The 113217-nt window shown below is 64.5% G+C and carries 119 protein-coding genes, 1 tRNA gene and 3 pseudogenes (1 of these 123 only partly in view); 42 read left to right on the top strand and 81 right to left on the bottom strand.

Annotated features, from left to right (window positions below):
- The 7 genes and pseudogenes from NA5_RS24465 to NA5_RS24435 form a co-directional block, all read right to left on the bottom strand.
- Positions 1-615: pseudogene (locus NA5_RS24465) on the bottom strand (Gp37-like protein); its annotated part reaches 489 nt to the left of the window's first position; the annotation flags it as partial.
- A 17-nt stretch (positions 616-632) separates the two neighbouring features.
- Positions 633-1562 carry a hypothetical protein gene (locus tag NA5_RS24460; protein WP_157110609.1) on the bottom strand — a complete coding sequence of 310 codons (930 nt, stop codon included), beginning with the start codon at positions 1560-1562 and terminating at the stop codon, positions 633-635.
- Positions 1559-5137, bottom strand: coding sequence for a transglycosylase SLT domain-containing protein (locus NA5_RS24455; RefSeq protein WP_062989961.1), 3579 nt, complete (start codon positions 5135-5137; stop codon positions 1559-1561). Before NA5_RS24455 ends, NA5_RS24460 begins: the two co-directional genes overlap by 4 nt.
- Before the next feature lie 16 nt (positions 5138-5153).
- Positions 5154-5597, bottom strand: a complete 444-nt coding sequence (locus tag NA5_RS24450; RefSeq protein ID WP_062989959.1) for a hypothetical protein — start codon at positions 5595-5597, stop codon at positions 5154-5156.
- 8 nt (positions 5598-5605) lie between these two features.
- Positions 5606-6010 (bottom strand): hypothetical protein, encoded by a 405-nt coding sequence (locus NA5_RS24445; protein WP_062989957.1) that lies wholly within the window; start codon positions 6008-6010, stop codon positions 5606-5608.
- 1 nt (position 6011) lies between these two features.
- Entirely contained in the window at positions 6012-6737 is a 726-nt protein-coding gene (locus NA5_RS24440; RefSeq protein WP_062989955.1) for a phage tail tube protein, read from the bottom strand.
- Positions 6738-6809: 72 nt separating this feature from the next.
- Positions 6810-7109 (bottom strand): hypothetical protein, encoded by a 300-nt coding sequence (locus NA5_RS24435; RefSeq protein WP_157110608.1) that lies wholly within the window; start codon positions 7107-7109, stop codon positions 6810-6812.
- Positions 7110-7323: 214 nt separating this feature from the next.
- Between NA5_RS24435 and NA5_RS40600 the strand changes: the two genes are divergently transcribed.
- Together NA5_RS40600 and rnc are read left to right on the top strand one after the other, a co-directional pair.
- A complete protein-coding gene (locus NA5_RS40600; RefSeq protein ID WP_157110607.1) occupies positions 7324-7539 on the top strand; it encodes a hypothetical protein in 216 nt (71 codons plus the stop codon).
- 275 nt (positions 7540-7814) lie between these two features.
- Positions 7815-8498 (top strand): ribonuclease III, encoded by a 684-nt coding sequence (rnc, locus tag NA5_RS24430; RefSeq protein WP_062989951.1) that lies wholly within the window; start codon positions 7815-7817, stop codon positions 8496-8498.
- Positions 8499-8967: 469 nt separating this feature from the next.
- On the opposite strand, the gene NA5_RS24425 is transcribed toward rnc, so the two are convergent.
- From NA5_RS24425 to NA5_RS24370, 12 genes are all read right to left on the bottom strand, one after another.
- Positions 8968-9345, bottom strand: a complete 378-nt coding sequence (locus NA5_RS24425) for a phage tail termination protein (RefSeq protein ID WP_062989949.1) — start codon at positions 9343-9345, stop codon at positions 8968-8970.
- Positions 9345-9641, bottom strand: coding sequence for a hypothetical protein (locus NA5_RS24420; protein WP_062989947.1), 297 nt, complete (start codon positions 9639-9641; stop codon positions 9345-9347). The genes NA5_RS24425 and NA5_RS24420 overlap by 1 nt, the downstream gene beginning before the upstream one ends.
- A 19-nt stretch (positions 9642-9660) precedes the next feature.
- Entirely contained in the window at positions 9661-10017 is a 357-nt protein-coding gene (locus NA5_RS24415; RefSeq protein ID WP_062989945.1) for a hypothetical protein, read from the bottom strand.
- Entirely contained in the window at positions 10017-10421 is a 405-nt protein-coding gene (locus NA5_RS24410; RefSeq protein WP_157110606.1) for a hypothetical protein, read from the bottom strand. Before NA5_RS24410 ends, NA5_RS24415 begins: the two co-directional genes overlap by 1 nt.
- A complete protein-coding gene (locus tag NA5_RS24405) occupies positions 10418-11485 on the bottom strand; it encodes a major capsid protein (protein WP_063813548.1) in 1068 nt (355 codons plus the stop codon). Before NA5_RS24405 ends, NA5_RS24410 begins: the two co-directional genes overlap by 4 nt.
- A gap of 9 nt (positions 11486-11494) precedes the next feature.
- Positions 11495-12016, bottom strand: a complete 522-nt coding sequence (locus NA5_RS24400) for a hypothetical protein (protein WP_062989941.1) — start codon at positions 12014-12016, stop codon at positions 11495-11497.
- 218 nt (positions 12017-12234) lie between these two features.
- Entirely contained in the window at positions 12235-13809 is a 1575-nt protein-coding gene (locus NA5_RS24395) for a phage portal protein (RefSeq protein WP_062989939.1), read from the bottom strand.
- Positions 13799-15106: a PBSX family phage terminase large subunit gene (locus NA5_RS24390; protein ID WP_062989938.1), complete on the bottom strand. Its 1308-nt coding sequence runs from the start codon at positions 15104-15106 to the stop codon at positions 13799-13801. Before NA5_RS24390 ends, NA5_RS24395 begins: the two co-directional genes overlap by 11 nt.
- Positions 15103-15747 carry a helix-turn-helix domain-containing protein gene (locus NA5_RS24385; RefSeq protein ID WP_062989936.1) on the bottom strand — a complete coding sequence of 215 codons (645 nt, stop codon included), beginning with the start codon at positions 15745-15747 and terminating at the stop codon, positions 15103-15105. The genes NA5_RS24390 and NA5_RS24385 overlap by 4 nt, the downstream gene beginning before the upstream one ends.
- Positions 15723-16064 (bottom strand): P27 family phage terminase small subunit, encoded by a 342-nt coding sequence (locus tag NA5_RS24380; protein ID WP_062989934.1) that lies wholly within the window; start codon positions 16062-16064, stop codon positions 15723-15725. The genes NA5_RS24385 and NA5_RS24380 overlap by 25 nt, the downstream gene beginning before the upstream one ends.
- Positions 16065-16409: 345 nt before the next feature.
- Positions 16410-16796 carry a hypothetical protein gene (locus NA5_RS24375; RefSeq protein ID WP_062989932.1) on the bottom strand — a complete coding sequence of 129 codons (387 nt, stop codon included), beginning with the start codon at positions 16794-16796 and terminating at the stop codon, positions 16410-16412.
- Positions 16783-17493 (bottom strand): adenine nucleotide alpha hydrolase family protein, encoded by a 711-nt coding sequence (locus tag NA5_RS24370; protein ID WP_062989930.1) that lies wholly within the window; start codon positions 17491-17493, stop codon positions 16783-16785. The genes NA5_RS24375 and NA5_RS24370 overlap by 14 nt, the downstream gene beginning before the upstream one ends.
- Positions 17494-18120: 627 nt before the next feature.
- Here NA5_RS24370 and NA5_RS24365 point away from each other — a divergent pair.
- The 3 genes from NA5_RS24365 to NA5_RS24355 all read left to right on the top strand — a co-directional run bounded on the left by NA5_RS24365 (position 18121) and on the right by NA5_RS24355 (position 20401).
- Positions 18121-18972: a hypothetical protein gene (locus tag NA5_RS24365; protein WP_062989928.1), complete on the top strand. Its 852-nt coding sequence runs from the start codon at positions 18121-18123 to the stop codon at positions 18970-18972.
- A 96-nt stretch (positions 18973-19068) separates the two neighbouring features.
- Positions 19069-19806 carry a DUF2786 domain-containing protein gene (locus NA5_RS24360; protein WP_062989926.1) on the top strand — a complete coding sequence of 246 codons (738 nt, stop codon included), beginning with the start codon at positions 19069-19071 and terminating at the stop codon, positions 19804-19806.
- Positions 19807-19966: 160 nt separating this feature from the next.
- A complete protein-coding gene (locus NA5_RS24355; protein WP_062989924.1) occupies positions 19967-20401 on the top strand; it encodes a hypothetical protein in 435 nt (144 codons plus the stop codon).
- A 71-nt stretch (positions 20402-20472) separates the two neighbouring features.
- Here NA5_RS24355 and NA5_RS24350 read toward each other — a convergent pair whose 3' ends face one another.
- Positions 20473-21225, bottom strand: a complete 753-nt coding sequence (locus NA5_RS24350; protein ID WP_062989922.1) for an HD domain-containing protein — start codon at positions 21223-21225, stop codon at positions 20473-20475.
- A 235-nt stretch (positions 21226-21460) separates the two neighbouring features.
- Between NA5_RS24350 and NA5_RS24345 the strand changes: the two genes are divergently transcribed.
- The 3 genes from NA5_RS24345 to NA5_RS42900 all read left to right on the top strand — a co-directional run bounded on the left by NA5_RS24345 (position 21461) and on the right by NA5_RS42900 (position 23018).
- Positions 21461-21895: a hypothetical protein gene (locus tag NA5_RS24345; RefSeq protein WP_062989920.1), complete on the top strand. Its 435-nt coding sequence runs from the start codon at positions 21461-21463 to the stop codon at positions 21893-21895.
- Positions 21892-22572, top strand: coding sequence for a hypothetical protein (locus NA5_RS24340; RefSeq protein WP_062989918.1), 681 nt, complete (start codon positions 21892-21894; stop codon positions 22570-22572). Before NA5_RS24345 ends, NA5_RS24340 begins: the two co-directional genes overlap by 4 nt.
- Before the next feature lie 320 nt (positions 22573-22892).
- A complete protein-coding gene (locus NA5_RS42900; RefSeq protein WP_281201751.1) occupies positions 22893-23018 on the top strand; it encodes a hypothetical protein in 126 nt (41 codons plus the stop codon).
- Between the two features lie 204 nt (positions 23019-23222).
- Here the strand turns inward: NA5_RS42900 and NA5_RS24335 are convergent, their stop codons facing one another.
- From NA5_RS24335 to NA5_RS24310, 6 genes are all read right to left on the bottom strand, one after another.
- Positions 23223-24659: a hypothetical protein gene (locus NA5_RS24335; RefSeq protein WP_157110604.1), complete on the bottom strand. Its 1437-nt coding sequence runs from the start codon at positions 24657-24659 to the stop codon at positions 23223-23225.
- A 453-nt stretch (positions 24660-25112) separates the two neighbouring features.
- On the bottom strand, positions 25113-25856 hold the full coding sequence (locus tag NA5_RS24330) for a DUF6585 family protein (RefSeq protein WP_062989914.1): 744 nt from the start codon (positions 25854-25856) through the stop codon (positions 25113-25115).
- A gap of 314 nt (positions 25857-26170) precedes the next feature.
- Entirely contained in the window at positions 26171-27298 is a 1128-nt protein-coding gene (locus NA5_RS24325) for a caspase, EACC1-associated type (RefSeq protein WP_062989912.1), read from the bottom strand.
- 5 nt (positions 27299-27303) lie between these two features.
- Positions 27304-27657, bottom strand: a complete 354-nt coding sequence (locus tag NA5_RS24320) for an effector-associated constant component EACC1 (protein ID WP_062989910.1) — start codon at positions 27655-27657, stop codon at positions 27304-27306.
- Between the two features lie 530 nt (positions 27658-28187).
- Complete coding sequence (locus tag NA5_RS24315) at positions 28188-28559, bottom strand: DUF397 domain-containing protein (protein WP_062989908.1); 372 nt, start codon at positions 28557-28559, stop codon at positions 28188-28190.
- Positions 28556-29437: a Scr1 family TA system antitoxin-like transcriptional regulator gene (locus NA5_RS24310; protein ID WP_062989906.1), complete on the bottom strand. Its 882-nt coding sequence runs from the start codon at positions 29435-29437 to the stop codon at positions 28556-28558. Before NA5_RS24310 ends, NA5_RS24315 begins: the two co-directional genes overlap by 4 nt.
- Before the next feature lie 176 nt (positions 29438-29613).
- Here NA5_RS24310 and NA5_RS39510 point away from each other — a divergent pair, with 176 nt between their 5' ends.
- The 8 genes from NA5_RS39510 to NA5_RS24270 all read left to right on the top strand — a co-directional run bounded on the left by NA5_RS39510 (position 29614) and on the right by NA5_RS24270 (position 33529).
- Positions 29614-29919 carry a hypothetical protein gene (locus tag NA5_RS39510; protein ID WP_174555268.1) on the top strand — a complete coding sequence of 102 codons (306 nt, stop codon included), beginning with the start codon at positions 29614-29616 and terminating at the stop codon, positions 29917-29919.
- A gap of 238 nt (positions 29920-30157) precedes the next feature.
- Positions 30158-30544, top strand: a complete 387-nt coding sequence (locus NA5_RS24300) for a hypothetical protein (RefSeq protein ID WP_157110603.1) — start codon at positions 30158-30160, stop codon at positions 30542-30544.
- Between the two features lie 3 nt (positions 30545-30547).
- On the top strand, positions 30548-31039 hold the full coding sequence (locus tag NA5_RS24295; RefSeq protein ID WP_062989900.1) for a DUF4254 domain-containing protein: 492 nt from the start codon (positions 30548-30550) through the stop codon (positions 31037-31039).
- Positions 31036-31473 carry a hypothetical protein gene (locus NA5_RS24290; protein WP_063813544.1) on the top strand — a complete coding sequence of 146 codons (438 nt, stop codon included), beginning with the start codon at positions 31036-31038 and terminating at the stop codon, positions 31471-31473. Before NA5_RS24295 ends, NA5_RS24290 begins: the two co-directional genes overlap by 4 nt.
- 73 nt (positions 31474-31546) lie before the next feature.
- Positions 31547-31954 carry a hypothetical protein gene (locus NA5_RS41865; RefSeq protein WP_062989896.1) on the top strand — a complete coding sequence of 136 codons (408 nt, stop codon included), beginning with the start codon at positions 31547-31549 and terminating at the stop codon, positions 31952-31954.
- On the top strand, positions 31951-32289 hold the full coding sequence (locus NA5_RS24280; protein ID WP_062989894.1) for a hypothetical protein: 339 nt from the start codon (positions 31951-31953) through the stop codon (positions 32287-32289). Before NA5_RS41865 ends, NA5_RS24280 begins: the two co-directional genes overlap by 4 nt.
- 181 nt (positions 32290-32470) lie before the next feature.
- Complete coding sequence (locus NA5_RS24275; protein WP_157110602.1) at positions 32471-32947, top strand: DUF4254 domain-containing protein; 477 nt, start codon at positions 32471-32473, stop codon at positions 32945-32947.
- 51 nt (positions 32948-32998) lie between these two features.
- The gene (locus NA5_RS24270) at positions 32999-33529 is read left to right on the top strand and encodes a hypothetical protein (protein WP_218020148.1); all 531 of its coding nucleotides are present in this window, start codon (positions 32999-33001) and stop codon (positions 33527-33529) included.
- A 129-nt stretch (positions 33530-33658) separates the two neighbouring features.
- Here the strand turns inward: NA5_RS24270 and NA5_RS24265 are convergent, their stop codons facing one another.
- Positions 33659-34420, bottom strand: a complete 762-nt coding sequence (locus NA5_RS24265) for an ESX secretion-associated protein EspG (protein ID WP_062989890.1) — start codon at positions 34418-34420, stop codon at positions 33659-33661.
- On the bottom strand, positions 34417-36183 hold the full coding sequence (locus tag NA5_RS24260) for a hypothetical protein (RefSeq protein WP_062989888.1): 1767 nt from the start codon (positions 36181-36183) through the stop codon (positions 34417-34419). Before NA5_RS24260 ends, NA5_RS24265 begins: the two co-directional genes overlap by 4 nt.
- 194 nt (positions 36184-36377) lie before the next feature.
- On the opposite strand from NA5_RS24260, the gene NA5_RS24255 reads away from it, so the two are divergent.
- The 3 genes from NA5_RS24255 to NA5_RS24245 are packed head-to-tail and all read left to right on the top strand — an operon-like array spanning position 36378 to position 39564.
- On the top strand, positions 36378-36698 hold the full coding sequence (locus NA5_RS24255; protein ID WP_062989887.1) for a hypothetical protein: 321 nt from the start codon (positions 36378-36380) through the stop codon (positions 36696-36698).
- A gap of 11 nt (positions 36699-36709) precedes the next feature.
- A complete protein-coding gene (locus tag NA5_RS24250) occupies positions 36710-38983 on the top strand; it encodes a TPR repeat domain-containing protein (protein WP_062989885.1) in 2274 nt (757 codons plus the stop codon).
- Positions 38980-39564 (top strand): hypothetical protein, encoded by a 585-nt coding sequence (locus NA5_RS24245; RefSeq protein WP_062989883.1) that lies wholly within the window; start codon positions 38980-38982, stop codon positions 39562-39564. Before NA5_RS24250 ends, NA5_RS24245 begins: the two co-directional genes overlap by 4 nt.
- Before the next feature lie 4 nt (positions 39565-39568).
- Here NA5_RS24245 and NA5_RS39505 read toward each other — a convergent pair whose 3' ends face one another.
- From NA5_RS39505 to NA5_RS24225, 5 genes are all read right to left on the bottom strand, one after another.
- The gene (locus NA5_RS39505) at positions 39569-40174 is read right to left on the bottom strand and encodes a DUF3558 domain-containing protein (protein ID WP_084484380.1); all 606 of its coding nucleotides are present in this window, start codon (positions 40172-40174) and stop codon (positions 39569-39571) included.
- A complete protein-coding gene (locus NA5_RS24240) occupies positions 40171-40569 on the bottom strand; it encodes a hypothetical protein (protein ID WP_063813561.1) in 399 nt (132 codons plus the stop codon). The genes NA5_RS39505 and NA5_RS24240 overlap by 4 nt, the downstream gene beginning before the upstream one ends.
- Positions 40570-40765: 196 nt before the next feature.
- Complete coding sequence (locus NA5_RS24235; RefSeq protein ID WP_062989879.1) at positions 40766-41404, bottom strand: DUF7341 domain-containing protein; 639 nt, start codon at positions 41402-41404, stop codon at positions 40766-40768.
- Between the two features lie 175 nt (positions 41405-41579).
- Positions 41580-41840, bottom strand: a complete 261-nt coding sequence (locus NA5_RS24230; protein WP_157110601.1) for a hypothetical protein — start codon at positions 41838-41840, stop codon at positions 41580-41582.
- A gap of 301 nt (positions 41841-42141) precedes the next feature.
- On the bottom strand, positions 42142-42360 hold the full coding sequence (locus tag NA5_RS24225; protein ID WP_062989876.1) for a hypothetical protein: 219 nt from the start codon (positions 42358-42360) through the stop codon (positions 42142-42144).
- Between the two features lie 86 nt (positions 42361-42446).
- Between NA5_RS24225 and NA5_RS24220 the strand changes: the two genes are divergently transcribed.
- Positions 42447-43208, top strand: coding sequence for a helix-turn-helix domain-containing protein (locus NA5_RS24220; RefSeq protein WP_062989874.1), 762 nt, complete (start codon positions 42447-42449; stop codon positions 43206-43208).
- 153 nt (positions 43209-43361) lie between these two features.
- Here NA5_RS24220 and NA5_RS24215 read toward each other — a convergent pair whose 3' ends face one another.
- A complete protein-coding gene (locus NA5_RS24215) occupies positions 43362-44162 on the bottom strand; it encodes an MBL fold metallo-hydrolase (protein WP_245672372.1) in 801 nt (266 codons plus the stop codon).
- 185 nt (positions 44163-44347) lie between these two features.
- The gene (locus tag NA5_RS24210; RefSeq protein ID WP_062989871.1) at positions 44348-44659 is read right to left on the bottom strand and encodes a hypothetical protein; all 312 of its coding nucleotides are present in this window, start codon (positions 44657-44659) and stop codon (positions 44348-44350) included.
- 400 nt (positions 44660-45059) lie between these two features.
- Here NA5_RS24210 and NA5_RS39500 point away from each other — a divergent pair, with 400 nt between their 5' ends.
- A complete protein-coding gene (locus tag NA5_RS39500) occupies positions 45060-45827 on the top strand; it encodes a MerR family transcriptional regulator (RefSeq protein WP_084484379.1) in 768 nt (255 codons plus the stop codon).
- Between the two features lie 290 nt (positions 45828-46117).
- Here the strand turns inward: NA5_RS39500 and NA5_RS24200 are convergent, their stop codons facing one another.
- From NA5_RS24200 to NA5_RS24150, 11 genes are all read right to left on the bottom strand, one after another.
- Positions 46118-46927, bottom strand: a complete 810-nt coding sequence (locus tag NA5_RS24200; RefSeq protein WP_062989869.1) for a hypothetical protein — start codon at positions 46925-46927, stop codon at positions 46118-46120.
- Positions 46927-47133 (bottom strand): hypothetical protein, encoded by a 207-nt coding sequence (locus NA5_RS24195; RefSeq protein ID WP_062989867.1) that lies wholly within the window; start codon positions 47131-47133, stop codon positions 46927-46929. Before NA5_RS24195 ends, NA5_RS24200 begins: the two co-directional genes overlap by 1 nt.
- Positions 47130-47519 carry a hypothetical protein gene (locus NA5_RS24190; RefSeq protein WP_062989865.1) on the bottom strand — a complete coding sequence of 130 codons (390 nt, stop codon included), beginning with the start codon at positions 47517-47519 and terminating at the stop codon, positions 47130-47132. The genes NA5_RS24195 and NA5_RS24190 overlap by 4 nt, the downstream gene beginning before the upstream one ends.
- Positions 47516-47989, bottom strand: a complete 474-nt coding sequence (locus NA5_RS24185; protein WP_062989863.1) for a hypothetical protein — start codon at positions 47987-47989, stop codon at positions 47516-47518. Before NA5_RS24185 ends, NA5_RS24190 begins: the two co-directional genes overlap by 4 nt.
- 443 nt (positions 47990-48432) lie before the next feature.
- Positions 48433-49782: an AAA family ATPase gene (locus NA5_RS24180; RefSeq protein WP_062989861.1), complete on the bottom strand. Its 1350-nt coding sequence runs from the start codon at positions 49780-49782 to the stop codon at positions 48433-48435.
- Positions 49779-51311 (bottom strand): hypothetical protein, encoded by a 1533-nt coding sequence (locus tag NA5_RS24175; protein ID WP_062989859.1) that lies wholly within the window; start codon positions 51309-51311, stop codon positions 49779-49781. The genes NA5_RS24180 and NA5_RS24175 overlap by 4 nt, the downstream gene beginning before the upstream one ends.
- A 98-nt stretch (positions 51312-51409) precedes the next feature.
- On the bottom strand, positions 51410-51652 hold the full coding sequence (locus NA5_RS24170; RefSeq protein WP_062989857.1) for a hypothetical protein: 243 nt from the start codon (positions 51650-51652) through the stop codon (positions 51410-51412).
- The gene (locus NA5_RS24165) at positions 51649-52053 is read right to left on the bottom strand and encodes a hypothetical protein (RefSeq protein ID WP_062989855.1); all 405 of its coding nucleotides are present in this window, start codon (positions 52051-52053) and stop codon (positions 51649-51651) included. The genes NA5_RS24170 and NA5_RS24165 overlap by 4 nt, the downstream gene beginning before the upstream one ends.
- The gene (locus NA5_RS24160; protein ID WP_062989853.1) at positions 52050-52295 is read right to left on the bottom strand and encodes a hypothetical protein; all 246 of its coding nucleotides are present in this window, start codon (positions 52293-52295) and stop codon (positions 52050-52052) included. The genes NA5_RS24165 and NA5_RS24160 overlap by 4 nt, the downstream gene beginning before the upstream one ends.
- A complete protein-coding gene (locus NA5_RS24155; protein WP_063813557.1) occupies positions 52292-53245 on the bottom strand; it encodes an ATP-binding protein in 954 nt (317 codons plus the stop codon). The genes NA5_RS24160 and NA5_RS24155 overlap by 4 nt, the downstream gene beginning before the upstream one ends.
- A 174-nt stretch (positions 53246-53419) precedes the next feature.
- A complete protein-coding gene (locus NA5_RS24150) occupies positions 53420-53647 on the bottom strand; it encodes a helix-turn-helix domain-containing protein (protein WP_157110599.1) in 228 nt (75 codons plus the stop codon).
- A gap of 196 nt (positions 53648-53843) precedes the next feature.
- Here NA5_RS24150 and NA5_RS24145 point away from each other — a divergent pair, with 196 nt between their 5' ends.
- Positions 53844-54233, top strand: coding sequence for a helix-turn-helix domain-containing protein (locus NA5_RS24145; RefSeq protein ID WP_157110598.1), 390 nt, complete (start codon positions 53844-53846; stop codon positions 54231-54233).
- Positions 54234-54731: 498 nt separating this feature from the next.
- Here the strand turns inward: NA5_RS24145 and NA5_RS24140 are convergent, their stop codons facing one another.
- Positions 54732-58931, bottom strand: coding sequence for a tetratricopeptide repeat protein (locus tag NA5_RS24140; RefSeq protein ID WP_169811354.1), 4200 nt, complete (start codon positions 58929-58931; stop codon positions 54732-54734).
- A 420-nt stretch (positions 58932-59351) separates the two neighbouring features.
- Between NA5_RS24140 and NA5_RS41385 the strand changes: the two genes are divergently transcribed.
- Positions 59352-59849 (top strand): hypothetical protein, encoded by a 498-nt coding sequence (locus NA5_RS41385; RefSeq protein WP_169811353.1) that lies wholly within the window; start codon positions 59352-59354, stop codon positions 59847-59849.
- A gap of 415 nt (positions 59850-60264) precedes the next feature.
- Here NA5_RS41385 and NA5_RS24135 read toward each other — a convergent pair whose 3' ends face one another.
- A complete protein-coding gene (locus NA5_RS24135) occupies positions 60265-60651 on the bottom strand; it encodes a hypothetical protein (protein WP_062989845.1) in 387 nt (128 codons plus the stop codon).
- 647 nt (positions 60652-61298) lie between these two features.
- Between NA5_RS24135 and NA5_RS24125 the strand changes: the two genes are divergently transcribed.
- The gene (locus NA5_RS24125; protein WP_157110597.1) at positions 61299-62492 is read left to right on the top strand and encodes a tyrosine-type recombinase/integrase; all 1194 of its coding nucleotides are present in this window, start codon (positions 61299-61301) and stop codon (positions 62490-62492) included.
- Positions 62493-62557: 65 nt separating this feature from the next.
- Here the strand turns inward: NA5_RS24125 and NA5_RS24120 are convergent.
- A tRNA-Ile gene (locus NA5_RS24120) sits at positions 62558-62631 on the bottom strand.
- A 131-nt stretch (positions 62632-62762) separates the two neighbouring features.
- Between NA5_RS24120 and NA5_RS24115 the strand changes: the two are divergent.
- Positions 62763-63193: pseudogene (locus NA5_RS24115) on the top strand (nitroreductase family deazaflavin-dependent oxidoreductase).
- A gap of 2 nt (positions 63194-63195) precedes the next feature.
- Here the strand turns inward: NA5_RS24115 and NA5_RS40595 are convergent.
- Both NA5_RS40595 and NA5_RS24110 read right to left on the bottom strand, forming a co-directional pair.
- A complete protein-coding gene (locus NA5_RS40595) occupies positions 63196-63345 on the bottom strand; it encodes a hypothetical protein (protein WP_157110596.1) in 150 nt (49 codons plus the stop codon).
- A 68-nt stretch (positions 63346-63413) separates the two neighbouring features.
- A complete protein-coding gene (locus NA5_RS24110; RefSeq protein WP_062990010.1) occupies positions 63414-64412 on the bottom strand; it encodes a zinc-binding dehydrogenase in 999 nt (332 codons plus the stop codon).
- An 868-nt stretch (positions 64413-65280) separates the two neighbouring features.
- Between NA5_RS24110 and NA5_RS24100 the strand changes: the two genes are divergently transcribed.
- Complete coding sequence (locus NA5_RS24100; RefSeq protein ID WP_157110595.1) at positions 65281-65796, top strand: UCP032817 domain-containing protein; 516 nt, start codon at positions 65281-65283, stop codon at positions 65794-65796.
- On the opposite strand, the gene NA5_RS24095 is transcribed toward NA5_RS24100, so the two are convergent.
- Genes NA5_RS24095 through NA5_RS24085 form a run of 3 tightly spaced genes read right to left on the bottom strand, consistent with a single transcriptional unit; the run spans position 65789 to position 69589 of the window.
- Positions 65789-67558, bottom strand: coding sequence for an SDR family oxidoreductase (locus tag NA5_RS24095; protein ID WP_062989836.1), 1770 nt, complete (start codon positions 67556-67558; stop codon positions 65789-65791). The two genes, NA5_RS24100 and NA5_RS24095, sit on opposite strands and share 8 nt — an antisense overlap.
- Positions 67559-67583: 25 nt before the next feature.
- On the bottom strand, positions 67584-68675 hold the full coding sequence (locus NA5_RS24090; RefSeq protein ID WP_062990008.1) for a PDR/VanB family oxidoreductase: 1092 nt from the start codon (positions 68673-68675) through the stop codon (positions 67584-67586).
- 11 nt (positions 68676-68686) lie between these two features.
- The gene (locus NA5_RS24085) at positions 68687-69589 is read right to left on the bottom strand and encodes a metal-dependent hydrolase (RefSeq protein ID WP_062989834.1); all 903 of its coding nucleotides are present in this window, start codon (positions 69587-69589) and stop codon (positions 68687-68689) included.
- Between the two features lie 230 nt (positions 69590-69819).
- On the opposite strand from NA5_RS24085, the gene NA5_RS24080 reads away from it, so the two are divergent.
- Positions 69820-71217, top strand: coding sequence for a WS/DGAT/MGAT family O-acyltransferase (locus NA5_RS24080; RefSeq protein WP_062989832.1), 1398 nt, complete (start codon positions 69820-69822; stop codon positions 71215-71217).
- On the opposite strand, the gene NA5_RS24075 is transcribed toward NA5_RS24080, so the two are convergent.
- Positions 71214-72170, bottom strand: coding sequence for an alpha/beta fold hydrolase (locus NA5_RS24075; protein ID WP_063813542.1), 957 nt, complete (start codon positions 72168-72170; stop codon positions 71214-71216). The genes NA5_RS24080 and NA5_RS24075 overlap by 4 nt on opposite strands.
- A 69-nt stretch (positions 72171-72239) precedes the next feature.
- Positions 72240-72623 carry a MaoC family dehydratase gene (locus tag NA5_RS24070; protein WP_062989830.1) on the bottom strand — a complete coding sequence of 128 codons (384 nt, stop codon included), beginning with the start codon at positions 72621-72623 and terminating at the stop codon, positions 72240-72242.
- A gap of 49 nt (positions 72624-72672) precedes the next feature.
- Here NA5_RS24070 and NA5_RS24065 point away from each other — a divergent pair, with 49 nt between their 5' ends.
- On the top strand, positions 72673-73416 hold the full coding sequence (locus NA5_RS24065; protein ID WP_062989828.1) for a glucose 1-dehydrogenase: 744 nt from the start codon (positions 72673-72675) through the stop codon (positions 73414-73416).
- A 69-nt stretch (positions 73417-73485) separates the two neighbouring features.
- Here NA5_RS24065 and NA5_RS24060 read toward each other — a convergent pair whose 3' ends face one another.
- From NA5_RS24060 to NA5_RS24040, 5 genes are all read right to left on the bottom strand, one after another.
- Positions 73486-74166, bottom strand: coding sequence for a TetR/AcrR family transcriptional regulator (locus tag NA5_RS24060; RefSeq protein WP_062989826.1), 681 nt, complete (start codon positions 74164-74166; stop codon positions 73486-73488).
- Positions 74163-76427, bottom strand: coding sequence for an MMPL family transporter (locus NA5_RS24055; protein WP_062989824.1), 2265 nt, complete (start codon positions 76425-76427; stop codon positions 74163-74165). Before NA5_RS24055 ends, NA5_RS24060 begins: the two co-directional genes overlap by 4 nt.
- A gap of 98 nt (positions 76428-76525) precedes the next feature.
- A complete protein-coding gene (locus tag NA5_RS24050; RefSeq protein ID WP_084484389.1) occupies positions 76526-77323 on the bottom strand; it encodes an N-acetylmuramoyl-L-alanine amidase in 798 nt (265 codons plus the stop codon).
- A 50-nt stretch (positions 77324-77373) separates the two neighbouring features.
- Complete coding sequence (locus tag NA5_RS24045; protein ID WP_062989822.1) at positions 77374-78171, bottom strand: hypothetical protein; 798 nt, start codon at positions 78169-78171, stop codon at positions 77374-77376.
- Between the two features lie 90 nt (positions 78172-78261).
- A complete protein-coding gene (locus NA5_RS24040; RefSeq protein ID WP_174555266.1) occupies positions 78262-78885 on the bottom strand; it encodes a LysE/ArgO family amino acid transporter in 624 nt (207 codons plus the stop codon).
- A 71-nt stretch (positions 78886-78956) separates the two neighbouring features.
- On the opposite strand from NA5_RS24040, the gene NA5_RS24035 reads away from it, so the two are divergent.
- A complete protein-coding gene (locus tag NA5_RS24035) occupies positions 78957-79850 on the top strand; it encodes a LysR family transcriptional regulator ArgP (RefSeq protein ID WP_062989820.1) in 894 nt (297 codons plus the stop codon).
- Positions 79851-79903: 53 nt separating this feature from the next.
- Here the strand turns inward: NA5_RS24035 and NA5_RS24030 are convergent, their stop codons facing one another.
- Complete coding sequence (locus NA5_RS24030) at positions 79904-80854, bottom strand: EamA family transporter (RefSeq protein ID WP_062989818.1); 951 nt, start codon at positions 80852-80854, stop codon at positions 79904-79906.
- 38 nt (positions 80855-80892) lie between these two features.
- Between NA5_RS24030 and NA5_RS24025 the strand changes: the two genes are divergently transcribed.
- Entirely contained in the window at positions 80893-81423 is a 531-nt protein-coding gene (locus NA5_RS24025) for a CGNR zinc finger domain-containing protein (protein ID WP_062989816.1), read from the top strand.
- 91 nt (positions 81424-81514) lie between these two features.
- On the opposite strand, the gene NA5_RS24020 is transcribed toward NA5_RS24025, so the two are convergent.
- From NA5_RS24020 to NA5_RS23980, 9 genes are all read right to left on the bottom strand, one after another.
- Positions 81515-83377 carry an APC family permease gene (locus NA5_RS24020; protein WP_245672375.1) on the bottom strand — a complete coding sequence of 621 codons (1863 nt, stop codon included), beginning with the start codon at positions 83375-83377 and terminating at the stop codon, positions 81515-81517.
- Positions 83378-83558: 181 nt separating this feature from the next.
- On the bottom strand, positions 83559-84704 hold the full coding sequence (gene dgoD / locus NA5_RS24015) for a galactonate dehydratase (protein ID WP_062989812.1): 1146 nt from the start codon (positions 84702-84704) through the stop codon (positions 83559-83561).
- Entirely contained in the window at positions 84701-85456 is a 756-nt protein-coding gene (locus NA5_RS24010; protein WP_062989810.1) for an SDR family NAD(P)-dependent oxidoreductase, read from the bottom strand. Before NA5_RS24010 ends, dgoD begins: the two co-directional genes overlap by 4 nt.
- Positions 85457-85466: 10 nt before the next feature.
- Positions 85467-86411 carry a sugar kinase gene (locus NA5_RS24005; RefSeq protein ID WP_062989808.1) on the bottom strand — a complete coding sequence of 315 codons (945 nt, stop codon included), beginning with the start codon at positions 86409-86411 and terminating at the stop codon, positions 85467-85469.
- A 233-nt stretch (positions 86412-86644) separates the two neighbouring features.
- Positions 86645-87256, bottom strand: a complete 612-nt coding sequence (locus NA5_RS24000; protein WP_062989806.1) for a bifunctional 4-hydroxy-2-oxoglutarate aldolase/2-dehydro-3-deoxy-phosphogluconate aldolase — start codon at positions 87254-87256, stop codon at positions 86645-86647.
- Entirely contained in the window at positions 87253-88137 is an 885-nt protein-coding gene (locus tag NA5_RS23995) for an SMP-30/gluconolactonase/LRE family protein (protein ID WP_062990000.1), read from the bottom strand. The genes NA5_RS24000 and NA5_RS23995 overlap by 4 nt, the downstream gene beginning before the upstream one ends.
- 19 nt (positions 88138-88156) lie before the next feature.
- Positions 88157-89197, bottom strand: coding sequence for an ABC transporter permease (locus NA5_RS23990; RefSeq protein WP_062989805.1), 1041 nt, complete (start codon positions 89195-89197; stop codon positions 88157-88159).
- Positions 89194-90714, bottom strand: a complete 1521-nt coding sequence (locus tag NA5_RS23985) for a sugar ABC transporter ATP-binding protein (RefSeq protein WP_062989803.1) — start codon at positions 90712-90714, stop codon at positions 89194-89196. The genes NA5_RS23990 and NA5_RS23985 overlap by 4 nt, the downstream gene beginning before the upstream one ends.
- Positions 90705-91751, bottom strand: coding sequence for a substrate-binding domain-containing protein (locus NA5_RS23980; RefSeq protein WP_062989801.1), 1047 nt, complete (start codon positions 91749-91751; stop codon positions 90705-90707). Before NA5_RS23980 ends, NA5_RS23985 begins: the two co-directional genes overlap by 10 nt.
- A 147-nt stretch (positions 91752-91898) precedes the next feature.
- Here NA5_RS23980 and NA5_RS23975 point away from each other — a divergent pair, with 147 nt between their 5' ends.
- On the top strand, positions 91899-93119 hold the full coding sequence (locus NA5_RS23975) for an ROK family protein (RefSeq protein WP_062989799.1): 1221 nt from the start codon (positions 91899-91901) through the stop codon (positions 93117-93119).
- Between the two features lie 159 nt (positions 93120-93278).
- Here the strand turns inward: NA5_RS23975 and NA5_RS23970 are convergent, their stop codons facing one another.
- The 5 genes from NA5_RS23970 to NA5_RS23950 all read right to left on the bottom strand — a co-directional run bounded on the left by NA5_RS23970 (position 93279) and on the right by NA5_RS23950 (position 100375).
- On the bottom strand, positions 93279-94265 hold the full coding sequence (locus NA5_RS23970) for a nucleotidyl transferase AbiEii/AbiGii toxin family protein (protein ID WP_062989797.1): 987 nt from the start codon (positions 94263-94265) through the stop codon (positions 93279-93281).
- Entirely contained in the window at positions 94252-94911 is a 660-nt protein-coding gene (locus tag NA5_RS23965; protein WP_218020147.1) for a hypothetical protein, read from the bottom strand. Before NA5_RS23965 ends, NA5_RS23970 begins: the two co-directional genes overlap by 14 nt.
- 114 nt (positions 94912-95025) lie before the next feature.
- Positions 95026-95892, bottom strand: a complete 867-nt coding sequence (locus NA5_RS23960) for an LLM class F420-dependent oxidoreductase (protein WP_062989795.1) — start codon at positions 95890-95892, stop codon at positions 95026-95028.
- Positions 95893-95940: 48 nt separating this feature from the next.
- Complete coding sequence (locus NA5_RS23955) at positions 95941-97182, bottom strand: cytochrome P450 family protein (RefSeq protein WP_062989793.1); 1242 nt, start codon at positions 97180-97182, stop codon at positions 95941-95943.
- Positions 97183-97342: 160 nt separating this feature from the next.
- Positions 97343-100375, bottom strand: coding sequence for an alpha-mannosidase (locus NA5_RS23950; RefSeq protein WP_062989996.1), 3033 nt, complete (start codon positions 100373-100375; stop codon positions 97343-97345).
- A gap of 206 nt (positions 100376-100581) precedes the next feature.
- On the opposite strand from NA5_RS23950, the gene NA5_RS23945 reads away from it, so the two are divergent.
- From NA5_RS23945 to NA5_RS23930, 3 genes are all read left to right on the top strand, one after another.
- Entirely contained in the window at positions 100582-101001 is a 420-nt protein-coding gene (locus NA5_RS23945; protein ID WP_062989791.1) for an SRPBCC family protein, read from the top strand.
- A 651-nt stretch (positions 101002-101652) separates the two neighbouring features.
- On the top strand, positions 101653-102519 hold the full coding sequence (locus NA5_RS23935; RefSeq protein ID WP_062989787.1) for a class II glutamine amidotransferase: 867 nt from the start codon (positions 101653-101655) through the stop codon (positions 102517-102519).
- 152 nt (positions 102520-102671) lie between these two features.
- Positions 102672-104276, top strand: coding sequence for a bifunctional 3'-5' exonuclease/DNA polymerase (locus tag NA5_RS23930; RefSeq protein WP_084484388.1), 1605 nt, complete (start codon positions 102672-102674; stop codon positions 104274-104276).
- Here the strand turns inward: NA5_RS23930 and NA5_RS23925 are convergent.
- Together NA5_RS23925 and NA5_RS41860 are read right to left on the bottom strand one after the other, a co-directional pair.
- Positions 104258-104896 carry a VOC family protein gene (locus NA5_RS23925; RefSeq protein ID WP_062989785.1) on the bottom strand — a complete coding sequence of 213 codons (639 nt, stop codon included), beginning with the start codon at positions 104894-104896 and terminating at the stop codon, positions 104258-104260. The genes NA5_RS23930 and NA5_RS23925 overlap by 19 nt on opposite strands.
- Positions 104897-104968: 72 nt before the next feature.
- A complete protein-coding gene (locus NA5_RS41860) occupies positions 104969-105214 on the bottom strand; it encodes a hypothetical protein (RefSeq protein WP_062989783.1) in 246 nt (81 codons plus the stop codon).
- Here NA5_RS41860 and NA5_RS43270 point away from each other — a divergent pair.
- Positions 105146-105334, top strand: coding sequence for an NUDIX hydrolase (locus NA5_RS43270; protein WP_371856454.1), 189 nt, complete (start codon positions 105146-105148; stop codon positions 105332-105334). The two genes, NA5_RS41860 and NA5_RS43270, sit on opposite strands and share 69 nt — an antisense overlap.
- Positions 105335-105578: 244 nt before the next feature.
- On the opposite strand, the gene NA5_RS23910 is transcribed toward NA5_RS43270, so the two are convergent.
- Complete coding sequence (locus tag NA5_RS23910; RefSeq protein WP_062989779.1) at positions 105579-108293, bottom strand: ATP-binding protein; 2715 nt, start codon at positions 108291-108293, stop codon at positions 105579-105581.
- Between the two features lie 54 nt (positions 108294-108347).
- A complete protein-coding gene (locus NA5_RS42895) occupies positions 108348-108473 on the bottom strand; it encodes a hypothetical protein (protein ID WP_281201749.1) in 126 nt (41 codons plus the stop codon).
- A 117-nt stretch (positions 108474-108590) separates the two neighbouring features.
- Here NA5_RS42895 and NA5_RS42390 point away from each other — a divergent pair, with 117 nt between their 5' ends.
- The 4 genes from NA5_RS42390 (at position 108591) to NA5_RS43265 (ending at position 110991) form a co-directional block, all read left to right on the top strand.
- Positions 108591-108773 carry a hypothetical protein gene (locus NA5_RS42390; protein WP_245672370.1) on the top strand — a complete coding sequence of 61 codons (183 nt, stop codon included), beginning with the start codon at positions 108591-108593 and terminating at the stop codon, positions 108771-108773.
- Positions 108773-109033 (top strand): hypothetical protein, encoded by a 261-nt coding sequence (locus tag NA5_RS41650; protein ID WP_062989777.1) that lies wholly within the window; start codon positions 108773-108775, stop codon positions 109031-109033. Before NA5_RS42390 ends, NA5_RS41650 begins: the two co-directional genes overlap by 1 nt.
- Before the next feature lie 89 nt (positions 109034-109122).
- On the top strand, positions 109123-110466 hold the full coding sequence (locus tag NA5_RS23895; protein WP_062989775.1) for a family 1 glycosylhydrolase: 1344 nt from the start codon (positions 109123-109125) through the stop codon (positions 110464-110466).
- A 3-nt stretch (positions 110467-110469) separates the two neighbouring features.
- Positions 110470-110991, top strand: coding sequence for a putative glycolipid-binding domain-containing protein (locus tag NA5_RS43265; protein ID WP_157110594.1), 522 nt, complete (start codon positions 110470-110472; stop codon positions 110989-110991).
- Here NA5_RS43265 and NA5_RS23890 read toward each other — a convergent pair.
- Positions 110887-111515: pseudogene (locus NA5_RS23890) on the bottom strand (hypothetical protein); the annotation flags it as partial. The gene NA5_RS43265 and the pseudogene NA5_RS23890 overlap by 105 nt on opposite strands.
- A gap of 18 nt (positions 111516-111533) precedes the next feature.
- On the opposite strand from NA5_RS23890, the gene NA5_RS23885 reads away from it, so the two are divergent.
- The 3 genes from NA5_RS23885 to NA5_RS23875 all read left to right on the top strand — a co-directional run.
- Positions 111534-111761 (top strand): hypothetical protein, encoded by a 228-nt coding sequence (locus NA5_RS23885; RefSeq protein WP_062989773.1) that lies wholly within the window; start codon positions 111534-111536, stop codon positions 111759-111761.
- Between the two features lie 163 nt (positions 111762-111924).
- Complete coding sequence (locus tag NA5_RS23880) at positions 111925-112344, top strand: YciI family protein (protein ID WP_062989771.1); 420 nt, start codon at positions 111925-111927, stop codon at positions 112342-112344.
- 15 nt (positions 112345-112359) lie between these two features.
- On the top strand, positions 112360-113217 hold an 858-nt coding region (locus NA5_RS23875), incomplete at its 3' end, for an RNA polymerase sigma factor (RefSeq protein WP_062989992.1).

Raw genomic sequence — 113217 nt, 5'->3', positions numbered from 1 at the left:
CCACTGCGACATGTCCAGTCCGACCGCACCCAGCCAGGAGGCCGGATCTAGGGGATCGTCGGGTAGCTGCCAGCCGTGCTGCTGCACCTGCTCACGCAAAACGTTCAAAAACAGCGGCAGTTTCAACGCCCACCGTGCTGGACCGGGGACGGGGCCGAAGGATCTGGGGATCTGGACTGAGGCGTCGAAGAAGGGGTTTGACCAGATCAGGTAGTGCTTGAGGTGCTGAAAATCGTGGACGAACCGCAGCGTGAGGACTTGGGTGCCGTCGGCGCGTCGTTCGATGGAGTGGTCGTGTAGGCGTCCGGACCAGCGGGCACCGGTCTTGTCGCAGGTGATGTGGATGTTGCGGCCTTCACCGGCCTCGACGCGGGCGCGGGTGCGCCACACCCATTTCGCGAGTGGGTCATCGAGGGGTATTTCGAGCAGGGCGGTGCCGGTGTCGTTGTCGACCCAGGTGAACTCGGCGCGGTATTCCGAGCACACGACCCCGGCCAACCGCCAGTGCCCGTCCCACAGCCGCACCAGCGGCCGCGACTGGCGTTCGAGGTCGTCGGCGCGTTCCGCGGCGAGGGTGGCTTCCCAGATGGCCTCGCACTGCTGCGCGAGGCTCATGGCGTCGAGGTCGACGCTCACCGCAGCCCCCACGCCCGGCTCCACAACCGCGGCTGACGCAACTCAGCCCGCGCACCACCGGCCGGGGCGTCTTCGACGCTGATCGGCAGCAAGGTGGGTGGGGTGCGTGGCGGGATGCGGTGCATGAAGTGCAGCCCGCCGAGGCGGCCGACGAGGTTGGTGCCGCCCAGGTCTCGCACGTACAGCCGTGCGGGGTCCAGGTCGATGCGGGCTCCGCCTTCGCGATCGCCGAGCATCGGCAGGGTGATCATGCGGTTGGCGTAGGGCCCGGCGGGTGCGCGCCGGTACTTCTTGCCGCGCCAGGACACGTCCGGGACCCGCCAGCGCCCGCGGGTGAGCACCCACTTCTGCGCCATCTCGACATCGGTGGGGTTGGAGACCTCGATGAACCCTTCGCTCGTCCCTTCCCCGGTTTCCCAGGAGGTGACCTTGATGGGTTCTTCCCACATCGGCTGCGCGGCCGTAACGGCCATCGGCACCACCGATTTCCGAAGCAGGTGCGGGTCACGCTCGGATTCGAACTCGATGCTCTTATCCAGGGCCAGCCAGAGCCAGCGGGTGGAGCGGTCGGTGCTGATCTGCATTTTCGTCAGCGTGGCGTCGGGATCCCAGGCATCGAGTTCGTAGTCCCAGGCGTTGCGCCACGCCGAATCGCGTTGCTCCCATTCCTCGGGATCGGTGCCATGGATGTTCACCGCGAAGGTGATATCCCGCTTGAGATAGCGTTTGCCCTGATACGTCGCGCCACGCTGATAGACCGACGACTTGTAGCTGGTGGTGACCGGGGCGTCGTTGATGCCCTTGGGGCTGGTGGCCAGGGTGATAACGTCACGGTCGGCCTCAGGGCCGTTGATGATCCAGTGCGAGTCGTCGACCCCGAAGACCTCGACCATTACTGAATCCGGGTGCACCACAACCGATGTCACCTCCTGGCCGTGTGCTGCAGCGCGCGCAGGTCCGCAATCTGCAAGGCGCGCCGGTACCCTTCGTCCACGTCGCGGGTCTGCACGGTGATGTGGGTGGAGTTGTCGATGTTCGATACCGGCGCCGCGGCCGGGGTGAGGGTCGGTGCAGGTGGCGGCGCGACCTGGTTCATCAGCGACTGGTAGTCGGCGGCCCCCGCTGTGCGGGCGGCCTTGGTGGCCTCGAACACCTCATAAGCACGCTGGTAGTCCTCCAGCGCACGGACCCGATCCGAATTCAGCAGGTTCGGAGCGCCGATCACCGACAGCGCGTCATCGACCTGGCTATCGAGGAAGCTCTTGCCAGCGCTGGCGAACGCATCGGAAGCTTTCTGCCCCAGCGATTCCCACGTATCCAGTCCCAGGCCCTTGCGGGCAGGGTCCGCCAATCCCGGCTGTTGTTGGCCCGGCACCGGGAGGGCGAGGGAGTCGATGAGTTCACGGAACCAACGCCATTCCTCGTTGGTGAGGACGGCTTCGGGCTTGCCCGAGGTGTTCCAACCCAGCGTGCCGGGCTCCCACATGCCGCCGGTGTCGTAGCCGTGGCCGTGGCCCCACATCTGCGAGAGGTCCATGCCGTAGCGGGATTTGTAGTAGCGCAGCGCGGCGACCATGTTCGCCAACGGATCGCGGCGGTCATCGGGAAGCGATGGGTCTCGGTGTGCGGCAAAGGTTCCCGGAATGATCTGCAACAACCCGACGCCTGCGGATTCCCCGGTGCCGTTGATATCGACGATCTGCTGGGCGATATCGGGGTTGCCACCGGATTCGGACTGGATCTGGGAGAGCATGATGTCGACTTGGCCGGGATCGAATCCCTCCCTCTTGAGCGCTTCGATCGCCATCGCCCGCCACCGCTGCACACTTTCTCCAGGCGGCAGCGCGGGGATCGGTTCACCGGTCCCGGCGCGCAAGCTGGCGGAGTGCCCGGCGATGACCTGGGCGGCGGAGTCGGTGACTTGCTGCATCACCGCACGCGGTAGCTGCCCGATCCCGCCACCGAAGTCGGGGACGGCATCGGCCAGGGCCTGAACCGGAGTGAGGAACAGCTCCGCGATCTTGTCGCGTAATCCGCTGGTGACCGAGGCGAACCGGTCGCCCACCCAGTCGGCGACCGACCCGAACAGGCTGCCGCCGTCACGCAAGCGCGGCAGCTGCCCGGCGAGTGCGGAGCGACGTAGTCGCAGCATCGCGGCGTGGCCGCCGACCGCGTCGACTTCGGCGCCGGTCCAGACGTGCTCGTCACGAGACAGCAAGGCGGGCACCGAATCCGAGGTCCGCGATCCCGGCCCGGTAACTCTGCCCTCGGTCGTGGCCGGTCCACCGGTGGCACGCTTGGTGACCTGGATGAGTGGTACGTCTGTAGTCCATTCCGGCAGTACTGGGATGACCGTGCGGATGGCGTTCCAGGCGTTGCGGAAGCCGCCGTTCACGACGTGCTCGATGACGAAGTTGATGGGTGTGGCCATCTTCTCGCGCAGCCCGTCCCAGGTATCCCCGATACCAGTGACGATTTCCGACACCCGGGTGCGCAGGGAATCCAGGGAGTCACCGAAACCGGTGAGGCTCGATGCGCCGCCCGATAGCGCGCCGGGGAGGTGGTCGGCGAGCCATTCGCGGATCTTGTCGAATGCCTCGGGCACCTGGCTGAGTTTGTCGAGCAGGGTGAACAGTGCGCCCTGGAAGATGTTGATGCCGCTGATGTCTCGGATCAGGTCCAAGAACTCATACAGCTTCTCGGCGGCGCGTCCGATAAAGACGGCGAGGCTGGCGAGGTTGGTGACGGTGGTGCGGACGTCTTCCCAGAAATCCTTCATCGCTTGGCGGCCCTCGGGTGAGTTCAGCCAGGTGGAGAACCGGTCGAGGTTGCGCACCAGGGAATCGATCATCGACTCCCCCGACGGCTCGGCGGTGGTGATGAGCCCGGCCAGGGCTTTGCCGATCGATTTCGCCAGCTCCCAAACACGCCCAAGGGCGTCGAGGGAATCTTTGAGGAAGTCCCGGAATTTCTGCTGCCCGTCACTGCTTTCCGCCCAGGCCCGGAAGCTCGCCATGGACTCGGCGAAGCTCTTGCTCGCATCCGGTAGGAACTCCGAACCGACTCCAGCCAGCGACAACAGCCCCTGCACCAGGTCGTTGACGCCGTCGATCAGAGGGCCGATCGCGGCCTCGGCGTTGACGAAAATCTTGGCGAGCTTGTCCCCCGTCGCCGGGGTCGACAGGTCATCGAGGACACGACGCAAGCCAGCGTTGATCGCGGTCGCGATGCCCGCCAGACCGTCACGGACACGGCCCAGTTGGGCATCGGCGAGGTGGACGACCGAGTCTCCGAGCCCATCGAATAGTGGCTGTTGTACCGCCATCCGGAACCCGGTCCACGCTGTGCCGAGTCCGCGGATCTTGGTGACGAAATCTTGTGCGGACGGGGACAGTTTCGCCATCGCCCGCTCGAATGCCTGCGTGGCAGACGACATTTGCGAGGTAGCGTCCGTGACCGCCGTTTGGGCGTCGGCGAGTTGGGTTTCGGCGTCGGTGAGGCGTTCGCGCGCGGCCACGACTTCGTCGCTGCCCTCGATACCTTTGGCCTGGGCGTCGGCGAGTTGTTCGTCGATGTCCGCGCGCCGCGCCCGCGTCTCGAGCAGGGTCTGTTCGGCGTCGGCGATGCGCTGGTTGGCGCGCGCGTACTCAAGGGGATCGGTTGATTGCAGCTGCGCCAGATCGCGACGCGCTTCGGCGATCGACAACAGGGCGTCGCCTTCGTTGAGGGCGGCGCCGCGGGCTTGAAGTTCCAAGTCCCGCAACCGTTTCGACGCTTCGCCGTAGGCGTTGTTGAGTGCCTTACGGGCCGTCTCGACTGCTTTGGTGGCTTGCTGCTCACTGCGCTGGGCGGCGGCGATGGCCTTCGTGCGGGTTTCGGCGTCTTGGCCCGCGGTCTCCGACATCTGTTTCGCGGCGGCGAAGGCGTCCTTGACTCCCGAGACACCGACAGCGATGGTCGCGATCCCCGCTGCCGCGGCCGCCGCGGCAGCGGGCAGTAACCCGAGGGTGCCTGCGGCTTGCGCGGCGACCGCGACCAGCGGGAACAGCGACCCCAGGACCAGCCCGAGCAGCGCCACCTTCAGTGCGCCAGCGGCGGCCGATGCCAGGGTCATCGCTGAGCCGAGCCGTCCCATCGACATTCCGGCCGGTCCCGTCGCGCCACGCAGCTGCGCGAGTAGTTGCAGCAACAGCAACAGTTGGGATTGGTCGATCTCGATGCGGATGCGGATGACCCGGTTGCGGAACGGCGCGAGCGCAGTATTCAGGCGGGCGGCGAACCCGGTCAGATCCGGTTCCACCTGCACCTTCACGGTGAGGTTGCGCATCCGTGACAGCCGGGTCCGCAGCTCGGTGGTGAACCCGCCCAGATCCGGGACCACTTGTACACCGAAGGTGGCGCGGATGCGTTGCAGCTGGGTCCGCAGACTGGTGATGAAGTCCCGTGCCAGCTGCGGGACGACGCTCAGGCGGGCCGAGCCTGCGGAATAGGACTGCGCCACAGGTTCACCGCCTTTCCTACACCTGAACCCCCAACCGGGCAAGGACATCCAGGACCTGGTCCCGGTCGGCACGCGCACGCGCCTGCGCCTCGGCAGTGGTCGGACGCGGCTCCGGCGGTAGGGGTGCGGCGGGGCTGTCGGCGAACACCGAGGCGACGACGCGGATTAGTTCCTTGGTGATCTCGATATGCCGCAACGCCAGCAATGCGGGCAGGTCGTAATGCAGCGGTGAAAGCGGTTGCGGCTCGGTGTCTTCCTCAACCTCTTGCTGAGCGCGCAGTTCCCCAAGCTCGGGGTCCATCAGCAGGGCGGCTTGGTAGTGCGACCACATCGGCATCCGGCGGAGCAGCCGGATCAGCTGTGACCATGGGCGTTCGCCACGCATGTAGTCCAGGAGGTCCCAGCCTCGGGTGAACAGGTCGGCCTCGATCTGCTCACCGAAGTCCTCGATGAGCAGCACGAGGCCGCTCAGCCCCCCGGTAGATCACCTGCCTGTTTCGGGTCTGGCAGGGAGTTGAAGTGGGTGTTGATGGCATCGAACAACGGCCACAACACCTCGGCGGGTTCGTCTTTCACCACCGCCCACACCGCTTCGAACCCGTCCCCACATAACGCCTCGAACAACTCCCGGATCCGCCCTGCGGGCATGTCCTGCCCGTCCAGCAGTGCCGCCAAGGTGAGCACCTGCCACACCGTGTCGGGTTCGTGGATCGGTGTCGCAGGTGTGGTGCCGTCGAACATGTAGGGGCGCTTGCGTTTCCGTCGCCGGGTTGCTCTGGCTTCGTCGCGCATCTGCAACCAGGTCGACTTCGCCGGCGTGTTGGTGTCGGGGTTCTTGCGGCGCGGTTTGCGCCGTCTCGCCGAGTTCGCCACTTTATGCCACCTTCTGTGGTGTGCCCGCGGTCCCGCTGGCGCCTGCGGGCGGTGGTGTCGCGGGTGGGGTGGCGATGGTGAAGCCCATCGGGATCACGAGGTCACCGACGCCGGGACCGCACAGGACGTTGCGCATCGAGTAGCCGAGCTTGTCATCGACGGTGGCCTTGACCGTGATCGGCCACGACGCGACCTGTTCGGCGTTCCATTGCTGCTGACCGACCTCGGTCACGCTGGCGCGTGGCATCACCCGCAGCACCCATTTCTCGCGCGCGCCGACACCGTCGACGAACAAGAAGATGACCCGGTAGTGGATTGTGTCTGGGGAGACCGGCTCGTTCCACGACAGTTCCTTGGTCACCGCGTCGGCCTTCACATCGGCGAGGCTGCGACCCGAAACCAGTTCCAGCACTGGGCGTTTGAACTCTTGGGCGGTGAACCCGACGCTCATGTCGCGTTTGACGATGTCCGAGCGCGTCGGTTCGAGCCAGCCCCAGCTCTCGGTTTCCGAGAGCTGCTGCTCGGGCCGGAACTGCGGCCCACCGGATTTGTCGATCAATCCGAGCGACGAATACCCCTCCAGCGACTGGAACTTCGCCGACGCCCCCGCGGTGAACGCGATCGGCACTTCAACGGTCATCGGCGCGACAAGCACCGCCCCTTTGAGCGGTTTGAACAGCAGATCCTTGTTCGCGTTGACGATCTGCTCGAAGGTGGCTACGGCCATCAGGAATCCCTCACTCCCGCGAACGCGCCGTTGCCTCCCACCTCAGCGGGTGGGCGGCAGCGGCGGCGATGGTCAGGCCGCTTCGGCCGGATCTGTTCCTGGGGCGGGGGCGGGCTCCTCCGAACCCGGCGCCGGGGTGGGCTGTTCGGTGCCCGGCTCCTGCGGGTTCTGTGGCTGTTCACCACCGGGTGCCAAGGCGTCGGCGACCACGTCGTCGAGGGCCTGGACCCGCTGCTTGAGCGCGGTGAAGTCCAGCTGTTCACCGCCACCGGATGCGACCAGGTCTTCCAGGCGGCCGATCTCGGCGACGATTTCCCCGCGCGCCTTGTCCAGCTGGGTGGCCAGAGCGTCGATGGTGTCTTGCTGTGCCATAACGGTTCTCCTTATTTCTTCGAGGTGATCACCCTGGTTGGTGATCGTGATGTGCCATATCGACATGGCGGTCCCTCCTTTGTCGGTAGGGAGTACTGGGTGGGCGACCGGCTGGATCTCGGTGTGTCCGATCCGATTCCAGAGTCCGGTCCCGCTTGGTGCGGTGTGGCTGCGCGACTTCGTCGCCTAGCAGGTGGGCATTTGAGGTGCATCGATGACTGATCGGGAGCCGAGCCAAGTCGACGTCGCTGGGGGCTTTCCGGCGGGACAACCGGTCGAGGTGCCTGTCACCTTCTCGTGGCCACGCGATGTCGCATACGTCAAACCGGGTGCGAATACGGTGGTGCGGACGCTACTGCTTGCGCTCGTCGACTGCCTGCGCTCGTCGACTGCCTGCGCTCGTCGACTACGAGGTGTCGAAACTTCCTGAGCGACGGCCAGATCCGGACTCGGAGACCGCGCAAAAGCCGTGGCAGATCATCGCCTGCTACGAGCTGTTGGACAAGACGCGGCGAGCACCGAGCGGCGACGGGCCGCTCGCCGTTTGGTTCTGGCGTAAACAAGCGATTGACTCGGTCGCCGCAGGCCGTGGCGTTGGAGTCTCGGGATACTTTTGCCCCATCATCGAGCGTGGCATGATCGCATAGCACGCAGACCGGAGGGGGCGCGGTGCGACCAGGTGATCGGCGGGATGGTGTTGCCGCGGTGGCCGATGCGACTGGGTTGGTGATCGATGCAGCCCTGGTGCTGCAAGCATTAACCCATCGTTCCTTCGCGTACGAGCACGCCGGACAGGTCGACAGTGAGCGTCTGGAGTTCCTCGGCAGTGCCATGGTGTCACTGGGAGTCTCCGAGGTGTTGTATGACAGAAATAGTCACCTCCAGGAGGGCCAGCTGGAGAAGCTGCGTACGGCGGTGATCAACATGCATTCGGTCGCTGATGTCGCGCGCCGTTGCGTGCCCGGCGGCTTGGGGCGATACATACGGCTGGGTCGTGGTGAAGCCGCTACCGGCGGGCGAGACAAGGACAGCATCCTCGCCGGTGCGTTGAAGGCGATCGTCGGTGCCGTCTATCTGCAGCACGGCATCGATACCGCATCGCGGTTGGTCGCAGCATGGTTCGAGCGGGCGATTGCAGCGGCGACGCAGGACCCCGGCGGTGGTCCGGATTGGAAGACGAACCTGCAGGAGCTGACGGCAAGCCGGCAACTGGGTATGCCGCAGTACACGGTGTGGGATCGAGGGCCGCAGCATGAGCGGCGTTTTACTGCCACGGTCTTGGTGGGTGGCGCGGTCGTCGGTGAAGGAGAGGGCGGTAGCAAGAAGCAGGCTCAGCAGTATGCCGCGCAACAGGCTTGTATCACGCTGGGCGGCGCGAATCTGGGCTAGCCGAGCCGACGCCAGGATGCGATAATCGGCGTTGTCCTCGCCATCTGTCTCTTCTCTGTGGGGGTGGCCGTTACACGGCCACTGTTGTAGAGCTCCGCGCAGCTGGCGTTGTTTCTTCGCATGCCAGGAGAACAACGCTGATGTCTGCGCCTATGGCCCTGTTGTCGATCACCTCGGTAGCCTTTGCCGTCTCGGTTGTCCTACGCACGTCGATTGATGCCTTCGCGATCCTTCTCGCGACGGTCGTCTCCTTGTTCACGGGTGAACTTCGAGCCCGCCGCGCGATAACCGTCTTGCGGCTGCTGCTCAACGCTCGCGCGACCCGGCGATCACGCATCCACCGTGCGCTGAGCGCGGCTGAAGGTCCTTCGACGTCGCCGCGACCATGATTACGTCAGGGATGCCGTATCCCGCAGACGGCGTTCACGAACCGCTACTGCGTTGATCACGATGTATGCGCCAGAACACTTCAACGGTCTGGCTGCAACGACCGAAATGACAACTGGTAGACAGCTGTTTGTTTGTGGTCGCTGGGATCGGGCATGGAAGTGTCTTGGCCACCGGTGATCTCGCGAGCGGTGTCGATCAGAACACCATCGACGAGGGTGCATCCGGATTCGGTGATGCGTTGGCGACAGGCTTCTTTCATGCGTTCGGCCTGTTCGTCGGTGCTGGCGTAGTTGTCGACGCGCACGATAGGTCGGTCGGTGACGCCGTCTTCGGCGCCACCGATGCGGCGAACGAGGTTGTAGGGCAATGGTTGTCCTTGCCGCTTCGTCTTGACCGTCGGCGCGATCGGTGTCAGCAGCGTGATGAGCACTTCGTGCACGTTCGGGTAGGCGGGCATCACAGGCCCTCGATCATGTGTACGAAGTCGGCCATGACGTGTTCGGCGGCGTTGTGTCGGGTGCCTTCTTCGCGGTAGCGGGCGTAATGGGTGTAGGCGTAGACCACGCCGAATTGCTGCCCTTCACCTGGGTCGACATAGCCGATGACGGAGGTGGCGTTGCGGCCGGTGCGTCGGTGGGATCGGGTGCGCCAGTAGTCCGCGCCGACCTCGACGATGTGTTGCAGAATCTCGCGGGTGTCCTCGCCGACGTCGATAGCGAGGTCGAGGGTGTTGCCGGTGGGGTCGTAGTCCACGAAACCTCCTACGGTGGTTTTAGAATCCACGGCTCAGGCGGAGTCGTCTGCCGGGTGACCAACTGGTGAATGGGTTGCGCGGAGTCAGGATCGCGCCGACGATTCGGAACGGTTCGCCATCGACTTTCACCCGGTCGGTGGGCAGGACATCGGAGCCGAGCGGTGCGGTGACTTGGGCTGCGATTTCGATGGTTTCGCCGTCGATGTATTCCTCGCTGGTGTTCCAGGAGATCGCGCAGGGGCCGATGGTGTGGCTGGGGTGGGCGTAGCGGTCGAGGAGTTGACCGTGTTCGTCGCGCAGGTCGCCGTAGGCGTCGGGTTCGCCTTCGCGGTAAATCTCGAGCATCACCCCGTACGGGTAGTCCGGTGTGGTCATCAGCAGATGAGTGGTCGCCCGCTGGCCAATCCTGCGTTGCGGAGCACGAGAACGGCTTCGTGGCACAGGCGTTCGGCTGCCCGCTGGATCGTGGCGGGGTCGGGGCGGCTGTAGGTGACCGATCCGCCGTCGGCGCTCTGGCTGGCGACTACTGTCCGTAGTCCGGCGGTCGAGGGATCGATTCCGGCGTCCACCCATGCGATGACTTGCAAACGGGTTGCCTCGCGAAGCGCTTCGCGCAGGTCATCATCGGCAGGCAGGCCCGCGGGGGTGATGTCGTAGAGGTCGTTGCTGGTGATATCGCGGATACGGGTGGAGGCCGCCGCGATCAGGGCTGTGGCGTTGCTGGGGATGGGGTCGAGACGGCCGGTGAGGTCAGCGGGGGTGGCGTAGACGAGCATCACGCGTCCGCTGTTCCAGCCTTGGTGGCGTCTTTGCCTGCGACGGTGCGCTTCCCGGTCGCGGCGCCGGTTTCACTCGCCGGGCTGGTGCCCGCGTCCGGAGTGGGTGTCGGATTCGGGGCGGGTGCCGGTGCGGGTGCGGTGGTGGCGTTGGGGCCCTTGAGCAGGACAGCGCGGGCGGGGTCGAGGCATGTGACGCCGTAGAGGGTGTCGACGGAGATCACGGTGGTCTTGTGCCGGATGTCGTAGTCCATGGCCACACGCATCGACAGGCCCTTGTATTCGACGGTGTACACGTCGGCGCCGGGCGGTAGCTCCATCGGTGCGGACGCGAAAGCGAAAGCGGTCGAGTGGAAAGCGACTCCGACCTCGGTGCTCGGATCGCCCGGTGCCGGGTTGGGTGCGGGCTGGCCGACGTTCTGGGTCCAGAAGGCGTCGAAGCCGACGATCTGCTGCCCGATGGAGCCCTGCCGCAGCGCCGCAGTGGAATTGGATTTGTCGGCGTGCAGCAGCAGTGGTTTGCCGAGCCAGCGTGCCTTCGTGGTCGGACCGACCACAGCGCGCCGCCCGGGTGCGGGGACGCTGTTGATGTCGAGCAGGCGTCCAGCCTCGATCAGGTTCTCGGGGTTCTCCCACGCGCGGCCGGTGCCGGCTTCCATGGGTTCGGCTCCGCAGTGCTGGGTGACTTGGCTGCGCAGCGACAGGATGTCGCGGTCGACCTTCTGGGAGATCGCTTCCATGGCGGGGCGCAGGATCTGTTCGTCGAAGCTTTCGATGTCTAGGGTGAGTTCCTCGCTGGTGACTTCGACGGAGACGTCCGCGATGGTGTCCAGGACGACGGGGATCTTGGATTCGGTGGTGTCCTGGATGACGATCCCTCGGGCGCGGTCGAAGGTGGTGGCTTCGAAGCGCGGGGGCCGTTTGACGTTGACGGTGTTACCGACCTTTTGTGGCCCGAAGTCGCTGGAGACGTCGCGGTAGACCAGCGGCAGCATGACGGTCAGCTCATATAGGTTGGCCAAGCCGCGACGCGCCAGGATGTCGGGGGTGAGGAAGATGTTGGGCACGGCGGTCTCCTAGGTGCGCGAGTCGGCGATCGAGTCACGGACTTTGCGGCGGATGGCCTCGATGTCGTCCTCCACAGCCGGGGCAGGTGGGGTGGCGTTGGCTGCGCTGAACTCCCCACCCGAGCGTGGAACCGGCGGGGTGTTGGCGAGTTTCGGGTTGGTGGTGATGGCGTCGGCAACCAACGCGTCGACTTGAGTAGTGAAATCAGTTGCGTCCGCGTCGAGTTCGTCGAGAACGCCGAGCCCACGCAGGTAAGGGACCAACAGCTTGTGGTCGCCGTGGTGAGTGTCGGCGGCCGAGGCAATGGCGTCTTTGATGCGGTAGTCGCGCAGCTTGCGGTCCGAGGCGCTGGCGCGGTCGGTGAGTTCGGCGATGACCTGCTCGGGATCGGTGTTCTCATCGGCGACCAAACCGAGAGCGCGCCCGATCTCCTGCACCATGGCGTCGCGGGCTTCCTGGGCCGCCTGATCGAGCGCGGCCGTAGCACCGTTGCGAGCGTCTTCCAGGTCGCGGCGCAGTTCAGCGATCACTGCCGACAGCGCAACAGGGTCCAGGTCCTCGGGCGGGTCTGATGCAGGCCGCTGCGGGGCTTGTTCGCTCGGCGGGGCTGGATCCAGTTGTGGAGGCGGATCGCTTGCCTCAGTTGGCGGTGTGGGTTCGTCGGGCATAGGTTGCTTCCTCACAGCGATGAATGCGCGTTTCGGTTACTGAAACTGTTCGAGCGCGACGGAATCCGGGCTCATTCGGATCAGGTTGCGGAATAGCGTGTGGCCGCGGGTGTTTCGATGAGGTTCGGCCGTGTCGCCTGGCTGCGGATGCGTCCTTCGACTTCACCGCGGATGCGGTCGACTTCGTCGTTGACGTCGTCACCGGACCAGTTCGGGTTGCGTTCGCGCACAGCCTGTTCGGTGGAGATCAGGTCCGTGGTCTTGAGGGCGGCGAGCCGTTGAGCTGTCTCGAGCGGCGGAGCTTGCGCGCGGACGGGCCAGCGCACTTCAGGGTTGGCTTTGAGTTCGATTCGGCTGCCGAAGTGGATGCGGTCGAGTTCGGTGATAGTCCGCGCGAGTGGGGCGAGTTCGGCTTTCCAGTAGTTGATTTTCTGGTCGCGGGTGGCTTCGGAGAGTTTGTCGCGGGAGTTGACCTCGGTGGCGGTGACAAGTCCGGCGGTGCGGGCGTCGCCGAAGGTGGAGGCGGATAGACCGGCGCCGCGCAGGATGAGTTCGGTGATCTCGGTGGCGGTTTCGCGGTGTTCTTGCCAGCGGATGGTGAACTGCTGCGGGATGATCGGCGGGCTTCCGTCCTTGAGGCTGCCCAACGCCGCACCTGGTAGGGCGGTATAGATGGCTTGTTCGGAGTCGAAGACCGCACCAGAGCCGGGGCCGCGGGTCTGGGTGACGGATTTGTCGACGAACAACCGGCTGCGTCCGAGGTCGATATCGCGCATCCACGCCGACCATGTCTCATCCAGGGCGTCCAGGAGCGGTTCCTGGCCTTCGAGGTCCGACCGTCCCAGTTGTGCGAGTCCTGGGGTGTGGCGCCAGATTCGGTTGAACCGCAGGTTCGGCACATAGCGTGCGGTGAGGGTGTTCACGCCGGTGGTGATGGCGGATTCGGAGTCGACAAGTGGTGCGGCCCAAGCGGTGTCGGGGTGCTCGATCAGCGGGCGGCGCTGCCCGAGCCGATCACGGCCGCCGAGGTAGAGGCCGTGGTAGATGCGGCCAGGCGCGTGATGCTCGAGGTGTCGCCACACCACACCATTGGACTTGTCTTCGGCGACGACCTGCCAAAACGTAACCCCGACAAGGCGGTCGTAGCGCCAGGACGGGACCGCGCAGTCGGCCGCCATCTTCGCGATGTTGACGTGGTCGCTGATGGTCTGGTCCCACCATGCCCGCAGATACACCCCGCCGAACACAGAGGCGAGTTCGCCGGCCTCGAGCAAGGTGGCGGCGGTGTCGGCTCCGCCGAGCAGCAGCTCCAGGCGGGCTTGGGCGGTTTTGCGGTCCCCGCGGGCGTCGTCCTCACCGATGACGAACCGCGGAGGTTGGGAGAACAGCAGACTCGACGAGCCGCGCGTGAGGTCCGCGGCCAGCGGAACGTGCAGCCGTTTGGCCGCTTGTGGGTTGGGGCGGCCCCAGAAGAATCGGGCGATGCGCCCGACGAGACCGCCGGAGAACTGGGCGGGCCGATACGCCGGGTAGCGGCGGTAGATATCGGTGAGGCGGTCGGTGTCGCCTGTGTACCAGGCATCCCACACCGCCATGGCCTTGTGTGCTTGGTCGAATGGTGGTGGCGGCCAGGAGATATTCGCGTCAGGCAGCATCAGGCACCTCGTCGAATCCGATCAGCGGACGCCACAACCGTTCGGTGGTGATCACCGCATACCGCAGGGCGTCGATGCCGTGGTCGTTGACTTTGATGGGTGCGTCCTGGCCTTCCTCGGTCGCGGTGGTCGACCACGAGTAGCCGGGGATCTCCAGCAACAGCGCTGGGCAGCGGGTGGAGATCCGAAGCAGGCCACGGGCGAACAGCATCGCCAAAACTCGTAGCCCGTAGAGGACGTCGTTGTCGGCGGCCGCGGTTTCGATGCCGTCGGCGTCGAGCTGTACCCGCAGCGACGCGGCCGATGGGTCGGCGATCACGTGCTCGGCGCGCATGCGGGACTGGCGCAGATCCGGTAGGTGAGCTTCGGCCAGCCACGCGCGCAGGTCGGCCGATAGTTCGGCGTCGGTCTTGCGCCTGCTCATGGTCGTTGGTTCGTACCGGTATTCGTCGACGGCGTAGAGGACACCGTCGACTCCGAGGCCCAGGAGCACGGCGTGGGTGGGGTTGGTGGTGCCGTAGTCGATGCCTATCGCGATCAGCTTGCGCATCAACGGCAGTGCCGCCCAGTCGATGACGTGCTGGTCGGTCCAGGAGTCGAACACGCTGCCGTCCGCGGCAACCCAGTGGCCCAAAATGAAGCGGCGGTACCACAGACCCGAGTACTCCCGCTTGTACTGAAGTTTACGTTTCTCCGACAGGGCGGGGTTGTCATCGAGCTCGAAATGCCATGTCCGCCAATCCGGCAATAGCTGCTCGCCGTCGGCGTCGAGCTTGTCGATGCGATCGAGGAACTCCCGTTTGAGCCAGTGCACCGGGTTGTCGGGGTTCGTGGAGCCGAACAGGCGGGCGTCGTCGAGGCTCATGCGACCGAGTAGTTGGCGGAAGAAGTCCGGGCGGATGACGGTGATCTCATCGACGTAGGCCCCGGCCACAGTCAGTCCACGCAGCGACATTTCGGCTTTGGCGTCGCTGGCGCCGAGCATGTAGACGCGGCGGCCGAGGATGGTCGCGGTCGGTGCGCCCAGGGTGTAGGACACCCGCCCGGCGAGGTGCCCGAACAGGGCGGGGTCACGCATGGGTTCGATGACGTTGCGGGCCAGTGATTCCCGGGTGCGCCCGACCATGACGAACTGCCCACCGCTGGGTGGGTTCGACAGGAAGATCAGCCAGCACAGAATCGAGGCGATCGTCTTTCCGCTGCGGATCGCGCCTTCCCAGATGTTGCAGCGGGCGCTGGCCTGCACGATTGACACTGCTTGTTTGCGGGAGATCGGCAGTTCATCGAGCACGCTCACTGCGGCGGCCCCAGTTCGTCCTCACCGCCCAGATCGCCGACCAGGGCGTCCTCGGCTGGATCGTCGCTGGCTTGGTCGGCCTCGACGGCGGCGGTGAGTTTGCCGAACAGATCTGCCAGCATCGAGCGGTCACCTGCGACGGTGTCATTGCTCTGGCTGGTCAGCAGGTCCGACAGACTGCGCAGAGCTAGTGACAGGGCGGTGTAGCCGTCGCGGACATCACGCAGCGGTGGTAGCGGCAACGTCACCGGGATCAGTGAGTCCACGCCGCGCTCGTAGGTGGTGACCGGACTCCACAACCGTTGGTGCAACGCGGGGATCTGTTGCTCGATCATCTCCGCCAGATCCAAGCGGCGGCGCTTGAGCTGCTCGAGGCGCGCGGCACTCGCCTCGGCGGTCTGGGATTCGTCGAAGCGCAGCTCGAGCTTGCGGGCCCAATAGGTGATGGCGCTGCGCGTGACCCCGAGGATATCGGCGATCTCGTTGCGGCCCTTACCTTGTGCGTGCAGCTCGACAATGCGCTGCCGGTCGGCATCGGTGATCTTGCCGGGTCGGGATCCCCCGCCCCGGGCAGCGGTGCGCGGACGGGGCGGGTCGGTCCTTTTCGGTCGGGCCATCAGGAGCGGAACCGGGCCGCCCACGCAGCGATCTTGCGGTCGGCGCGGTCGCGTACCGCGCTGATCGGGTTGGGTACCGGCGCGCCGGAGGCGGCATCGATCACCAGCAACCCGGTCTCGCCAAGGATGACCGTCGCTTCCTGGAACTCCGCCAATGCCTCGCAGTAGCACGCGAACTCGACCACGTTGGCCGGATTCAGCTCCGTATGAGGTGCGAGCTGCTCCCACAGGACGCGGGCCTGCTCGGTCAGCCACGGCGGCGGATCGGTCTTCCACGCCGACACCGACATCGGCTGCGTCCGGTGACGCAGCGAGATCACCGGATAGTCCGGTGCAGCCATATCGGGTCACCTCCTCGGTGCGATATCTCCCCACCTGCGTGAGGCGCTGGTCGTACTCCGGCAGCAGAGCATCGTGCACACCAAGCGCGGGCGTGGTGGCCCCGACTGGCGGGGCCACCGCGGTCGGGGGTTATGAGCCGGAGGTGGAGGCCGCGCCACGTGACCCGGCGATCCTGCTGCGGGCCCGCTGTCCGGCGGCGCGGATCACGGTGCCCAGGCGGCGACCTGCTGCTGCGAAGCGATTCATTTCCTACCTCCCTCCCGAAGGATTGTTGGTGGCACAAGAAAGCCCCGACAGAAAGCTCTTGACATCTGCCGGGGCCTTCGTGCGATCAACGGTCGCGGTTACTGTCCGTCGAGTTCGACGCCCAGGATTCGGGCTACTTTTTCTCCGTCGAGATATTTGTCGCCGAGTTCGATCAGCTCGGCCTTTCGAAGGAACTCGTCTTTCTGCTCGCGGGTCCGGAAGCAGACCGCGACCCAGAATTCGGAGTCATTCATAGCGGCGAATTTCTCGGCCCACTGCTTACTCGCTCCGGACAAACCTTTGCCAAGGGCGTCGAGTTCAGCTTTCACATCGGCCTCGAGGTTGCCCGTCGAAAAGTCGCGGACCTCGGCGAGCGGATCGGGGTGCGGCTGGCGTCGCAATGCGTCGGCGATATCTTCGCGGGACGCTTTGACTTTCGATTTTCCAGCTTTCAGGATGGCGAGGACGTCATCAGGGAGCGGCATTCATGACCTCCGCACGGAAGATTTCGAGATCGGCGAGTGGAAACCACGACAGAATCGTCAGGTAGTCGTCGGGGTAGTGGGTACGGATCGGGCCCAGATAGTCGTAGCGGATGCCGTCGAGGGACCGTTTGAACATCCGGTAATCGGGGCCGAGTTCGACCCCACCTTGTTTGATCCGCGCCCAAACTTCCTTGGTTTCCCAGTCCCAGATCGGGGACTGGCGCCGGGTGCGGTGCTTGACCGCTCCCCACCGTTTGATCGCGAGCATCCGGGTTGCGGAGTCGGCCGCGCGGACACCGTCGAGGATCCAGGTGTCCGGGGTAGCGAACGCCTCGCGCATCAGCTGATCCCATTCCTCACGGGTGGGTACCCACAGGTCGGCGGCCTCGATGATCGCGCACCGCTCCGGTGGTTGAAACACCAAGTTGGACAACATCCTCCAGAACGCATCCGCGGGCAGATCGATGATCCTGGTCCCGAAATACTGCTCGTAGCGGTCGAGGTCGTCGCGGATGAAACCCAGGCCCGGGACGATGGACTTGTGGATCGGGATCACCTGGATATCGCGGTCGGCCAGTTCGAGCCATACGGCGACGGAGTCCTTGCCGCGGCTGAAGTTGAGGATCACCGGCTTACCGGCTTCGGCGAGCCCATCCAGCAGCTGGGTGGAGGTGGGATATCCGGGAAGGCTGATCACCGGCGTTCCCCTGTCCTGGATAGATCAGGTGGTCGGCCGGCACTGTGCCAGGGTGAACCTGATGTCATATGAAATCCTCACTCTGCATGAGTTCCTGTGCAGCCCTGGGAGGCAGGGCTCAATGGGCAGGCTAGATGCCACCCACTACAGACCCAGCACACCCACACAGTTAGCCCTCTGAGCCATTTTGCAGCCCAAATTGCCCTTGGTGGCACATAGACCTACCTCTGAGCAATCCCAGACCATACAGGGATTTGGCAGACTTTTTGAGATGATTTGAATTCACCACTTGCACATCAGAGTTGAGTGTGATTTCTTGGGTGTGGAAGTGCTTTATCAGACTTCATTCACCACTGGGCACCTACCACTGACTTTCGGTAGGGTCGCCCCAACAATCAGCCTATTGGTACGGTTTATTCATATCGTCTTCTGGGTGAATTCGGCATTCCGGTGACAGCGGAGCTATGCCAAATTACGGGGGAAGTCGCACGCAGTTTTACCCGCTCGCGTGGCTCCCGCATGCCGTTTTGACAATTCCACAGTGTGAACTCATGCAAGACAGGATATTTCTGTCTTTTTCGTTCCTATGGCCAACTATTGGCCATAGTTGTTCAACTGGGAGAATACATGTCCACTCGCAAGAGCACCCGCACGCGCAGCACCGGCCCGAAGACGGCCGCGCCGAGCAAGGCTCAGCCCAATCAGGGCGAGCCGCGCAAGGCCGACCCGACGCCGGAACCGGTGCAGGGCAAGCAGAATCCGTTCTGCGGCACGTGTGGCTCCCGGATCGCACCGGAGGAGAACGACCCATTCCTGGGATCGGCTCTGCTCTATGACGATTCGGGTTACGCGAATCTGATGGGTGCGTTGTTCCTTTGTGGCTGGCAGTCGCAGACCTTGCAGAAGGTCGTCGACGGTCGGCCGACGGTCACCGTCGTCGGGACCCCCGTCGACGCCGATGGACAGGCCCTGCGCAACCGCAAGATCGTCACTGCGACATGGCATCACCGCACCGACATCGGGTGGGTGCAGGTCGCTGAGCTGTGCGGTTACAGCCGCCCGGACGGCACCGGATTCCAGAACCGCACCGCCGAGCAGCTGACCGAATATGTCGGTCGCAACCTCGCCGAATGGGTGCTCGCACCCATCGACGAAGAAGAGGCTGCGCCCAAGCCTGCTGGCAAGGGCAAGCGGAGCACCGGCAAGACCAGCTCGAAAGCGCAGGCCAGGCCGACACCGGAGGAGGGCACCGAGAACAAGCCGGAGACGGCTGCCCCGGAACCCACCATCGACCCGGAATCCAAAGGGCTGCCCAGCGGTTCGACACCACCACCGCAGGACCCTGCCCCGGCCCCCGACCAAGAGGCGGAGGACGAGCAGGAATCGGTGGAACCCGATCCCGGCGGCAGTGGCCTCGACACCGAGGACGCCGCCGCAGGCGTGGAGGAAGAAGTGATCGACGAAGGCGTGGCCGCCTGACAACCGGCCTTGCCGGTCGAAGGCCCGGTTCGAGACAGGCCGTAACTGTCTCGAGCCGGGCTCCACTCATCCAATCAGCTCCGGGAGAGGAAAACCATGGAATCCGAGCAGGATTCGATATCCACCGAGAAGATCATGCGGCGGGTGCGCGGGCTTTTCGCCAAGGCGGATGGCACCGACAACCAGGCTGAGGCCGACACGTTCCGGGCGAAAGCTTACGAACTGCTGGCCAAGCACAACCTCGATGAGATGCGGGTACGGGCCTCCGGCCAGCAGAGCGGGCAGTCGGCGCGCGACAATCAGATCATCGTCGTGCGCTTCGACATCCCGGTCCGGTACCGGGAGCAGCGGATCTTGTTGCTCGCCGCGGTGAACAACGCGCTGCACAACAGGGGCGTCGACTGCGGTAGCGGTGTGCAGCGGATTATCGGTGTGCGCCGCAACGTCGAACGAGCCCGGTTCTTGTACAGCCTGCTGACGCCGCAAATGCTGTCCGCGACAGGCAAGTACGTGCCGGATGACCCGTTCGATCATGCCGCTGTTGTTCGTGAACGTCAGTCGTTCATGGGCGGGTTCGCGGCCATGGTCCATCAGCGGCTCGCCGAGGCCGAAGCCAACGCGATCCGCGATGCGGGCAAACCGGCCGAGGTGGCAATCCGCGAGGACGAGCAACGCACGCAGGCCGCGTTCAACAAGAAGTGGCCGAAAACGGTCAAACGCTCTGTCGCGCACCGCAACAGCGGTGCCGGGTTCGATGCCGGTATCCGCAGCGCCAACGCCGCTGATGTCGGACACACCCGCGTCGCGGGAGGCAGGCGAGCCCTCGGCTCGTAACCGATCATCCCCGGCCATCACATTGTGGTGGCCGGGGATCCCAGCGAAACAGGCAACCGGAACGCCAAACAGCGAAATGACTACGGCGAGACGTCGTTCTCGCCCGTTCTGCTCCCCGCGGTGCAACACCGTGGGGTTTCAAGGGAAGGAAACGGATCAATTGAGTGAGGAACGCACGCCGTGCCGGGAGAGCATCGAATTGCGGTGCGCGGGCTGTGGCGAGGTCGTCTCGTGTGAGGGTAACGGCGGTAGGTCGATCATCTCCGACCTGCTGACCGAAACCAGTCTCGGTTTCGCGGATCTGATCTCGGCACTGATGCTGTCGGGGTGGGAGGTCAACCTCAGCCAGCTCGTGGTCGACGGGAACCCGCGGATCACGCTGATGGGTACTCCGGTCAACGAGTTCGGTCGACCGCGCCTGGACAAACGCGATGTCACTGCGCTGTGGGAACATCGCCCCGAGGGGTGGGGCGCCGCAGCACACAGCACCGGTTTTCAGGCGATCGGTGGCGGGCTGTTCCGGCCCGCGACCGCGCCTGAGCTGGCAATGCTGGTGATGGATAGCCCCGCAGTGTGGGTGTATCGCCCGCGCTGAACGAGGTGAATGTGTGACGACGAGAGCGCCGATCCCGCTAGCACGGGTCGGCGCTCTCGTCGTCTGGCCAGCTATTCGGGGAATGCGGAGGCGGTGATAAGCAATTCGAATCCCCACGCCGCCAACCATGCTGTGCGGCCTCGCGGCACGGCAGCCGACTCTGCCCGGATGGCCTGCACCGCAGCCTGTTTGAACCCCAATCGAGGATGTAGGCCCAATAGCTCTCGCACCCAGGCGGGATCGAATTCCGACAGGCGGGCACCGGTCAGTTCCAGCGATGTTCCGGCCGCGACGAACCCGGCCGGGTCCGACAGATCGGCGCTGGCGCCGGGGGTCATGTGCCCGGCTATTGCCGCAGCGAGGTCTTGTGCCCGCGCTGGCGCCTCACCGGCTGCAAGGGTGATCGCGATGGCGCGGCGGGCACCGGTGACGGCGAAACAGCAACCCGCAGTGGGATGTTCGAGCGCTATGTCGTGCAGCAGACACGACGCGTACGCGAGTTCGTCGTCGTAGTCGGCACCATCGACGGCAGCCAGCACCCGAGCGAACCAATACGTGCGATAGGAGTGCTCGAGCAGCGTCGGTGACAACACCGTGCGGGCTTCGCGCTCCGCTTCGCGCACAAGTTTCGTGTCAGGCAGACGCGCGTCGGCCAACTCGAGCCGCGCGGAGCCACGGTAGCCGGTCCGTGCTCGCAGGGCATCGATCACCAGCCCTGGCATCATGCCGAGCATCACCCCGGTCAGCTGACGGCGCTGTGCGCTGGTGAGATTGCCGCCGGTGTTCTGCGCCCAAGCCCAGTCGAGCCCAGCTGGAGCAGCCATATGCGCCTCCTTGAGGTGGCAGGCGAGCTCGCCCGCTCGCAGGTCTGAAGACCACAAATCAGCTGGAGAGCTGGACTCATCCAATGGATCAAGGCCGTCACATCGGACGGCACTTCATGACTCCTGCTGCACCGCAGCAGGTTCCGCGAACAACACGTTCGCGGGCCGGGTCCCGGCCAGCTAGCACCTGGCCGGGCCTCGGATTTGTTTCACCACATCTACGGGAGACACAACGATGAGCGACCCATGCATCGTGGGCAGACTCGGCGGCGAGAAAGCCACCGGCGTCTACATCCACGTCGATGGCAACCCGCAAGCGATGTTGCCCCGCCTGGGGCAGCTGGTGGCCCGCGACGGCATCGAGACCGTCCTGGCCACCCTCGCGCGACGCCGCTACGGGTGGGCGTATCTGTGGCCCGAGCTCGATGAAGGCGACGCCGAAACCAACCTCGGCGTTCCTTTACACAAGGGCAAGGTGATCGAGGGCTACGGCTTCTCCTACACCATCGGACCGCCCATGCACGGCTACAACCTCGACGATGCTCGCACGCATCCGCTGATCGGATGGGCCTACTTCATCGACCCGGCAGGCGGAGACATCCACTGGTGGGACACCCGCCCTGCCGCGCCCGACACCTGTCACGTCGCGACCGTTTGGGGGCGCGCATGAGCGTCGACGAATTACCCGAGGGGGTGTGGCGGCGCGACCGGATCGAACACGGCTGGCGGTACTGGGGAACCGGATACCGCCGCTACAGCGAACCGGATGCCTTCCGCGCCAACCTCAACACGGCGATCCACGAAATGACTTGGCACCCAGCCGTGAGCACGGCTCTGCCGTTGTGGCCGGGCCTCGGTCTGCAGGAGATCCGTCGACGGGGCAAGTTCGACTTCGTCGCAGGTCTCGGAATCAGTCCGACACCACTGGAATACCCCGAGGACACCGATCTGGCGGCCTATCTTGAGCAGGGCATCGACCCACAGTGGTCGACCTACTCGATGCTGGGGATCAAAGAGTTGACCCGCGAAGGATGGAAGCTGTCCTACTTCCTGGATCGAGGAATCGAGATCGGCGTTGTCGCTTTCGATCTCACCCACGAAACCAGGCCCGAGGGCCTGAGCCTGTTGTGCGCGCTGGACCGGCACGACGAATGCCCGGGATCGGTCCGACCGCGCCGGTGGATGCTGAACCCCCAGCCGTGCGCGTGCGATTGCGGATGCCAGCAACGATCACGGCGGCGGAGCGCCGATGATCGAACCGATCAGGTTGCCGAGAAACTCGAGGACCTGAAGCCAGATGACAAGGCTGGGACCGTAACTCACGAGGAACCTCCAGAACCGGAGTAGTAAGGCGGGAGAACGACAGAACCCCCGACGATGGCGAGGGGTGGAAAGGCCATACCGTCGGGGGTCCTGTTGAACGAAACGTCAGCAGCGGAAGGGGATTTCGGCACACTACTGGCGCGAAACCGACGCTAGCTGTCCACAAGCACCCGGTGCAAGGGCCGCAACCAGGCAATTGACATACCCTGCGTTGCCATGGTGTACCAGCGCGGAACATGTGGGAGAGTTTCGACAAGACAGAGATCTGGCCAGGTCAACGGCGCTCGAATTGCCCTCTACGACAGCAGTTCGGGTAGGTCGGCCAGGGTGCACTTCGGACTTGCGTGGCGACGCCAGACACTCAGCTGATCACCCAGCCACTGGTCACCGAGACGATCGAAGGGGCATTTCCCGAGCAAGTCGACACGACAGTCAACGATCAGCTGTGGTGCCCGCTCATGCGGACCTGAACTGGTCCGACCTCACCGAACCCGACTGCCGGATTCCCGATTGGGAAGACCTCGGCCTCGCCCCGCAAGGCCCTCGACGCCGCTCTACTCTAACTGCATATTCCGTACAAAGAGTGGTTCCGCCATGGGAGAACTGCTCTGGCAGGGCTGTTGTTCACTGCGGCCTGACAGCGATTGGTCCCAACACGTCGCGACCGTCGCCTTCTATGCCCTCGGATTCCTCACGACACCCGTAAATGACAGGAGCGCTAGCGCGGCGAGGCCCCAGGCCAGAAAGCGGAGCAGGAGGAAAATGAACATCCATGCCCATTGTCCCCAATCTGACGGTGCTGCCACCCATGAATCCTTCATTCCTAGCGATGCAAATGGGAGAAAGCTATCTATCACGACACGTAAGGAGCTCGACCATCCGAGATTTACCGCTCCGCCCGGTAACGTCCCCGCAGGCGGTTTTGGTGCAAATATCGCGCCCCCGTAGTGCAGAATAACTGTCGCCAGCACGGTTACCAATGCTAGCCAAATAATGGCTAGCCATGCGGAATAGCCATAACCGACTAGCAGTCCGTACGCGGCGCGTGACCATCGAGTCGGCGACATCCTCGGCAGTTCCCTGGTCAAGCGTTTTTCCAGCTCAATTAGCGCCCGCCGCCGGCACGGTAGGTCACCCACAGAGGTGCAGTACGTTGCCAGTTGGACGTAACTTCGGGGGGAAAACGGGCGAACGGTACCCAACGCTTCTAGAAAGTCGTTCGGCTGGATGTTCATCAGCCGCGTGTAGGTCATGCCTTCGAGCGCGAATTCGTACCGAGTGAGAATATCCTTGCTGATCGATAACTGCGTGCATGAGACCATGCGAAGATTACATTCACCGTCTGCCGAGAAGCTCTCTATAGATGGAGACGAAAGGTACAATGTTCCTTTGATGTTTGTGCTCGCGAGCGCAAGTGCACCATCGAATAGGTTGTCGGCGTACTGCCAGCCCATACTCGCTCTGGAGCGGAAAGTGGCACCGTACAATCGAACGTGGCGAGCTACCGTCATGCCTACCGCGTACATGCCACCGTCGACCATTGAGTTCTGAAGGAACATATCGCCGATCTTCGCCCGAAAGATCTCAATGGCCATCGTTCCAGCTTTTTCTTCCGGCGCACTCACGGAACCATCGCGTAGATTGAACGCTGCAGTGATAGTGGCCCCTATGCCATATATACCGCGCTTTGCGTGGAAACCTCCGCGCATAATTAGGTTTCCATCTATGACCGCGCTACGAATATTCAGTGTTTGGAGCCACGATCCTTCGAGATTGACATCACCGACCGGCCTAGCGCCTGCCAGGTCGATGTCGCCCTCTATATGGCACTGCTGAAGTGCTAGCTCGCCTGTCCAGGCGAGGCGTGACAAGTCGAGATCACCCTTCACATAAAGCCCCGTCAGGAGCAAGCCCCGATGGTGAAGTGGCCCATACTTGCCAGATAGCGCCTCGTAGATCAGCTCACCATCGATCTGGTTGCTTGACTCCGGTTCAGTTGGGCGTTGCTGCGACGCAACTAGTTCCGTCCCTGTCAAGGCAGCCTGGATGACCTGCTGACGCAAACTGGGGCTGCGCCAGCGGTTCAGCAACTGTTGGGCCATGTCCGTCATAGCGTCCATCGTCACACCCAGCCGTAGCGACACGGTCCGAATTCGACGAACGTGGTCGGGATCGTAAACCTTTGCAGGTGAGGGTGCTCGGGGATTAGCGGTTGGTTTGGCGGTGGGCGCTCAGGGCTGTCGGCGTTCACGTCGCCGGGACATCGATCAGTCTCGCCGTCGTGGATTCGACTGTGGGCGATATGTCGGCCGACGCCGTTGCAACCCTAAAAGCGTCTACAACCCTGGAGCTTTAGGATCCCAGAAGTTGTGGCCACTTCCGCCGTTCTGACCTGCGGGTGTTCGAGTTGTCTCGGACGGTGGCCACTGACGACAGTTTCATTTCTCGAGCCATTCCTCGAGAATCGGTATCGGCGAGATAACCACGGGCCGAGGCGGTCGACCATCCGCTTCTCCCGCATGTCACGCGTTCGGCGGTGGGGATCGGCTGCGCAGGGCCGGGCGTCAGGGCAAGCGTGCACCGTGCTGAGCGCCGAGGGCGCGGGTAATAGCAAGCAAGAGACTGAGATTCGCGACCCGGGAGGTCGACACGGCGATCCACTTCCGCCGCTTGCCGCGTTTCCGTATTACCACGGAACCGTTGGAGAATGCCATTTCTTCGAGATCCGGCCATGCCAGGAAATTGCGTGCCCAATACACGCCGTTGACGTCTACGGACAGCAGGCCGCAGCCGACTTTCTCGCCGCGTTGCAACGCCTGCTCGGCGAGCGGGATCTGCGCCGCCGTGACCAGCGGGTCAACCGTCGCAGCGAAACGTTCCAGCCCGCTGAAACAGGCAACTTTGCTGCTGTGCTGTCCATCCCGCGAGATGTCGAACCTCCGGCCGTCCCGCAGGGTAAACCAGAAACTGTGCGTGGTTGTGGTGAATCCGCTGGCCGTAACCGTACGGTGCGATGATTGGGTGAACTCCGCGATGTCGGCCCAGCGGAACTGATCCAGCCGTTCGGTTTCCCAGCCGTCGACGCTGTGTTTATTCTTGCGGCGACGCTGCCAGATCACGCCGTTCTGGTAGACGAACACCCCATTGCGGTCATCATTGCTCGCCTTGTGCGATGCCCGCATCAGAGCTGCGGTCACCCCGGAGCCGGTCGCGTCGGAAGATTCCGGGAATGCGGCGATCAGCTGCCCTAGGCCGGCTGCATCGACAGCGTGCGCGACCTCGACAGGAATGCTGGTGATGTCGCTCATATTCTCCCCGTACGGCGAAACAGACTGCACTGTAACACAATTCATAAGCTATCAGCCGCCCATAGGGCGGTCGCAGACGCACAGCGATCGGGCGTCGTCATCCCAAGGTCCATGTCGCGATAGCCCCGCGGGCTCACAGCTTATCCGAGCGGCGGTGATCGCCTGCCCGGCCAGGAGACACACATACACAGCTTTCGAACGGAAGATCGCCAAGGTATGCGCCCTCTAGCCCGAATCCTACTGTCCTGGAACGCAACTGGCGACTGGCCACCAACCCGTAGGTGGAGGAAGTGGAATCTCAAAGATATGACTGCTCAAATCTGGAGATGTCGTCTCAGGCGGAGCCGAGTATCGCCGTCACGAAATTGGACGTCGGCGGTGACATCGAATGCACCCCATGCGACTAATTCCAGGCCGAAGTCGGTGGCACGATCCGTGACGGTTCGCTCGCTGGGCTGAAATGTTTCGTGCAGGTGGTAGGTCACCGCCGACACCCGATCGAGGTCACTGCCGTGCAGTCCTTCGAGCGCGACGCGGATCAGATAGTACCGTCGACCACCGTGGTCGGATCGCGGGTGCCGATGCGCTGTGTGTGTCAATCGGATCCGCGATGGTGCCGGGCTTACTTTCGATTGTTGTCTGGGGTGGCGTCTTCTCGGGTTTCGTGCCAGGGCGAGATTACCGATAGTTCGCGTATTAGAGGACTCCGGGGATGGCAGACCGCGGCGACGCATGGCTCGCGTCAAATGTTCGTGGATTCGTGTCAGAGTGACGAATTCGACGTCGTCGTCGGGCCCTTCTCGCAGGAGCTTGACCAACTCTCCGGTGTAAGCCGTGTTTGGCTCGTCGGCTGGCGAGTAAGAGGGGCTGTTCGCCGGTGATGAGGCCAGTACGCATGTACCGCGTACCTCGATTTGTCCTCGCACCAACGCGTTCCGGTCGCTCATGGCACCGATGGCCAATCCGGAGAAGCAGCAATCGAGGATCAAGACCTTGTTGCGGGCGCGCGCTGCGGCCAGTTCGCTGCGGAGCCGGGCGAAATCGAGCGCGGTCCAGGCGACGAGTTCCCTGCTCGTTTCCGGGAGCGACAAGTAGAGGTCGGCATTTGGTCCGATCAGACCATGCCCTGCGTAGTAGACCAATAAGGTGTCGTCGGCGTCGCTGATAGCCGCGCTCAGTTTCCGACCGATCGTGGCTTGGTCCTTATCGAGAAGAAGTGTGCAGTTGCCGGCGATCAGGCCCGTTCCCGATCGACTTGTCATGATCTCTGCGACGTCTGCGAGGTTCTTTTCCACTGCTGGCAAGTCCGCCAAGCCTGGGTCGTCGAACCTGCTCGAACCTAACAACACCGCACGAGAGTGCTGAGGATCGGGCATTCGCACGTTGGAGTCCACCACGTATCGGTCGAAGTCGTCTTCGAATGGACCCGGCCGGGCGCCCATGTCGACTAGTTCCTCTCGTGCTCCACGATCTGCCGGATGATCTCGGACACCTCAGAAGGTGGAGTGTCCCTCAACGACAGCTTGGCAGAACGTCCGTCGCTATTGGTCAACTCGATCTCCACCGAGGGGCGGCGGTGACGAATCCACACCGACAGTGACGAGACGAGCGCCGCGCCCGCGCCCTGGGCGCCCAGCACGACGATCAACACATCGGTGATTCCCCCCATCTGTCCGGGCAACGGCGCCCGCGTGACCGCCGAGAGGCGGCCAGACAACTCATCCTCTCGGCTCAACCACTGCTTCAACTCGACCAGTGCCGCAGCGGCGTTATCGCCGGCCAGCTGAATCCGCACCTCCACACGCGCCCCTTCCCGATACCTCACAGTGACACCAAGGGTGCCACAGGCCAGCACCGAGGCTGGCCAGGGTGGAATCTCCCGTCTCAGAACCCATCTGGGTCACGATCATGTGCCTTCGCGAACGCGGAACGAGTCATGCGCGCCGTTGATGTGGCGGAATGCCCACAACCCCGTAACAACATCCAACGTCGTTGGCGACTCCGGAATCTCAGCTCAATAGCCAACATGTGGACAGGCCCGCTGAGATTCGGACACGCGAACTGAGGTTCTACACGCATGTAGGGTCTCAAAATTCGCGTCTACCGGTTGATTGACATGGTCGTTTCTGTTTGTCTCACGTAGTGGCCAGCGACTCTTGCCTCACCCGCCAACCGAATCCTCCTGCACTGGACCGCAACTGGCGACGATCATCCGCCAACTGGTCAGCGCAGGGAGCAGAATCTCGAAATCGTGGCCCAACTAGCCAAGCCGTGGCCAATCATCCTGCGCTTTGGCCACTATTCTGAGACCCTACAGCGCTACCAGTGGTCTCAGGCTGCGGCGAACTCTCCGTCGCGGACACCTGCGACGAACGCAACCCACTCGGCGGCTGTGTAAGTGAGTGTGGTGCCGTCGGCGGCATGCACAGTCACTTCGCCGGAACCATGGCGAGTGATGATCGGCAGGTCACGCCACGCGTCCGGCTCCATCCCGTTTGCTGCCCGAAGGAATGCGTTCCAGTCCTCGGCCACGATTGCAATCGTGGGCTGCGCTGTGGGGTCGTTCGCCGGATCGTGGAGGTACTTGCTGTCACGGATGAGCACAAGGTCGCCGTCGAACTTCACTTCGACACACGACTGCGTTTCCGACGACCGAGAAGACTTGAACCAGCCTGTAGTACCCGCGAAATTCGACCCGCTCATACCAATGACTCTAGCCCACCGGCAATCGCCCGAATCCGGTCCAGCGTGGCTTCTCGACCCATCGCTTGGGCCATTGCTCTGTCGTGGATCACACCGAGATCGCGGACCCGCGTCTCCTTGTCCCGATCCTCGAGCAACTCACCCATGACCGAGGACTCATGCCAGCCGAGCGTTGGCAGACGAGGATTCGCGAAATCGATAAGGTGGAACGTCGCGCCGCTGAAGATCGAGCGTTCAGTGGCGGTGAACGGCATCAGCCGAACGTCGATCGTGTCTTGATGCGTTTCGATCAGGTCAGCGAGATGAAGCAGCTGCCGGTAGAGGACACCTGGGCCACCGATCTGTTGAACCAGGGCAGCCTCACCGATCACAGCCGATAGCTTCATCGGATCTTCTCCTTCGAGCCGATGTTGGCGACGCATTCGGACTTCGACACGTTGCTCGACCTCGACGGGCAGTACCGTGGCCACTCCGGCGACCATCAACGCGCGCACGTACTCCTCGGACTGGAGTAGCCCCGGCATCAGCACACTCTCGTAGGTCCGGACACGCTCGGCCCCGTACTCCATACCGTAGAAGCGCAATAGTTCCGGGCCGAACAACGCCGAGAACTTCGACCACCAGCCGCGCTCCTTCGCCGCAGACCGTAACGCAATGAGTTCATTGCGCTCATCGGCGTCGAATTCGAAGACCGTCATCAGCATATCCAGCTTGTCCTCGGCAGGAATTCGGCGATCGCCCTCGATCAAAACCCAGTAGCCACGCGAAAGCCCGACCTCTGTAACGATCGTCTTCATATCGATCCCAAGCTGCTCACGCCGTTCGCGGAGCCGAAGCGTCAGCTCCCAGCTCGCCACAACCGGTGATACGGGTGCCATTGGCGAACTCCTTTCGTTGTGGCCAGCACGATACCTCAACCAGGAACAAACCAGTACAGCATCCAGCATTGCGTCTGTAACTGTTACAAGTTATCTTCAGATGCACCACAGTCGGAGCGTCAAGCCTGGATGCTCTGTATAGGTCTCCAGCCCGATGCGCAGATGAGGTAGTGGGCATGTCGATCGAAGACGACGAGAAACCGTTGATGACCAGCGTCAGAACCCTGCATCAGGCGAGAAACGTCGGACAGGGCGGCTGGGTTGTGAGTTTTCTGCCTGGTCGGACCTTCTCCCAAGACCAAGCGATCGCCGCGCTACGCGCGGCCGACGAGTGGGCCGCGATGCAGGCATGTGCGAGTCTCCTCGGCCTGACCGCGCTCGAACTTGCGGGAATGGTGGCGACCGAGTGCACCTGGCCGCCACCCAAGCAACCGCGATCAAGCCGATCGCGTACCCGTTTCTGGAGGGGGATTTCCCGATGATGCATGGGCAAGCGCTGCAGCGTGCGTCGGTGATCGTGTCGTTCAGTGCTGGTGCGGCGCGGGGTCGTCGTGTGGCGGCCGAGACGCGGAAGGCGTCGAGACCACACCTGTCGGTGGTACCGCAGCCCGGTGGGCGTCACCGGATGGAGCGGTGATGTTCGAGAGCTGCCACAGCGCCCATGAGGTAGCCCACGTGTATCGCGGGTTGGGGTTCACGGTGTCGTGTTCATTCGAGCGCGTGTCGGTGATTGCGACGACGGCGTTGGGTGCGGTGGCGATGCCTGCCAGTCTCGGCAAGCAGGTCCGTGAGGAGCTTCTCGAGGAAACCCGGTCCGTGTCGGTGCCGATCATCAGTTACTCACGACCGAATCGTGAGTGGATCTTCCTCGTCGGACCGGCGTGGGGCGGCAGACTCAGCGTGCACACGCTGGCCCAATTGGAGGAACGCGGCGTGCGGATCCTCGCGTCCGGCGAACGAGTCTGGCTCCCGATGACCGACCATCCGACCGGATGGTTCTGGGTGTCGCAGCCCTCGACTGCGCATTCATTGCCGTCTCGTACCAGCGTGGTATCCGCTGCTCGCCGGTTCGTCAGCCCGGCACGGTCTGCTGCGGTGTGGCGGTGAGCCATGCACACCGTTGCAAGTTCGGTTGGGGTCGCAGCGGTTTCGGATGGTTCCGAACCTGGCGCGGTAGCGCTGTTCCTGTCGGGTGAGGCGATGTTGTCGGCGATCCGAGGGCATCACGTAGGAGTCCATCCACTGGCGAAGCTGGCACACGAGTTCGGTGTCATGTACCAGCGGCGTCTGGCCGCCATCGGGAGTGAGTGTTGTTGCCGCAGGGATGAACTCGTACTCGCGGTGGATGTGTGGGTTACCGATCACCTGCCGATCCCGCATCCGGCCGCGAGCATGCACACCGAGACGTTGGGACCGGTGATAGCCCGGTTGGCTGAGGCTCAGGTCCACGCCTACCACCTGCTGATGACGATCGATCCCGCCGACCCGTCCGTGCATGCTGCCTGGTACCGGCTGGCGGAGCTTGTCGATGGCTACACCGATCTGACCACCGACGTCGCGCGGCGAGCGCGGCGACTTCCAGTCTTGGGGGATCACTGGTGACCCCCACTGGACTCCCCGACAAGGATTCGGTGCTGGCAGCCTGCCGAGGGTTCCCGAACATGACCGATCATCCGATGCTGGATGCGGCCGGGGAACTCGCGATACTGCATCAGACCCGCGAACGCACGCCGCTGTGCGCACTCGAGGACATCGACTGGCAGCGCACCCGTGTAATGCTCGCCATCGACCGATGGGTAGTTGCAGCCACCCCGATCCCGTTCCCGGCTGCGCGCCTGGCCGCCCACACCATGGGCCAGGTCATCGACCAGCTCGCGGAGCTGACCGTGCACACGCATATCGCGCTCGCCGACGCACCGGACGGACTGTTCTACGAGGCCTCGCTGTGGCTGGCCGAGGCCGCGAGCGCGTATCAGGCCCTCGCCGACGAACTCGCCTGCGGCATCCGCCGACTACCCCAGCACGTCAAGCCTTAGTGGACAGCACTGTCCCCCAAAGCATTTCCACCCACCATCGCCGATCGTCCCGTGAAAGGGAGTGCACTGCCCCATGTTCAATGACCGGTACTGCGACAAGACGCGCGTCTCGCACTACTTCCAAACCGATCCCGTGTCGGCGAGGCTCGCGCTTCGTCTGAACTGGCGACGCTGGATTCAACCACGTCGACCGCAGAGGCTCGATATCTCGGGTCGCGCCACACCTCGCCACCACCAGGCCACACCCAGGTACACCGCAGCGGTCGATGGCTTCGTACGGCTGTATGCCGATTGCGGGCGCGCGAAGTTCAACGGCGAGAACCAATTGATCAGCGTGACGTGCCCCGCCGTGCTGTGCGGCTCGGTCCCGGTGTCCGACAACCGGATCGGCGAACACCGCACATGGGACGCCCAACCGTGCCGGTGGGTCGGAGCGGTGATCATCGACGACACCGTCCCTGCGGCACGGGCGATCTCATGAACACGCCAACAGCCGTCGATCCTGACGACAGTGCGTACCTGCACGACTGCCTCACAGACCCGGGCGTGCTCGACGAGAACGACGCGATACGCGCCATGAGCATCCACCACATCTGCCCACCCCAATGTCTGGTTCTCGGGCGGGCGCTGGATGCCCTCAGCACGGAATACACCTCGATCGCCACCCCACATGCCCAGTCCAACGCCGCCGGCCCCACGCAGCGATCCGTGACCACTCCCATGCGACCAGAGCGATCCAACCAACTGGATCACCACCTCGCCGACCAACTCCAGAAACTGGAGAAACTCCGAGTGCACATCGAGGAGGCGAAATGATCACCCCGACAACGATCTTCGAGCGCGCACCGAGGCAAGTCGCGCACTGGATCACGCCGGATACAGCCTGCGCCCATCGAACCGCGATTCCGCAGGACCGTCGACAAGGACAGCGGCCACCGCGAGCACAAGGTTCGGCGACCGCAGATTCCGGCTGGTTGGCCCACGCGGTGAGGCAGTCGTGAGGACACCGCTGCCGTCCAAGGACATGATCTTGCAGGCCTGCGCTGGAACGGTGACTATCCAGCATCCGGTCCTGCAAGGTGCCTACGAACTGGCCAGCTTGCACGAGGCCCGTCTGGACGAGAACACCGATATCGGCGCGATCGACCGCGAGCGCGATCGATTGGTGTCCCGCATCGACAGCTGGGTGAGCGCCGATCAGCCGCCTGCCTTTGATGCCGCGTGCCAACACACCGAGACGGTCGGCATGGTGATCGACCGGCTCGCTCAGTTCTCGGTTGATGCCCGCGTCGCGTCCAAGCAAGGCACGTCGACACTGGAGTTTCGCTACACCCAGCATCGCCTCACCGAGCTCGCCTTGGGCTATAGCGATCTGTGCTTCGAGATCGCGGCCGGAACCCGCCGACTGCCGGACTTCTCATTCCCTGTGGCGGAAGGAGATTCGGCCGAGCCGGATCGGAAGTGCGGGCCGTAGTCGGAGCCGCAGCTGTGGTCTCAGCGCGGCTGCTGTCTACGCTGGGCAACCGTGAGCGTCGATGAGACCCCGAAGCAGCGTTTCCTCGTGTGCCACGACTATGGGATGGGCGGTCTCTGGTGGTGGGTTCACGCGCGTTCGGCCCGCGAGATCGCCGAAACCTTCGCGGAGACCATAGTCATCGAGGATCCGCAACGGTTGGCAGCTGCCCGGGAATGGGACGTGGACGAGGTCGATATCGACGATCCCGCCGACTCGGTATTGCGAGATCTTCGGGCTCGGCGGGACGTCCAGCGGAATCTGGCGGGTTTCGGGACTATGGCAGATCGCACGTTGCTGTACACCCGCCAGCGCTGGGACGGCGCCGACGGCGTTCCAGCCGCCGACTATCTGACCGAGATCACTAACGGCTACCGCACCCGCCAGGTAGAAGTACGCAGCACCGGCGAAGCGGTCCGCGCCGGTCTCGACGACTTCCCTCTCAACCCGCCGATCGACATGTGGGATCCATACCTGTCCGACCGCGAGATCACAGCGATGGAGTTCGAAAAGGCTTGGGACACTGCGACTCCCGCGCCGTAGAACTGGTACCGACTACTGGAAACTAATCATCAGGGCTTTCCGACAAACCTTCAAGGATGTGGGCCTGGACGATCCGCCCCATCCGCCCAACGATTCATGTGAGTGCTGGAGATGTGGGGCGAGATGTAGTCAGAGGTGATCGAGCGCGGCGCGGTTATGCAGCTCGTTGGCTATAATCTCTGCTGATGCCGGGATGACGAGGGTGTCGTTGTCGTCGACGGTGAACAGGTAACGGCCGGCAGCTGGATGGTCTTGGCGGATGTCGATCCAGCTCAGATATTCGGGTGGATGTGGTCGCGGTTCATGAAGAAAACGTTCGATGCGCAAGTGCCCCTCGACATTACGGGGTAGCCGCAGCAAGGTGCGAATGCGTTCTTCGACGGGGCGGTCGCCGGTGGAGGCGTTCTTCCACGAACTGGGTGGCTGCTGTCCCCGGACTCGCGGTGTGTAACCAGCCATCTGTCCGACAGCGCCTACCTGCGCAGGTGGCATCGTGGCGGCGATGTGTCTGCCGAGGTTCTGACGCCGGGTGACAACCAGCTTGATATCGCCGCCGAAATCGGTTGTCGCGCCCGGTTTCTGAAACAGCACGACGCCAAGGTCGGCGACGGCCGCAGCAAGGGATCGGATTCGCTTATGCGAGTTGAGGGATCGGCCTTTACACACGATCCGCAGATCGGGGTTGGCGAGGACCCTTAGCGGTCCGGTGAGGTCAGGGTCGCCACGGTGTGGGTATCGAGCGCCGATCTGGGCGAGCAGCTGCCGGTATTCGTCGTGGGTGGTTACTGATTCGATGATGCGGATGGGGTCCGGGTACTCATCGAGGCCGGTTTCGGCCCACACCCACGCGAATTCGTCCGGAGTGAAGGTCCAGACAGTCTGTGTCTTCACTGGCTCGAGCCTGGGCCCGCTGTCTCGGATCGCTCGGATGTCCGATCATCGGCGGCAGTGGCGTCCACGCCAGAATCGGGGTTGTCCGCGGTGGTGTCCATATCCCAACCGTATTCGGAGAGAAGATCATCCAACGCGGGGCCCGCGCCGGAGAATTCGGCGGGTTTCGCCCCGCTGGAAGCGGTTGTTGGGTTCACGGCGGCAGTGTTGTCCCCGGGCGCGGGTACCGTCTCTGTCTGCGGGCCACCCGCGCTCATGCTGGGTATTGCCTCGGTTTGTGCGCCACGACCTGGTGTGCTCGGTGTCGAGGATCCCTGCTCTGTTCGGGCCTCGGCCGGTGTGTATCCGGTTGGCGCGGTGTTCATCTCAGCGGGTGAGGCGCTGAAGTTGTGCGAGCGTGGGGGCGGGGTCCACGTCGGCTCGGCGGTGAACAGCGGATCGCTATCGGGAACGAAGCCCTCGCCGATCACCTCGACCGGTGTGTCCAAACCCTCGGTCCAATCCGATGCGACACCACGCAGGTAGTCCGGTGAGTGGTGGGTGCCGTCGTCTTCACCGTCTTTGCGCCGACCCGCTGCACCGGGCGCCCCAGTCGAGCCGATACCGGAACGAGCAGACGACCCGCCTGCGGCTCGTGAGGTTCCCGCTGCGGGTGCTGCTACACCGGGTACCCCGGGAACCGAACTACCGGGCCCACCCAGGCGGGATGTGGTGCCCGGCCCGCCGAGCGTATTGCGGTTCGTGCCGTGTCCGGCATCGGCGGGGGTGCCCGAACCCGGCCCACTGCCCGTCGACGTCGGAGCATTTCCGAGGCCGGCCGCGGTGGTTGTTGTACTGGGATTATTCGGAATCCCGGAAGTGCTGGCGGTGTTGGTGCCTGCTGGTGTTGTCGTGGTCGGACTGGAGTCAGAGGGTGCCGCGGCGCTCGGCGTTGTCGGCTGTTGGGAACCGGTGTCCTCTGCCCCGGTCGTGCTCGACGCGTTGGCTCTAGAGCCATCGGTGTTGGAACCATTTCCCACACCGGGCCCTTGATCGCCGCCGAGTTCGGGCACGGTGAGATAGGTCGGCACGCCCGAACCTGCTGGTGGGAAGTTGCCCTTGTACACGCTGTTCAAAGCTCGGATAGCGGCCTGGCGTGCTTCTTCCCGCGCGTCGTCGAGCTGATCGGAGTAGCTGGGGTTGACCAAGCCCGGCAGCACGGACTGTTGAGTGTTGTCAGGATCCGGACCGACTGTCACCGTCGTCGGGGGCGCGGGCACCGCGAGCCGGACGGCTTCGGCCGCCCACGCGAGCGAGTCGAGTCGACCACTGAGCGACTCGAATACCCGCGCAACCTGATTGGCGACCTTCGAATACTGCTCCGACGCCGTCTGCGCGGCCGAACCGCTGGCACCTTGCCACAGGCCGTTGCCGAAGATCCGGTTCATCCCCATGAGGTTGAACGTTGAGGCGTTCGCCAGTTCCGAATAGCAGTCGAACAAGGTCTGTCGCAGGGTTTTCAATCCCGCTGCGTCCATGCCGCCGCCATCGGCACCGCCATGTACCGCGGCGTACATGGCCTCGAGGGTCATACCTTCGAAGTGCTCTTCGGTGCGCACGAAATCCGGGTCTGTACCCGCACCAAGATCACCCAGCTCGGTGTCCGCGCGCCCGGTCCTGGCCTGAGCGTCCGCGGCCTTCTGCACAGCAGCCTGGGTATCACGCTGATCCAGCAGATCCTGAATGCCGGGAATAGCCTGCGCGGGCTTGTCGCTATCGCTCATTTTGGTTCCCCCTGGATGAGCCCCGAAGCCGATACATGAGGCGAGCCAGCCTAACACGCACCGCCCATCCATCGCGGCCAAGGAATCAACCGAAAACCCAACTGGGCAAAGCGTTCTCGACACACCTCAGGTGCTGGCGCAGGTGTTAGTGTGGCCTGGTCGTGAGTCGGTTCCAATCGCCACCCGGGGGAGCTATGGGAACGTTGAAAGCCGATCTGGAAATCCTCGAGCAACTCGCAACCAAGCTGCACAACCTCGCCGACGAAGCCGCCAAAGTGCGACCCAAGCGACCCATCGGCCCCCACACCAGCCCGGTCCTGGTCTCGGTCACCGTCGGTGAACAAATCACCACCGACCTGCTCATGCACACGCTGCTGCCCACCGTGAAAGAACGGCTCGGCGAAACCGGCGATGTCATGGCCAACGTCGCCCGCGAATACAAGAACGCCGACGACAACAACGCCGACCAGATCATGAACATCTACCGCCAAGCCACCGGCGACTGGAACGCGTAAGGCCGCAACGCATGGACCCGCGGACCTTCATCAACACCGCCAAACCGGAAATGCTCACCGAACTCGGCGACGCATGGATCGCCATCGGCGCCGACTTCGAGGAACTCTTCGCCCAATACGTCGACGCCGTCACCAAAGTCAACGGAACCCACTGGGAAGGCCGCTGCGCCGACACCGCCCAAGCCCGCGCGCTCGCCGACCAGAAAACAATGCAAACCCTCGCCGACAAGCTCGACGCCCTCGGCCAACGCGCCAAACAAGGCTACGACGAAATCAACGCCCCACTACGCCGCGCACGCGGAGCCCTCACCGAAGCCCAGAACCGCCGCTACCTCATCGGCAGAACCCTCTCCCTCACCCACCCCGACGCGAACCCCTCGGCCGAAGAATCCCAGAAACTGCTGGACCTGCAAGCCGAACTCAACGACGCCGTCCGCACCACCATGCAAGCCGACATCGCGGTCCGCAACGACCTCAACGCCGCCCGCGCCGACCTGCGCGCCTCCTTCATCTCCGCCGCCGCGCTCGGCGGCGACCAAGCCAACAGTGACGGCAAGCAACTCGCCGACGACCCGTCGAAGCTGAGTCCCGAAGCAGTCCAACGCATTACCGAAGCCGGACACCTCACCCCCGACCAGATCGCCGCACTCCAGCGCGGCGACACCACAACCATCCCCGCATCCCAAATGGAATACCTGAACCAGATCAGCCGATCCCTCGACAGCAAGAGCACGACCGAAATCCAGCAGATCATGAACAAGCTGCCACCAGACGCGCAAAAGGCCCTGGCGAACTCGTTCCAGATCATCTCCAACCCCTCGGTCAACGCGGGCCCGGTTGCCGCCGATGACAAGCAGCTCCCCAACAGCGGCAAGGGCGGCCTCAGTCAAATACCGAAGTCTATGCAGAACGTGCTCACCAATCACTACGACGTGTCACAGGGCAAGCCTGCTCCCAACATCGGCGGCCTCGGCCTGTCGAAGGTGACCGAGATGATCAGCCAGGCCGACATGGGCTCGATGCCCGGCAGTGAGATCAACAAATCCCTGCTGCAACGGGCCGCGGAGATAGCCCCCCAAGTCGACTCCCACACGCTGATATCGACCGACCACCGTGACGGATCAGCTGATGGACTCGTTCAGCGCATGGTCGAGGTAGCTGGCCAGGACAAGGGGGCCGTGCACGACATCCTGCACGGCGACGGCCTCGAGCCGGGCAACACCACGAACAAGGTCCTCGATCCGCTGATGCGGCATCACTGGAACGACGATGGTACGGCCGTCGGAAAGATGCTGTCCTGGATCGAAACCGATGCAACCTCACCTGATCACAACACCTCCATGCGCGCCGGAGAGGCCGCCTCCGGTCTCGCGGAATACATCGCGAAGGGACCGGCGGACCTGCTCCACGTTGATGGAGGCAAGTCACACTCGCTCGGCGACATCAATCCGCATGCGGTGCAAGGAATTTCCTCCGCGCTGAGTCCATACATCGCGAACTTGGCAGGCGTAGACGGCGACAAATACCTCAACACCCCCGGATTCAAAGCTCCAGATGACGTAAATGATGTCTACCGCGAAGGTGCTCAGAAAATCTTTGCGGTGATCGATTCCGACAAGGACGCCGCGATCCAGTTCAATGCCCGAGCCCTCGATACCGCTGGACAGTTACAAGCATTATGGACCCAGTCAGTTCTATCGGACCCGGATAATTCCGAAAATGGCTTAGCAACAGGTTCTGGGATTATCTTGGGGCTCGTCGACAAGGGGATCGAGACCGAAATTGGCGCACGGGGTGTAACTGGAGTCGGTGATGCGATTCATGAATTTGCCGACAAGGGTGCAGCCTACGACGGGTTCAAGGGTGCCGTAACCAGCGGCGTGAAGATGATACCCGTGGTGAAAGACCTCTTCGGTCCGGTAATCGACATGAGCAACAGCTATGCAAAGATGAACCTGATCGGAATGTCATACAATCCACCCGCAATCGGCAGCTCGCACGTCGACAATTCTCATGAATTCTTCCCTGCGCGCCAGTTCTACCAGGTAGCCCAGGTGATACAGGCGCAGAATGGCTTCCTGCCGCACGATCCTCGATACAGCAATCTATTCGAGTCCGACGGCAACCTGAAAGATTACCAGCACAGCGTCGGCGCTGCTGGCAATGCAGTCGAACTCCACAGCGATTTGATGAACATCTTGAAAACCTATAAAGGCGGGGCTCTGAAGGACGAACTGCAAAACATGTCGACCCTGGTGCTTCAAGGGCGAGACGGTGTCAGATGAATGCCATCATTCAACTTATGGAGGCTCCGAGGCGTAAGAAGCGAAGCTTGAATCGGACAATGGCGGTCTGCCTAGCGGTCGCTGCAACGGCGCTGATCGCGGGTTGCGACAACGGCAATAATGACAATGACGCACCACATGCACCTCGGCACACCTTAAAGGAGTTTTGTGATCCGCTGGTGGAGTTCTTCCAGACTGAGCTTCATATCGGGGGGTTTCGATCCGTGGATGGCCCTGCTGCGGATAAATTGATGGAGAAGGGAAGCTATTGCATCTTCTCTTCAAAAACTACATGGAGTGGTGGTGCGTGGATTACTCCCCTGCTTGACGACGGGGCGTCGGTCGAACGCGAATACCGGGAGCAGCATGGCTACGAGCCCCTCGCCGGGCATTCCACTGAGGTCTGGATCAAAGATGGCCGCCTGAAGCCGAGTGGTGCGTTGGGTATTGCTACAGAGGTTGGCAAATGGAATGGAACGATTGAAGTTGTCAACGGGGCGGAAACTCTGACGATCACGGATGAACAGATCGGAACTCTTGCCGAACTTATAATCCGCCTCACCCGCGATATGGGCAACTAGCGGCCTATTTGTTGCGCGGAAGTGCTGATTCGATTACCTCGGCGATCTCCTGGACGTGATCACAAGCTCGCCAGTCTGTCAGCGCCGCCGAACTGTCCAACCTCACATTGATGGTTGCATCGGGGCCATTCATCACGACGTAGCAAGCTTCTTCTGCTGGCCTACGATAAGTGAGCGCCTCACGGCTATTTACCTTTATTTCGGATGCGGCAGATCCTTCGCGTGTACGGAATTCGTCAACGGGAATATTGCCTGAAGTGATCGTTAACGACCCCACTGAAAGAGTCTGGCCGCGAACGTCTTGTTTTCGATCGAAGGTGCAACCGATGAACGCGTAATTATCGTGAATCTGGTCAGCTCTCTCACGAGTCCCTGGATCGAATCCTGCCGTCGTTATGGTTGCATCGTCGATTTCGGTGCATGGATCGAATGCAACTGGACTGCGACTATTTTTGGGCTGGGTAGGTGCAGCTTTCACCGAAACAGCGTTGCTAGGCTTCTGGGTCGTCGCCGCGGTCACATCTGCCGTTCCGTCACTCTCGCGGCCTGTGCAGCCTGCCGACAGGATGGCGATAGAGGCCAAGGCCAGAGCGGTTCGGGTATGTTTCATTGAAGTCCGTTGTTTGTGACCGACGATTCTTCAAGGATCTTTATCCTGTTTGCGTTAGCTAGATCAGCTTCCGAGATCAGCTTCCCAGCGCGCAAGTACGCTTCTTGCAGTCGCATGGCACCATCTATCAGCTGGTTTATCACTTCGACGCCGTCGGCCGCCTTCTTCGAAAAGCCGTCACGAAGTTGCAGAGCGGATGGGAAACCGCCGAAGCCCTGTAGATCGTTCATGCTACCCAGCTTCTTGCGGATGCCCTTCAGCCTGTCGATCATTTGGTCGTACAGCTGCACCGCCTCGCGGACGGCCCGCTCATCGAACTGGATGACTCCGGCACGGGCGGCCTCGTTAAACGCCGCGATCTGGGCTCGGCCGTAGTCGATTTGCGTCGTCGCCATCGCTGCCCCCATTCGAGTGTCTTGAGCGAGGGTATCAGCTCATGCCGCCGACGAGTTCTGGCCGAATGCGCGTACGACTTGCGGCTGCGACAACGCGCGTGCCACCGCCGAAGAGCTCGTCCGGCTCTACAACCAGCTTCCCGGGTAGCCATGGTCATCTCCCGTGAGCGCGGCGCGGTGATCTTGCGTCAGGCTCTTACTCCAGGACGCCCGCAGGGAGTTGGCATCCAAGCGCTGCGGCGAGGAGCCGGTAGTGGGTCGGCGCCCAGCCGGTGCGACAGGACTGGCAGATGCAACCGTCTGCGGTAATCTGCAGTGCGGCTTGGCGGACGGGTTCACCGGTGGCGTCCGGGCGGTGGACGGTGCGGACTCCGCAGGCGGGGCAGGGCGCGACGAGTTCCCAGTGACGCTTCGGTTCGAGTAGCGCTTCGCCGCTGTTGGCCCAGCGTTGAAGTTCGGTGATCCAGTGGTGCAGGGCTTCGGAGTTTGCGGGTGTCCACCGCATTGCGGCGAGTTGGTTGAGGCGTCGCACTGTGTCGGGTTGGCCGTTGTCGGCACCGGCGTCCGGGCACCAGGACCCCACGGTGGTGTCGACCTCGGTGAGCCAGTCCAGGCCCTCGACCCAGGCCGGGGGCAGGCTGCGTGGTCGCAGCATGCCGCCGCTTCCTAGTCGCGCGGCAAGTTCGGCACGGACGCTGTCGTACACCGATTCTCGGTAGCCGCTGTGGGTTTCACCGTCAGCGTCGGTGTGAGTGTGGTAGCGGTGGCCGATGAGGTCGTGAACGGCGTCTTCGAGGTCGCGGGTCAGACCTAGTGCGGGTTCGATGTCGGTCATCCGCCTGAATCCCCCTGTGCCACTTTACCGCTCACCATGTTGTCTACTGTAGCGCGCTTCGATAGATAACATGGTGATGCGCCAACGTGACCCGCCATACGCTGCAGTATCCGTGTTCGCGCTTCTCCGCTGTGCGGTGCACTCCAACATGTTTCACCGACTGGCTGCCGGTCGGTCAGCTGGCGCGATAGAAGTCGGCTTGCAGCGCGGCGAGTTGCGTGCGCTGGTGAACGCACGCCTGTTCGACCCATTGCTCCAGCACCGCGACGACTTCGGCTTCGTCGCTCAGATAACAGAGCTGCCTGCCCTGCACTGGGTCGAGGCCGAGCAGTTCCCAGGCCAGCACCGGGATTGATCGCACCTCACCTTGCCATGTCACCATTCCGGGCAATGGCCCCCACACGGCGCCGCTGAGCTCGACCGTCCACCCGGCCACGCAGTGCGCTACTCCTTCCGCGCGGTCCTCCCGCCACACGGATTGGTCGTGTAAATGCGGTTTGGTCCGCAGCGTGTTGAGTAGGAGCCGGGCGAGCGGCAAGTTCAATAGGACCGGTCTTCGGATTTGCACAACGAACCCCCTTTTTGGCCGAGTCGAGTCGGCCATTGTCGGTCGACCCGCGGGTGCCGCCGAAATGTCGGCGCCGCGGGCATGGTCGGACTTGCGAAGTGTTGCGGAGGGCGTTCATCCAAGCGAGCGAGGGCGGCAGCTGTACGCCGAGCCGTTGGCATGAGATCCGTTATGCAGGAACAGCTTCCGCGTCACTCACTCCATGATGTGCGTCACCTTCATCGAGGCGGTGGCCGCGGGTGGAGATACGATTAACGGTTGCCCCGCGAGGTGATATCTCCGGTTCAGATCTTGCGGTCGGCGGCGCGATGATCATCGATGCTTCTTCGAGATATTTGTACCGATCGATGACATCGCTTGCGGCCCAGCGGTTCACGTCGATGCTCATTGACCGAGTCTCGATTTGTGCCGGTGTTCTAGTCAAGATCATCTAGGGGACAACGTGTCCCGGCGATCCGAAAGGGGAGGCAGGCGTTGGAAGAGGTCACGAAGGCAGTCGGTCAGTGGTTGAGGGTGCGCCGCCTGCAGGTCGGGCTGGAGAAGCCCGAGGACCTTGGAAACCTTGTGGGTCTGAGCGCCGATCAGATCAAGAAGGCCGAGAATGGCACGCGCACATTGAGCATCGCATCGTTCGAAGCGATCATCCGGGCTCTCGCACTTCCCACGTGGTGGGGTCGGATGATTCTCGCCGTTACCCGTACCGGCCTCATCCCATCGAGCGTCTCCATGGACTACCCGATCGAGGCTCGGGACCTACGGATCTTGGAGGCGTACCCCGGGCCGGCATGTTTCTATGAAGTCCCGCTGTTCAAGGTGAAGGCAGCAAACAGTAAGTACCTGAATGCATTTCCTGGTCTGGTTCCTGGTCGATGCATCGTCGAGTGGTTGGTGAACGAGCCTGCCGCGCGCGAGGTCCTGACGAACTGGTTCCTCGAGGCGGCGTTGATGACGCAAGGCCTCAAACTCATGTCGCCAGGCCTGGTGCCGCAGGAGGAAGTCGATGCCGTTGTCGATGCCTGCCGCCATGCGCCGGAGTGGAACAGCTTGTGGAATGCGGAGTTTCCCCAGAGCTGGGCATCGGTGGGAAGCGCCCTGGAACACTCCGTCATCAAGGATCTCGAGACCGGAGAGGAACAGCCGATGTGGGTTTCTCTGGACGTAAGCGAGCTGCCATTCAAACCTTGGTGGATCTACCACCTCACGCCCGTCGACGGCCCGCTTGCCATCGCGGTGTAGCCCGTACCTGACTTTGGAAAGAAGTTGAGTCGCCATGCGTACAGCGAAACGCTTTGCCTGCCAAGGCAGGATGGCATGGTGTCAACTGCACTGAGATCGGGCATGTGGCACGCCGATCGGCGACGACGCTACGCCTCGGCCTGGCATCCGTAGTCAGCGAGGTTCGCTTCCGCCCAAGTTTTCGGTGCGTAATCGCTCGAACTCTGTAGCGCAGTGCGAAGAGAACACCGTCACCGTGTCGCGATGATCGCGTACCAGCTCCCGCAGCCGCCGCTGATTTTCGACCCGCAACCCACGCAGTGTGTCCACCGACCGCTGGAAAGCGCTCGCCCCTAGCGGCATGCGCGGCAGGTCTTCCATTTGGCCGTGATAGGAGTATGCGTCCCCTGCGTGCAGCAACCAGCCGTTCCCGGTGTCGACCGCAACGCCGACATGCCCACGGGTATGTCCCGCCAGCGGGACCACCAGTAGCTCTGGAGGAAGGCCTCGCAACTCGCGCACCGCCCGGAAACCGAACCAGTGGTCATCGCGGCTGTCGGGCTCCCCGTAGGTCGTCCACTTGGGTCCGTGCTCGATCTGCACTGGCCGATATCGGAATCGTTCGCGACCTCCGTACGGGCCCGTCATGGCATCCAGCTCGGCCTGATAGACATGTACATTTGCGTCCGGAAAGTCCGCCAGGCCACCTGCGTGATCCAGGTCCAGGTGGGTCACGATGATGTCGCGAACGTCCTTGCGCGAGAATCCCAATGCCTGCACTTGCCCGGCAATCGTTTGGTCGAGAATGGGGTTCGTGCGTCGTATGACCTGCCGCCCCACCCAAACTTCGGGCCTGACCAGCGCCTGCTCCCCGTAGCCGGTGTCAACCAGAGCCAACCCTGACGGGTGCTCGATCAGCAGGCAGTGATTCGCGACTTCTGCCCGGCGCAGCACTCTCGGGCGACCATCGATCAAGCGGCCCCCAAAAGGCCGCGTTCCCCCGCCATCCAGATGATGGACACGCACGAATCTTGCCCCTCCCCGATCTCGGCGACTAGTCGGCCACACTACACGCTGGATCGCCCCAAGCGAGAGATCCAGCTGCGCACTGTTACGTTAAACCCTTGTGGTGGAGGAGCATTCGCTGCACTAACCGCACGCTAAGCCACGATCGGCCCCGCCACATCCAAGACAACGGCGAGTAGCATCAGACCGAGCAGTGGCCACGCCCACAACAACTTCCAGCCTCTGATCAAAGCCAGCACGTTCATCGCAACGAGGGCTGCGAGAATTCCGATTCCAGCGACCGCCAGAGCGATCCATGCGGGCGTTGACATTCTTTCGCAGATGCCCGCACAGTTTCCGACCTTCTGCCACGGCAAGATCAAGAACGTCATGGCCAGGTACATCACGGTGCCAACCCAGGACAGGAGCGTCACCACGACTTCGGCGATCCGCAAGACACGTTCCATCGCGATTCCCCCTCAAAGTGCAGAGATCGTAATCGGAATCCTCTCCGCACCTCAAATGCGCTCGGATTTCCGGACACCGCGGTAGCCGCCATCGGCGAGCAACGGTCCGACGCTGACGGCGGCGGCCACCGCATCAGATGTCGATTGCCGCCCCATTGTGGGACCACCACGTTGCCACTTGGGGAACCACCGACAGCAGTACAGAAGGGAACGGGTTATCGCATTGCTGATTGACTGAATCCGCGTTCCCAACAGCCGATATGCGGCAATACAGCATGTTTTCGTAGCGTTGTTGTCGCGTGATTCAGCAGGAAGTTTCGGCTTGCTCCTGACGTAGCGTCAGGTCCTAGCGTCGGCGGTACCAGCGCAAGGTGCGTCGGTGGAAGTGAGATGGAAGCGGATGGACGAGACGGGAATCGATCAGGTGTGGAAGGTCGGTGAGCTCGCGACCGAGGCCGGATTGACGGTTCGGACGTTGCATCACTACGACCGGATCGGGTTGGTGCGCCCGGCCGGGCGCACCAATACCGGTCACCGGCTCTACACCGAAGCCGAAGTCCAGCGCCTGTATCAGGTTTTGGCATTGCGTCAGCTGGGTCTGGGATTGGACCAGATCGCGAACGTGCTCGCGGGCACCACGTCAATGGCGCGGGTGTTGGCCGCGCATCGCGATTGTCTGGCTGCTCAGGTGGTTGCGATGCAGGACCTGCACGCCCTGGTGGCGAAGCTGGCGACAACTGCGGAGACCCGGCCCGACATCTCCGCGAATCACTTCCTGGAATTGATCAGGAGGACTGTCATGGTCGACGACACCGTCAAGCAATACTTCACCCAAGAGAATGCCAAGGCTTTCACCACCCTCTACTTCGCGCAGCTCACGGCCCGGCAGAGCACACTGGAGCTTTGGTATGCCGAGGATGCGCAACTCACAGTCGGGGACACTCCGTACGTGGGCACGACGGCGATCTTCGAGCAGCTCGTCCGATTCCCGCAGGCTGGGTACAACGTCAACGCGATTGATGTCCAGTCAGCCACCGATGCCTCTCCGCTTCTTCGGGTGACTGGAAATCTCATGCTGGACGGAACTCCAGATGCTCGCCCGTTCGAGACATCATTCACGCTGAACAACTCCTCGATGATCGCCGGCCAGACCTTCCAAGGCATCTAGATCGCGATTGGACGATCCCGCCAGACCTTCGTGTCACGCGATGCCACAAATTGGCTTCAGCTGAAGCGTGCGTTCTCAGGTCGCGCGCATCTCGGCGCGACAGTGCGTTCGGTCGCCGTCGACAAGATCGGTCTCGCCTAGCGGATCTGAAACATGTTCCCTCGGCGGATTAGCTGCTGTCGGTGGTCCCGCGACTGGCAGGGCGTCGGCAACCGACATCAGACTCACTGCTGGGCGACGGACCGACCGCCGATCGTTGTGCCTGATCGGCAGTCGGATCCACCAATGAGTTATTCCACTGTCGCAACGACCATTTGGCCGGTGACCTGTTGGACGAACAGGTCTGGGTCGACGTGCCCGTCGGCGCGGTGGCGTGCGCCATGGTCACCGATTTCGATGTTGACGCCGTACCCGTCGACGGCGGCTCGGTAGTCTCCGGCCTCGCTGTCGTCGTCGATAACGGACATGAGTTGTGCTCCGACGAGGAACGATTCTCGAGACGGTGGTTGTGGTGTGCCGGGCGGGAAGTACCGGAACAGCGCGGTTTCGGAAATAGGGGCGGGTCCGGAGCCTGTGTCGATATCCCGCTCGACGTGCATGACCGTGACATAGTCGGCGTCGCGCCAGGGTCGTGAGAGCCGATAGGCCCAGACCGGTCCCCGGTACACCTCGGCCGCGGGGAACGGGAACCGCAGCGCACACCCGTCCGGTGGCGCGGGTGGGAGCGGCACGGGTGACGGGGCACGAGGCTCGCGCAGTAGTGCGGCGATGTCGATATCGATGACGATGACGCCGGCTCGGGCGGCGCGTATTTCGAGTGGTTCGAGGGGGCCGTGGAAGGTTGAGCCGGGGCAGATGATGGGGCTGGTGTCGCTGGCGTAGTCGTAGGCGTCGAGGATTCGGTCGCAGTCCTCGCATCCGCAGTAGAGCTGTCGCATCATCAGTAGCGTTTTGCGGATTGGTAGAGAGTGCCATTCGTCGTGGCAGTGCGGGCATATCTCGCGTGCGCCGCTATCGGGGACGGCCGCGAGTTGTTCATCGACGAGGGCGTCGATCTCGTCGACGAGGGCGCGGTCAGGTGTTGGATTGTGTTGTGGCATCAGCGGATTCCGAGTTCGTCTAGTTTTTCCTCGAGCGCGCCTGCGGCGGCGTCGGGATCGGTGTGGATGGCGCGAAGGTGACGAATGCGCCCAGCCTGATCGCGGTAGACAGTGGTCGCCGCCCATCGTTCGGGTTGAGCACCGTGCGACGGCAGCTTCGCGATGGTGATCGGGTTGCAGGTTCCGGGAGGCAGCAGTGGCCTCATAACCTGCTCCCGGCGACGCCTCGGATGCGCAGATCGGCGACGTCGATCGCGTCGCACCATCGGTGTCCTTTGCCTTCGTGGGATTGAACGACGTTGAGCCACAACAGGTCTTGACCCCACACGCCGAAACGCACGAAATGCATGACCGTGGCGGCGGCGCTGAGGGCGTAGGCGTCGTGTTCGGCGAGCAGCTCGGGATCGGCACCGAGGTCGAGTAACGCGCGACCGATCAGCCGTGACCCTTGCCAGTGGCCATCGGCGTCGCGCACGACGTAGCGGTCACCGTGTGGGTGCTCGGCAGCGGTGGGGGTGGTGGCATCCGGTGTGGCCGCGACGAGTTCGCGGACCTTCTCCACCAGCGCGGTGGCGGTGATGACGGCACTCATAACAGCTGCCCCTTGCCGATGCGGTCGATGGCCTCGGTGAGGTCGTCGAGGGTGTTGGTGGCGAAGAACAGCTCGTCGGCCTGGCGCACCGTGAGTCCGAGCCGTCGCCTGGCGTAGGCGCTGGCGCGCAGGTTGCGGCCGGTGGTCAGATCGCGGGCGGTGGTCAGGTCCGGGGCCAGCTGGACCGGTGGGCAGGTGGTGTCGTCGGCCAGGCCCGCGGTGCGCAGTGTCATCGAGTCGTAGGCCCAGGCGACGTCGGGGTCGAGTTCGACGACCCACCCGGCGAAGCACATCGTGGTCCGGCACACCGGCGCACCCGTATCGGCGTGGATGATGTCGTGGATGTGGATGAATCGGTAGGCCCGCTGGTCCCATTCCATACCGGGGTGGTGCGGGTGGTCGGGCAGGTGGGCGATCGTGTCGAGCACGCGGCGGGCGAACCGGATATCGGGGGTGGCGCGGCGGATCATGACCGAACCCCGTGACGGGCAGCGGCTTCGATGCCGACGAGCCGCCCTGCGGTAAGTAGCCGCATGCGCGAGCCGGGCAACCAGGTGGCCTGGCAGCACGGGCAGTACCCGGTTTCGCGTTCTTGCCCACCGACTTGCGTGAGCCCCGGCTCGAGGGGTTGCGCCGGGCAGGTGGGGCAACGCCGCCCCGACAGCAAACGCGTCAGGCTCGACACGATCCGTGACGCGGTCGACTGCCCAGAAGCCTCAGCGCTGTCGTGCGCTTCCGGGCAGTGCAGTTCCATGACGATTTTCATCGCTTCTCCCGTAGATGCAGTATTCAATTCGAACAGGAGATTTCGATGGTGCTAGCCACAATGAAATCCCCTGGCTCACAGTCTATTTCACTGAATTTCGATCTTCAATACCTCCATTTCGTTGTTGAGCAATACAATTCGTCTCCCTTATCCGTCGAAGACTCCTCGGCTTCGGCATAGGTGGAAGTAGTTCGCGGACGGCGTCCACGGCAGGCCATGAGTGGAGTGGTGCAGTTCGTGCGGGAACAGGCGCTCGTCGCGGGCGTAGCGCCATTGGCGCAGGTTCACCACGGTCGGATGCTCTTCGTCTTCGTGCCCGCGTCCGGGGACGATGCCGTACCCGAACTCCGGCCAGCGCAGCAGCAGTGACGACCCGATCGGGCGCACCGACCGCGACCGGCCATCGGCAGCGTGCGGGATATGTCCTTCCAGGATCAGCGTGAACCGGTATTTCACGCGCAACCGATCCAGGATCCGCACCAGCTCACGGGCACCATCGGCGGCTTCGGTGTCCAGGGCGTTGAGCCGGTACAGCGGCCCGGCCACGACGAGCACGGGTTGATGGGCGGCGATGGCGGCTTCGATGCGGCGTAGTTCGCGCGGATCCTCGAGTCGTACGCCGTCGGGGCGGGCCTCGATGCGCAGTTCGTCGTTCCAGTCAGGGTGCGGGTGGTTCTGCTGGTCGCAGACCGCGTCGACGCGGGCGACGATGTTGCGGTAGCGCCGGCGCAGCTGACCGGGAAGGTTCTCTGCGTCGATGACCAGCACCCGATGCGAACTCCGTTGCGGCGCACCGTGACCGGTGATCGGGGCGGCGAGGAACGGGTGCAGGCCCGCGGTGACCGCGCACGCGATCTGGGCCAGCAGCGTGGATTTCCCGAGTCCTTCGATGCCGGTGAGGATCATGCGGTCGCCGTACTCGAACAACTGTGGGATCAGCCAGTCGTAGGAGTCGCTTCCGGCCAGCAGCTCGGCCACCGACGGCGGCAACGCCGAAACTCCCGGTGCGGCAAGGTCGGTGAAATCCACATCGAGCCCCTCGCGCGCGCGGGCGACGACTTGACCAGTTAACGACAGGTCCCCGGTCTGGTGCAGGACGTGCAGTTTCTGGATCATCCGGGTGGCTTCGGCGACGGCGGTGCGGGCGTGCCAGAGGGTGATGATGCGGTCGGCGAAGTACGGGACCGATCCGGGTATGCCCTTGCCGAGCATCTGGAGGGTGAGCGTGCGCAGTTGCTGTCGACGGTCGCCGAGTTCTCCCCTACTGCTGGCCTTTTCGAGGATCACCGCTGGGTCGGCGGGCTGTCCGTCGCGCAGCACGTCGACCAGGGTGGCGTGCAGCAGTTGGTGTGCGGGCTGGTAGAACGCGTCGGTGGGGATGTCGGCGACCATGCGCGCGACGTCGGTGTTGGCTTCGGTGTAGAGCGCCGCGCCGAGGATCTGCTGTTCGGCTTCGATATCGCAGATCTCTGCGCGCTCCCAGTGTCCCCCGGTCATAGGCGCGCTGCTTGGATGCGTTCACGCAGTTTCGAGGCCGCCCAGACGCCGGAATTGAGCATCGCGGCCAGCTCGGTGCGCAGTAGGTCCTGGTGCACTCCATCGCCGAGGAGCACTTCGAGTTCGGCGCGCAGGGACTCGCGAGCGCTGCCAGGTGCGCGGCCGCCGTGGCGGGTGATGGCGTCAATGTGGTCGCGGGCCAGCCGGAACGCCATAGCCCGGACCTCGCCAGGGGTGACGGGGTCCGGGACGGGCAGCCGTTGCTGCGCGGCGGCCATACGGCGGGCATAGCCCGTATCGCCGTGCGGGTCGAAAAGCCGGTCTACCGTGGGGTTTTCGCCCACCTCGCCGGTATCGAGAAACTCGGCGCGAGCATCGATCAGCGCAGCGGCACGATCGAGGTCGGCCTGAGCCTGGGCGCGGCGGACGGCACCGGCATGCGGGTCTGCCAGGACTTCCACGGCATCAGGTGCGAGTCGGGCCAGCACGCGTTGGCGCATCGCCGGGGTCGCCGGGATCTCCGGGGCGGCGGCATTGAGCCGGTCAGCGACGTCCTCGCCGCCGTGGCGTCGGCGCAGTGCCGGTCTCGGCGGTGGGAGCGGTTTTCCTTCCCGCGCGTCACGAACCGCAGGGTTGTCTCCCAAAGGAATAGAAGGATATATGACTTGTAACTTGTGAGACGCGTACGCGAGGCCAGCCCCGGCGTCAGTGGTTTCGCTAGCGATTTCGGTGGCAGTTTCGCTCGCCGATGCGCTTGTGTCCGCCGCTCTCACCTGCCTCCCCGATTGACCTGCTGATCTGGCCTTTTCGCCCTTTCCAGAGTGGTCGCAGTAGTGGTTTTGATGCTTGCGGTAGTCGTGCATGATGCTGAAACCTTGGCGACATGGTGTCGCCACTGTGCACGCACCGTGGCGGCATGGTGTTGCCGTGGTGCATGCGTGGTGGTGCCAGGATCTCGCTGTGGTGAAGACGTCACGGATGCGTCGTGGCGCCATCTTGCGGGTGTGGGCGGTGGCGATGATGCCGTTGGTGCGGTTACGGGCGCAATAGATCCACAACTCGATCAAAGTCAGTTTCGCCACCGGGGACATCGGTCCGGTCTTGTGGTTCTCGAGGAAGTCGAAACTGACCTTGATGTAGCCGCGGGTGTCCTTGCCAGCTCTGGTGGCGCGATCGGCGTAGAGGGTTTGATGCTTGCCGTAGTCGTGCATGAGGTAGAAGCCCTGACCGCACGGTGCCGCCACCGTGCACACGCCATGCAGACATGGTGTCGCCGTGGTGCACTCGTGGTGATGCCAGGATCCGGCCGCGGTGAGAACGTCTCGGATACGTCGCGGCACCTTGCGAGCTCGAGAGGTGGCGACAACACCGTCGGTGCGGTTACGGGCGCAATAGATCCACAACTCGATCAAAGTTAGTTTCGCGACCGGCGACATCGGTGTGGTCTTGTGGTTCTCGAGGAAGTCGAGGCTGACCTTGATATAGCCGCGGGTGTCCTTTTTGATCTCGTCCCGGGATTCAACGGGCATCGGTGTACTCCGAACAGCGAGGCGCTGCAATGGCATCCGGCACCGGAATTCTGGTGCCGATGCAGCCGACGATGAACACGGAATCAACGACGGCGGCGTTAGTCGGTCGGTTCGACATCACGGGATTCGTGTTCACCGTCGTGCCAGCGGCGTTCGGTCACATGGGCACGGCCGCGACCGCTCTCGATGAGATAGCGGCACTCATACAGCACGCGCACCACCTGGCCGTTTATATCGCGGCATTGATGGACGACAGACCATTCCTGCCCGTCGCCGAACGGGTCACGCTCGCCCGACAGCGGCAGTCGCGCTGGTGCACTGGCGATCTCGTGCGCGGTCATGGGCGGCTCCGGACCGGTGTGTACACCGAGGGGTGTCTCGGTCCCGCAGCTCGGGTCCTCGATGAGCGGATGCGGCCCCGTTTGAGCGCGATCCCCACCAACCAGACGGCTGTGCCGTCATCGAGCGGTGATACCTGCGCGAGGGTAAACGGCTGCCCCTTCTCGATCAGCGCATCGAGGCGCTCGCCGATACGCTGCTCGGCCGGAGACAGGATCAGGCAGTCATACCGAAGTATCCGGGTCTGCAGGGTGCCCACAGTGATTCCGAGTTTGCGGGCAATCGCCTCATGGCTCATCAGCGACCGGCGTAGAAACCGGTACTCCTCGACGAAGACCATGCGGGCGTCCTCAGCGGCGATGCGTGCGGCGCTGGGCTGTGAACGCCCGCGGCGGGGGCTCATGCCGACCTCGGCTGCGCGAGCTCATCGAGGTATTGGTGGTAGTGACATTCCCGCCACCGCAGTGGCCCGGAGTCACCGTTGAGCCGGAACCCCTTGTCCGCCAAAGGATGCGGCTTCACCTGCGCCCGCCACTGCAACACCAGCTGCTTGGTCACCTTCAACCGTGCCGCGATCTCAGCGGTATCGAGCAACCCGTGCTCGCACCCATGTGCGTCACAACGTTTCGTCATTTTGTTCTTCACCCCCTCTCCTGTCCGTGGTTCTCGGAGGTCTCGGCCGAGTCGTGGCGCCCGGCCTGCTTGGCATCCACCGCCTCCATGGCGGTCTTGATCGCCACGATCAACTCCCGCAGCGTGGTCGCAGAACCTTCGAGGTCGACCGTGGGTGCACCGAGCATCCGATAGGACTCGATCTCGAGGTAGACCGCGCGCAGCTGATCCATGGATTCCACATCGAGGATCCGCTGCCGGAACTCCGCCACGGTAGGGACGTCTTCGCCGCCGTCGAGCCAGTCGGCGATCTCGTTGGCCAGCTCTGCACCAGGGGTGGGGATCACCTGGTTGGTCAGAAACGGCAGGCGGGTCTTGGAGATATGCAGGTTGTTGCGCAGGTCGAGGTCGGCGACGATATCGAACTCGAACTCGAGGCCCTCCCGCTGCACCGGTCGGGTGCCGACCTTGCGCGGCACCGAGCGGCCTCTGCCGTCCTCGTCGACGACGTATTCGGTCTTCGTGCGCATAGTGACGATCAGATGCCCTGGGAACGTCAACATCGCCTCGACCATCCGGCGCTCGTCGGGGTTGGCTTCCTTCCACCCCGAAAAGCTGTTACTGCCCGATTTGCGGCGGTCGACCTGCTCGAGCATCCCGTCCTGGCCCATCCAGTAGTGCGACCACGAGTCGATGATCAGCGTGGTGAAGCCCTGTCCGGCCGCTACACCCAAAATCTCGACCAGGCTCACTGGCGAGAACCGCTCCGGTTCGACCGTCTGCCACTGCCAGCCGTTGAGGCCCTGATACTTGCTGGCGCTGCCGTGCTCGGTGTCGACCATGCCAACGACGCCGCCATCACGCTGCGCCCATTCCGAGGCCAACGCGAGGGCGGTATAGGTCTTGCCTGACCCGGACGGACCGGCTAACGCCATGCGCGCCTTGCTCTTTCGCCGGACCGCTGGCTTGAACTCGAACGCCATCACCACCACCCGGACGATGGATAGACGGCGAGCCCGGCCACCAAGACATCGGTGGCCGGGTTAAACTGATACCGCATAACTACTCCCGTAGATGTGCACCGACCCGGCGGAGTGCTAGCCCGCCGGGTCAACCCTTTTCTCCCGTAGACGAAAACTGTGCTCAGGTCTGTTCGGCTATCCCTTCTCCTCGATCCGGAACATATGCTCGGCCGGGACATCCAGTGCCGCAGCGAGTTTCGCCGCCAGCTCCGGGCTACACGAACTCCGCGCCCCCGACCGCAACAGACCGACGATGCTTTTGCCGCACCCGGCGCGCTCGGCCAGAACCCGCACCGGCACACCCTTGGCCTGCATCGCCTCACGTAATGCTGTCCGGGACTTCAACCTCGCCCGATAGACCATCCTGGCCTCCCTCCAGTGTCCTCCTACCCCTGAGCAAACAGTAACAACAGAACCCAATCATGTCTACTCAAACCCACTTCTATGAGATACATCGGCCCAGCTAGATACGTAAGATGGTTTAAAATAACTGCACACATGCGCTCGATACCTCACCGATACCTATTTTGGTGTGGACACATGCCCTACGCTTGTGGACATGCCACGCAAGCGCGCCATACCCGAGCCCTGGGCCTCCGCCATGGCCGCAGCGGGTATCACCAGCCGAAACGAACTCGCCGACACCGCCGGTGTCCACCCGACCACCGTCAGCCGGTTGATCGACAACCCCGAGCACCCATCCTCGATCGACACCATCCGCGCCGTCGCCCAAGCTTTGAAGCTCGACGTGCGCGATGTCGCGCACTGGTCCGGAATCGCACTCGAGCTCGACGAGGCCTACATCCCTCCACCGGAAGCCGCGCTACTGGGCCGCGAGCAACGCAAGCTCGTCAACGATCTGATCCGCGCGCTCGCGGCGACGAACCGACATCCACGGCCGCCATTGAAGATTCAGACCACCGGTGTTGTCGTCCTATCCGGTGACTAGCTTGTTTCACGACTGGCCCCTGTGGCCTGCCAACCTGAAGGGCTCAGGCACAACCCCGATGGTACGTACGAACAACGCACCGCCGATGCGCAGCCGCGTGGACGTCGCAACTGGCCGTCAGTGGGGAGCGTCGCTGGCCACTAGCACACGAGCTGTCACCCGATCATGTCGCGTCCGCCGGAATTGTTCCGATCAGCCGGTCGTTTTGCAGCCACTCAAACGCTCTTGCAAGTGGCACAGACGTTCAAGTGTTTGGCTTTCTGCCGACGACTACGAAGGTCCTGGGCGGTGTGCGCCTCGGAACTCGCGTACCTCGTATTCCCGGTACAAGGCGTCCCGCACAGGTACTCACCCAGTGGACCGGCGATTTCCAATGGTCCTCTGTGGATTTCGGTCGAGCGAGCCCGAGGGCTGACTCGCCCCGGCCCTGTCCCAGTCGTTGATGTGGCAGCGGCTTGGAGCTACTCCAGCTCCGACTCATCGTGGTGATGGTCCGGGTCACCGCTGCTGTGCCTTGCGGAGAAAGTCCAGTGCCATGGCCTCATTTTCGTGGTCTCCTGCTTCGCGGAAGAGTACCGCGGCGTGTCGATTGACGGTGATGGCCTCGTCCAGCCGCTGCGTATCCACGAGTGCGGCGCCGAGGCTGAGCAGCGCGACGCGCTCGCCCTCGTGGTCGCCGTTCTCCCGGCAGACCGCAAGAATCTTCCTGATGGCGGGCAGGCTCTCCTCTGGCCGGTTCAGGCTGGCAAGGGCAGAGACGACGTTGCACAAGGCCGCAGCCTCATGGTCACAATCGCCGGAGGTGCTGAAGATGGTGGCCGCCCGACCGCTCGGTTGCAGTACCTCCTCGTAGCGTTCCATTCGCAGCAGGGCAACACCGAGGTTGGCCAAAGTCGCGCCTTCGCTTCTCCGTGCACCTAACTCCCGATAGGCCGAGGCTGCCTGTTGATAGGCGTCGACGGCGTCCTCGTCCCGCCCGGTGGCCACGAAGGCGGAGGCCAGATTGTGGAGAGTGTTGGCGTAGTCGGTGCCGCCGCCGGTCCTGTCGATGATGGTTAGGGCACGCTGGCTGGCTTCTATGGATTCGGGGTACTGCTTCTGCTCCAGGAGCGCCCGGCCCAGGTTGCTGAGTGCCTGACCCTCCAGGTTGCTGAGTGCCTGACCCTCCAGGTTGCCGAGCAGCCTGTTGTCGCTGCGCGGTCCGTACAACTCGCGTATTGCGGTCACCGCCTGCTGGTTGACGGTGACGGCCTCCTCAAATTCTTGCACGGCCAGGAGGGCAGGACCGAGGTTGAGAAGTGCCGCGGCTTCGACTGTGCGGTGACCCGTTCGCCGCCCCAAGGCGACGGTGCGGCGGCTGACATCGATGCACGCGGCGTACTGCCCGGCCGTTAGGAGGCGCGTACCGACCTCAGTCAATGCTTGGCCCTCGGCCTGGTAGTCGCCCATTTCGTGGAAGATCGCGGCGGCCCGTTCGAAGGCTCCGGCGGCTTCCTCGTTACGGCCGAGGTTCTCGAGTGTCTTGCCGAGTTCGTTCAGTACCGTGGCGGCGCTGCGGGAATCTCCGGCCTGCTCGGCGGCTTGAGCAGCCCGTTGCGCTACGGAGACGGCCTCGTCGAGGCGTACCAACTCGATCAGAGCCGCGTGGACCCGTCCCAGTGCGAAGCTTTCGGAGCTGTGATCGCCGTCCTCGCGGAAGAGGTCGGCAGCCCGTTGCCCAACGGCGATGGCCTCTTCGAATCGGGACATCTCCACGAATGAGGCCGCTGTGGCGAAAAGCGCTCTCGCTTCGCCCCGCCGATTTCCTATGACGCGACCGATCTCGGCGGAACGTTGCATGGGTTCGATGGATTCGGCGAACCGGCGCAGTCTGAACAGCGCGGTCCCGAGCCTGTATAGCGTCTGGTGTTCGTGTTCGGTGTCGCCGGCCGCGCGCCATTTCGCTGCGGCCCGCCGGTACGGTTCGATGGATTCTTCGATCCGGTTGAGCCGGTCCAGCGCTTGGGCGAGGTTGGCCAGCGCCATCGCCTCGCCGTGCGCCTGATCCGGAATGGCCAGTTCGTCGAAGATCGAAGCGGCACAGCGCGAATGCTCGGCACTCTCGTCGGGGCGGCCCAGTTCCAACTGGGCGGCGCCCAGGTGCGTGAGGGCCCAGGCTTCGTGCAGCCGACCGCCCGCACTCCGGCTGACAGCCAGTGTCCGCTCGCTGACCGCGGCGGCATCCGCGTGCTGTCCCGACTGGATCAGGCTCTCGGAGATTCCCAGCAGCGCCTCGCGGTGCCGTCTCTGATCACCGGCCGCTTCGAACAGCTCCGCCGCCCTTTTGTAGGCGCGTGCGGCTTCGGCCAGCCTGCCCACCTTCCCGTAGGCCCTGCCCAAGCCGAAGTAGCTGTCGGCCTCCTGCCAGGGACGGCCACTGTCTTCGTACTCGCCTTTGCCCGTCCGCTGATAGGTGGACGCCGCCTGCTCGAGGGCGGTGATGGCCTCGGTTGTCCGTCCGGTCGCGAGCAGGGCCGAGCCGAGATTGAACAGGGCGAGTCCTGGGTAGGGTCCCCCGTCGAGTGCCGCGTCGAACTCCTGGCAGATCGCAATGGCATGGTGGCTGGCCGTGATGGCTTCGTCGTATCGCTGCGCGTCGAGCAGGACGCCGCTGAGGCTGCTGAGCGCCGCGGCTTCGGCTTTCCGGTCACCGTCGTCGTGTGAGATCTTCGCGGCGCGTCGACATGTCGTGATGGCTTCGTCGGCGCACCTGTTTCTTGTCAACAGGGCACTGAGATTGAGCAGCGCGGCGGCTTCGTTGGTGCGGTCGTTCAGTTCGTGGTAGAGGGCGGCCGCGCGCCGGGCGGCGTCGAGGACTTCGGGCAGCTGGGTCCGTCTATACGCGGCCCCGCAGAAGTTGAGCAGCATAATCGCTTCGTTTTCGCGGTCGCCAGCCTGGCGATACAAGCCAGCGAGCCGGTAGGTGAGACGGGCCAGCTCGGGTTCGGAAGAGCGGGTCACGAGAACGGCGTTCAGTTGCGTGTCGGCGGCCTCACGGTAGGCGACCAACGCATCGTCGGCGCACCCGAGCCGGGACATGCTGTCGCCCAACACCTCCAGGGATCTCGCTAGCCGGTGTTGATCGCGCACGGAGCCGCCCTCGGCGAGTTGACGAGCGAACATGACGGCTTCTTCTGCCGGGACGAGCGCTTCGTCCCAACGATCCAGAGCGGAGAGAAACCGGCTCAGATTGGTCAGCCACAGCACCAGATCCGGCTGGTGTGCCCGAGGGTTGGCCGCAGCCAGGCGCCGATACACGTCGACGGCCTCGACCTGCGTCACCGCCGCTCGTTCCCGAAGTCCCTGGCCGAACAGCGCCCTGGCGAGGTTGTTCAATGACATGCCCAGAAGGTCGAGGTACTGGCCGGGATTGGCCGTGGCCAATCGCCCACCCCACTCGACGGCTTCCTCGGCGGCAGCCACGGCATCGGCCTCGCGGCCGGGGTCGTGCAGCAGGCCCGCCAGGTTGGTGAGAGTGATGGCGAGATCGTATCCGTAGCGGCCGGGATCGGCCTCGGCCAGTTCGCGACAGATCCGCACCGCTTCCTCGCTGACCGGCAGTGCCTCGTCGCCACGACCGGCTTGTGTGAGCTTCGTGCCCAGCCCGGTCAGCGATCGTGCGAGGAATTCACGCCGCATCGGGTTGTTTTCGGCCAGTTCGCGGTGGATCGAGACGGCCTCGCGGGCCTGCGTGATGGCCTCGCGCCAGCGTCCTTGTTGACCGAGTGCGTTGCTCAGGTTGTTCAGTGATGTCGCTAGATTGATGCGGTGGTGTTCGTCGTTCTCGGCCAATTGCCGGTAGAGCCGCGCCGCTTCCGCGTCGGCCGTCACCGCCGTCGCCCATTCGCCGGCGTTGCTGCGGCGCGTACCCAGCCTCATATACAGTCCAGCCCGCTGCTCCGCATCGGTGGTCTCGGCCAAGTAGCGCGCGGTCAAACGTTCGACCACGCTGAGGATTCCGACGTCCAGGTCGGCGTGTGTTCCTTCGGGCAGCTGCGGTTCGATGGTTTCCAGGACGGTCAGCAGTTCGGGGCTGGTGTCGTCTTCGTGGGCGCCGATGCTGGCGATGGCGGTCAGTGCGACGCTGCCGCCGTCGAGGGCGACGGCGGGGTGGCCGGACAACAGTGGGTAGAGGACCTTCGTGCCGAGATGGGGCCATCGGTCGGTCGCGGAGGCCAGAAACGTGAGCGCGCGAGGAGCACAGTTGGCTGTGTCCGCGGCCGTCAGCAGCGTATCCGCGACGCCGGTCGCCCAAACGTCGGTAGGGTAGTCGGTCACCGGGTGGCCAGGAACCAGCAGCGCCAGGAAATCCTCCGCGAGCCGGTCCGGGATCATCGGTTCCAGCGCCATCGCCGGATCGGTTGGCGGGTAGCAGACGGCGTGGTCTGCCAGCGCGTTTTCCGCCGCTAGCTCGGGGATGAGCCTGTCGAGAATCAGTTCGGCCGTCCGACGTTCGGTAGGGCCGGTGAGGATGGCGGTGAACACCACGCGCGCCATGTCGGTGTCGGAGGTGTGGTGGTCGATGCCGCGATCGCGGTTCTCATACAACTGCCGCCAGTTCTCGTACTCGCGGTCCAGGAGATAAGCGCTCAAACCCACCATGTCCGTCGGCGGCCTTCGACCACAAGCCGCCGCGTCCACCGCGACCAGCGCGGCCACGTGGACTGCCAAGGTCGACCCGAAGTCGGGCTGTCCGAGTGGTCCTGGCGGCGTGATCGCCGCCGAGTCGACCACCTCCGGGTAATGGCGAGCGAAGCAGTCGCGCGCCGTGGTGTACATCCGGTTACGTGCCTGGTCGTTCTCCGGCAGGGGTGGCAGGAGCTTGGCGGAAATCTCGAACCCCGTCCCTAGTCCGTTGAACTTGCCCCGTAGCGCAGGCAAGGAATTCATCGATCTGCCGATCAACAGCACCCGCACCTTCGTCGGCTCGGGTTGGGTCAACAGGCTGTTCTGCATCAGAAAGCCCAGGTCCGTAACCGGCCACCGGTCGGCATAGTCGACCAGCAACAGGACACCGACAGTCTGCTGGCCCAGCCGCAGATCCTGGCTGCCACGGTCCGGTGCGCGGGTCACGGTGCCGTGAACCGCGTCCACGACCTTCCAGCCGACCCGTTCGGCGTCACGAGCGAGCTGCTGGGCCAGCCGGGTCTTCCCCTGGCCACCTTCCCCGTGCAACCAGTGCGCGGACCGCGTTTCCTCCGCGTCCCGCCAGGCGATCAGCTCGCGCAGTTCATCGTCCCGACCGGTGAACTCGACGAGCTCGGCACGAGCATCCAGCATCCGGCTGGGTTGCCGGCGCAGCCGCGACGCGTCCGATCGCCGCAAGCCGAGGTGTTCGAACAGCAGATACACCGGCCGGCCATTGCCGAAGACGTGGATATCCGCGCCGATCACGCCGTAGGCGAACCCACCAACGGCAATGATCTGTTGGCTGACAGCACCCGGCTCGGATGGGTTCACCGTGACTCCTGCTCGCGGCCCCGGCTGACGTTGCCAGCCAGGGCGACTGGCAGCGTTCGACGTGAGGCAAGGGCCCTGATTGTGGTAGACATTGCCGCCATATACGCGGTCGCCTGATCGCGGACAATGGCCTGCTGATGTCCCAAGGGATGACGGTCATCGGACAGATGACGCGGCGCATTGTCGCGGCTACCGGCCGCCTCAGCCAAGATGGGTGCAGGGTAGTCAAGTCAGTCTCCCTGCGTACAAGCTTGGCGAGGGGCTGGTGGCGCACAGCTTGATCGAGTTGGTTCCGTTGCCCGATTCGCCACTGCGTGGCAAGAGCAGAAAAGTAGGGGTCAGCCGGGTTCCGGGCGCGGACGGGCCGACAGGCATTCGAGCGAGTTAGAGGATGCTCAGACACAATGACAGGCGGTCGATGCGCCGCAACCGGTCGCATTAGTGCGTGCCGGAACGGTGTCTGTCAACGGCCAACTCATCAAGCGACTCACCGACGACTCGACCGCAAAGGAGGCCGCATGGAAATTGCTGATCATGCGGACGCAGGTTTGCTGGTGAGGTCGTTGTTAAAGAGGTTACCGTTCTGTACGACGTTACCGTTCTGTGCGACAAAGGCAATACCGTTTCCACGCACGATGACGGTTTGGCTCTGAGCTGGTTGTTCCTCGGGCTGCTCCGGCGTCAGATCCGTGCGCAAGCTGGCGCGCTCGTCGTCGCTTTCGTTGGTAACCAAGCCCTCGTCCGCGTCCAGTTGTGTCTGGACAGTGCGCTCCTGGTCCGCACCTAGCCGTCCGAACAGACGTGAGATTCTCGCACGGGCAGCGCTGAAGCCACTGGCGGCCGTGGCCCCCGCCAATGCGATAGCGCCTTCCTGGGCGAGCTCGCCAAGTTCGTCGACAGTGGTGGGCAGATTGGTCACTTCAGCTCCTCACATGGTGGGTAGCCGCGTGCCGACACCCACTATCGCGCAGTCCGATCACACCCCGCAGCCAAACCGCAGGTCCATCACCACTGAACCGGTAATCAGTTGAGCGCCACGATTCCTGACGCACGTCGGCTCGGCTAGCGGCTCGATGATACTGGCCAACACCACATTCCGGAACACCTCGACACCATCGGCCCCATGACGGAACTTGAACGCCTTGTAGCCCGGCCCAACGCGCCTCACGGATGCCTCGCCACCAGCCTCGATTCACACAGGCTCACTGAGGATTTCGGATGGACCCCGTTCAAGATCAAACTCGCCCTGACCCGTTACCAAGCGCTGGCGGGCCGCCGCCGCGAGCCCCTGCAGCTCCGCCTCAGTGGGGGCCAACCCCACATGCTGAGGCATGCGCGGCTCGGCACCGAGCTGCTGTCCAGATCCTCACCGAACACGAGGATAAAGCGTTCTCCCAACCGAAACTATTTCACGCAGCTGAATCAGACGGAATCACTTCATTACCGAAAGTGACTGCACCCCAGTAGAATTGGCTTGTTGAACTCCGGCTAGCACCGGAAGTGTGTATCTACGGGAGAACAATTGAACAGGCACTACTTGGCGTGCGTCCACAGGTGGCACACCTGATGGCGCGCGAACGCATAAGACCCGGCAAGCATGGGAAGATCACCACCACGCCCGTATACAACTCCGCCGGGAAAATCGTCAGACACATCGCAAAGACCTATTTCCGAGACACCGACGGGGAACTGCGTCTGGTCACAGCCAGTGGCCGCAGCCAGCCCAAAGCCAAAGCAGCACTGGACGATAAGATCAGCAGCCGCGTTGCTCCCTCGAACGCGGCGGTATCGTCGGAAACCCTGATCGTCGCGCTTGCCGACCGCTGGCGAACCAGAATCGAACGATCGAACCTATCGGCGAATACCAAACGCCGATACGGCGAGATCCTCGATCTGCACATCGTGCCTGAACTCGGCAAACTCACCATCGGCGAATGCACCAGCGCCGTCTTGGAAGGCTTCCTCGACGACCTCGGAGAGCGGATCGGAAAACCCACCGCGAAACTGGCGAAGACATGCCTATCCGGAATGTGGACCATCGCAAGCCGATACGGGGCAGCACCGGGCAATATCGTCAAACTGCTGGCCCCGATCCCTGTGGATGACAAGCCCGTCGTCGCGTGGTCGACTACCGAAGTCCTCCGCATTCGCGCGGCGGTGCGCCACGACGAGCAAGCCGTTCGGACTGGAATAGCCGACCTCCTCGACACCCTGCTCGGCACCGGAAGCCGGATCGGTGAAGCACTGGCGCTCAAGTGGAAACATCTCGACCTCGATGGCCCCAAACCCAGTGTTCTGATCGAGGGGACCGTCGTGCGGCTGCGCGGTGGCGGAATGTTCATCCAGCCTCATCCGAAAGGCGGTCCCAACGGCAAGCGACGGCTGTTCCTGCACAACTGGACCGTACAGAGGCTGGCGGCTCGGCGTGCGCTCGTGCCGCACGACCCGGAGGATTTGGTCTTCCCATCGGCGCGCGGCACCCTGCGAGATCCGCGCAATGCGCGCAAGCAACTCAAGCGGATCCTCACAAGGCTCGGATTCACCGAGATTCCCCAGAACCCGCATACCGCCCGCAAGACCGTCGGCACACAGCTGGCCGAAGACGCCGACGGCGGCCAGTCCGATATCTCCATCGCCGCAGCTCAGCTTGGCAACACCGAGGCAATCACGCGTCGCCACTACGTCCAGCGAACTCACGTCGGTCCTGACGCTCGTGAGCGCTTCGACGCCTTCGCCCTCCCCGACGAAAATGAAGAATAAATAGAGAGTTGGCCCCAAATAGGCACGCTTCCACATGCCCCCCGGCTCGCTGACCTGGGGGTTTGTGGGGCGGGCGGGGCTCGAACCCGCGACCAATGGATTATGAGTCCACGGCTCTAACCGACTGAGCTACCGCCCCGTGTGCGTTGGGGATGGTACCGGGTGGGGTGGGGTGGGCACCAGTCGGATAGGGGTGGCGTGGTGCCCCGGGGTGGGGATGGATGGTGGTTAGGGTGGGGGTGTAACCCCGAACTGGCTGGAGGGTGGGCTGTGGCGAGTTTGTTTGCGAATGTGTTGAAGGTGCATCAGTGGGTCTATGAGAACAGTGGTGGGGTGGTGGGCATCGGGTGCTGTTCGGGAATCCGACGTTGTTGTTGCGGACGGTGGGGCGCAAGACGGGGCAGGTGCGGACGTCGGCGCTGACGTATGGGCGGGATGGGGCGGATTATTTGGTGACCGCGTCGAATGGTGGGTCGCCGCGGCCACCGGGGTGGTTGGCAAATGTGAAGGCTGAGCCCGAGTGCGAGATTCAGGTCGGGCGGCGCAAGCTGGCGGTGATCGCTCGGGCGACGTTGCCTGACGATCCGGATTACGCGCGGCGCTGGGCGATCGTCGACAAGGTCAACAAGGGGCGCTACAGCGAGTACCAGAGGATGACCAAACGGCCGATCGCGGTGGTGGTGTTGACTCCGGTCGGCTGAGTTCAGTCACTTTCCCAGCCGTCGTAGTCGTCGTCGACATCATCACGGTCCCAAGCGGACTCGCCGCGCGGCGGGCGGCTGGCCCACTGCACGATGAGAGCGACGAGACCGAGTACGACGAGGACGACGACAACGACAATCAGCGTTTCCACGCGGGGCACCCTAGCGCCCCGAAGGGGTTACCTGCAGGTACGTGTGACAAGTTGCCACGCAAGACCGTTCATATTGTGAGAAGTGTGCGTCCGACGGCGGTTCGCGATTCTATTGCCACATGTGCGCGATCGGCCTGATCGAGCGGGAAAGACTGGCCGATAACGACTTCCAGCCGTCCTGATGCCGCCTCGGCGAGCGAACGTGCGGTCAAGGCGAGCCAATCGATATCGCCCGTTCCGGTCAGGTCGAAGAGTCCGAGCACGTCGATTCCGCGCGCTGCCACTGCTTCTCGATCGAAGTCGGCGAATTGTCCTGCGGCAGCACCATATCCGATGAAGCGGCCGCCATCGGCTGCGGCTTCGATCGCGGCCGCGCCCAATTCGCCACCCGCGCCGTCCAATACGACATCAGCACCCGCCCCACCGGTCGCGGCACGCGCTTTCGCTGACCAATCGGACTCCGAGTAGTCGATGACCGCATTCGCGCCGAGTCGTGCCGCGAGCTCCAGTTTGGCGCTGCCACGCGCCGCGGCAACCACATTCGCTCCGGCGGTGCGGGCGAGCTGGATCAGCAAGGTGCCCAATCCCCCACCCGCGGCTGTGATGAGCACCCAGTCGCCGGGCCGGATCGCGGCTCGCTCGAAGACGGCGAGTGCGGTCTTGCCGTCGTGCGCGAGCGCCACCGCCGCCGACAGGCTCAGCTCTTCGGGCACCGCGACCAGGGTTTCCGCCTTGGCAAGCGCCTGCTCCGCGTAGCCGCCGATCGGCTGGCCACCCCCGATGCCGCTCGCGGCAGTATCGGTGACAACGCGCTTGCCGACCCAACTCGGGTCGACCTCCGGACCGACCGAAGTAACCACCCCCGCGACCGCACCACCCGGCACATACGGCGGTTCGAGCTGGAAAAATTCCGTGCCCCAACCACTTCGGAGCTGGACATCGAGGAACATGACATCGGCGGCCGCGACGTCGACGACGACCTGCCCTTCTCCGGCAACCGGTTCCGGGACCTCGAGCACCGAAAGAACCTCGGGCCCACCGAATTCCGTAGCGTGCACAGCGCGCATGACAACCTCCATCAATTCCTGACTCGATCCGACATGGACCAGCCTGGAACCTGAAGCAGTGTTGAGGTCAAGCCGAGAGGGTCGATTACGCTCAGCGCGGAACTCGGAATAGAAGCGATCCCGATCCAACACCCGCCGCGAGAGCAAACAAGGACCCAGCACTGTCAGGAGCTGCCGCCACCGCAACTGCTACCCCCGCCACAACCGCTACCGCCTCCCCCGCAACCGCCCGAACTCCCGGAATCATTGCCGCCGGAATCTCCCGCATCCCAGGACGAAGAACTGGTCCCCCCGATCCACCCGAATCCACGCCGCGGCCGCCGACTCCGCAGATTGGTCACCAACAGCACGAACCCGGCGATCCCACCCATGATGAGGATCGTGATCAGCACCACCAGCAGCAGAGCGAACATTCAGGACCCGCCACCACAGCTACTCCCACCGCCACCACAACTGCTCCCCCCACCGCCGCAACTACTCCCGCCACCACAGCTACTTCCCCCACCACAACTGCCGCCGCTGCCACCATCGTGACCATGCCCATGTCCGTGGCCATGACCGTGCCCATGCCCCCCACCACTGCCCGGATCGAACCCCGTCCCGGAATCGAATCCAGCGGCCCCGAACACCCACGGCGAGTCACTGGAGCCCCCGAACTCCGCCCGCGAACGCGAGAATGCGTTGTTGGTCGTCCGCGTGACCAGAAATACGACCAGTGCCGTGATACCACCACCGACCAGGAGGATGATCAACAGCAGTACAACGAAGAAAACCGCCATCCCGAAATGGTATAGGCCCGCACCCCCACATTGAACCCACGAAAAGCAGCGGCTCCCCGAACAATCACCCCTGCGCCGTAGAGTGAATCGTGGCTTTCTTACGGAACCGTCCCCAGCGCCGAATCGACCTGCGCGATGTCGACCGTGTCGTAGCCGCACTCGAATTCCCCGACGCGGTTTTCAAAACAAGCCCATGGCAGCCGCAGGAACTGGTGGAAACCGGACTGCGGCAATGGCTGCGCTGCTGCGGCGCCGCCATGCGTGACGGTCAGGTCATCGGAATGCCGTCCCATGCGGTGGACGAGGCCTGGCACGGATTCATTCTGTGCACGCAGATGTACGCCGCGTTCTGCACCGCGGCATACGGCAGATTCCTCCATCACTTTCCGGAAGGTGTTGCCACAAAAGGTATTTCGCACGGATCCATGGGTGAACAACTCGGCCGCACGGTGGTCGCCTGGTCGATGGTCGCACAGCCCGGCGAAGCGTGTGTGCTGTGGGATCTGGACAGCAAGGTGGGCGTCGAACACCCGTGGGGCATCGGCGCCGAGCGAGTCGCGGCCATCGAGGCCGAACTCGCAGGCACACCCCAGCAGCTCAGGTGAGCTTCACCCGCGCGGCGAAGAACCGCACCACCGCCGGGGCGAACCTGTTGAACTGGTACTGCAGCCGTGACTCCGGAGTGACCGGCACGATGCTGCGATCCCGTTCGACCGCACGCACGATCTGCGCCGCCACCTTCTCCGGCCCGTAGCGCCGGGCCTGGTACAGCTTGTCGTACCGCTCCTGCTTGCGCTGCTCCTCCTCCGCGCTGACACCGGAAAACCGCGTTGTGGCAACGATATTGGTGTGCACGATGCCGGGACAGATGGTGTGCACCGAAATGCCGCGCCCGGCCAGTTCCGCGCGCAGGCAGTCGGAGAACATGAATACCGCCGACTTACTGGTGGAGTATGCGCTGAACCCCTGCTGCGGACTGTAGGCGGCCATGCTGGACAGATTGACGATATGCCCGCCGAGTCCGCGCTCGGCCATCGCCGCACCGAAGGCACGGCACCCGTTGACCACGCCGCCGAGATTGATCCGCATGACCCGATCGAACTCCGCCGACGGCGTATCGAAGAACCCACCGGCCTGCCCGATTCCGGCATTGTTGATCAGGATGTCGGGCACACCGTGCGCGGCGAAAACATCGACCGCGTGCAGGTGCACCGCTTCCTCATCGGAGACATCGAGCTGATAGGCATGTGCCACACCACCTTCGGCGGCGATCAGATCCGAAGTTTCCTTGGCCGCATCCAGATTGATATCCGATAGCACGATTTCCGCACCGAGCCGCGCGAATGCCAGCCCCGTCTCGCGACCGATACCGCTGCCACCCCCGGTGATCACCACGAGCTGATCTTCGAATGGCCTTCGGGTTCGCCCGATTTCGGCACGACGCAGGCCGCGCGGCGCCACACCGCCGCTGACGGCGTCGATGAGCTCGGTGGTCGCGGTCGCGAGCAATTCGGGATGCGAGAACGGCAGCCAATGCCCGGCGGGCACATCGCGGCGCCACAGCCGCGAAACCCACTTGCGCTCATCGTCATAGCCCGCCGGACGCACCGCGACATCGCGACCGGCGACGATCAACTGCACCGGAACCTCGGTGCGGCGCTCGCGCGGGGCGAGCAGTCGCGGCAGGATATTGGCACGGTAGATGAGCAGGCCTTCGACGGCGTCGCGCCGGAACGTCGGGCCGAGCACGATATTCGACGGCGCGGTGTCGTTCATGATCGAAACGATGCGCTGCCAACGCTTTTCGTGCGCTACGACCCGGAACACCTGATTGAGCCCTGGTGTCATGGAGAAGACCGTGTATCCCGACGACAGCGCCTGGGTGAGCGGCTGCCACAGATTGCGCGGTGTCGGCCGGGACAGCCTGGCGCGCACCCACTTCGCGAGATGGTCCAGGTTCGGCCCGGAAACCGAGGTGAACGAGGCGACCCGCTCGGCGGCCTGCGGTTCGCACACCGCCTCCCACACCTGAACCGAACCCCAGTCGTGCGCGAGAACGTGCACCGGCCGATCCGGGCTCACCGCGTCGGCGACCGCGAAGAAATCACCGGCCAGCGCATCCAGGCGGAAGTCTCGCGCGCGCCGGGTGCGGGTGGATTCCCCGTGGCCCCTGGTGTCGTAGGTGACGACGTGGAAGCGCTCGGTCAGCAGCGGCACCACCGCATTCCAGAGATGGTGGGTGTCGGGCCAACCATGCACCAGCACAATGGTTTCCGCGCTCGGATCGCCGTATTCGAAGACGGCGATATCGAATTCGCCGCTGCGCACGATCCGCCGCGTCGCGGCCGAGTCCAGTTCGGTCGTCATTGCCGTATCTCCTCGCGATTCCTACTCACAGGTCCAATACCAAACGCCCACCGCGCGAACGCGAGACGCAGACGAGCATCTCCCCCGCCTCGTGATCGGCGGCGGTGAGCACGCTCTCGCGATGCTCCGGTTCACCGGAGAGCACCCGCACTTTGCAGGTCCGGCAGAAGCCCTGCCGACACGAATACGGCCGATCCGGACGACTCCGCAGAATCGTCGTCAGCGCCGACTCGTCCGCGGGCACCTCGACGACTTCACCGGTGGAGGCGAATTCGATCTCGAATGGCACACCATCGACGATCGGCGGCGGCGAAAACCGCTCCGAATGCAATTCGGCGCCGGGCATTTCGCGCACCGCGTCCGCGACGACACTGGTCATCGGCACCGGGCCGCAGCAGTAGACAGCGGTATCGGAGGTGACACCCGCGAGTAGCGTTGCGGCGTCGGGCAATCCGTGTTCGTCGTCGGTGCGCACGGTGACCCGCTCGCCGAATCCAGCGATCTCGTCCAGAAACGGGATCGTGTCGCGATTGCGCCCGGTGTACACCATCGACCAGTCGATCCCGAGCCGCATCGCCAACCGCGCCATCGGCAGAATCGGCGTGATCCCGATCCCGCCCGCGACGAAATGCAAACGCGCGGCGGGTGATCCGTGACCGGGGACCGCGAACGGGAAGGCATTGCGCGGACCACGAACCACAGTGCGCGATCCGACCGGCAGTTCGTCGTGCACCTCCACCGAACCGCCGCCACCATCCGGAATGCGGCGCACCGCAATGCGGTACCCCCGGGTGTCGGCCGGATCGCCGCACAGCGAGTACTGCCGCATCCGCCCCGAAGGCAACTCCAGATCCAGGTGCGCACCCGGCCGCCACGGCGGAAGTTCGCGCGCATCCGGCGATTCCAGCCGCAGACTGACCACATCCTGGTTGTGCGCCTCGATGCGTCGTCCGGTCACCACCAGCGACAGCCGATGGTCATCGGCGCGCGGTGACAGATCGCGGCGGTTGATGATCGTGGTCCACCGCAGCCGCGCCGAGGCGACCGCGTCGAGCACCCGCACCGCCCGATCCTGCTCGCGCTTGCCGAACAGATCGGCTGGCCGCTGCTCGGGCATCGGTCGCCAGTTCAAGACGCAACTGCCTGGGCCGCAGGCGATTTCGCCAGATATGCCACCGCCTGCGCGGTCGAACCGACGGATTCCGGGTTGTAGCCGGGCTCGAGCGTCGTCAGCGCACTCCACAGCAGCGACGGCACCCCGGGCAGCGCACCGCGCCACATCGATCCGAAAACCCGCATGATCAGGCGCGGGTAACCCAGATCGGGCAGCGCGGGATCCTGGTGCACCATGAATTTGGTGCCGCGCACCACCAGCGTGATGAAGATCGGGAAGACGATGGTCATGATCGCCGCCCGCCGCACATAGCCCGCGCCGAAGTAGACGGCCACATCGTGGGCGACGTGCCGGTGCTCGACCTCCTCGGCTCCGTGCCAACGGAACAGATCGGCCACTCTCGGGTCGGCGCCGAATTTTTCCAGATCGGCATTGAGCACCCAATCGCCGAGGTAGGCGAAGAAATGTTCCAGGCAGGCGATGAATGCCAGCCGCTCCACCATGACCTGCCGCTGCGCGACACCATCGACATCCTTGGGCCCGAGCGACTTGCGAAACAGGTATTCCGCTTGCCGCACATACGGTTCCGGGTCGATGCCGTTGGCGGCGAGTACCTCGTGCAGCACCTTGTCATGCGTCTCGGCGTGCATGGATTCCTGACCGATGAAGCCGAGCATGGCCTCGCGCAGTTTCTCGTCCTTGACGTGGGGCAGCGCCTCGGAGTACGCGGCGCAGAACATCCGCTCGCCCTCGGGTAGCAACAGGTTCAACGCATTGATCAGATGCGAGGCGATGGGTTCCGCGGGCATCCAGTGCAAGGGAGTCTGCGCCCAGTCGAACCGCACATTGCGTGCGTTGAGGGCGACCTCACCGGGATCGACGTCGAACCGCCGCTGTGCCCTACGAAGTAGCTTCATCGATACTCCTCGATCTCACCCGCCGCGTCTCAGCCCGAAGCCGCGACATTGCGTACCTTCCTTCATGGCCGTAGCAATGAGCATACACATATATGAAACCCACGGTTACACACACGCGTGACCAGCACGAATGCGGAAGGTAAAGCGCGCCGAACAATAGAGCGCTCCACTGTGACCGAGATCCCCGCGATCCGACAGTAAACTAGAACACGTTCTAGTAGTCTTTGGCTATGGAGCGACTAACCGGGTTGGATGCCAGCTTCCTGTATCTCGAGACCGGGACTCAGCACCTGCACGTATGTGCACTGCTGATCCTGGATCCCACCGCAGGGGGCGCGCACTACACCTTCGAAAAATTCAAAGCAGAACTCGGCCGCAGGCTGCCGCTGATCCCGCAGATGCGGCGGCGAATCCACGAGGTGCCTTTCAATCTCGATCATCCGGTCTGGGTGGAAGACCCGGATTTCGACTTGGACCACCACGTCCGACGCATCGAAACGCCGCGCCCATTGGAACGCCGCGAACTCGCGGACCTGGTCGGCGAAATCGCCAGTGTGCCGATGGATCGCAGCCGCCCGCTGTGGGAAATGAGTGTGGTGGAGCACCTGGCGGACGGCAAACTGGCGGTGATCTGCAAGTACCACCACGCCGCCGTGGACGGCGTCACCGGCGCCAACATGATGATGCATCTGTGCGATCTGGAGCCCGGACTCAGCGAGCCCGAACCGGCCGAGGAATGGCAGCCCGAGCCGCAGCCGAGTGACTTGAAGCTGGCGGCCGAGGCGGTGCTGAACCTGCCCAACAAACTCGGCCTGGTCGGCATGGTGCCGAAAACCCTTGGCATGGTTGCCGGTTTCGCGCAGCGACGCCGAAACAGCCAGGCGGGCATGGCCTTACCGTTGACCGCACCACGAACCCCGTTCAACGGCGCGATCAGCCCGGATCGCGTGGTGGCCTGTGCCGAGACCGAGCTCGCCGCGATCAAGGAAATCAAGGCCGCATTCGATGTGAAAATCAACGATGTCGTCCTCACCATCGTGGCGGGCGTGCTGCGCACCTATCTGGAGAAACACGACGAGCTGCCGGACAAATCCCTGATCGCCTCGGTGCCGGTGTCGGTGCACGATGCTTCCCGGCACACCGCGGGCATCAATAAGGTCTCCACGCTGTTCTCCCAGCTCGGCACCGATATCGCCGACCCGGTGGAGCGCCTGCGGCAGGTGGCCGAGGCCAACCGCGAGGCCAAACAGGAACACGAATTCGTCGGCGCGGATTTTCTGATGGACTGGTCGAAGTACGCTCCGCCGAATACTTTTCAGCTGGCCGCGCGCGTCTACTCGTCGCTGAAACTGGCCGAGCTGCATCCGGTGGTGCACAACCTGGTGGTGTCGAATGTGCCAGGGCCGCCGATGCCGCTGTATTTCCTGGGTCTTCGGGTCGAGGCCATGTATCCGTTCGGGCCGGTTTTCCACGGCGCGGGACTGACCGTCACCGTGCTGTCCAACAACGGTGACCTGGACTTCGGGTTCATCGCCTGCCGGGAGCTGGTACCCGATCTGCAGGCGATCGCCGATGCGGTACCCGGCGTTGTCGATGAATTGCTGACCGCGGCACGCGATCTGGGCTAATGCCCACCGCTGCCCTGTTCGCCATCGCCGCCGGACAGGGCCGCATTCGAAGTTTCCAGCCTTGCCGCAACGGCGGCGCAGGCCTCCAGCAGTACCGGCACGAAGCGGTCGGCCTCGAGCACGCAGGATGCGTGACCGGCCTTGACCAGATGAATGCTCGCACCGGGAATCATGGTCGCCATCTCCAATTGCCGATAGACCGGAATCGCACGGTCTCGCGTCGTGATCACGACGGCGGTCGGCATCCGCAGCGTGGAAAGCCAAGCGGTCGCATCGAATCGGCCGACCTCGGCGATCACCTGTGCCATGGCCCAACCACTGCTGCTGCGAAATTCGGTGAGCGCCCAGCGATTCAGTTTTCCCGGCGCCCAGGTGCAGTCCGGCAGTTCGGGTAGCCGACCCACATACTCCGCCGCACGACGGTACGAATAGGGCCCGATGACTCCGGCCACCGCACCGAAGGCAAGATGAAAGGCGCGCTCGCGCAACTTCTCCTGGAACCGATACGGCGTCGCGCACAGCACCAGACCGCTGACCCGATCCGAATGCCGGTGTGCGGCAAGCAATGCCACCACACCGCCGAGGGAGTATCCGGCCAGGATCGCCTGCTCGACACCCAGCGCGTCCGCCACCGCGACGACATCGTCGGCACAGTCCTGCACCGAGAATCGCTCCGAGCGGATGCCGCGGCCATGCCAGCGCTGATCGAACACGATCACCCGATAATTCTCGGCGAGCGCGTCGAGCGCCGGGAACCAGGTCAGGTAGCCCGTGCAGGCGGTGGCATGCAGCAGGATCAGCGTCGGTGCGCCCTCGGGTCCTGGGATATCGACGACGTAGGTGCGCCCGCGCCCGGGCAGCTCGACGAGGCGTCCGCCGGGTACCTCCGCGATATCGGGCACCCCCGAACGCCGGGAGAACCGGCGCATGCTCACTGCCCCGGGATTCGTCATCGGCGGCCTCCTCGCGGTCCGCGGCATTGCTAGAACGCGTTCTACATCGATGATGCCACAGCACCCCGCTCAGGCGAGGGCACGCACGATACATTCGGCGATGCAGGCGGGCTTATCGCCGCCTTCGCGTTCGGTGGTCGCCTGGATGACGACCTGCAGGCCGCCGTGCACCTCGTCGACGCTCACGATCCGGGCGCGGCCGCGGATGCGGGACCCGGCGGGCACGGGCGAGAGGTGGACCTTGTTCAGGCCGTTGAGCCGCGCCGAGGCGTACTTGATGCCGATCAGGTCGACCATCAACGGCGGGAGCAGCGAGTGGGTGAGGTAGCCGTGCGCGATGGTGGTGCCGTACGGGCCCGCGGCGGCGCGCACGGTATCGATGTTGATCCACTGCCGGTCCTCGGCCGCCTCGGAGTTCCACTGGTCGATACGGAGGCGGGAGCGGATCGACAATTCTCTGTAACGTGTTCCAGTAAGTCGACGGGATCGAGAGGAGGCCGCGATGGGGCGGTTGACCGGCAAGGTGGCACTGATCAGCGGTGGGGCGCGCGGCATGGGCGCCGCGCATGCGCGAGCGCTGGCGGCCGAGGACGCGCGGGTGGTGCTCGGTGACATCCTCGACGAGGAGGGCGCGGCACTGGCCAAGGAAATCGGCGACAATGCCGCCTACGTCCACCTCGACGTGCGCGAAAAGCAGCAGTGGCAGGATGCGGTGGCCGAGGCCGTGCAGCGCTTCGGTTCGCTGAATGTCCTGGTGAACAATGCCGGGATCGTCAACGGCAATCTCCTTGTCGACTTCGAATTGTCCGAGTGGCAGAAGATCATCGATATCAATCTCACCGGCACCTTCCTCGGCATGCAGGCCGCCACACCCGCGATGATCGAGGCGGGCGGCGGTTCGGTCATCAATATTTCCTCGGTGGAGGGCATGCGTGGCAGCCCGGGCCTGCACGGGTACACCGCCACCAAATTCGCGGTCCGCGGACTCACCAAGTCGACCGCACTCGAGTTGGCGCAGTATGGAATTCGGGTGAACTCGATCCATCCCGGGCTGATCCGCACGCCGATGACCGAGGGTATTCCGGAGGATTTCCTGCAGATCCCACTGGGACGCGCCGCCGATCCATCCGAGGTTTCCGCACTGGTGACCTACCTGGCCAGCGACGAATCGTCATATTCGACGGGCGCGGAATTCGTCATCGACGGCGGCCTGACCGTGGGAGTTCCGCACAAGACGTTCTCCTGACGCTACTGCGTACCGGGATCGGCAACGAACGGGAGCGGCCATCATCGCCTTCGCGGCCCTGAGCGCGGCTCAGGACACCCGACGGTTCTCCGTCGCCCACTGGGCGAGGGCGTCGGGAGACACATCCGCGCCGAGCACGTTATCGATGACGACCCGACCGACACAGATCGAGCGCATTACCCGATCGGCGAAGGCCTCCACATCGCCCCACGGCAGATAGGGTTTCGCGATCAGCAGCGAAGCGATGCCGTGCGCGCTCGCCCACAGCTCCAAGACGACCGGCACCGGGTCGCCCGGCGTGATGACGCCGCGGTTCATGCACTCGGTGATGGTCGCCGCGAAGTGGGCGAAGGCACTGCTGGTCAGCACCTGGTCGACCGCGCCCGCCGTCTCGCCGGGCGTCATGGCCAGGCGGTACTGCTCGGGATGTTCCCTGGCGAACCGGACATACGCCAGCCCCTGCTGACGCAAACGCTCCATCGGCGACTCGTTCGGATCGGATGCGGCCAGCATTTCCGCGTTCAGATCCTCGAATACCTGGGCCACCACCGACTCGATCAGCTGGTCCTTGTCCGCGAAATGGCGGTAGATGGACGGCGGGGTGACACCGACGATCTTGGCGATCTGCCGGATCGATACCGCGTCTACATGCCCGCTACGGGCCAGCAGTTGCTTTGTGGCATCGAGGATTTCGGCACGCAGTTCCGCACCGGAGCCACGTGCCGAACGTTGCCTCGGAGTAAAATTCACGTTCGTCCGGCTAGTTGGTGTTTATCGGATTCGGTTGTGCCCGGCGATGTTCCGCCCTCACTCAAGCCGATCTTGGCATGCAGCTTGGCCAGCGGCGCAGGCGCCCACCAGTTCGCGGTGCCGAGCAGCCGCATGAGTGCGGGCGCGAGCAGGCCGCGGATCAGCGTAGCGTCCGCGAGCACCGTCAAAGTGAGCCCAAGGCCAGTCATCTGGATGAACGATACCTTCGAGGTGACCATGGCGGCCATCACGATGGCCATCAAAAGTGCGGCCGCGGTGAAGATCCGACCGGTGCGCGCGACGCCGAGCGCGACCGCGCGAGTGTTGTCCTCGGCGGTGCGCCCGGAGGCCACCCACTCCTCGCGAATGCGCGAGAGCAGGAATACCTCGTAGTCCATGGACATTCCGAAGGCGAGGCAGAACATCAGGATCGGCATGGTCGGGACCAGATATCCGGTCGCGTCATTGCCGAAAACGCTGGACAAGTGCCCGTCCTGGAAGATCCAGACCATCGCACCGAACGCCGCGGTCAACGAAAGCGTATTGAGGGCAAGGGCTTTCAGCGGCAGCAGCACACTTCCGGTGAACAGGAACAGCACCACGAAGGCGGCGAGCGCGATCAGCGCACCGGCCAGCGGAAGTCGTGCGCCCAGCGCGTCGAGGGAGTCGCGGTTGATCGCGGCGCTGCCGCCGAAAAGTACCGGTCCCGGGCTCGGGACCTCGCGAAGCCGGTCCAGTTGTGTCTTACCCTCGGTGGTGAAGGGATCGACCGTCGTCGCGACAGTGAGGAATGTGCCGGTGTCATTGGTCATCTGCGGCGATCCGGGCGCCGCCTTCAGTCCACCGGTGTACAGACCGACACCCGAGAGCACTCCGGACACGCCATCGACCTTCGAAAGCGCGGCGGCGTAATCGCCGATCGCGGCCGGACTTCCGTGGTAGTCGTCGAGCACCACGGTGACGTTGGTCGCGGCATTGGATCGGAAGTCCGAGCGCAGTGTGTCGCCGACCGTGCGGCTGGTGGACGAGGCGCCCGAATTGAGCACTCGATCGTCCGGATAGCCGAATTTCACGCCGAGGAACGGGGATCCGACCGCCAGCATCAGCACGATGATCGCGATGGCGACCGGTGCGGCATGGCGCATCACCCACTGCACCGTGCTGTACCACAAGCTCTGCTCGGGTGCGCGCTCCGCGTGCAGGTCACGACCGAGCAAGCGCGCCAAGGGCTTTCGCAGATCCAATGCGTTCACCCGATGTCCGAGCAGCATCAGCACCGCGGGCAGGACCAGGATAGACGCGGCGGCGGCCGCGGCGACCACCGCAATGCCCGCGTAGGCGAAGGATTTCAGGAAGTACAGGTTGAACACGCCCAGCGCGGCCACCGAGAGCGCGACGGTCAGCGCCGAGTACAGCACCGTGCGTCCCGCGGTCTGCACCGCGCGCACCACGGCCGCCTCGATATCGAGTCCATTGCCGAGTTCCTCGCGATATCGGCTGACAATGAACAGGCTGTAGTCGATCGCTAGGGCAAGGCCCATTGCCGTGGTCAGATTCAGCGCGTAGATCGACAAATCGGTGAAGAGCGTGAGGGTGCGCAGGATCGCGAGGGTGGTCAAGATCGCGAACATGCCGACGGCAAGCGGCAGGAAGGCCGCGACCAGACTGCCGAATACCAGGATCAGCACGATGAACGACAGCGGGATGGCCACGCTCTCGGCGACCGCTAGATCGTGGGTGATCTGCTCGTTCGAGTCGTGGTAAAGGGAGCTGAGCCCGCCCTGATAGATGCTGACGCCGTCATTGGTTCCGGTGACCTCTTCGGCGATCGCACCTGCCCTCTGCTGGGCCACGGACTCCTCGCCGGTGATATAGCCGAGCACCAGCGCGCTCTTACCGTCCTTGCTGCGCAATGCCGACGACAGCGCCTGCGGCGCGTTCCAATAGGACTGGATGCCGATCACATCGCCGCGCGAGCGCAATGTGTCGACCAGCTTCGCGCCCGCGGCCTCGGCGGCCGGACTGTTCGCGCCGGACTCATCGCGCACCAGCAGGATGAGGTTGGGTTCCGCGCCGCCGAAGTTATCCGCGATCAGCCTGGTCACTTGCGACGATTCGGCGTCGTCCGGCGTGAAACCGCCGGTCTTCATATGCGACATCGCGGTGGCGCCGAATGCACCGCAGAGTATGGCCAACAGTGCGGCGGCGAGCAGGATCGTCTTCGGATGCCTGGTGGCCAGATGTGCGATCCGTACCAGCATGAGCGACTCCCCTAGTTCGACTGCCAGGTAACAGCGTTAGCGTAACGCCGTTAACTCAATAGGGATAGGGGTGCTCAGCTAACAAATAGTGATCCCGATCACCCCAGGAAGGCAACGATCGCATCGGCGATGGCGTCGGCATACCTCGCCCGCCCGTCCGGCGATTCGATCAGCGCCGCGTCCCCCGGATCGCGCATATTTCCGCATTCGACGAGCGCGACCGGGCGTTCGGAGAGATTGAGCCCCGCCAGATCCGCGCGCGGGTTCATGCCATCGGAGCCGACATAGGTGGACGGAACGAAGCCGGACCCGATCATGGTGCCGCGCAATATCGTTGCCAGTCGCTGCGACGGTTCACCCTGTGCCTGGTTCAACGGCGGCGAGGAGTACGCGACGTGGAAGCCGTGCGCGCCCGCGGCGGCGCCGTCAGCATGGATCGAGACGACGGCCGCTGCACCACTGCGGTTTCCGATGGCGGCGCGTTCATCGACGCACGGGCCGACGCCCGCATCGTTATCGCGGGTGAGTACGACGCGAATTCCGCGGGCGGACAAGGCATCCCGGACACGGATGGCGACATCCCAGGTGAATTCGTGCTCGGCGTAGCCATCGGTGGCCGATGTGCCGGTTGTGTTGCACGCCTTGGTTTTTCCGCGACCGTCCGGCACCTGACGGTTGATCTCGCCGGGCTGGGCGGCATTGCCGCCATTGTGTCCGGGGTCGATGACGACGACGCGGTCATCGGCGATGACATGCGGCGGGTCCGTCGACGGTTCGTCGCTCAGCGGCGGCGTCGTGCTGCGCGCCGATGAGCCGGATGCGTCGTGCGCGCATCCACTGAGCAACATGCCCCACGCGCAGATCGCGGCGGTCGTCTTCCAGCTTCGCCATCGCATGACATCGACACTGCCACAGGCTTGCGGCCGGTTCATCGACGCGGCGATGACTATCGGAAGGCCAGCGCGCCGAGCGTATCCGCGTGCCGGTACTGGAGATATTTCTTGACCGTGTCCGCGGCGACGGCCGCATTGGCGGTGGCCACCGTGACCACGACGAACTCCTTCTCGGTCCCGTCGCGCCATTTGCCAGTGACGAAATTGTCGATGTAGGTACCCGGTCGCAGGTGCAGGTCCTCGTCGGTGAACTTGCCGAGTGCGGCCGTGGCCTGGCCCTCGGTCGACATCGCGAGGACGAATTGGGTGATCTTCAGCCCGCCGCCCTCGGCCCGGTACACCATTTCGGCGGCGTACTGGCAGCCCAAGCCGGTGAGCTTGCCGTTGATCTCGAAATCGCGGCAGTTGGCGTGGTCGCGGCCCTCAACCCAGTCGGCGTGCAGTTCGACGCTATCGAATTTGAAGTTCCAGTCACCGGCGAAGTCGTGGTAGGTGAGCTTGCCCGTGGGCGGCTGGCCCGTGGGCGGGGTCGTCGTGGTCGTTCGCGGGATGCTGGTGCGCGGAGCGCTCGTCGCTGGAACGACGGTGGCCGTGGCATTCGATGCCTGTGATGGGTCCTTGTCGCGTCCGGTGATGACCACCAGACCGACGCCGACCACGGCGAGCACCGCGACCAGTCCGAGCACCACCGCGACGATCACACCGGTCTTCGATTTCGGTGGCGGGCTCGGCGGCGGCGCGCTGGGATATCCCATCGGATAGCCGGTCTGACCCCAGCCCTGCTCCACCGGCTGCCCCCACGGTGCCGGATCCTGCCGCGGCTGCTCCCCGTAACCGTACGGATAATTCACTGCCTGCCCACCTCTCCCGCCGGGGCGGCGACCCCCACCCATCACGTACTGATCGCGATCCGATCCCCCGGCGTTGCAGGTTCGGCCAGCTTAGCCGGTGAGCAATAAGCCCAGCGCAAGACCGAACATCACGGCCGCGATCACCGAATCGAGTACCCGCCATGCGATCGGGCGGGCGAATAACGGGCCGAGTTTGCGGGCGCCGTAGCCGAGCGAGGTGAACCAGATGATGCTGGCGACCATCGCACCCGCACCGAGGAACCAGCGGTCCGGGCTGGTGTAGGTATTGGCGAAGGAGCCGAGCAGCAGCACCGTGTCCAGGTAGACGTGCGGGTTGAGCCAAGTCAGTGCCAGGCAGGTGAGGACGGTCGCGCCGAGTGCGACGGTGGCGCCGGTGGAGTCGGCGGTCAGGCTCGATGCCGCGAAGGCGCGGCGGGCGGCGAGAAGGCCGTAACCGAGTAGAAATGCGGCTCCGGCATAGCGGATCACCGTCAGCAACACGGGGGCCGATTGGACCACTACACCCAACCCGCCGACTCCCGCCGCGATCAGCACGATGTCGGAGACGGTGCATACCGCGACCACGGCGAGCACATGTTGGCCGCGCAGACCTTGTCGCAGGACGAAGGCGTTCTGCGCGCCGATCGCCACGATCAAGGAGAGTCCGAAGCCGAGTCCAGAGATGGCCGCCAGGGCCGCCGATGATGCCGTCACATGTGTCGACGCTAGGTCCGTTGCTTCAACCAGGCCAGCTAAAGATTCTGAAGTACCTTTACTATTTCTTAATGGACCTGCAGCTCGATCAGCTCCGCGCGCTCAACGCGGCGGTCACCGAGGGCACCTTCGACGCGGCCGCGCGCAGTCTTCGCGTGACGCCGTCGGCGGTCAGTCAACGCATCAAGGCGCTGGAGGACGCCGCCGGTCGCATCCTGCTGCAACGCACGAAACCGGTGCGGCCCACCGAATCCGGGCTCGCGGTGCTGCGGTTGGCGCGACAGATCGAACTGCTCGCCGGAGATACCGCACGCGAACTCGGCGATGTCGATCGTCCCGCGGATCGGCCGATCCGGGTGCCGATCGCGGTCAATGCCGACTCGCTGGAAACGTGGGTGATGCCAGCGTTGCGGCAGGCGCCCGCCGGTGTGTGTTTCGAGATACATCGCGAGGACGAGGAGCATACGACTCGATTGCTGCGCGACGGAACGGTGATGGCGGCGATCACCGCCACCTCGTCGGCGGTGCAGGGGTGTCGGGTGGAGCGGCTCGGCGCCATGCGTTATCGGCCCATGGCGAGTCCGCGGTTCGCGCGAACCTGGTTCGCGGACGGTCCGACGGCCGAGGCGTATTCCGTTGCGCCGGTGGTACTTTTCGATCGCAAGGACGATCTGCAGGATCGGCAGCTGCGGCGGCGGTGTGGTCAGCCGGTGGATCCGCCGCGGCATTATGTGCCGTCGTCGGCCGGATTCGCGGAGGCGATTCGGATCGGGCTCGGGTGGGGGATGTTGCCGGATCTGCAGACCCGAGGTGGGCGGGACCTCGTGCCCATCGATGGGGATTCGTATATCGACGTGCCGCTGTTTTGGCAGCAGTGGAAGGTCGATTCGCCTGCGCTCAGTGGGGTTGCGGGTGCTATCGCGGCTGCCGCGGCCGAGGCGCTGTCAGATCGTCCACGGCGGTGACTTCGGGAAGGCGGTCGATGCGCGGTGGAATGGGGCGTGGTCGTTTCCTCGCTTCAGCGTTCTCGGCTTGAAACAGGGGCGGTTTCGCCTTGGCGGACGGTGATTACTCCTATGAGGATCAGGGCGCCGCCGAGGAGTTGGAGGGGGCGGGGTGACTCGCCGAGGAGGACCCAGGCGAAGGCCAGGGCGGCCAGCACTTCGAAGAGGGCTACGAAGGAGGCGAGGCGGGATCCGAGGAGGCGGGTGGCGGCGATGCCGGAGACGTAGGCGAGGGCGGCGGTGATCGTGCCCAACGCGAGGACCGGGAGCCACCAAGCGACGCTGAAGTTTTGGAAGACAACGGGATTGGTGGTCGCTCGGAGGGGGACGATGCCGATCACGCCTGCCGCGAGGAGGGCGAGTCCGCCGAGGAGGAGGCCACCGGCGGCCAGTACGGTGCCCGGTAGCGTGCCGTCGCCGTGGGCGGAGAGCAGGAAGTATGCGGCGGCTCCGATCATGGCGGCGATGGCCCAGGCGATGCCGATGCCGCTGGCAGCCAGGCCCAAACGCAAATCGATGACCAGGATCAGGCCCGTCATACCGAGTAGTGCGCCGAGAACCATTGCCGCACTGGGTCGTTGGCTGTGACGAAGCCACAGCCAGCCGACAACGGCGACCGGCGCGGTGTATTCGATGAGCAGCGCGACGCCGACTTGCATATGGGCGACGGCGTTGAAGTAGGCGAGTTGGGTCCCGGCAACGGCGAGAAGGCCGTACGCGGTGATCAAGGATGCGTTGCGGCGCAACAGATCCCAGTCACCATGGAGCTGCACCAACGCGATCGGCAGCAGCACCGCCGCGGCGACCAGCACACGGACCGCCACCACGGACGCGGAGCTCCAGCCCGCATTCATCAAGCCGCGAGCCAGTGAACCGGACAGCCCGAACGAAGACGCGGACACTACCGCGCAGAGCAGTCCCATCCGCAGCCGCTGCGCAGTGCTGTCATTAGTCATCGTATCCATGACTCATGACGCTAAGGCTGGTCGGGTAATATGTCAACATGGTCTTTGCTCATGACACTGAGGCGGCGCTGGTTGCCGCGGTGGAGCTGGTGAATTCGGCGGAGGAGCCGGATACGTTGACCGAGATCGCCCAGCTCGACGCGTTTTTCGTCAAGCACGTCTACACCGGCGCGCACTCCGGGGACGCCGCCGAGCTCGCTGCGGTGCGAGCCTTGCGCACACCCTTACGTCGGATGCTGACCAGTGATCGCGATACGACGGTGCGGCTGATCAACGAGACGCTGGCGAAGCATCGGGCCCTGCCGCAACTGGTCCGGCACGGCGAGGTCGACTACCACATCCACGCGGTGCCCGCGCAGGCTCCGCTCCCGGTTCGCATTGCCGTCGAGACCGCGATGGCCATGATCGATCTGGTCCGCTCCGACGAGCTCAGTCGGTTGTCCCTGTGCGCCGACGAGAGCTGCGAAGGCCTGGTCCTCGACCTGTCCCGTAATAGATCACGCCGCTACTGCAGCACCGCATGCGGAAACCGCAACGCTGTCGCCGCCTACCGCGCCAGAAAGAAGTGAACGACCAGCCGATGCGATCAGCATGCATCCTTGGCGGCATCGGCCGAGAGGGCAACTGCGCCAGCGCATGGTGATCATCCGTCCAGGGGCGTCAGCTGTCGACGTGGATGTGGGGGCGGTTGGCGGGGTTGGGGACGGCGCGGCGGATGATTTCGCGGGTTACGGGGGCTACCTCGCCTTCGCCGATGAAGAGGAATTTGAGGAGGTTGACCAGCGGGTTGCCTTCTGTCCATTCGAAATAGACGTGTGGTTCCAGGTCGGTGCGGTCGCGGATGGCGAGCAGGATGGCGGCGATGGAGTTGGGGATGGCGGTGGCTTCGACGCTGAGGATGCGGTAGCCCTCGAGATCGAGGCCGGTGACGCGCAGGTCGGTGCTGAAGTCGGAGGCGTCGCGGACGATGACCTCGAGGAACAGGATCGGGGCGTCGGCGGGGATGTGGCTCTCCAGGCGTTGATCCGCTTCCTTCTCCCGATACTCCTCGGGCCTGCGCTGGTCGATGTCGTGGGTGACGATGCGGATCATGCCCTCGGCCGCGGCCTGATCGATCATGCGGGCGGCGGTTTCATCGAAAGTCACCTCGATGGCGCGCAATTCGAAGGAGCGGCGGGCGCGCGAAGCGAACGATATGACGATGATCGCCACGATGAACAGCGATGCCAGCTGCACACCCTCGGGACGTTCGAAGACATTGGTGATGGTGGTGTAGACGAAGACCGCCGATATCGCGCCGAAGCCTATTACCTTGTTGCGCTCGGCCTTCCGCGCGGCCGACAGGGTCACCGCGACCGCTGCGGAGGTGATGAGCACGAGCACGCCGGTCGCATACGCACCGCCCTGGGCGTCGACATCGGCGTCGAAGTACCAGGTGATACCGAAGGCGATGGCCGCGAATACCAGCACCAGCGGCCGCACGGCACGCGCCCACTCCGGCGCCATGCCATAGCGAGGCAGGTAGCGCGGCACCAGGTTCAGCAGTCCGGCCATGGCCGAGGCGCCCGCGAACCAGAGGATCGCGATGGTGCTCACGTCGTACACGGTGCCGAACATATCGCCGAGGTATTTGTGCGCCAGCCAGGCGAGCGCTCGACCGTTCGCGGACCCACCCGCTTCGAATTCCCGCTCCGGAATCAGCACGACCGTAATGAAACTCGTCACGATGAGGAAGCTGCTCATGATCAGGGCGGAGGTGGTCAACAGCTTGCGCGCACCCGCGATGCGAGCGACCGGGTTCTCCTCGGAATCCCCTGGCGCACCCTTGATTTGCGGCATGACGGCGACACCGGTCTCGAAGCCTGACAGTCCGAGCGCCAGCTTCGGGAACACCAGCAGCGAGACGCCGATCATCGCCGCGACATTGCCGTGTTCGGCGGTCAGCGCATGCGTCCAGTCGACGACGAGATCACCGGCGGTGAGCACGTGATACAAACCGACAACGGCGACAATGACATTCAGTGATAGATAAGCACCGACCAACGCAACCGCGATCTTTATGGCCTCGGCGAAACCCTTCAGAAAGATCGCCGCGAGCAAGGCCAGCAGAACCAGCGTGATGATCAAGTTGTGATTGTGCAGAGCCGCAGGCACATAAGGGTTTTCGACGATATGGGCGGCACCGTCGGCGGCGGATAGGGTCATGGTGATGACGAAATCGGTTGCCGCGAACCCGAGCAGCACCAGGATGAAGATCTTGCCGGTCCAGCGCGGTAGGTGTTCGGCGAACATGGCCAGCGAACCGCCGCCGTGTGGGCTCTCCCGCGCCACCCGCCGATATACCGGTAGCGCCCCGAACAGCGTCAGCGCGACGAGCACCAGTGTGGCCAGCGGCGACAGCACACCGGCCGCGACCGCTGCGATACCCGGCTGATAGCCGAGGGTGGAGAAGTAGTCGACACCGGTCAGGCACATCACCTGCCACCAGGACCGCTCGTGTTCGGCATCGCCCGGTTTGCGCATCGGTCCCGCATGCTGCGAATAGCGCTCATCGGTCGCGCCCTGTAGGAGCCAGGCCGAGAAGGGTGAGCGCGTGCGTTCGTCGGTTGTGGTCACGTTATTTCCTTGCGATGTTCGTCCGGTGCCGCGGATTGTCGCCGACCCGGGCAAATCTACGGGAAACATCAAACGGACAATGAAGGCGTCACCACTCGGCGAAGGAGCCGTCCTTGCGGTGCCAGATCGGATTTCGCCAGCGGTGGCCCTGTTCGGCGGCGCGGACCACCGCCGCTTCATCGATCTGGATGCCGAGGCCGGGGGCTTGCAGCAGGTCGACGTAGCCGTCGCGGTAGGCGAAAACCGTCGGGTCGGTGAGGTAGTCGAGCAAGTCGGAGCCGGTGTTGTAGTGGATTCCGAGGCTTTGCTCCTGGATGAGCAGGTTGGGGGTGGCGAAACCGACCTGGAGGCTGGCGGCGAGGGCAATAGGGCCGAGGGGGCAGTGTGGGGCGAGGGAGATATCGCGGGCCTCGGCGAGCGCGGCGATGCGACGGACCTCGGAGATGCCACCCGCGTGCGAGAGATCGGGTTGGACTACCGCGATGCCCTGATCGAGCACCGCATTGAAATCCCAACGCGAATAGAGCCGTTCACCGGTGGCGATGGGAATGCTTGTCGCGCGGGTGATCTCGCCGATCTGGCTGCTGCACTCCGGGACGAGTGGTTCCTCGACGAAGAACGGCAGATACGGTTCGAGCAGCGGCAGCACCCGTCGCGCCATCGGAATGGATAGGCGGCCATGGAAATCGACGGCGATATCGAAGTCGTCGCCGGTCGCCTCGCGTACCGCCGCAACTCGATCGACAATGCCTCGGGTCGCGCGCGGTGTATCGATCAGCTCCAATTCGGCGGAGCCGTTCATCTTGATCGCGGTGAAGCCCTGCTCTTTTCGCTCCACCGCGGCCCGCGCGACATCATCGGGGCGATCGCCGCCGATCCAGCTGTACACCCGGACACGATCACGGACGGCACCGCCCAGCAACTGCCAAACCGGTACGCCAAGAGCCTTTCCGGTGATATCCCACAGCGCCTGGTCGACGCCCGCGACCGCACTCGACAGGATCGGTCCGCCCCGATAGAAACCGCCCTTGGTCAACACCTGCCAGTGCGCTTCGATGCTCATCGGATCCTTGCCGACGAGGTAGTCGGCCAGTTCGTCGACCGCGGCCGCGACGGTGTGCGCGCGCCCCTCGAGCACCGGCTCGCCCCAACCGGTGATGCCCTCGTCGGTCTCGATCTTCAGGAAGCACCAGCGCGGGGCGACCAAGTAGGTGGTGAGTGCGGTGATCTTCACCGTGACTCCTTTCGCACGCTCCAGCCGCCGTCGACGACCAGGTTGGCACCGGTGATGAAGGACGCGTCGTCGGAGGCGAGGAAGGCCACCGCGGCGGCGACCTCCTCGGGTGCGCCCATCCGGTCCAGGGCGGTGGCCTGGGCTGACAGCCGTCGACCTGCCTCGTCTACGTCATCCCATACCGGGGTGAGAATCGGTCCGGGCAGCACGGCATTGACCCGCACGCGCGAGCGCCCGTACTCGACGGCCAGCTGCCGAACCAGTGCGGTCAACCCGCCCTTGGCGGCGGCATAGACCGGATATCCGGGTAGCCCGAACTGGGCATGCACACTGGATACCGCGACCACATTGCCGCCGCGGCTACGCAGATCGTCGATGAAGGTGTGCAGGCCCAGGAACAGCGGGGTCAGGTTGACCGCGAGGCCGTCATCCCAGGCCTGCCTGGTCAGTTCGTGTGCCGGGATGGTGGCCTGTCGGGATGCGTTGCTGCACAAGAAGTCCAGCGGTCCGAAGAGCTCGTTGACGCTATCGCGTAGCTCGATCCAGGAATCCTCCCAAGTCACATCGCACCGGACGAATTCGGCTCGGTGACCGGCCGCGCGGATCTTCGAAGCGACCTCGCGCCCAGCGGTTTCGGCGATATCGGCGATAACCACCGCCGCGCCCTCAGCGGCGAGCCGGTGGGCGGTGGCCGCACCGATGCCGGACGCACCCCCGGTGACGACCGCGACCCGGTCTGCCAGACGACTCATGCTCTTCCCCTCATCGGTTGATATCGGCGCCGGTGAGCAGGCCCAGCTCGTGCCGCAACGGCAGGCCAGCCCAGTCACCGGGTACGGATACGGCGAACGCGCCGCAGGTGGCGGCCAATTGCAGGCTGTGCCGCACGGAGCCGTTGTCGAGCACACCGGCGAGGTAGCCCGCGACGAACGCATCGCCCGCGCCGACCGGGTCGACGCTGCGGATCTGCACCGCTGGCTGCCGGATGAGCTCGCCGTTGTGTTGTGCGAGTGCGCCTTCGGATCCGAGTTTGATCACCACTTGCGAAGGGCCCAGTGCGGCAAGGGATTCCGCCATCGCGGCCGGGGTAGCCGCCGGTACCAGGATCGCTGCCTCGTCCGTACCGGCGAAAACGATATCGGCGCGGGAGATCAGCTTCGAAAGTTCCACGGCGGCGTCTGATTCCGACCACAACGCACGGCGGTAGTTGATGTCGAGGGAGATGGTCGCCCCGGCATCGACGGCGGCGTCGAGTGCGGTGTGGACGGCGTCGCGGGCGGATGGGCTCAGTGCCGGGGTGATGCCGGTGAGATGCAGCACCCGTGCGGCGGCGATCTGAGCGGTATCAATATCGTCGGCCGACAATCGAGATCCGGCGAAACCCTTGCGGTAGTAGGTGACTCGCATGTGGTCGGCGGTTCGACGCTCGCGCAGCATCAGTCCGCTCGGCAGTTCCGGATCGATTCGGCACCGCGAGATATCGACCTGTTCGGCGCGGAGTCGATCGAGCACCATGGTGCCGATCGCATCGGCACCGACGCTGCCCACCCATGCACTCTCGTGCCCCAACCTGCGGACGCCGATGGCGACCGTCGCTTCCGCGCCCGCGAAATCCATCCGCATCGCCGCACCTGGAGCCAGCGGACCGGGCTCGGTTGCGGCGACGACACCGAGTGCTTCGCCGAGCGTTACCAATCCGCCGGTCATCGCGCCGACTTTCGCGCACCGAAAGCCACGGTGACCGCAATCGGATTACGGAGATCAGCGGGCATCGCAATGCCTCCCGGACACCTCGACCGCGATCCGATCGCGCGAAACAGCCCGCGCAGCAACATTATCGCGCGCACACTCGACCGCGACCTGCCCCGGCAAACCAGATCTCACGGCAACGCCTCCCGCGCACACCGTCGCGACCGCACTCCGGTCCCGCGAAATGAACCTCACAGCAACGCCTTTCGCACCACTGACGCACGCTCACGCAGCGCATCCAGATCACCGCCGACGCACGCGTCACCCACGAGCGGCGAGCCCATGCCGAGGGCCCTGGCACCCGCATCCATATACGCCCGAGCATCGGCGAGCCCAATACCGCCCGTCGGCACCAGCGGGATCTCTTTCAGCGGCCCTCGAATCGCCTTCAGATAAGCGGGACCGCCGACCGAGGCCGGAAAGACCTTGACCATGGTCGCTCCCGCTTGCCACGCGCTGTGGATCTCGGTGGGCGTGAACGCGCCACAGATCACCGGAATACCCATGCGGCGGCCCTCCTCGATCACCTCGGTGCATACCGTCGGTGTGATCAGATATGCCGCACCCGCATCCACCGCTCGAGCGGCATCGTTGGCGGTGAGCACCGTGCCCGCACCGACCGGGTGGGCGGATCCGGCGCAGTCGCGCAGTGCGTCCAGTGCGCCCGGCGAGTTGAGCGTGAACTCCACCGCCGTAATGCCCGACTCGTGCAATACGGCGGCCACCTCGGCGAAGCGAGCGGCCGTTGGGGCGCGCAGGATCGCGATTACCGGCGGATCCAGGGTAAGGACGTGATCGGTCATGAGTTGCTCACCAACCTCGCATCGGAGTAGGTATTCGTCGCAAGACCGGTCACACCCGGCCGACAGGTGAACAGCCGACCGGCATCCGGATCGGGAGAACCTTCTGCGGCCGTTGTGATTACGAGGACATCCAAGCCAGGCCCGGCGAAGGCGCAACTGGAAACCTGCGCCGGGCCTACATCGATCACCGCATACGGCCGACCCGATGGATCGAACGAACGCACCTGTCCCGCACCCCACACGGCGACCCAGACGAAACCCGTTGCGTCCACGGTCAATCCATCGGGCATACCGTCCGGGAACTCGGCAAAGGTACGCCCATTGCGGAAAGTGCCGGTGGCCGAGTCGTAGTCGAACGCCTCGACTCGATGTGTCGGGCTGTCCGCGTAATACAGGGTGGCACCGTCCGGGCTCCAGCCGAGACCATTGGAGATCGTCACCTGCTGTCGCACGGTACTCAGCTCGCCATCGGGATCGAGTCGATAAAGCGCCGCTGTTCCCGGGATTTCGTCTTCGGACATGGTCCCGGCGAACAGTCGCCCCCACGGGTCGGCCTTGGCATCGTTCATCCGCCGCCGAACCCCGTCATCGGGCAGCGACAGCGCCGCGACCTCGGTCATTGTGCCGTCAGCGATATGCAGGAAGGTGTCGACGGCAGTCGCGATCAGCCCGCCCGACGCACACGGCACCACCGCGCTGACCCGCTTGCCCACCGCCACGGTGGATCGCTGTACGAGGTCGCCGTCGCGCAGTGTCGCGCGATGGATGCGTCCGGCGGGAATGTCCACCCACAGCACCTCATCGGTGCGGTCATCCCAGACCGGTCCCTCACACAATCTGCCCGGCCGCGGCGAGCACGGATCGGCTTTCAGTTCGATCATCATTCGCTCCTGACGGGTGCTAGGTCGGCAACCCGACCGCACGTTCCCCACTGCGCCGCTGCTGAATGACAACCGCCGCCACCAGCAACGACCCCTGAGCGACGTTCTGCCAGAAGGTATTCACGCCAACGACGTTCAACCCGTTGTCCAGCGCACCGAGCAGCACGACGGCCAGCAGCGTGCCCCCGATCGTGCCCTTGCCGCCCTTCAGCGCACACCCACCCAACGCCGCCGCGGTGATCGCCTTCAGCTCGAGCCCTTCACTACCCGAGACCGGCTGTCCGGAGCCGGTTCGCGCGGTCAGGATGATCCCGGCAATAGCCGCCACCGCACCCGCGAGCACGAATACCGCGATCAGGTATTTGTTGATATTGATACCGGAAAGCCTTGCGGCCGTGTCATTTCCACCGATGGCATAAATATTGCGCCCGATATCGGTGTACTTCAGCAGCACATGCATTCCGATCGCGACCACCGCGAGGATGACCACCGGCACCGGCAGACCCAGAATCTTGCCGCGCGCGATGAAGATGAACACATCGTCGCCGAGCACGAAGCCCTGTGCCTTGCCACCGGATATCAACTGCGCGACGCCCTTGAACGCGGCCAAGGTGGCCAGTGTCGCGATCACCGGATTGACGCGACCGTAGACGATGATCAACCCGTTGACCGCCCCGAGCACCAGCCCGACACCGATCGCGGCCAGAATGCCCAACCAGGCATTATCCGCGGTCGCGGTGAAGGCCATCGCGCTGATCACCGAGGCGACACCGGCCTGCGAGCCGACCGAGATATCGAGCGCACCACAGATGATCACGACCGTCTGGACCACGGCGAGCAGACCGAAAACGGTTACCGCCTCACCGATTCCGGCCAGATTCGCCGGATCCAGATAGCCGTCGTTGAGCCAGGCGAAGATCGCGACGACCACCACGAGTGCGCCGATGAGGCTGAGATTTCCGGTGCCGATCGCCTGCACCAGTCGACGCATGGCCGCGCCGGGCGCCGACACCGAGGGTGCGGCGGTCTGCACCGGGATCGAAAGTTGTTGGTCTGTCATGGGTTTCCTCGCGATGTATGCGACAGGTCGGCGGCCATGGCCAGCGCGAGAATCGCCTCCTCGCTGGCCTCTTCGCGGTCCAGTTCACCGGTGACCCGGCCGTGCTGCATGACCACGATCCGGTCGGCCAGGCCGAGCACTTCGGGTAGTTCCGAGGAGATCACCAGCACCGCGACACCGGATTCGGCCAGTTCCTCGATGATGTGGTAGATCTCGATTTTGGCGCCGACATCGACGCCGCGGGTGGGCTCATCCAGAATGAGCACCTTGGGTTTTCGGGCCAGCCAGCGGGCCAGCACCACCTTCTGCTGATTGCCGCCGGAGAGCTTGCGCACCTCCTGCTCGATGGAAGGTGTTCGCACCCTGAGCGATTCGACATATTGGCGAGCCAGCCGCCGCTCTTCCCCGCCTCGGACGAACCGCAGCCGCCGCAAGCGGTCGAGCATGGCGAGCGAAATATTGTCGCGCACACCGCGATGCAGCAGCAGCGCTTGCGCCTTGCGTTCCTCCGGCGCGTACCCCATCCCGGCTCGCACCGCATCGCGCGGCTGCCGCAGACGCAGCTTCTTACCCTCCACCCGCACCTCGCCGGAATGGATCGGCAGATCACCGGCCAGCGCCCCGGCCAGTTCCGAGCGACCCGCACCGACCAACCCGGCCAGCGCGACTACCTCACCGGCGTGCACCCGCAAACTCACGTCGTGGACGTCGTCGGTGCTCACCGCATCCGCCTCGAGCACAACCCGCCCCGGCGTATTGTGCTTGCGCGCGAACAACGTGGACAGATCCCGGCCGACCATCATCCGCACGATTTCACGATCGGTGGTGTCGGCGGTCGCCCGCGCACCGACCAGGGCTCCGTCGCGCAGTACCGCGACCCGATCGGCCAGCCGGAAGATCTCCCGCATCCGGTGTGACACATAGATCACCGCGAGACCCTGCTCGCGAAGTCGACCGATCAGCGCGAACAGCGATTCGGTCTCGTGGTCGGACAATGACGAAGTCGGCTCGTCGAAGGCGATCACCTTGGCATCGGTGGTCAACGCCCGCATGATCTCCACCAATTGCCGTTGCGCCGCAGTGAGTTTCGAGCCGACAGTGTCCGGGTCGAGGTCACGGTCGAAGCCGAGTCGGGCGAGGTCGGCGCGCATCCGTTCGCGTAGCGCGGCGCGGTCGAGCAGGCGGCCCGAGCGCCGCGGCAGCGATCCGAGATAGACGTTCTCGGCGACGGAAACATGCGGCACGATCTCCGGCTCCTGGCCGATCACCCGGATTCCGGCCGACCGCGCGTCGGCGGGGGTGGCCAGCTCGAGTCGCACACCATCCAACTCGAGCCAGCCACCGTCCGGGCGGTGATCGCCACCGAGGATGCGGATCAGGGTGGATTTACCCGCCCCGTTCTCACCCATCAGTGCGGTCACCGCACCAGCGGGAAAATCCAGGCTCACGTCGCGCAGGGCCGGCACCCCGGCGAAGCTCTTGCTCAGCCCGGATACCCGCAGTCCGGTCAGCTGCATGTGACGCCCGCCTGCTGCCAGTTGGTCGAGTCGACCATCTTGGTCGGCGCATAGGCCTCGGGCGGCATCTGCTTGCCGTTCTTCAGGTAGTCGTAGATCGTCTGAACCGACAGTGCGCCAACGTCTTTGCCATTGATGAACAGTGCCGCCTTGAAGCCGGTCGGCTTGCCGCCGCGCCATTCCTTGCAGGCCAGGTAGGCGCCGAGACCGACGCCGAGCACATTATCGGCGGAGTATCCGGCATTCTGGATCGCCGCGACGCCACCGCTGACGTTCTCGTCGTTGCAGCCCATGACAATCCAGTTCTTCACCGACCGATTGCCCGACACCGTCGCGGAGATCTTGTTCTGCGCATCCGACGGGGTGTTATCGGTGCCGACCTCGATCACCTTGACGTCCACACCGGCGGCGTCCTTGAATGCCTTCTGGTTGGCCTTGACCCGGTCGGTGCAGACGGTCACATCCTGTTTCCAGGCGTCGATGATCGCGGTCTCCTCCGGCTTCCAACCGGCCTTCTTGAAGTCCTGACCGGCGCGGGTGCCGACCTCGGTGCCCATCTGGGTGCCGCTGAAGCCGACCCGGGGCACCAGATTGTCCTTCGCGCAGGACGACGGATCCGGACCGTTCGTACAGACCTGGTCATCGGAGGTCAGCAGCGCGACACCACCGGCCTTCGCGAGCTGGGCGACCTGCGGGCCGACCGACGGATCCGGCACCACGACGATCACACCGCTGGCCTTCTGGTTCACCGCGTTCTGCACCTCGGTGACGGCCTTGTTCGCGTCATTGCCGAGATTCACCACCTTCAGATCGATGCCCAACTCCTTGGCCTTGGCCTTCGCCCCCTCGGCCTCGCCGATGAAGTACTCCTGATCGCCCTGCTTCTGGGCGTAAACCAGGCTGATCGCGCCGGTGTTGTGCTGCGGACCGCTCGCGTGCGAATCGTCCTTGCCAGATGAGCAGGCCGATGCGGCCAGCGCGAGCGATACCCCGCAGAAAACGGCTCTGGTCCAACGGCTTCGGTGGGTCCAGGACATGGGGTGCTCCTCTGATGCTGCGCCGGGCACTCGGCGACTTGTAGTGACCTGGGTTACAGTAGGACTTCGGATAACCGTTGTAAATAGTGTTGTCCGAAGTGCTCGGGTAGCGTCTGCGAATATCAATCGGAAGGAGATGGCCCGACCGTGTACCAGCTGACCGCGCGCGATATCCGACGCCGGAATCGGTTCTCCGTATTGCAGGCGGTCTACGCCGCCGCGGGCCACACCAGCCGTCAGGAGATCGCCCGCGCCACCGGCCTCTCGTTCGCGACGGTGGGCAATATGATCGCCGAACTACTCGATGTGGGTGTGCTCGCCGAACTCGGCTACGACGCGCCGGGCATCGGGCGGCCGCGTGCGCAACTCGCGATCAATCCGGCGCGGGGCATGCTTGTCGGTGTCGATATGGCCGAAACCAGTATTCATTTCGACCTTTTCGACTTGGCGATGTCGGTGCTGCGATCGGTGGAGATTCCGGTGGATCCCGCGGCCACCCGGCCCGAGGATGTCACCGAGCTGATCGTGCGCGGCATCGCCGAGCTGACTGCCGACGATGCGGAGCGGGTGCTCGGTGTGGGTTTGAGTGTGCCGGGTCTGGTGGAACCCGAGGGCGGCGTTTCGGTGTTCTCGCCGTACTGGGACTGGCACGACGTGTCGTTGAAATCGCTGCTGCAACCGCGGGTGCCGCATCCGCTGTATCTCGACAATCCGCTGAAAGCCAGTACGGCAGCGCATCTTTGGTTCGGCGCCGGTCGGGATGTGGACGATCTGATCGTCGTCACGCTGCGCGCCGGAGTCGGCATCGGTGTGGTCATCGATGGCACGCTCTATCGCGGCGTGACCAACAGTGCGGGCGAATGGGGGCACACGAACCTCGTCATCGACGGACGCGAATGCCGCTGCGGACGCCACGGCTGCGTCGAGGCCTATGTGAGCGCGCGCGGCATCGTGCAGACCCTGCGCGAAATCGCACCGGCCAGTCCACTGCTCGCGGCCGACGATGCCGCCACCATCGCGGCCATAGCCGCCAGCGACGATCCGGTGGCCAGCACCGTCATCGAAAAGACCGGTAACTATCTGGGTGTCGCCGTCGCCAACCTGGTGAACCTCTTCAACCCGCGCACCATGGTCTTCGGCGACCTGGTCGCGAACGTCCTCGGCGAACGACTCATCGACACAACCCGCCGGGTCGCCGCCCACCACGCCATGTCCGACCCCTTCGCCGCGGTCACCCTGCAACTGTGCACGCTGCCGCACAACCCGGTGAGCCTCGGCGCCGCCACCTTCGCCCTCGAAGGCTTCCTCGCCGACCGCGAAACCTTCGGCTCCATAGCCGCCCGCCGCGCCATCCGCTCGAGCACATAGTGCCGGTTCCGGATTGCCTGCTATCCGCCTCCGGCAGCTCGCCGAGCGTAGTAGGCTGGCGGTCGAATTCGGCGCGCGAGCGACCACCATTCGGCTACGTTCGACGGAACTGTCAGAGCCGGACCGAATACGACGAATTGCCCTCGAGCTGGAGTGATTTCAGCCGATCGACGCCGACAATGCGTGAGCGAGTCGTTCCAGCCAAGTGTTCACGTCGAAGTCGATGTCCATGTCACAGGGAGCCGAGTGGCACGCGGCGAATTCTTCCCAGTCCACTCGCCAGGCGCGGATCGTCTCGGGCCCGAATCCGTGCGCCTTGTCGCCGAGCACTGTACGGAGCAGCCGACGTGTCAGACGTGTCTGTGGGCATTCGGCCAGCAATACCGCGTCGTAGAGATCTTTGCCTGCGGCGCAGTTCTTCTCCGTCGAGTCGGTGTGCAGCCACAGCAGCTTCCAGGCCAGCGACAGCTCACGGCTCGCGGTGATCACGGGGGTGGGCGGGCCGCTGTCACCGCGCGGAATGGCCGTCCAGACCCGTTCGTCCGGGAACATTTCCTCGGTCGCGAAATCCAGCTGTATCGCACGCGATTTCAGGCCGGGGGCGTGCCACGGCACCCGGATCCGGACTCCGGAAGTGTCATATCCGTAGGAGTAACCCCATTGTTCGTCGGCTTCGACGGCGTCGGCATCGAGGACGACACCGCGGCCCGCATGTGGATCGTTTCCTATCGCGTCGACCAAGTCCGCCAATATCGAAGGCCGATTGTCCTTCTCGGCCTGCCACCACCCCTCATCGGCCCGCATCCAGCGCAGGCCCTCCGGGGGCAGTACTGGACGGCTGCCGAACGTAGCGAACTCGTCCTCGGTCCATATCGGGTATTCGGCCGCCCCCGCCACCGCCTCGGGCCACTGCTGGACCCAGGTGATGTCGTCGACGTAGGGGAAGGGGTCGAGTGGGTCGGGAAAGTCGGCCGCTGACAGGCCCGGCGCAATCCAATCCAGATCGGCCGGAGGTCGTGCTTGTTCGCCCACCCACGCCTGCAGCGTCATGCTGCCGCGCAGCACCAGCCCGGTGGACCACTCCGCGCCGACGACGAGAGCGAGCATATGGTCCAGGGCCGCCCGGTGCGCATCATCCTCGGTCATGCGCTACCGCAACCGATTCGGTAATCCATCCGGCATCGAGTACCGGGTGGTCGTCGTGCACGACGAACTCCCGCTCCAGCTCGATCGCCGCGAACCCGGCGGCCGCCAAGTCCGCGAGCAGAGCCGCGAGCCGCTCGCCCGCCTCGGGCAGACCGACGCCAAAGGCCCGCTGCGTAACGAACCGCTCGTGCCGCCCATGTCCGGCTGAGCGCCGAGCATTGCGTGAGACGTGCGCCGCGTGCGGCTCGACGACAGCGCGCACGCGCGTCGCATCCGCCGCACCATCGAGGACGAGCTTGACATGATGCTCGAAATAACAGCCCGCCGGTAGCGCGGCCGCCTCCTCGGTCGTCTGGGGGATCTCTTCGTTGAACGGGCTCGCCTCGATCTTGGTGCGAGCCAAGCAGAAACCGGCCCCGGTCAGTGCGCGAGCATGTGCCTCGACCGCCCGAATCGCGTCGGCACGTGTGCCCGAGACAGTGAACGTGAGCATCGGCTGGTCCGGCACGGCTCCACGATCGAGCACGATCCTGGTGTAACGAAGGTCGCGGGCGGCGGCCAACTCCACCAATCGTGGTTCGTCCGAAGGCAGCCGCACTGTCATATGCGCCTCGAAATCTCCTGCGAACTGATGTTCGATCACCACGGATCCAACCTAATGCGACCGTCGCGCCGGTCGAGTGCCAAGACTGGGAAGCCCGCCGATAGTATCGCTGGCGTGCACCATGGCTGCTGGCGTCACGCTGCGGTGAGTGCTATCTCAGAGGTCGGCGACGGCGCGCACCAATTCGGAGATGTGCTCGAAGTCCTCATCGATGAACGGGCCGGGGCGGCCCAGCACGACGTGCTGGATGCCGACCTCGGCGAAGCGAGCGAATGAATCCGCCTGCTCCGCAACCGATTTGTCCGGATACCAGTAGGCGACCATGGTCTTTTCGATGTCCTCGTACGAACGGCCGACCGCTTCGCAATGTCCTCGCAGGACTTGGAGTTTGGCTGCAACAGTGTCGACCGATTCGCCGAAGAGGTTGCAGGCGTCGGCGTATCGCGCGACCAGGCGCAGTGTCTTTCGCTCTCCTTGGCCGCCGATCATGATCGGCGGGTGCGGGCGAGTCAGCGCGTTGGGGACGTTGAGTGGGCGTTCGAGGGTGTAATGCTTTCCGAGAAAAGGCTTTTCGGAGCCCGACCACATCTGCTTCGCGATCCGCAAGGTTTCCTCCAGTCGCTCGTACCGCTCGGCGGTCGGCGGGAAGAACAGGCCGAGGCCCGCGGCTTCATCGGCATTCCAGGCCGCACCGATGCCGAGCCAGGCGCGGCCACCGGAGAGCACATCGAGGGTCGTGACGCTCTTGACCAATAGACCAGGATCCCGATAGCTGACGGCGGTGGCCAAGGCGCCGAACCGGATTCGCTCGGTCCGCGCCGCGATATATCCCAGGGCGGCATAGGCCTCGAGCATGTCGTGTTCCGCCGGGCCGTTCGAACCGATCTGGAACAGATGGTCCATGACGAACACCGAGTCGAGCCCGGACTGATCGGCGGCGCGCACGATCCGGTCGACCCGCGGACCGATCGCGGTCGGCGAATCCGGCCAGGTGAAGTCGGCGAGGGAAATACTCAGTCGCATACGCCGAGCGTGGCACGACCGTCGCATGCCGGGGAGGCACCGTCGGTCCTAGGACGGCAGCGGCGGGGAAGGCGGGAAGGTGATCGGAAGTGCCGTAAGTGCGCGGTGGAACGGTCCCGGCCGCCAGGTCAGCTGATTGGACGGCACCGCGAGGCTGATCTCGGGCAGTGCGTCCAGTAGTTGATCGATGGCGTCCTGCGCGATCAGATACGCCATCGAATTCGCGGGGCAGATGTGCGGTCCGGCGCCCCAGGCCAGATGGGAGCGGTTGCCCGCGTACTGATTCGCGACAATCGCCGGATCGGTATTGCAGGCGGCGATGCTGATGACGACCGGCTGGTGGGCGGGTAGCCAGACATCATCGATCAGGATCGGCTGGCGCGGAAAACTGAAGCAGAAATTCGCCATCGGCGGATCGTTGAACAGCACCTCGTCGAGCGCGTCGCGGGTGGACAGGGTCCCGCCGAGCACACTGCCGCCGAACCGCTCGTCGGTCAAGATCAGCAGCAGGGTATTGACGATCAGATTCTGTTGCGGCTCGATGCCCGCGCCGTACAGCGTGCCGAGCTGGTGCACCATTTCGCTATCGCTGAGCCCCGCCGGGTGCCGCAGCATCCGGGTGGTGATGTCATCGCCGGGATCGGCCCGCTTGAGCTGGGTCAATTCCAGCATCGCCCCGACCAGCAGCTGGTTGCCGTGCTCGGCGTCGATGCCCTCGAAGATCGCGGCCATACCGGTCGCGGCCTGCTGCGCGATATCGGCCGGACACCCGAGCATGGCATTGAGCACCGCGAAGGCGAGCGGAAACGCGTACTGGCGCACCAGATCCGCCGACCCATCGGCGCAGAACGAATTGATCAGCGGGACAGCGAGTTTCGCCACCGTATCGTGCAGTTGATACTGATCGACCTTCTCCAGGCCCGCGACATTGGTCTGCCGATACCTGGCATGTGCTTCACCGGCATTGCGCAACGCATTCGGTCGCCACTTCATCATCGGCAGCACCGGGCAGTCCGCGGCCACACTCCGCTGCCAGGTGCTCGGATCGGCCGGAAAATGATCCGGATCATTCATGATCCCCAGGGCCGTGTAATAGCCGACCACCAAAGTGGCGGGCACCCCCGGCGCCAGATCCACCGGCACCAGCGCCCCGTAGCGCTCCCGCATATCCCGATACGCCCGATGCGGATCCGCCGCGAACTCCGGCGTATACAACGCCACCCGCGGACCGTCCGTGTCGATCGGCGAAGTGAACGACGCACGGCTGTGCGCCGAAGACGGCATCGTCATCGAGAACTCCAGGCATTCGAACAAACAAACCCCGTGAGCCTAAGCACCCACCCCACCCCACCGCACCCCAAACGCAAATAACACTCCAAGGCTGGTCGAACGATCGCCATGCGCTGGTGGCGGCATCGCCCGAGAGAGCGCTAACACCAGCACATGGTGATCATCGGTCCAGCTGCGGTGGCGTGGCGGTGCGGGTGAATCGGAGGGTGAGGAGTTGGAAGGGGCGCAGGTGGACGCGGATTCCTGTGCCCTCGGGTATAGCGGAGGTATGTTGCAGTGGGCGTTCCAGTAGGTCGCAGGTTTGGAATTCGGCGACAGCGAAGCTTGCGGTTATCAGCGCCGAGGCTCGGCCGCCGTGGGCCTCATAGACGCGGAGCAGGACGTCACAGCTGCCGTCGTCCGCGAGCTTGACGGCACTGGTCACCACGGCGTCGTTGTCGATAATGAACAGTGGCTCAACGGGTTCGGCGACACCCGGACGTGTGCTCAGGTTGATCCGGTAGCCCGCACGCACCGCATCCCCGATCGATGCGCCGGGGAGCAGTGCGTGCCGGAAGTGGTGCCTACCGTGGTCGGTGTCCGGATCGGGGAACCGCGGCGCCCGCAGCAGCGAACACCGCAGTGTTGTCGTTGTTCCGCCATCGGCGCGAACGGTGCGGGTGACGTCGTGACCGTATGTCGAGTCATTGACGAGCGCCACGCCCCACCCGGGCTCGGCGACGTGGACGAAGCGGTGATTGCAGGCCTCGAACTTCGCGTACTCCCAGCTGGTGTTGGTGTGGGTGGGCCGGAAGATGTGCCCGAACTGGGTCTCGGATGCATAGCGGTCGGCGTGGATATCGAGGGGGAAGGCGAGTTTGAGGAATTTCTCGGTCTCGTGCCAGTCGACGGTGGTGTCGATATCCAGACCGCGCGCACCCGCCCGCAGCGTCAGGGTCTGCTCGACCTTGGAAGACCCGAAAGAGCGACCGACTCGCACCACTGCCTTGTCCTTCGAATCCGATTCTGCCGCAACGAATTCCGCTTCGGTCAGGTCGATGGTCCGGTTTCGGTAGAAGAGATCGACATCCCAAGCGTCCCAGGAGTTCGGGAAATCCGGGTGCAGCTGTAGAAGATTCGCGGCCGAACCCGTTGGCAGCGTCTCGCGCTGATGTTCGAGATCCAACACCGACACGACGAGCCCCCGCGCGTCCACTTCCACCCGCAGCAGACCGTTGTCGAGGACGAAGCCGCCACCCGCACGCTCGGCCACAGGGCACGGACCAGCCGAGTCCGCCACAGCCGCCGCACCGGCCGGAACCGATCGCCAGGTGTGCGGCGTCGGGTTGAACACATTCGGTCCCACCCGCTCACCGCCGAGAACCCATTGCGCCCGCTCGATGATCGCCGTCAACTCCTCGGCCACCGCCGCGTAGGTCTGCTCGGCCTCGCGGTGCACCCATGCGATCGACGAGCCGGGCAGAATATCGTGGAACTGGTTCAGCAGCACCGTCTTCCAGATGCGGTCCAGTGCCGCGTACGGATACTCGAAATTCTTCCGCACCGCCGCGGTGGCGGCCCACAGCTCGGCCTCCCGCAGCAGGTGCTCACTGCTCCGGTTGCCCTGCTTGGTTTTCGCCTGACTGGTCAATGTGCCGCGGTGCAACTCCAGATACAGCTCCCCCACCCATACCGGCCGGTTCTCGTATTCGGCCTCGGCCTTGGCGAAGAAGCCGGACGGGGAGTCCCACACCACTTTCGGCGAACCCTCCAGGTCGGCCATCCTGGCGGCCTTCGCGATCATCTCCCGCGTCGTGCCACCACCGCCGTCGCCCCAGCCGGTCGGTGCGAGTGATATCGACGCACCGCCCTTTTCCTTGAAATTCCGTGCGGCGTGGGCGATCTCACGCCCGTGCATCGAACAGTTGTAGGTATCGACCGGCGGAAAGTGGGTGAAGATCCGGCTTCCGTCGATCCCCTCCCACAGGAAGGTATGGTGCGGAAACTGGTTGATCTGGCTCCAGGAAATCTTTTGTGTCAGTAGCCATTTAGATCCGGCGGCCTTGATGATCTGCGGCAGCCCGGCGGCGAACCCGAAGGTGTCGGGCAGCCATGCCTCTTCGTTCTCGATACCGAATTCCGCCAGGAAGAACCGCTTGCCGTGCACGAATTGCCGCGCCATCGCCTCCGAACCCGGCATATTCGTATCCGCCTCGACCCACATCCCGCCGGTGGGCACGAACCGTCCCTCCGATACCGCCTGCTTGACGCGCTCGTAGACCTCGGGACGGTGTCGCTTGATGAAGTCGTACTGCGCGGCCTGGGACATGGCATAGATGAACTCGGGTTCGTCGGCCAGCAGGGCGGTCATATTCGCGGTCGTGCGCGCGACCTTGCGCACCGTCTCGCGCAGTGGCCACAGCCACGCGGTATCGATATGCGCGTGCCCGACCGCGGAAATCGTATGCGCGGACGGTGCCGCAGGCTTCGCGAGCACATCGACAAGGCATGCGCGCGCCGCCGCGGCGGTGGCGTTCACGTCGTGCAGATCGACCGCGTCGAGTGCGCGCTCGATCGCACGCACGATGTCATAGCGGCGAGCAGGCTCCTCGGGCATCTCGTGCATCAGCTCGCCGAGCACCTCCAAGTCCTGTACCAGCTGCCAGACCTCGTCGTCGAAAATAGCGAGATCCATTCGGCCCAGCCGATATTGCGGCTCGGCACCGGCGGTGGACTTGTCACCGAGAGAGTTCGGCGCGAAGAAGGGGACGATCGGGTTCGAAGCCGCCTCGACGTGCAACAGCACCGCCTCGCCACCGACCGCCGGAGACGCCACCCGCACCCACTGGTTGCGCGGATGCAGTCCCTTCACCGGCGACCCATCGGACCGATAGACCAGACCCTCGCACTGGAAGCCTGTCATATTCCGGTCGAAGCCGAGGTCGATAATCGCCTCGACGGTTTTGCCCGCCCACTCGGCGGGCACGGTGCCCTCGACCGTGAACCAGCTGGTCCCCCATGGCGCGCCCCACCTGGCACCGGATTCGATAGGTGTCCGGGGCGCGGCCAACCCTTCGGCAACCGGCACCGGCTCATCCGGCGCGACCCAGATCGATGCCCGCAGCGGCACCGACTCCGGATAGATCGCCGGAACGATCCGCTCGGTGAGGACCCGCCCGAGGCGACTTTCGATCAACCGACGGTCATCGTGCACAGTGCTGGCTCCCATCGGAGAAGTGATCACCAACGCCCTATTGTCCGACAGCACGGTGAATTCCGGGCGCGGCCAGCCCCTTTTCTGGCCCAACTCAGGACCTGATAGCCAGCACGAGCCTGCCTCCCATGCCGAAACCTGTCGGATACCTCAACAGCGCCAATATTGGGAAACGTTATGTGTCGAAATCAGGAAGACTCGAGCCCATGGCCACCATCCGGACCGAAATCGTCATCGAAGCTTCCGCACAACACATTTGGGATGTGGTCCGCGATGTCGGTGCCGTGCACACACGCCTGCTCCCCGGCCGAGTCGCCGACACCCGCATCCAGGGCGTCGAACGCTTCCTCACATTCCCCGACGGCCACGTGATCCGGGAACTGATCGTTTCTATCGACGACCGGACCCGCCGCCTGGCCTACTCCGTCGTGGACGGCGCGAGGCCATCGCTGGACTACCACCACGCATCCTTCGAGGTCCACAGCGAAGGTGAGCACGGCCGCCTGATCTGGATCACCGACGTCCTGCCCGACACCATCGCCGCCGATATCCGAATCCGCACCGAATACGGCATCAAGGAAATGAAGCAGGCGATAGAAGCATCGGCACCACCCCGGCTGCCGTGACGCCGGAGGAGTCACCGGAGGCTGGACCGCACCGCCAGAACATGATCACCGAAATCGCCCGCGACCCTCTCTTCGTGGATTCGGCGATATTCGCGTCGGCATGAGCGCGGCCCTCGGCCTACGTCATCGACGCCACCGGCCTGCCTCCGCGGGAAGTCGCAACCCGCATCGCCGCGGAGGCAGGCCTAACGGTGGTTCCGATCGAGACCTGACTAGTCGGCCCCGCCATCGCCGTCACTGGAATCTTCCCGACCGTTGGCCTCATAGCCACCGTTCTCGGCGCATGTGCTTTCTGGTTCCGGGTCGCAGATCGTCGGTCGGTACGCCTCTTGTCGACGGGTCCATGCCGCAGCGGCGGCATGCTCCGCCACGTGTTTGCTCCACTCCCACATAACAGTCCCCCTCAGAATCGAAATCACTTGCGCACACGCGGTTTACAGAGACCCCGACCCGCGCTGATGCGTTGTGATCACGATATGAGCGCACTCCTGCGCGATCGAGAGCCCGCACCCTGAACCCCCTGGTCAACCGCCCGGACAGCAATTCCGGACCGGACCCACGGCTTCCGGACCGGAACGCAAAGATCGGCTCACCTGGGACTACCATCGCAGGACAGTCATCACACGCGGACAACGCCAAGGCAGGAGTCCCATGTGTCGCTTGTTCGGTTTGTCGGCAGCACCGCAGCGCGTGCGGGCCACATTCTGGTTGCTGGACGCGCCGGACAGTCTGTCGATTCAGAGCAGACGTGAACCCGACGGCGTCGGCCTCGGCACCTTCACCGCCGATGGGGTCCCGCTGGTGGAGAAACAACCGATCGCCGCATACGAGGACGTCCAATTCGCTCGGGAGGCACGCGAACGAGAATCGACGACGTTCGTCGCGCACATCCGCTACGCCACCACAGGCGGCTTACAACCCCCCAACACCCACCCCTTCGAACAACGCGGCCGCCTGTTCGCGCACAACGGCGTACTGCACGGCCTCGACGAACTGGACGCGGAACTCGGCGACTACCTCGAACTGGTACACGGCGACACCGATTCCGAACGATTCTTCGCCCTGATCACCCAGCGCACCGACCAACACGACGGCGACGTCACCGCGGGCATCACCGACGCGGTCAGGTGGATCGCGGACCGACTGCCGGTCTACGCCCTCAACCTGGTACTCACCACGGCGACAAACCTGTGGGCCTTGCGCTACCCCGACACCCACAGCCTCTTCGTCCTCGAACGCGCGGCCGGTGGCCCGCAAGGCGATCGACACCTGGACCAGGCCGGACGAGCCGGAATCCGAACCCGCAGTGGCCATCTGCGCGAATTCCCAGCGGTCGTCATAGCCAGCGAACGCACCGACGAAGACCCGCGCTGGCGAGCACTCGCACCCGGTGAACTACTCCACGTCGACGAGCAGCTGCGCGTCCGATCGACCACCGTCCTGGACTACGCGCCTCACCATCCACTATCGCTTACACAGCTCGACAGCCGCGCCGCGGCAGCACAGTCGGGTCGGTAACACGCGTCGAACCGCGCAGCGCAGAACCTTTCCGGCGGCAGCGGAGCCCTCGTGCGAGTCATCCGAATTACCGGACCCCCTTTCGGCGACACGGCAGCGGCGTGGATGTCGGTCCCCGATGCAAGACTCGGGAGGTGAGATGGGCGGTGGCGATGACGGGCGACGGAGGTGCGCGTCTGTGTCCGCTCGATCAGGACGGTCGGCCCGCCGGACCGGTGATGCGCGAGCCATCGCTCGCCGAGGCCGTGCGCGCACGTCCCGAGGTCGAGCGGTGGGTGTGGCGGTCCACGCCCGAGATCTACCGGCCGTTGTCGGCGGCGGGGGTGCGGGTCGAGCGGTGCTACGACGTGCAGGCCGCGGAGGCGCTGCTGATCGGCCATGAGGAGGGGCAGTCGGGCCAGGCTCGCTCGTTGGCGGCGGCTTGGGCGCGACTGCACAAGCTGCCCGTCCCGTCGGACGCGCCAGTGCGTGTCGCCGAGACCCAGCCGTCGCTGTTCGAATCGGGCCCGGTACCACTGCCGCCCGGTACGGACGAGTTCGACGCACTGCTGGAGGTCTACGCGAGTCAGCTGGAACGTACAGCGAAGACCGAACATCCGGAGCGTATGCGGCTGCTTCTTGCCGCCGAATCGGCGGGCATGCTGGTTGCCACCGAGATGTCCCGAACCGGGATCCCTTGGCGCGCCGACGTCCACCGCGAGTTGCTGGACAAGCTACTGGGTGAACGCTTTCCGGGCGGGGAGCCGCGCCGGATGGCGGAGTTGGCCGACGAGGTGTCGCGGGCGTTCGGGGAAGGCGTGCGGGTTCGGCCCGACCTGCCCAATGACATCATCAAAGCCTTCGCCCGCGTCGGAATTTCGTTGTCCTCCACCCGAAAATGGGAACTCCAGCAGATCGATCACCCTGCGATCGAGCCATTGCTTGCCTACAAATCGCTGTACCGCTTGTATACCGCCCACGGTTGGTCATGGCTCGAGCAGTGGGTGCACGACGGCCGCTTTCGTCCCGAATACCTGCCCGGCGGAACCGTTTCCGGCCGCTGGACCACCAACGGGGGCGGTGCCCTGCAGATCCCCAAGGTGATGCGTCAAGCGATACGCGCGGACCCTGGATGGCGTCTGGTGGTCGCCGACGCCGACCAAATGGAGCCGCGAGTACTCGCCGCTATCTCCCGCGATCCGGGATTGATGGAGGTGGCCGGTCGCGGCGAGGACCTATACGCCGGTGTCTTCGGCGGCGACCGCGCCCAAGCCAAAATGGCCCTGCTCGGCGCCATTTACGGCCAGACCTCCGGCGATGCCCTGACCCACATGGCCGAACTGCGCCGACGCTATCCGGCCGCGGTGGCGTATGTCGACGATGCGGCCCGCGCCGGTGAGGAGGGCCGCTTGGTGCGCACTTGGCTCGGGCGCACCTGCCCGCCAGCCTCGCTCGTACCGCCCGAGCCAGGCACCCCCGCCGCGCGTGCTCGCGGCCGCTTCACGCGCAACTTCGTAGTGCAAGGCAGTGCCGCCGACTGGGCACTGCTGGTGCTGGCGGGCGTGCGTCATGCGATGACGCACGCCGGACTCCGCGCCGAACTGGTCTTCTTCCAGCACGACGAGGTGATCGTGCACTGCCCGGCCGAGGAAGCCACTGCGGTCGCCGAAATGATCGCGACCGCGGCCGACACGGCGGGCCGGATCGCCTTCGGGCCGACACCGGTGCGGTTCCCGTGCACGACGGCGGTGGTGGAGTGCTACTGGGACGCCAAGTGAGGTTCCCACGCGAACCCATCGGGATCGGTGAAGGCTCCAGCATTGCCGCCGAGGACGATCCGGTGCGACCCGCTGCCCTCCGGGGAAACACCGGCATCCTTGGCGGCGGCACGTCTCCCATAGAGCGCGAGCTTGATCGAGGACGCCGGGGTTTCGAACTCGACATACTTGCTGCCGAAGCTCTTCGCCACGGTCAGGCCATGGTCGACGTAGAACTGCTTGGTCGCCTTGACATCGTCAACCCCGAGCAGAACCACGAAATCATCGATCTCACGAGTGGCCGGGCCGGTGTCCTTCTTCGACGATGTCGCGATCTTCCAGATCGCCCCGTCCGGTGCCTGGACGACACCGCCGTAGCCCCAGAAGCTCTTCTTGGCGGGCTTCAGTACCGTCGCGCCCGCGTCGACAGCGGTGCCGAAAAGGCTGTCGACGGTACTCGGCTGTGAGACCACGAGCGAGAGGATGAAGCCACGGAAGCCGGTCGTCGGCGCCTCCGAGGCGCGGAAGCGCAACTTGTCCCCGAGACCGAACGCGGCGGTGTAGAAAGCCTCTGCGGCCGCGACGTCGGGCACCTCGAGGATGACGGATTCGATAGCGGTTCGGTTAATGGTGATGTTCATGTCAGCAACGTTATTTTCTCCCCCCTGACCGGCGCTTCTCGATTCCTGATCGCTTCCGGTCCCCGGTCTGGATCAGCCGGTCGTGGACCTGCCGACAGCGCCGTGGGCGTTGCTCCGCCGCCATTGCCACCGGTTGATAGCCGCGCGGACCGTTCCAGTTTCACGAACCTTCGGCTCGTGGCACGCTAACGCGGCAAGACATGGGTCTTCCTCCCCGGCGGGCATGTCGAGCCCGTCGAATCCGCCCTCATCCGCGAAATCGCCGAAGAACTCGGAGCTGCCAGCAGGATCGTCGGCTTCGCTGGTGTAGTCGAGCACGCCTACACCGATCGTGGTAATGCGCCGTCATCACAAGCGGCACGCGGTCGTTCTGGCACGGCTGGAAGGCCGACGAATAGCGCGGGGTCGGAGAGGCACGCCGCCAGATCAGTTTGTTGAAGTCGTGTCGAGTGCGGCTGTAGCCGAGGCGGCCGCGTTCGGTGGCGAAGTAGTACTGGTACCACCAGCCGAGTTCGGCTTCCGGCGACAGTGGCTACTGCTGGGCCGCTTGCTGGGTGACGATGTATCCGCTCACCGCGACGATGGCTTGTGCGACCGAGGGATCGCAACCAACCACCACTGACGCTAGGGAACGGGCGAATGCCGCAGCGACCGTCGGATGACGTACCCGGTGACGGTCGGCCTACCGGACCGGGTCATCCCTGGTCGGCAGCAGCGCCGCGAGATCGCTGCGCGAACTGATCCCGAGTTTGGGGAAGATGCGGTGCAGATGGGTGCTGACCGTCCGGTGCGACAGAAACAGCCGCTGCCCGATTTCCCGATTGGTCAGGCCCTTGGCCGCCAATTGCGCGATGCTCAGCTCGTGCGGGGTGAGCTGTTCGCGCGCGTCCGGGTTGCGGTTCGGGCTGGATTCCCCGGCGCTGCGCAGCTCCAGGCGGGCCCGTTCGCTCCAGGCGGCGAAACCGAGGGCGTCGAAAGTCTCTCTGGCCGTGCGCAAATGGGTCCGCGATTCGACGACCCGGCGCTGTCGTCGCAGCCATTCACCGTAGGCCAGGTGCAGGCGCCCGCGTTCGGCGGGCCAGCCGGTGAGATCCGCCGCCAGGGCAGCGTCGAAGCGCTCGTCGGCAGCCTCGGTCGCGAGTACGGCTCGCGCATAACGCATTCCGATGTGCAGGGCGGGCGACGGCGTGGACGCCGCCGCCGGTTCCAGTCCGCGGAGCAGCTCCCGCATGGCGTCGGTCTGTCCGGCGCGGATCGCGGCCTCGGCGAGTTCGGCGAGGAAATACGCGCGCAGAGCTGGTGAATACGACGGATCTCGCGGATCATGCATCCGGCTCAGATCGCCGAAGGCATCATCGAATCGGCCCTCGCCGAGGGCGATGAGGCCGCGGGTGAGCTGGACGGTGGCCAACACTGGTCGGGCACCGGCGGCGAGCCCGACCCGCTCGGCTTTCGCTGTGAGCGCTACGGCCTGCGGGTAATCCCCTTGCAGGGCAGCGATTTCGGCCTGTACCGCCGTGGCCAATCCGTGCATGAACGGCTGGCCGGTCTCCCGAGCGAATGTCGCGGCCTCGGCCGCGACGGGAGCCGCGGTGGCGAGATCACCGAGCCGGGTCAGGCTCCATGCCTGAACCGTGAGTGCGCGGGGCAGCAGCCCAAGCCGTCCAGCGGCGCGCAGTCCGGGAGCGGCGGCGGTGGAGAATCGGGCGGCGAGGTCGAAAGCGCCCACTTGAAGGGACGCGCTGCCGAGGAAGCGGTCGACCTCCGGGTCGCGCCCGGTGGTCGATACCAGTGCGCCCAGGTGGCCGAGGACACGGTCGCCGCGTTCGAACGGAGCCACATACGCGTCGACCGCGACAAGGCGAGGGTCACTGTCCGGAATGGGTAGTTCGTCGGCGACGGCGAGCAGCGTCCGGCGGGCCTCTGGCCCGGGTTCGGACCAGAAGCACCGCATGGCCGCACCCCACAGGATCCGCATCGCGGCATCGGGGTAGCCGTCGGCGGCGACGGATGCCGCCAGCGCAGCCAGTTCGCCTATGCGCGAAGGGCTTTCACGCACGCCGTCATCGAATCCGCTGAGCAGCCAGTTCGCGGTGGCCTGCTGTCCGGGCGTCAGGGACAGCGTGCGCGCGGTGTCCACCAGTCGCTCGGCGGTATCGCGGCGACCGGAATCGACGGCCAGCTCGGCCGCCCGCAGCAGCCGATCCGCGCGTCGGCCCGGGTTGTCGCTGAGGGCCGCGGCCCGTTCCAGCGCCGCGACCGCGCCCCCGCGATGTCGCGCCCGTTGGGCGACCGCTTCGAGTTCGGCGGCCACCTGCTCGTCGGGGCCGATGATGCCCGCCGCACGCTGCCAAATCCGCCGATCCGGCAGTGCGTCGAGAATCTCGGCGAGTGCGAGGTGGGCGCGATGGCGTTCGTCGACTGCCGCCGCCGCAGCGAGGGCCGATCGCATCAGCGGATGCCGGAAAGTCACGGTGCCGGAACCGATTTCGATCAGACGGGCCGCCACTGCCGGTGTGAGGATCTCGGGCTCCACTGCTGTTCCCAGGAGAACACCTGTGGCAGAAAGTATTTCGCTGATCGAGTCGCTGTCGTTGAGCGCCGCGACGAGCAGCGCGGTTCGGCTGGGTGTGGGGAGTGCGGCGGCCCGCGCGGAGAAGGCGCGTTCGAGGCGTTCGGTCAACGGCAGCGTCACGGGTAATTCCGTGAGATCTGTTACCGCCGTGGGCAGTTCGGTCAGCGCGAGCGGATTGCCGTGCGCCTCGGCGAGTACGCGGCGGCGGATCTGCGCGGGCAGCTCCGGTGCGACGCCGTCGAGCAGCGCTGTCGCGTCGTCGTCGGATAACGGCCCGAGCCGCATGGCAGTCAGTCCCGCGTCGCGCAGCGGTGTCGTGCTGTCGTCGCGAAGCGTGGCGAGCACGGCAACGGGTTCGGCGTCGATGCGGCGGGCCAGGAAGGCGAGCACGTCGGCGCTGGCGGGATCGAGCCAGTGCACGTCTTCGGCGACGATCAGCAGCGGCCGCTCGGCCGCCGTATCGGCCAGCACGGTCAGTGCGGCCAGGCCCACCAGGTAGGTGCTCGGATCGGCGGTAGAGTCGGAAATGCCCAAAGCTGTTGCCAGGGAATCGAATTGGCGCGCGGGGAGGGCGTCGAACTCGCGGCGCAGCGGGTACAGCAGACGATGCAGTCCGGCGTAGGCGAGGTGCTGTTCGGCTTCGACCCCGGCGATCCGCAGCACCCGCAGTCCCGCGACGGCCGCCGCGGCGACCGCCTCCTCGACGAGCGCCGACTTTCCGATACCGGGTTCGCCTTCGAGCAGGATTCCGCTCCGGTCGCCGGGACCGTCCACAAGCGCGCACAGGTCTTTCAGCTCGGTGTCTCGTCCGAATATCGGCATGGTGCGCTATCCCTTCTCCGGGTCCCACCTCCACATTCGGGCCCCGCCGTGACCCTACCGAAACAGCGAATACGTCAACCCAGCGTCATCTGACAGATTCGCCGCCATGCCCGCGGCCGCGATGGTGTTGTGCATGGCTAGGTCTGGCCGACCATCGACGCCGAACACTTCGTCGTCCACGACCGCGGCGACACCTGGGCCGAGGTCACCGAGGGCACCGCCGCCGCCTGGGAGCGCGCCCGCTACGAATGGGATCCCGCCGGAGACACCGTCACCATCACCACGCTGGACTCCAAATTGTTCGGCCCCGGCGGCGGCTGGACCTTCCGCGCCACGCCCGAACAGCACGGCGCCCGCGTCGAGGTCGAACTGACCCGAACACCGCGGACGTTCAAGGGCAGGATCCTGGCGACGCTGCTACCCCTGGTCGGCCCGTCCTCGCTGCGCAAGTCGTTCGCCGGTCCGCTGCGGGCCGCGTGATGTCCGCACCGCACACCGGCATTTCGAACGACGAACAGACCCTGGCAGTCGCACGCGGCGTGTTGCCGTCCTATGTCGCCGACTACTGGAGCGACGAGCGGCGGTGGGCTCCCAGGGTGATCGGCATGCTTCGTCGTCGCATGGCCATCGAAACGTTCAGCGTGGCAACCATTTTCACGGGACCCGTGGCGCTGTGGATATGGGCGGAGACTGCACTGCTGCACGGGCGGGCGCCTGGAGCGTTGGATCTTCTCTGCTAGCTGCCCGGCTGATGTGCCACCGATGTGGCAAATCAGCCCAGCATTTTCGATTCGTCCAACGCTGATGATGATCGAGTTACCCTGAATTGATGCGATCCCGGTTCCGTCGGTACGTCCTGGCCGCGCTCGCCGCCGCCGCGTCGACATTGCTGCTGTGCACGAACTCCTCGGCCGTCCCACCGATTCGGTCGAACGCGCTACCGGTACTGGATTCGGACTTCCTCTGGGGTGTCGCGTCTTCCGGATTCCAGTCCGAAGGCCATGCGCCCGACAGCAATTGGACGCGTTACATCGCGAACTCCGGTGCCGAACCACTGCAGGATTCGGTCGACTTCTACGACCGATACGCCTCCGATATCGACCTGGCGGCCGAGCTGGGCGTGAAGGTGTTCCGGATCGGAATCGAATGGGCGCGGGTGCAACCCACGCCGGGCACCTGGGATGCCGGCGCGTTCGGTTTCTACGACGCGGTGATCGCGAAGATCGTGGCTGCCGGGATGCGACCGATGATCACCCTGGACCACTGGGTCTATCCCGGCTGGGCGGCCGACCGCGGCGGCTGGCGCAACCCGGGTATGGTCGGGGATTGGCTGGCCAACATGCGCACGGTCGTCGACCGCTACGCATCCCGAAATCCATTGTGGGTCACCGTGAACGAGCCGGTCGCCTACATCGTGCACGAGACCGGCCGGGGCGCGGCGAGCGCGCCCGAGATGCTCGATCGCCTCGCGCAGGCCCACAACGCCATCTACGACTACATCCACCAGGTCCAGCCGGGCGCCCAGGTGACCAGCAACGTCGGCTATGTCGCGGGCTCGGAGGCGCAAGTCAACGGCGGGTTCATTGATCGCGTCGCGGACAGGCTCGACTACGTCGGTGTCGACTACTACTTCGCCTACGATCCGGTGCAGTCGCTGCTGAGTTCGATCACCAGGGCCATCGGGTCGGCAATGCCGGAGCTGCCCGGCCAGCGCATCTGGGAGCTGCCGGTACGTACCGAGGGCATTTACTATGCGCTGCAATACTATTCGCGCCGCCTTCCGGGCAAACCGCTCTATATCGTCGAGAACGGCATGCCCACCGAAAACGGCATCCCACGCGGCGATGGCTACACCCGCAGCGATCACCTCCGCGACACCGTCTACTGGATCCAGCGCGCCAAAGCCGACGGCATGAACGTCATCGGTTACAACTATTGGAGCCTGACCGACAACTACGAATGGGGCAGCTACACACCACGATTCGGCCTCTACACGGTCGACGTGCGTACCGACCCTTCCCTGACGCGCCGCCCCACCGACGCCGTCGGCACCTACACCCAACTCATCGCGACAGGCGGCCTCCCCGCCGACTACCGCCCCACCCGCGGCCCATCGTTCTGTGTCCTCGTCGACCCACCCGCCAGCTGCTTCAGCCCGGTGGCAAACCCGTAGCCGATGACTTTTCTGGATTTGCCGAATGTCGCATCCTGGCAGCACATAGGGGCCCGGACGGGTTTCGAAGTCGCTTACTTCACCGCTGATCATGGCGGACAGCGAGTCGAGGGCGTCACCACGGCCACTGAGGACAGTCGATCCTGGATTGTGGACTACGTGATCGAAGTGGACCGATCGTGGCTGACCAGATCCGCGCGGATCATCGGCCGAAGTGAGGACCTGACCCGCACCATCGTTGTCGAGGCAGACGGCACGGGCAACTGGCGGATCGATGGTATCCCCGCACCGCATTTGCGTGGGGCAGTCACTGGTTCCAACCCGCCGGAACTCGTCCCGCGCCCTGTTCATGTAGTTGGCGTTCCAGATCTCCGGAGACGCACATACCATCGACCGCGGTCAGGAGCTGGTATGCGTTTGCACGGCTATTTCACCACCCAATTCATAGCCACCACTCAGCTCCAGTGCGTCACCACTCCAAAAGCGGCCGGGGTCATACCAATTCGGGCTTCGCTGTTGCGATAGCAGTCCCATCGACTGGTAGGTCACGGCCACGATCTCCGCGCAGTACGCGCTTTCCAACTCCTGAACGGCCGCTCGGCCCGACCGGCGTCGCGGGAGACGTACTCGGCCGCGTAGCCAGCGACCAGCGAGACCGGCGGTGGAGGGAAACGGGGTTCCGTCGAGTCGAGCGATGGTGCGCAGCAGACTGTCTTCCATCTCTTTGGTTGCCGGACGGTTCAATTGGCGCAACCAGGCCTGCTGACCGTAGCGGTGCGTCCACACCGATACCGCATCACGCAGGTTGTGCAACTGCACGCCACGGTGCGCGGTACCGACCACATATCGGGCAGGGATCGACCGAGCTCCGCATGCCAGATCAATGCGGGCAGATCGTCGAGCACAACCGACATTCCCACATGGTTCACCGGACTGTTCGTTGTCATCCGAATCGCACGGTCAGCCGCCGAATGCCCACGGAACAACCAGATATCGCCAGTTCTGGTGAGCTCGAGCGCCCGATCGAGACTGATGCTCGTCCCCGTCATGGACGTAGCCTATGCGGTATGAGGTGGTGGAAGGCAGTGGGATTGGCAGGTGCCGCCGGTGTAGTCGCAACCGGCGTCGTGATCGTGCGCGCCGAACGTCGCCGCCGCGCCTACACCCCGGACCAGGTCCGCGAACAATTGCACGTGCGATTCGCCCAGGCAACATCGGCCGAGGAACCCGCCACTCCCATCCCGCAGGACACCACAGGTATCCGCACCCGCATCCGCCGCCTGTTCCACCGCTGACAAGCCGGTCGGCCCGAAACCGGCGAACCCACTGTCGCAGAGCGGCCCTCGTCTACGGCACCAACGGAGAGATTTTCGGCGGCGCGTCGATTTACGAGGTTCCCCGTTCGACTCAGGGGTGAGAGGGTCCGAGAGGGATCCGGATAGTCGAGGAGACAGAACGATGAAGTACATGCTGATCTGGCGCGCCACCGACGAGGCCTTTGCGGGGATGGCGAATATCGACTTCGACAAGATGCTCGAGACCGTCGGTCGGTATAACGAGGAGATGATCCGGGCGGGCGTGCTGGTCGCCGCGGAGGGCCTCGACGATGCCGCCGATGGCGTGGTCGTCGACTATTCCACCGAGACGCCCGTGGTCACCGACGGACCGTACGGCGAGACCAAGGAATTGTTCGGCGGGTTCTACATTCTCAACGTGGCATCGAAGGAGGAGGCGGTGGAGTGGGCCAAGCGGTCGCCGATCACCGGTCCCGGCTTCAAGACCGAGATCCGCCGGGTCACCACGATCGATGAGTTCCCGCAGGACAACGAGTGGGTCCAGAAGGAGCGGAAGTGGCGGGAAGCGACCGGTCAGCTCTGAGCGGACCGAATGGCGATGGCTGATCACACCGGCCGCGCGGCCGTCGCCGCAATCTGGCGGATCGAGTCGGCGCGGATCGTCGGTGCACTCGCGCGCTACACCGGCGATTTCGCGTTGGCCGAGGACCTCGCCCAGGAGGCGTTGGCCGAGGCCCTGGTGACTTGGCCACGTGACGGTGCGCCCCGCAATCCCGCGGGATGGCTGCTCACCGTCGGTCGGCGTCGCGCGATCGACGCGTTCCGTCGGCGCTCGGCCCTCGACGAGAGATATGCCGCCCTCGCCCGCGATCTGGGCGAGGGCGGTGTGGTCGCCGGGAGCGAACCCACTCGCGAGGCCGAGGACCTGCTCTGGGATCCGGACCGCATCGATGACGACGTGCTCGCGTTGATGTTCATCTCCTGCCACCCCGTGCTGTCCCGGGAGGCCAGGGTGGTGCTCACCCTGCGGGTGGTCGGCGGTCTGACCAGCGACGAGATCGCCAAGGCATTCCTCGTGCCGACCGCCACCGTGCAAGCCAGGATCACCCGCGCGAAGAAGACGTTGGCGGCGGCGCGGGTGCCGTTCGAGGTGCCATCGGCCCGAGAGCGGGCCGAGCGCCTCGGCTCGGTGCTCAGCGTGATCTATCTGATCTTCACCGAGGGTTCAACGGCCAGCTCCGGTGATGATCTGATCCGATTCGAGTTAGCGGGCGAGGCACAGCGGCTCGCCCGGGTGCTGGCCCGGCTGGTGCCGAACGAGGCCGAGGTCCACGGTCTGCTCGCGCTGCTCGAACTGACCGCGGCACGCTTCCCGGCCCGTACCGGACCCGACGGCGAGCCGGTGTTGTTGGAGCAGCAGGACCGCCGCCGCTGGGACCGCGCCGCGATCCGCCGC

It is taken from the genome of Nocardia anaemiae NBRC 100462 (genome assembly GCF_001612725.1).
GTDB classification, from domain to species: Bacteria; Actinomycetota; Actinomycetes; order Mycobacteriales; family Mycobacteriaceae; genus Nocardia; species Nocardia anaemiae.
The sequence above is the reverse complement of the archived record's forward strand: the minus strand, read 5'-3'. Positions and strand labels throughout refer to the sequence as shown.

Excerpts from the sequence above, each read along its gene's own strand:
- NA5_RS24440 (WP_062989955.1), bottom strand. The coding sequence starts at position 6,737 with ATGGCCGTAGCCACCTTCGAGCAGATCGTCAACGCGAACAAGGATCTG.
- NA5_RS24435 (WP_157110608.1), bottom strand. The coding sequence starts at position 7,109 with ATGGCACAGCAAGACACCATCGACGCTCTGGCCACCCAGCTGGACAAG.
- NA5_RS40600 (WP_157110607.1), top strand. The coding sequence starts at position 7,324 with ATGACTGATCGGGAGCCGAGCCAAGTCGACGTCGCTGGGGGCTTTCCG.
- NA5_RS24425 (WP_062989949.1), bottom strand. The coding sequence starts at position 9,345 with ATGCCCGCCTACCCGAACGTGCACGAAGTGCTCATCACGCTGCTGACA.
- NA5_RS24415 (WP_062989945.1), bottom strand. The coding sequence starts at position 10,017 with ATGACCACACCGGACTACCCGTACGGGGTGATGCTCGAGATTTACCGC.
- NA5_RS24395 (WP_062989939.1), bottom strand. The coding sequence starts at position 13,809 with ATGCTGCCTGACGCGAATATCTCCTGGCCGCCACCACCATTCGACCAA.
- NA5_RS24380 (WP_062989934.1), bottom strand. The coding sequence starts at position 16,064 with ATGGCTGCACCGGACTATCCGGTGATCTCGCTGCGTCACCGGACGCAG.
- NA5_RS24375 (WP_062989932.1), bottom strand. The coding sequence starts at position 16,796 with ATGCCGCTCCCTGATGACGTCCTCGCCATCCTGAAAGCTGGAAAATCG.
- NA5_RS24365 (WP_062989928.1), top strand. The coding sequence starts at position 18,121 with ATGTCCACTCGCAAGAGCACCCGCACGCGCAGCACCGGCCCGAAGACG.
- NA5_RS24360 (WP_062989926.1), top strand. The coding sequence starts at position 19,069 with ATGGAATCCGAGCAGGATTCGATATCCACCGAGAAGATCATGCGGCGG.
- NA5_RS24350 (WP_062989922.1), bottom strand. The coding sequence starts at position 21,225 with ATGGCTGCTCCAGCTGGGCTCGACTGGGCTTGGGCGCAGAACACCGGC.
- NA5_RS24345 (WP_062989920.1), top strand. The coding sequence starts at position 21,461 with ATGAGCGACCCATGCATCGTGGGCAGACTCGGCGGCGAGAAAGCCACC.
- NA5_RS24340 (WP_062989918.1), top strand. The coding sequence starts at position 21,892 with ATGAGCGTCGACGAATTACCCGAGGGGGTGTGGCGGCGCGACCGGATC.
- NA5_RS24335 (WP_157110604.1), bottom strand. The coding sequence starts at position 24,659 with ATGACGGACATGGCCCAACAGTTGCTGAACCGCTGGCGCAGCCCCAGT.
- NA5_RS24330 (WP_062989914.1), bottom strand. The coding sequence starts at position 25,856 with ATGAGCGACATCACCAGCATTCCTGTCGAGGTCGCGCACGCTGTCGAT.
- NA5_RS24325 (WP_062989912.1), bottom strand. The coding sequence starts at position 27,298 with ATGGGCGCCCGGCCGGGTCCATTCGAAGACGACTTCGACCGATACGTG.
- NA5_RS24315 (WP_062989908.1), bottom strand. The coding sequence starts at position 28,559 with ATGAGCGGGTCGAATTTCGCGGGTACTACAGGCTGGTTCAAGTCTTCT.
- NA5_RS24310 (WP_062989906.1), bottom strand. The coding sequence starts at position 29,437 with ATGGCACCCGTATCACCGGTTGTGGCGAGCTGGGAGCTGACGCTTCGG.
- NA5_RS39510 (WP_174555268.1), top strand. The coding sequence starts at position 29,614 with ATGTCGATCGAAGACGACGAGAAACCGTTGATGACCAGCGTCAGAACC.
- NA5_RS24295 (WP_062989900.1), top strand. The coding sequence starts at position 30,548 with ATGCACACCGTTGCAAGTTCGGTTGGGGTCGCAGCGGTTTCGGATGGT.
- NA5_RS41865 (WP_062989896.1), top strand. The coding sequence starts at position 31,547 with ATGTTCAATGACCGGTACTGCGACAAGACGCGCGTCTCGCACTACTTC.
- NA5_RS24280 (WP_062989894.1), top strand. The coding sequence starts at position 31,951 with ATGAACACGCCAACAGCCGTCGATCCTGACGACAGTGCGTACCTGCAC.
- NA5_RS24260 (WP_062989888.1), bottom strand. The coding sequence starts at position 36,183 with ATGAGCGATAGCGACAAGCCCGCGCAGGCTATTCCCGGCATTCAGGAT.
- NA5_RS24255 (WP_062989887.1), top strand. The coding sequence starts at position 36,378 with ATGGGAACGTTGAAAGCCGATCTGGAAATCCTCGAGCAACTCGCAACC.
- NA5_RS24250 (WP_062989885.1), top strand. The coding sequence starts at position 36,710 with ATGGACCCGCGGACCTTCATCAACACCGCCAAACCGGAAATGCTCACC.
- NA5_RS24245 (WP_062989883.1), top strand. The coding sequence starts at position 38,980 with ATGAATGCCATCATTCAACTTATGGAGGCTCCGAGGCGTAAGAAGCGA.
- NA5_RS39505 (WP_084484380.1), bottom strand. The coding sequence starts at position 40,174 with ATGAAACATACCCGAACCGCTCTGGCCTTGGCCTCTATCGCCATCCTG.
- NA5_RS24240 (WP_063813561.1), bottom strand. The coding sequence starts at position 40,569 with ATGGCGACGACGCAAATCGACTACGGCCGAGCCCAGATCGCGGCGTTT.
- NA5_RS24235 (WP_062989879.1), bottom strand. The coding sequence starts at position 41,404 with ATGACCGACATCGAACCCGCACTAGGTCTGACCCGCGACCTCGAAGAC.
- NA5_RS24225 (WP_062989876.1), bottom strand. The coding sequence starts at position 42,360 with ATGAGCATCGACGTGAACCGCTGGGCCGCAAGCGATGTCATCGATCGG.
- NA5_RS24210 (WP_062989871.1), bottom strand. The coding sequence starts at position 44,659 with ATGGAACGTGTCTTGCGGATCGCCGAAGTCGTGGTGACGCTCCTGTCC.
- NA5_RS39500 (WP_084484379.1), top strand. The coding sequence starts at position 45,060 with ATGGACGAGACGGGAATCGATCAGGTGTGGAAGGTCGGTGAGCTCGCG.
- NA5_RS24200 (WP_062989869.1), bottom strand. The coding sequence starts at position 46,927 with ATGCCACAACACAATCCAACACCTGACCGCGCCCTCGTCGACGAGATC.
- NA5_RS24195 (WP_062989867.1), bottom strand. The coding sequence starts at position 47,133 with ATGAGGCCACTGCTGCCTCCCGGAACCTGCAACCCGATCACCATCGCG.
- NA5_RS24190 (WP_062989865.1), bottom strand. The coding sequence starts at position 47,519 with ATGAGTGCCGTCATCACCGCCACCGCGCTGGTGGAGAAGGTCCGCGAA.
- NA5_RS24185 (WP_062989863.1), bottom strand. The coding sequence starts at position 47,989 with ATGATCCGCCGCGCCACCCCCGATATCCGGTTCGCCCGCCGCGTGCTC.
- NA5_RS24180 (WP_062989861.1), bottom strand. The coding sequence starts at position 49,782 with ATGACCGGGGGACACTGGGAGCGCGCAGAGATCTGCGATATCGAAGCC.
- NA5_RS24175 (WP_062989859.1), bottom strand. The coding sequence starts at position 51,311 with ATGCCCGTTGAATCCCGGGACGAGATCAAAAAGGACACCCGCGGCTAT.
- NA5_RS24170 (WP_062989857.1), bottom strand. The coding sequence starts at position 51,652 with ATGACCGCGCACGAGATCGCCAGTGCACCAGCGCGACTGCCGCTGTCG.
- NA5_RS24165 (WP_062989855.1), bottom strand. The coding sequence starts at position 52,053 with ATGAGCCCCCGCCGCGGGCGTTCACAGCCCAGCGCCGCACGCATCGCC.
- NA5_RS24155 (WP_063813557.1), bottom strand. The coding sequence starts at position 53,245 with ATGGCGTTCGAGTTCAAGCCAGCGGTCCGGCGAAAGAGCAAGGCGCGC.
- NA5_RS24150 (WP_157110599.1), bottom strand. The coding sequence starts at position 53,647 with ATGGTCTATCGGGCGAGGTTGAAGTCCCGGACAGCATTACGTGAGGCG.
- NA5_RS24145 (WP_157110598.1), top strand. The coding sequence starts at position 53,844 with ATGCCACGCAAGCGCGCCATACCCGAGCCCTGGGCCTCCGCCATGGCC.
- NA5_RS24125 (WP_157110597.1), top strand. The coding sequence starts at position 61,299 with ATGGCGCGCGAACGCATAAGACCCGGCAAGCATGGGAAGATCACCACC.
- NA5_RS24110 (WP_062990010.1), bottom strand. The coding sequence starts at position 64,412 with ATGCGCGCTGTGCACGCTACGGAATTCGGTGGGCCCGAGGTTCTTTCG.
- NA5_RS24095 (WP_062989836.1), bottom strand. The coding sequence starts at position 67,558 with ATGACGACCGAACTGGACTCGGCCGCGACGCGGCGGATCGTGCGCAGC.
- NA5_RS24090 (WP_062990008.1), bottom strand. The coding sequence starts at position 68,675 with ATGCCCGAGCAGCGGCCAGCCGATCTGTTCGGCAAGCGCGAGCAGGAT.
- NA5_RS24085 (WP_062989834.1), bottom strand. The coding sequence starts at position 69,589 with ATGAAGCTACTTCGTAGGGCACAGCGGCGGTTCGACGTCGATCCCGGT.
- NA5_RS24080 (WP_062989832.1), top strand. The coding sequence starts at position 69,820 with ATGGAGCGACTAACCGGGTTGGATGCCAGCTTCCTGTATCTCGAGACC.
- NA5_RS24075 (WP_063813542.1), bottom strand. The coding sequence starts at position 72,170 with ATGACGAATCCCGGGGCAGTGAGCATGCGCCGGTTCTCCCGGCGTTCG.
- NA5_RS24065 (WP_062989828.1), top strand. The coding sequence starts at position 72,673 with ATGGGGCGGTTGACCGGCAAGGTGGCACTGATCAGCGGTGGGGCGCGC.
- NA5_RS24055 (WP_062989824.1), bottom strand. The coding sequence starts at position 76,427 with ATGCTGGTACGGATCGCACATCTGGCCACCAGGCATCCGAAGACGATC.
- NA5_RS24050 (WP_084484389.1), bottom strand. The coding sequence starts at position 77,323 with ATGCGATGGCGAAGCTGGAAGACGACCGCCGCGATCTGCGCGTGGGGC.
- NA5_RS24035 (WP_062989820.1), top strand. The coding sequence starts at position 78,957 with ATGGACCTGCAGCTCGATCAGCTCCGCGCGCTCAACGCGGCGGTCACC.
- NA5_RS24030 (WP_062989818.1), bottom strand. The coding sequence starts at position 80,854 with ATGGATACGATGACTAATGACAGCACTGCGCAGCGGCTGCGGATGGGA.
- NA5_RS24025 (WP_062989816.1), top strand. The coding sequence starts at position 80,893 with ATGGTCTTTGCTCATGACACTGAGGCGGCGCTGGTTGCCGCGGTGGAG.
- NA5_RS24020 (WP_245672375.1), bottom strand. The coding sequence starts at position 83,377 with ATGCGCAAACCGGGCGATGCCGAACACGAGCGGTCCTGGTGGCAGGTG.
- NA5_RS24010 (WP_062989810.1), bottom strand. The coding sequence starts at position 85,456 with ATGAGTCGTCTGGCAGACCGGGTCGCGGTCGTCACCGGGGGTGCGTCC.
- NA5_RS24005 (WP_062989808.1), bottom strand. The coding sequence starts at position 86,411 with ATGACCGGCGGATTGGTAACGCTCGGCGAAGCACTCGGTGTCGTCGCC.
- NA5_RS24000 (WP_062989806.1), bottom strand. The coding sequence starts at position 87,256 with ATGACCGATCACGTCCTTACCCTGGATCCGCCGGTAATCGCGATCCTG.
- NA5_RS23995 (WP_062990000.1), bottom strand. The coding sequence starts at position 88,137 with ATGATCGAACTGAAAGCCGATCCGTGCTCGCCGCGGCCGGGCAGATTG.
- NA5_RS23990 (WP_062989805.1), bottom strand. The coding sequence starts at position 89,197 with ATGACAGACCAACAACTTTCGATCCCGGTGCAGACCGCCGCACCCTCG.
- NA5_RS23985 (WP_062989803.1), bottom strand. The coding sequence starts at position 90,714 with ATGCAGCTGACCGGACTGCGGGTATCCGGGCTGAGCAAGAGCTTCGCC.
- NA5_RS23980 (WP_062989801.1), bottom strand. The coding sequence starts at position 91,751 with ATGTCCTGGACCCACCGAAGCCGTTGGACCAGAGCCGTTTTCTGCGGG.
- NA5_RS23970 (WP_062989797.1), bottom strand. The coding sequence starts at position 94,265 with ATGACCGAGGATGATGCGCACCGGGCGGCCCTGGACCATATGCTCGCT.
- NA5_RS23960 (WP_062989795.1), bottom strand. The coding sequence starts at position 95,892 with ATGCGACTGAGTATTTCCCTCGCCGACTTCACCTGGCCGGATTCGCCG.
- NA5_RS23955 (WP_062989793.1), bottom strand. The coding sequence starts at position 97,182 with ATGACGATGCCGTCTTCGGCGCACAGCCGTGCGTCGTTCACTTCGCCG.
- NA5_RS23945 (WP_062989791.1), top strand. The coding sequence starts at position 100,582 with ATGGCCACCATCCGGACCGAAATCGTCATCGAAGCTTCCGCACAACAC.
- NA5_RS23935 (WP_062989787.1), top strand. The coding sequence starts at position 101,653 with ATGTGTCGCTTGTTCGGTTTGTCGGCAGCACCGCAGCGCGTGCGGGCC.
- NA5_RS23930 (WP_084484388.1), top strand. The coding sequence starts at position 102,672 with ATGACGGGCGACGGAGGTGCGCGTCTGTGTCCGCTCGATCAGGACGGT.
- NA5_RS23925 (WP_062989785.1), bottom strand. The coding sequence starts at position 104,896 with ATGAACATCACCATTAACCGAACCGCTATCGAATCCGTCATCCTCGAG.
- NA5_RS23910 (WP_062989779.1), bottom strand. The coding sequence starts at position 108,293 with ATGCCGATATTCGGACGAGACACCGAGCTGAAAGACCTGTGCGCGCTT.
- NA5_RS41650 (WP_062989777.1), top strand. The coding sequence starts at position 108,773 with ATGTCCGCACCGCACACCGGCATTTCGAACGACGAACAGACCCTGGCA.
- NA5_RS23895 (WP_062989775.1), top strand. The coding sequence starts at position 109,123 with ATGCGATCCCGGTTCCGTCGGTACGTCCTGGCCGCGCTCGCCGCCGCC.
- NA5_RS43265 (WP_157110594.1), top strand. The coding sequence starts at position 110,470 with ATGACTTTTCTGGATTTGCCGAATGTCGCATCCTGGCAGCACATAGGG.
- NA5_RS23885 (WP_062989773.1), top strand. The coding sequence starts at position 111,534 with ATGAGGTGGTGGAAGGCAGTGGGATTGGCAGGTGCCGCCGGTGTAGTC.
- NA5_RS23880 (WP_062989771.1), top strand. The coding sequence starts at position 111,925 with ATGAAGTACATGCTGATCTGGCGCGCCACCGACGAGGCCTTTGCGGGG.